Source organism: Streptacidiphilus jeojiensis (assembly GCF_042510965.1).
In the GTDB taxonomy this organism is placed as follows: Bacteria; Actinomycetota; Actinomycetes; order Streptomycetales; family Streptomycetaceae; genus Streptacidiphilus; species Streptacidiphilus jeojiensis.
The window spans coordinates 1-115343 of record NZ_JBEUKS010000020.1 but is presented as its reverse complement, the minus strand read 5'-3'; the positions used below and the strand labels follow the sequence as shown (position 1 = coordinate 115343).

The following is a 115343-nucleotide window of genomic DNA, read 5'->3' as shown; positions in this document are numbered from 1 at the left end:
TCCAGGGACGCGAGGCCGTGATCGCTGCGGCGGACCCGTCGGAGTGGCGCGGAGAGGTGCCCGACTACCACCTCTCGCACACCGTGATGCCAGAACAGCGCACCCACCAGTTCCAGCCCGGGTCGCTGGAGGCGATCGTCGAGAGCATCGTCGCGGTGTTCGAGATGGAGGTCTCGCACAAGAAGGATCCGGCGACCTGGGTGTCCATGGTGACCGAGCACTTCCGCACCAATGTCAACGGCGGCGGCTGGGCCACCGCCGCGGACATCGCCGAGCAGGGCAGCTACAACATCCTGATCGGCGACAGCCCGTTCTACCCGGTGGGGCAGAAGGACTTCGACTCCTCGCACGAGGTGTTCCACGGTGCCTTCCCCAACGGCTTCTACTGGGAGGTCCTGGAGGTCGTCTCCCCGCCGCCGCTGGTGACCTTCAAGTGGCGGCACTGGGGCAGCTTCGACGGCGAGTACGAGGGCCATGCCCCCGACGGCCGGACCGTGGAGATGTTCGGCGTCAGCATCGCCAAGGTCAGTGACGACCTGCGGCTGCTCTCGGTCGAGCACTACTACGACCCCAACGCCTTCCTCGGCGGCCTGACCGGCGGCTGCCCGGTCGCCCGCGCCGGGGAGTAGCCCCGCTCCGCGGCCGGCGGCCCCGCCCCCCGCCCGGGGCGGGGCCGCCGGCCGTCAGCAGGACGGCTCGGTCTCCGGGTCCGTCGCCGCCGCCTCCGGCAGGGTCTCCGGCAGCGCCACCGGCAGCCCTTCCGACAGGGCCGCCGGCACCATGTCCGGCACGGCCTCCGGCTCCGGCCGGACCGTCGCGCACCACAGCCGCCGGCAGGAGACCAGGGCGGCGGCGGCCAGCAGCAGGTTGCGGACCACCAGGACCGAGACGCCCAGCGGCTTGAAGGCCGCCAGGTCGCCGAAGAAGACCGGGAACTCCAGGAAGGTGAACAGGCTCGCCGCGGCGATCAGCCAGGCGGTGGGCCGCTGGGTGGTGTGCGGGGAGACCAGGCAGACGGCGGCCACGCCGATCAGCCAGACCAGGTACTGCGGGCTGATCACCCGGCTGGTCACGGTGAACAGCAGCAGCGCGGCCAGCGCCGCGTCGGCGGGGGTCGCCGCGGTCCAGCGGCGGGCCCGGAACCGCCACAGCAGCAGCCAGGCGAAGGCCGCCAAGGACAGCGCCACCATCAGCTTGCCGACCAGCTGCACCCCGGTGCCGAGGAACTCCGTCGAGCCGTAGTGCATCTCGGCGTGGCCGCGCCAGCCGAAGAGGTGGGCCAGGTAGAACGGGATGGCGCCGAGCGACTCGATCTCGACGCCGCGGTTCTCCTGGAAGCTCATGAACGAGTAGGCGCCGACGTTGGTGACCGCGTAGTAGAAGCCGATCGCCAGCGCCGAGACCACCATCGCGGTCCAGGTCTCCCTGGTCCTGCGGCCGCGCGGGGTGCCCAGCACCATCAGCACCGGCCAGACCTTGAGCATCGCGCCCATCCCGGCCAGCACCCCGCCCAGCCGCGGCCGGGTGGCCGCGGCCAGCAGCCCGACCACCCCCACCGCGGTGACCACCAGGTCGAAGCGGCAGTAGACGGTCGGGCCCAGCAGCGGCACCACCAGCGCCCAGAGCCAGGCGCCGGCCCTGCTCCGGCCGTGCCGGGAGGCCCGCAGCAGCAGCCCGAGCACCAGGGCGTCCGCGACGGCGACCATGACCAGGAAGCCGGTGAAGTAGGTCCACGGGAGCCAGTGCGGCAGCAGCATCACCAGCGCGGTCAGCGGCGGGTACTGCCAGGTCACGTCGTCCAGCGGGAAGGTGCCGGTCTGCAGCACCTGCGCCCAGCCCTGGTAGATCACCTTGACGTCGCTGGTCACGTCGCTGGTGCCGAGCTGCAGCAGCCCCAGCACCATCAGCATCACCAGGGTTCTGGTCGCCGCCCAGCTGACCGCCACGGCCGCCCAGGCACGCCGCGTCGCCCGGGCGCGCGAGAGCGCCGGGTCGTCCGCCGGCTCGGCCGGGCGGGACAGCGGGTGCAGCTGAGTAGTGATGGAATCCTCGCCCGGGGACTGGAGGCCGACAGGGAACCGCTGGGTGGAACGAACGACAGGGTGGAACACGCTCGCGGACACTCGTGCGGTTGCCGCACTGCCCTATCGTACGGATCACGTCCCGCCGGTCACAGAATGCCTCCCGATGATTGCGGGGGTACGCGGGTCGGTCGCCCGGAAAGACGGAGTATGAACAAGACGCTGATCGTCACCAATGACTTCCCGCCGCGCCCCGGCGGGATCCAGACGTTCGTGCACAACATGGCGGTCCGGATGCCGGCCGAGCAGATCGTGGTGTACGCCTCGACCTGGCGCGACGGCGCCGAGGCGGCCCGCTTCGACGCCGAGCAGCCGTTCCAGGTGGTCCGCGACCGGACCACGATGCTGCTGCCCACGCCCCGGGTCACCCGCCGGGCCGCCGAGATCCTGGCCGCCGAGGGCTGCGGCTCGGTCTGGTTCGGGGCCGCCGCCCCGCTCGGGCTGACGGCGCCGGCGCTGCGCCGGGCCGGCGCCGAGCGGCTGCTGGGGATGACCCACGGCCACGAGGCGGCCTGGGCCCAGCTGCCCGGCTCCCGGCAGCTGCTGCGGCGGATCGGCGCCGGCACCGACACCCTGACCTACCTCGGCGAGTACACCCGCTCGCGGATCGCCGCAGCGGTGGGCCCGGAGGCGGCGGCGCGGATGCGCCAGGTCCCGCCCGGGGTGGACGAGAAGACCTTCCACCCCGACTCGGGCGGCGCCGAGGTCCGGGCCGCGCTGGGGCTGAGCTCCCGCCCGGTGGTGGTGTGCGTCTCCCGGCTGGTGCCCCGCAAGGGCCAGGACACCCTGATCAGGGCGCTGCCAGGGGTGCTGGCCGCGGAGCCGGACACGGTGCTGCTGATCGTCGGCGACGGGCCCTACCGGGGCGACCTGGAGAAGCTGGCGGCCTCGGTCGGGGTGTCCGCCTCGGTGCGGTTCACCGGCGCCGTGCCCTGGTCCGAGCTGCCGGCCCACTACGGCGCCGGCGACGTCTACGCCATGCCCTGCCGGACCCGCCGCGGCGGCCTGGACGTGGAGGGGCTGGGCATCGTCTACCTGGAGGCGTCCGCGACCGGACTGCCGGTGGTGGCCGGCGACTCCGGCGGGGCGCCGGACGCGGTGCTGGAGGGTGAGACCGGCTACGTGGTCCCCGGACGGGACGGGGCGGCGCTGACCGATCGCCTGGTCACGCTGCTCCAGGACCCGTCCCTGCGCGCGCGGATGGGCGGGCGGGGACGGGCCTGGGTGGAGCAGAGCTGGCGCTGGGACCTGCTGGCCGGGCGGCTGGCCGAACTGCTCTGACCGGCCTGCGCCGCTCTGACCGGCCTGCGCCGGGGTCGGCGCCGGCCGGTCGGAGCAGGGGTCAGCGTCCCGCGTAGAGGGCCTCGATCTCGGCGCCGAAGTCCTTGGCCACCACCGCGCGCTTGAGCTTCAGCGACGGGGTGACATGGCCCGACTCCTCGGTGAAGACGGTGTCCAGGATGTGGAACTTCTTCACCGCCTCGGCGTGCGACACCGCCGCGTTGCCGTCGTCCACCGCGGCCTGCACCGCGGCCAGCAGGTCGGCGTCCTGGAGCAGGTCGGAGACCGAGGCGTCGTCGGGCTTGCCGTTGAGCTTCTTCCAGGTCGGGAAGAACTCCGGGTCGATGGTGATCAGGCAGGCGATGAAGGGCTTCCGGTCGCCGACCACCATGCACTCGCCGATCAGCGGGTGGGCCCGGATCCGGTCCTCGATCACGGCGGGGGCGACGTTCTTGCCGCCGGCCGTGACGATGATCTCCTTCTTGCGCCCGGTGATGGTGAGGTAGCCGTCGTCGTCCAGGGTGCCGATGTCGCCGGTGGAGAACCAGCCGTCCTGCAGCGCCTCGGCGGTGGCCTCGGGGTTCTGCCAGTAGCCGGTGAAGATCTGCGGGCCCTTGAGCTGCACCTCGCCGTCGTCGGCGATCCGGATCGAGGAGCCGGGCAGCGGCTGGCCGACGCTGCCGATCCGCGGCTCGTCGTGCGGGTTGAAGGCGGTGGCGGCGCAGGACTCGGTGAGGCCGTAGCCCTCCAGCACGGTGAAGCCGATGCCGCGGTAGAAGTGGCCGAGCCGCTCGCCGAGCGGGGCCCCGCCGGAGATGGCGTGGGTGGCCCGACCGCCGAGCGCGGCGCGCAGCTTGCTGTACACCAGCGCGTCGAACAGCTTGTGCCGCAGCTTCAGGCCCAGTGAGGGGCCGTCCGCGTCGAGCGCCCGGCTGTAGGCGATCGCGGTGTCGGCGGCGCGGTCGAAGATCTTGCCCTTGCCCTCGCTCTGCGCCTTGGCCCGGGCCGAGTTGTAGACCTTCTCGAAGACCCGGGGGACGCCCAGGATCAGGGTCGGCCGGAAGGCGCTGAGCTCCGCCACGACCTCCTTGATGTCGGGCAGGTGGCCGAGCCTGACCGGGGCCAGCACGGCCGCGATCTCGGCGATCCGGCCCAGCACGTGCGCCTCGGGAAGGAACAGCAGCACCGAGGACTCCCCGGTGCGGAACAGCGGGTCCAGCCGGGCCACCACATTGCCCAGCTCGCCCAGGAAGTTCCCGTGGGTCAGCTGACAGCCCTTCGGGCGGCCGGTGGTGCCCGAGGTGTAGACGATGGTGGCAATGGTGTCCGGGTTCAGCGCGGAACGCCGCTCCTCCACCGTCGCGTCGGCCACCTCCCGCCCGGCGTCGGCCAGTTCGCGCAGCGCGCCGCCCTCGATCTGCCAGGTCTGCTTCAGCTCCGGCAGCCGCTCGCTGACCTCGGCGACCACGGCCTGGTGCCGGGGCAGCTCGGTGATGCAGGCCACCGCACCGGAGTTGCCGAGGATCCACTCGACCTGCTCGGCGGAGGAGGTCTCGTAGACCGGGACGGTGATCGCGCCGGCGCACCAGATGGCGAAGTCCAGCAGGGTCCACTCGTAGCGGGTGCGCGACAGCAGCCCGACCCGGTCGCCGGGGCCGATGCCCGAGGCGATCAGGCCCTTGGCGGCGGAACGGACCTCGGCCAGGAACTGCACGGCCGTCAGGTCCTCCCAGACGCCGTCCACCTTGCGGCTCACCACGCCGACCGTCGGATGCCGTTCGGCGTTGCGGTGGATGAGGTCGGTGAGGTTTGCGCCGCTCGGCACCTCGTAGAGAGCCGGAAGGCTGAACTCGCGCAAGACTGCTCCTCGGTCTGCGACGCTGCGGGACGCCAGGACGTTACTGCTCGGTACGTGGACTCCGATAGGGGAGACGGCAATTGTGTTTCCTGTGTCACACTGCCGTGAGCAGCATGTTTCCTGTGGCCGGTGTGGTGCGGTCGCACACTCGGCCATCGGAAGGGTCATGCTTCCCTCTGCCCGAAACCCTACTGCCGGACAGGTCGGTAGGGTGACGCCATGCGGGTGCATGTGGTCAGCGACGTACACGGCAACAGCGAGGCACTGGCGCGGGCGGGCGAGGGCGCGGACGCGCTGCTGTGCCTCGGCGACCTGATCCTCTTCCTCGACTACGCGGACCACTCGCGCGGCATCTTCCCGGACCTGTTCGGCAAGGAGAACGCCGACCGGATCGTGGCGATGCGCACGGCCCGGCGGTTCGACGAGGCCAAGGAGTTCTCCCGGCAGCTGTGGGCGGCCCTGCCGGTCGACCGCGAGACCGCCACCGAGCAGGCCGTGCGCCGCCAGTACGCCGAACTCTTCGCCGCCTTCCCCACCCCCACCTACGCCACCTACGGCAATGTCGACCGGCCCGACCTGTGGCCCGAGTACGCCGCCGGCGCCGGCGTCACGGTGCTGGACGGCGAGGTGGTCGAGATCGGTGGGCGCACCTTCGGCTTCGTCGGCGGCGGGCTGCCCACGCCGATGCGCACCCCCTACGAGGTGGACGAGGAGACCTACGCGGCGAAGGTCGCCGCGCTCGGCCGGGTCGACGTGCTGTGCAGCCACATCCCGCCGGCCGTCCCGGAGCTCACCTACGACACAGTGGCCCGCCGCTTCGAACGCGGCAGCGAGGCCATCCTGGACGCGATCCACAGCACCGCACCGGGTCATGTGCTCTTCGGGCACGTGCACCAGCCGCTGGCGCGGCGGATGCGGATCGGCCGGAGCGAGTGCGTCAACGTCGGGCACTTCCGCTCCACCGGCCGCCCCTGGGTCCTCGACTTCTGAACCGGTAACCTTCCAGCAGCACCCAGGCAGCAGAGACGCGGAGGCCAGCGATGGCGGAGCACACGAGGTCGAGCACCACGATCGAGGCCACCCCGGAACAGGTCATGGCGGTGATCGCGGACTTCGCGGCGTATCCCGAATGGACCGGTGAGGTCAAGGAGATCGAGGTGCTGGCCGAGGGCGCGGACGGCCGTGCCGAGCAGGTGCGGCTGCTGCTGGACGCCGGGGCCATCAAGGACGAGCACGTCCTCGCCTACACCTGGGAGGGCGACCACCGGGTCAGCTGGACCCTGGTGAAGAGCCAGATGCTGAAGTCCCTGGACGGCTCCTACCTGCTGAACCCGTCCCAGGGCGGCGGCACCGTGGTGATCTACCAGCTCGCCGTGGACGTCAAGATCCCGATGCTGGGGATGATCAAGCGCAAGGCCGAGAAGGTCATCATCGACCGTGCGCTGGCCGGTCTGAAGAAGCGGGTGGAGTCGGCCGACGTGAAGTCGACGGGCGTCGAGGGTTGATGGGCCTTCCCCGCACCGTCCTGGTCAGCGGGGGCGGCGGCAGCGGCCGCAGCACCCTGGCCGCAGCCACCGCCCGGCTCGCCGCGGACGAGGGCGGCCGCACCCTGCTGCTCGCCGCCGACGACCCGCACCGCAGCGTCGACCGGCTCTTCGACACCCGGCTGTCGCCGGAGCCCGCCCGGCTGGAGGGCGGCCTCTTCGTGGCCAGGCTCGACCCGCAGGCCGCCTTCCGGGACGCCGCCGAGCGGCTGCTCTCCCGCGCCAAGCCCCTGTTCGACCTGCTCGGAGTGGATCCGCTGGACCGCGACGAACACAGCGCGCTGCCCGGCGCCGAGCACCTCGCCCTGCTTGACGCGCTGCGCAGGCACGCGGCCCGGGGCGACTGGGACGTGGTGGTGGTGGACGCCCCGGTGGTCGCCGAGCTGCTGGCGGCGCTCGCGCTGCCCGAGCAGCTGGACCGCTACCTGGCCCGGCTGATCCCCGAACAGCGCCAGGCCGCCCGGGCGTTGCGCCCGGTGCTGGCCGCCGTCGCCGGAGTGCCGATGCCCTCCGACTGGGTCTACGAGGCACGCTCCTGGGCCGCCGCCGAACTCGACGAGGTCCGCGCGGTCACCGACGCGCCCGGGACCACGGTCCGGCTGGTGCTGGACGCACCGACCGGCCCGCGCGCCACCGCGGCGCTGCGGCAGGCCCGGGCCGGGCTAGCGCTGCACGGCCAGCGGGTGGAGTCGCTGCTGGTCAACCGGCTGGTGCCGGCGGGCCCCGAGCCGGACGGCGGCGGGCCGTTCCTGGCCGGACTGCGCCGGGAGCAGCAGCGGCAGCTGGAGGCCCTGCGCGAGGAGTGGGACGTCCCGGTGCACGGGGTCCCGCACCTGGGGGCGGAGCCCGAGGGCGCGGAACGGCTCGCGTCGCTGGGACTGCCGTCGATCGACCCCTCCGGATCGCTGCCCGTCCCCTGGCCGGTGCAGGACCTGCGCGAGGGCGACGAGGGCGCGCTGGTCTGGCGGATCCCGCTGCCCGGCGCCGACCGCGCCGACCTGGACCTGGTCCGGCGCGGCGACGACCTGGTCCTCGGCGTCGGCCCCTACCGGCGCACCGTCGCCCTGCCTTCGGCGCTGCGGCGCTGCACGGTGGCCGGCGCGGCGCTGCGCGACGGCGTGCTGGCGGTGCGGTTCACCCCGGACCCGGCGCTCTGGCCCGGCGGCCGCTGACCGGCGGGCCGCTGAAGGACAGGCCGCTGACCGACAACGCATCGGCCGGAACGCCGACGCGCCATGCCGGTTGGGGTAGCGTCGGAGGAGTCCCCTGAGCGCGTCCCGCGGAGCTCGAAGAAGGAGCAGGAACCATGACGACTGCCGACGACCGGAACAACGAGGACGTGTGGGCCGAGGCCGTGGCCGAGGGCGGCGCGGGGGACGACACGCCCGCCGGGGCAACTGCGTCCACCCATGACGAGGTGGCGGAGACCGACGGGCCGAAGAAGCCCGCCTCGCCGGCCGACTTCTTCGGCCCGGAGCTGACCCCGCTGGTGGACGAGGTCCGCCGGTTCGCCTCCACGCTGGGCGAGCGGGTCAACGCCGCCTCCGCGGCGGCCAGCAGCGGCGACAGCCTGGGCGCCCTGCAGAACCTCGCGGCCCCGCTGCGCAGCAAGCACCCCGAGGTCTACGGTCACCTCATCGCCGCAGGTGGGGAGCTGTTGGCGGCCTACCGTGCGGCGGTCTCCGCTTCGGAGAAGCGCTGGACGGCCGAGAAGCCGGCCTCCTCCGAGCAGATCGACCTCGACTGAACCGGTACCGGTACCGGTCCGTCCGACCTGGTTGACTACGACTCCTGAAGGCTCACCAACGTATCCCCAGCTGTCTGTCTTCGGCTAATGTACGCACAGGTGTGTACCCGGCCCCACCCGGCCGGGTACGGTACCGGCCAGCGGGGAAGCCAGCGGAGACTGAGGGACACATGGGACTGACCATCGGCGTCGACGTCGGGGGTACCAAGATCGCAGCCGGGGTCGTCGACGAGGACGGCGCGATCCTGGCCCGAACACGGGTACCCACCCCCGCGGACCCGCAGTGGGCGGTCGGCGCCATTGCCGACGCCATCAAGGAGTTGCGGGCGGGGCACGACGTCACCGCGGTGGGCGTGGGCGCTCCCGGCTACATCGACCGGGACCGTTCCACCGTGATCATGGCTCCCAACATCGCCTGGGAGAACGAGCCGCTGAAGACCCGCATCGAGGACCTGGTGCACCTGCCCACGGTCATCGAGAACGACGCCAACGCGGCGGCCTGGGGCGAGTTCAGGTTCGGCGCCGCGGCGCAGCACAACGACATGATCATGATCACGGTGGGCACCGGCATCGGCGGCGGCATCGTGCTGGAGGGCCGGATGTACCGGGGCAGCTTCGGCGTCGCCGGCGAGATCGGCCACCTCAACATGATCCCGGACGGCATCCCCTGCGGCTGCGGCTCCAAGGGGTGCTGGGAGCAGTACGCCTCCGGCCGCGCCCTGCGCCGCTACGGCCGCGAGCGCGCCGCGGCCGACCCGGTGTTCGGCAAGCGCCTGCTGGAGCTGAACGAGGGCATCGCCGAGACCATCACCGGCAGCCAGATCACCCAGGCGGCGGAAGAGGGCGACCCGCTGGCCCTGGAGGTCTACGACGAGCTGGCCGACTGGCTCGGACGCGGCATGGGCGACCTCGCCTCGCTGTTCGACCCGGCCGTGTTCGTGCTCGGCGGCGGTGTCGCCGACTCCGGCAACCTGCTGCTCGAACCGGTTGCCAAGGCCTTCGAGAAGCACCTGATCGGCGGGGTGCACCGGCCCCGTGCCGAGGTGGTGCTCGCCTCGCTGGGCTCCGCCGCGGGGATCGCCGGCGCCGGCGACCTGGCCCGCCAGCGCTGACACGCCGCGCGCACTCTCGCACCGCCCCCGGGGGCGGTGCGAGACTCGGCCCCATGGACGCCGACGATCTCCCCGCCTCCGGTCCGCAGCCAGACGGCTCCGAAGTCGTACGCCTGCTCAGCTACAACATCCGCTCGCTGCGCGACGACCGCACGGTGCTGGCGCGGCTGATCCGGACCTGCGATCCGGACCTGCTCTGCGTCCAGGAGTCACCGCGGTTCTGGTTCCCCCGGCAGCAGGCCGGCTGGCTGGCCCGGTCCACCGGACTGGTGATCCTCTCCGGCGGTCTCAGCGCGTCCGGCCCGCTGCTGCTGGGACGGCTCCGGGCGATGCCGCTCTCGGTCCACGACGTGCTGCTGCCGCGTACGCCGGGGCTGCACCAGCGGGGCTTCGCCACCACGGTGGTGCGGTTCGGCGCGGCCGCGCCGTTCTCGGTGACCAGCTGTCACCTCTCGCTGGACCCGGACGAGCGCTATGCCCAGTGCGGGATGCTGCTGGAGCAGTTGGGCCGGACCGGCACCGCGCTGGGCGTGGTCGGCGGGGACTTCAACGAGCACCCGGACGGCCCCGGCTGGAAGCTGTTGGCTGAGCGCCTGCAGGACGGGTGGGCCACCGCGCCCTGGGGCTCCGAGTTCACTTCCGTCCCGGAGAACCCGTACCAGCGGATCGACGCGGTCTTCGCCACCCCGGGGATTGAGGTCCTCGCCTGCGGGGTTCCTGATCTTCCGCGCAAGGATCTGATCGCGGCGACGGATCATCTGCCGTTGATCGCCGTCCTGAGGGTTCCGGCGGGGTCGTAGGTCGGGTGCAGCTGGGGAGTGCAACTTGCTCACGGTGGGTCAGTTGCAGCCCCCCAGGGGCGCGGGGAACTGCGCGACAAGCCACACACGCGCCGCACCCGGGATCAGACCACCGCCCCCCGCTGCGGATCGTCGTCCTCGTCCTCGTCGTCGTCCACCCGCATCCGGGCGATCAGCGTGGCGACCCCGCCCACGAACAGCCCGATGCCCAGGAACGCCCCCATCCCGCCGACCCCGGGCAACTGCCCGAACGCCGAGTAGAGGGTCAGCGCCACCCCTGCGACCACCGCGGCCACGGCCAGCCGGGTCGCGGTCTCGGTGCGGGGCAAGGGCGGCGGGGGCGGCGGGACGTAGTGGTCGTCCTCGTCCGACTCCTGCGGGATCCAGGCGCGCGGGTCCACCGGAGGGATCGCCCGCACCACCGGCAGCGGCTTGATCACCGGTCGCGGCCGCGGCGCGGGCGCCAGCTCCGCCAGGTCCTCCGCGGCCGGCCAGGACCGCGCCTCGTCGTCCACCGGGCTGTCGAACCCGGCGACGAGCTGCGCGAACACCGCGTCGTCGTCCGCGGCGGCCCGCTCCTCGGGAGCGGGGGCGGTGTCCTCCCCGGCGGCGTCCTGGGGCACGTCCGCGTCTTCCTCGGGCAGCTCGGGCACGGCCGTCATCCCTTCGCGGCGGGCGTGAGCCGCCGCACGAAGTCGAGACTTCCCTCGAAGATGGCTTCGGCGTCGTGGTCCAGGGTGGCCACGTGGAAGCTGCGCTCGCAGAGCCGCTCCTCGACGTCGGTCGAGGAGATCCGGGCGAGCAGCATCGCCCCGCTGGCCGGGGTCACCACATGGTCCTGGGGGCTGCGGAACAGCAGCAGCGGCTGGGTGACCTGCGGCAGCTCGGACTGGACCAGCCGGGTCAGCTGCGCCATCGAGTGCGCGGCGTGCAGCGGGGTGCGGACGTAGCCGCCCTCGTTCACCCCGGGCTTGGCCACGTCGTTGGCGATCCCCGGGAAGCTGGGCACCAGGTGCCGCACCAGCGGCAGCGCCCGGTGCGCCTGTCCGGGCATCCGCACCAGCGGGTTCACCAGGACCAGGCCGGAGACGTCCGCGCCCTTCTGCGCCGCCAGGTGCAGCGCCAGCGCGCCGCCCATGGACAGGCCGAAGACGAAGACCTGCTCGCAGTCCTTCGCCAGCAGGTCGAACTCCCGCTCGATGGTGGCGTACCAGTCCGGCCAGCGGGTGATGTTGAGGTCGCGCCACTGGGTGCCGTGCCCCGGCAGCAGCGGCAGCGACACGCTGAAGCCCTCGGCGGCCGCGGCCTCGGCCCAGGGCCGCATCGAGTACGGGGAGCCGGTGAACCCGTGGCACACCAGGACTCCGACCGGTCCGCCGTGGTGGCGGTACGGCTCGGCACCGGGCATGAGCGGCATCTGCGGCTCCTTTCGTACAGGGGGCTGCACCGGGTCTGCACGGGACAACACGACGGGTGACCCGCATAGTCCCATGCCTGCCTGTCAGCCGTACAGCTCACCACTGCCCGAGCGGCTAAGGTTCTCCGTGGTTCGTGAATCTGGAGGCCAGGGTTGTTCTACCGACTGATGAAGATGATCGTCGCCCCGATGCTGAAGATCTTCTTCCGTCCCTGGGTCGAGGGGATGGAGAACATCCCCGCGGAAGGGCCGGCCATCATCGCCAGCAACCACCTCTCCTTCTCCGACTCCTTCTTCCTGCCCGCACTGATGAAGCGTCGGGTGACCTTCATCGCCAAGTCCGAGTACTTCACCGGAACGGGTGTCAAGGGAAAGTTGACGGCGGCCTTCTTCAAAGGCGTCGGACAGCTCCCGGTGGACCGCTCCGGGGTGCGCGGTGCCGGTGAGGCGGCGATCAGCAGCGGGATCGAGGTCATCAAGCGGGGCGAGCTCTTCGGGGTGTATCCGGAGGGGACCCGTTCGCCGGACGGCAAGCTCTACCGCGGCAAGGTCGGCGGCGTGGCCCGGATCGCCCTGGCCACCGGCGCGCCGGTGATCCCGGTCGCGATGATCGACACCGAGAAGCTGCAGCCGCCCGGCCAGGTCAAGCCGAACTTCGGGGTCAGGCCCGGCATCCGGATCGGCGCGCCGCTGGACTTCTCGCGCTACCACGGCATGGAGAACGACCGCTTCATCCTGCGCTCGGTCACCGACGAGGTCATGTACGAGATCATGCGGCTGTCCGGCCAGGAGTACGTCGACATCTACGCGACCGCGGCCAAGCGGCAGATCCAGGAAGCCAAGAAGCAGGCCAAGCAGAGCGGCGCGGAGAAACAGCCGTAGCCGACGGAGCATCAGGGGGCGCAGGGTGGGGACCGAGGAGCGCGCCGCGGGGGTCTTCTCCGTGGAGCAGCCGCTGTGGCGGGCGGTGACCGCCTTCCGCCTGCTCACGCTGGTGTACGCGGTGGGCCGCTACGCAGGGAACGCCCACCACTACAGCCATCCGGCCGCGGCCTGGGCCTACATGGCGGTGCTCACGGTGTGGACCTTCGCCACCGTGCGGGTGTTCTCCACCAAGGCGCGCTGCGGCTGGTGGTGGCTCTGGGCCGACCTGGCGCTGGTGGTCGTCGGCATACTGCTGACCCGCAGCTTCGACCAGGCGGCCAGCGTGGACGCCAACGACGTGACCCTGCCGACGGTCCGTGCCGCCGCCACCGTGCTCGGCTTCGCCGTCATGGGCGGCTGGCGCCCGGCCGCCCTGGCCGGACTGCTGGTCGGCCTGGCCAACATCGGCGAGCGGGGCCGGGTCACCTCCAGCAACGCCCACAACATCGTGCTGCTGATGCTGGCCGGCGTGGCCATCGGCTACGTGGTCGAGCTGGCCCGGGCCAGCGAGCAGACCCTGGCCAGGGCACTGGAGATCCAGGCCGTCACCCGGGAGCGGGAGCGGCTGGCCCGGGACATCCACGACGGGGTGCTCCAGGTGCTGGCGATGGTGCAGCGGCGCGGCGCCGAGGTCGGCGGCGAGGCCGCTGAGATCGGCCGGATGGCCGGTGAGCAGGAGATCGCGCTGCGGGCGCTGATCGCCGAGGGCCTGGTGCCCAATCCCTCCTACGAGGCCCCGCGCCGCCCGCTGCACCGGCCGGAACCGGGCGAGCCGCAGGACCTGCGGGCCCTGCTCACCCCACTGGCCGGCTCCCGGGTGACGGTCTCCGCGCCGGGGACGCCGGTGCTGCTGCCCGGCCGTGCGGCGACCGAGCTCAGCGCCGCTGTCGGTGCCGCGGTGGACAATGTCCGCAAGCACGCGGGCGAGCAGGCGCACACCTGGATCCTGGTCGAGGACGAGCCGGACGAGGTGGTCGTCAGCGTCCGCGACGACGGTCCCGGTTTCGCCCGGGAGCGGTTGGGAGAGGCCGAGCAGGAGGGGCGGCTCGGGGTCTCCCAGTCGATCCGCGGCCGGTTGCGGGATCTGGGCGGCAGCGCCGAGATCAGCTCGGCCGCCGGTCAGGGCACCGAGGTCGAGCTGCGGGTGCCCCGTCAGCGAGTCGAACGAGGGAGCACGAAGTGACGGCCGAACAGACTACGGGTGGTCAGCCGACGGACGGTCAGCCGACCGACGGCGAGCAGGCGATCCGGGTGATGGTGGTGGACGACCACCCGATGTGGCGCGAGGCGGTCGCCCGCGACCTCGGCGCGGCCGGCTGCCGAGTGGTGGCCACCGCAGGGGACGGGCGCGAGGCGGTGCGCCGGGCCCCGGCCGCCGCGGCCCAGGTCGTCGTCCTCGACCTCAACCTGCCGGACCTGCCCGGGGTCGAGGTCTGCCGCCAGCTGATGGCGCACGACCCGGCGCCCCGGGTGCTGGTGCTCTCCGCCAGCGGGGAGCACGCCGACGTGCTGGAGGCGGTGAAGTCCGGCGCCACCGGTTACCTGGTGAAGTCGGCCAGCCGGGAGGAACTGCTGGACGCGGTGCGCCGCACCGCCGTCGGCGACCCGGTGTTCACCCCGGGGCTGGCCGGGCTGGTGCTGGGGGAGTACCGCCGGCTGGCGGCGGAGCCGGTGGCGGCCGGCTCCCGCAGCCCGGCCGCCCCGCAGCTCACCGACCGGGAGACCGAGGTGCTGCGGCTGGTCGCCAAGGGCCTGGCCTACAAGCAGATAGCCGACCGGCTGGTGCTGTCGCCCCGCACCGTGCAGAACCACGTGCAGAACACCCTCGGCAAGCTCCAGCTGCACAACCGGGTGGAGCTGGTCCGCTACGCCATCGAGCGCGGCCTCGACGACGAGGGCTGACCGGTCCCGGTCAGCCCGCCCCGTGCACAGCAGGGTGCATCCGTCCCGCCCGCCGCTACCGTGAAGTGACAGTTCGTCATACTCAGGGGAGGGGACGGATATGCGGATCGGCGTGCTCACCGGCGGCGGGGACTGCCCGGGGCTCAACGCGGTCATCAGGGGGGTCGTCCGCAAGGGCGTCGAGGTCTACGACTACGAGTTCACCGGCTTCCGGGACGGCTGGCGCGGCCCGCTGGAGGGCGCCACCCTGCCGCTCGGCATCCCCGAGGTGCGCGGCATCCTGCCGCGCGGCGGCACCGTCCTGGGCTCCTCGCGCACCAATCCGCTCAAGGTCGCCGACGGCATCCGCAAGGTCAAGGAGAACCTGGACAAGTACCGGGTGGACGCGCTGATCGCGATCGGCGGCGAGGACACCCTCGGGGTGGCCGCCACCCTGCACGACAACGGCGTGAACGTCGTCGGCGTGCCCAAGACCATCGACAACGACCTCAACGCCACCGACTACACCTTCGGCTTCGACACCGCCGTCAACATCGCCACCGAGGCCATCGACCGGCTGCACACCACCGCCGAATCGCACCGCCGGGTGCTGGTCATCGAGGTGATGGGCCGTCACGCCGGCTGGATAGCGCTGCACTCGGGCATCGCGGGCGGCGCCAATGTGATCCTCATCCCCGAGCAGCGCTTCGACATGGACCAGGTCTGCGCCTGGGTGGAGCAGCGCTTCCGGATCAACTACGCGCCGATCGTGGTGGTCGCCGAGGGGGCGATGCCGGTCGAGGGCCAGATGGTGCTCAAGGACGACACCAAGGACGCCTTCGGCCACGTCCGGCTGTCCGGCATCGGGGAGTGGTTGGCCCACGAGATCGAGGCCCGCACCGGCAAGGAGGCGCGGACCACGGTCCTCGGGCACATCCAGCGCGGCGGCACCCCCAGCGCCTTCGACCGCTGGCTGGCCACCCGCTTCGGACTGCACGCCATCGACGCGGTGCACGACGGCGACTACGGCACGATGGTGGCGCTGCGCGGCACCGACATCGTGCGGGTGCCGCTGGCGGACGCCACCGCCCGGATCAAGACCGTCGAACCCGCGCTGTACTCCGAGTTCGACGTCTTCTTCGGCTGACGGCGGATCAGACCGGCGGCAGGGCGTGCACCTCGTCGCCGACCACTCCGTAGAGCAGGGTGCCGTCGGTGGCCAGCCACCAGTCCTTGTCGTTGGAGGTGGTGCGGTAGTTCCAGAGGATCTTCCCGTTCTTCCGGTCGATCGCGTAGACCCCGTTGCTGCCCACGAACGAGCCGGTGAACAGGGTCGGCCCGACCACGACCAGGGTGGAGGTGAACGGACCGTCGGGGACGACGCACTCCCACTGCTGCGAGCCGGTGGCCGCGTTCAGCGCGACCACCCGGTCGCCGCGCAGGTCGGCCGCGTAGAGGACGCCGTCGGCGATGGCGGGTACGCCGAAGGAGCCGCCGCTGGAGTCCTTGGCCGACAGCACCTGCTTGCCGTCGGCCACGGTGAAGCCCAGCAGCTGCGGGCCGCCGACGTACAGGTCGCCGCCGACGAGCAGGGGGTCGACCTGGGTCTGGAAGTTCTTCAGCCCGAAGTCCTTGGACCAGAGCTGCACCCCGGTCGTGGTGTCCCGGACCACGATGTTGTTCTGGTCGTTGGTGTACACCAGGTACTTCCCCGCCACGCTGCCGGTGACCTGGTCGTCGGCCGAGGCCTTGCGCATCTGGGTCCAGGCGACCTTGCGGGTCTGCAGGTCGACGGCGATCACCGCCTTGGTGGTCGGGTCGCCGATGGTGATCACCGCCTTGCCGTTGGCGTCCAGCGGGTACTTGCTGCCGAGCAGGTAGGCCCGCTTGTCGTCCACCGCCAGGACGGAGGTGAAGGCCAGGGCCGCCGGCTCCAGCAGGTGCCAGCGCTCGGCGCCGGTGGTCGGATCGGTGGCGATGAGGGCCGGCTCGTTGGTGGCGGTGTACCCCACCGAGACGACCACCCCGGCACCGATGCCGATCGGCGGCGAGGCGAAGGCGGAACCCAGCTCCGGGCCCTGCCACTGCTGCTTGCCGCCGCGCGCGTCGATCGCGGTCAGATTGGCCCCGCTGACCAGCAGCGTGCCGTGGTACGGGACCACCGGCACCTCGGCCAGGCTGCTGCCCTTGTAGACCCAGACCGGCGCCGGGGCCACGCCGGGCGCGTGGGTGGCGTAGCTGGGGGCGGCCGTGGTCGGGCCGGCCGAGGTGCTCGGGGCGGTGGCGGTGGCGGTGGGGCTGTGGGTGGGGCCGGGGGTGGGGCCGCTGCCGCCCGAGCCCCGGGTGAGGGCCAGTGCCACCCCGCCGCCGACGACCGCGACGGCGCCGACCGAGAGGGCGCCGGTCAGCACCCGGCGCCGGCCCGGGGTCGCAGGGGCCACCGCGGTCGTCCTGAGCGGCGCCGGCCCCGGGGCCGGTGGCGGGGTGCGGCCGAGTACGGCCGTGTCCGGGCTGGCGCCGGTCGCCGGCCCGAGCAGCACGGTCCCGCTGTCGGCGGGCCCGGCCTCGGGGGCCTCCATGTCCATCACCCGCGCCGCGTGCGAGGCGATGTCCGAGGCCACCTCGGCGGGCAGCCAGGCGGTGCGCAGCAGGGTGGGGGTGCCCGTCGGGGCGAGCAGCCGGGAGAGCTCCGCCGGGGTGATCCGCTCCGCCGGTTCCTTGGCGAGGCAGGCCCCGACCGGCTCGCGCAGCGAGGGCGGCAGGTCGTCGAGGTCGGGGGCCTCGTGCACCACCCGGTAGAGCAGCGAGGCGACCGAGTCGGAGCCGAAGGGGCCGTGCCCGGTGGCGGCGAAGGCCAGCACCGAGCCCAGCGAGAAGATGTCGCTGGCCGGGCTGACGGCCCGGCCCGAGGCCTGCTCCGGCGACATGAACCCGGGCGAGCCGACGACCACGCCGGTGCTGGTCAGCGCCCCGCCGTCGAGGGCGCGGGCGATCCCGAAGTCGATCACCCGCGGGCCGTCCGCGGACAGCAGCACGTTCGACGGCTTGAGGTCGCGGTGCACCAGCCCGGAGCCGTGGATGGCCTGCAGGGCCTCGGCGAGGACCGCGCCCAGCACGGCCACCGAGCGCTCCGGCAGCGGGCCGTGGGCGTCCACCGCCTCGGCCAGGGAGGGGCCCAGCACGTAGGCGGTGGCCAGCCAGGGGGTCGCCGCGTCGTGGTCGTAGTCCACGACCGGCGCGGTGTAGGCGCCGGAGACCGACTGCGCGGCCTCGACCTCGCGGCGGAACCTGCTCCTGAAGTCGGCGCTCTCCGCGAGTTCCGGGCGCACCACCTTCACCGCGACGGTCCGGCCTCCGCCGGAGCGGGCGAGGTACACCCGGCCCATCCCGCCGGCGCCGAGCCGGGCTATCAGCCGGTAGGCGCCGATTGCTGCTGGATCATCACTTTCCAATGGCTGCATGTGCGTTCCCCCGTTGTCCGTGCCGATGTCGTGGGACAGATTAGGGGCACGTCACAGCTGACTCTCTGTGGGGGTTGCTGTTGCGCCGTTCCCCGCGCCCCTATCCAGGGGCGCGGGGAACTGCGCGAAACGCACGGAACCGTTACAACGGCGGCAACCCCGGCGGGGTGACCGCAGGAGTCGTCTCCAGCGCCCGGAGGGCGATCCGGACGGCCTCGTCCAGTTGCGGGTCGCGCCCCGCCGCCCAGTCCTCGGGGGTGCAGACCACCTCGACGTCCGGGTCCACCCCGTGGTTCTCCAGCCCCCAGTCGTAGCCCTCGAACCAGGTGCGGAACCGCGGCTGGGTGACCCCGGTGCCGTCGACCAGCCTGTAGTGGCCGTCGATGCCGACCACCCCGCCCCAGGTCCTGACGCCGACCACCGGGCCCAGGCCGTAGGCCTGGAACGCGGCGTTGATGTTGTCGCCGTCCGACCCGGAGAACTCGTCCGCGACCGCCACGAGCGGCCCCCGCGGGGCGTCCTCGGGGTACCTCGGGTGCGGTCTGAACCCGCGGATCGTCTGCCATTTGACGACCCGTCGGCGCAGCTTCTCGACGACCAGTTGCGAGGTGTGGCCGCCCCGGTTCTCGCGGGTGTCCACGATCAGGCCGTCCTGCGAGGACTCGGTGTGCAGGTCGCGGTGCAGCTGGGCCCAGCCCGGGCTCATCTGGTCGGGCAGGTGCAGGTAGCCGAGCCGTCCGCCGGACAGCTCGCGGACCCGGGCCCGGCGGCCAGCCACCCAGTCGTGGTAGCGCAGCGGCTCCTCGTCCGCGAGCGGCACCACCACCACGGAGTACTCGCCGCCCTCCGCGGTGCCCAGGGTGAGCTCGACCGGCTTGCCCGCGGTGCCGGCCAGCAGCGGGGCCGGGCCGGTGACCGGGTCGACCGTACGGCCGTTGACCGCCAGGACCGCGTCCCCGGCCCTGATCCCCAGGCCCGGGGCGGCCAGCGGCGACCGCGCGGCCGGGTCGGAGCTCTCGCCGGGCAGGATCCTGACGATCCGCCAGTTCCGGTCCCCGTCCTCGGAACGGGCCAGGTCGGCCCCCAGCAGTCCCAGCCGCCGGGCGTCCGCCACCTCGCGGGCCCTGGGCTGCACGTACGCGTGCGAGGTGCCGAGCTCGCCCTGGATCTCCCAGAGCAGGTCGACCAGGTCGTCATGGCTGCCGAGGCGGTCGACCAGCGGACGGTAGCGCTGCTGCACCGCCTCCCAGTCGACCCCGCTCAGGTCCACCCGCCAGTAGTTGTCCCGCATCAGCCGGGCCGCCTCGGCGACCATCTGCCGCCACTCGGCCGGCGGGTCGAGGGTGATCCTGATCCGGTCCAGGTCCACGGTGACGGACTCGACCCGGTCGTCCTCGGCCGCCTTCCGGTCGGCCGGGACGACCCGCAGCTTCTTCCCGTCCACCAGGGTCAGCCTGGTGCCGTCGCCGGAGACGGCGTAGCGGTCGACGGCCTCGGCCAGGGTGTCCAGCCGGCGGGCGGCCAGGTCGAAGTACTCCAGCGAGGTCCGCTTGGCCGGGGTGTCGGGGGTGGCCTTGGCGTTCCCCAGCATCCCGGTCAGCGGGCGGTGCAGCCAGCTGAAGCCGCCCCTGACCGCCCGCAGGGCCGCGTAGCGGCCGGCCTCGACCGGGAAGGGGACCACCCGGGCGGCGATCCCTTCGGTGTCTACCCGGATCGCCGCCGGGTCGGCGGCAGCCTCCTCCTCGGGCTTGCCCGGCCTGCGGCCCTGCGGCAGCGGGTCGAACGGGGAGAGCGTGTCGGCGGTCAGCAGCGCCAGGTAGGGACGGCAGGCGACCGGGAAGGAGAGGTCGAAGACGTGCTCGTCGTAGACCGGGTCGAACTCGCGGATCGACAGGAAGGCCAGGTGGCGCCCGTCGGCGCTGAAGGCGGGGGAGTGGTCGTTGAAGCGCACCGGGGTGACCTCGGTGACCGCGCCGTCGGCTAGCCGGGCCAGCCGGATCTGGCGCAGCCGCTCGTTGAGGTCGGCGCCGTGCGACCAGGCCAGCCAGGCCGAGTCCGGCGAGAAGACCAGGCCGGTCGCCTGCACGGCCTCGCTGCGGTCCAGCTCCCGCACCTCCCCGTCCGCGACCGTGACCAGCAGCACCCGGCCGTCCCGGTCGGCGACGGCCAGCGCCGTGCCGTCCGGCGAGGCGACCAGTTCCTCGACCCGGCCGAGCGCCCCCACGGCGACCCGACGGCCGTCGGAGAAGTCCAGGCCGTCCTCGCCCTCGGCGTCGGTGACCCAGACCGACGCCCCGTCAGGCAGCGGCTGCGGCAGCCGGTTGCGCACGCCCGGCGCGTCCGCGAGCACGCGCGCCGGTCCGTCCTGGTGGGTGACCCGGTGGACGGTGCCGCGCACCTCGACCAGGCTGGACCGGCCCTCGGCGTCGGGCGACACCGTGCCGAGGTGGTCCGCGGCGGCGACCGGGCGGCGCCGGCGGGCGGTGCTCGGGCCGCCCAGGTCGAACTCGATCCGGCGCGGTCCGGCGCCGTCGAGGCCGTCGAGGCTGTCCACCAGCCACAGCGCGCCGGCCCGCTGGAAGACCACCCTGCTGCCGTCGGTCGACGCGTTGCGGGCGTAGAACTCGTCCTGCTCGCTGTGGACCCGCAGGTCCGACCCGTCCGGAAGGCTGGACCAGAGCCGGCCGACACCGTCGTGGTCGCTCAGGAAGGCGATCCTGCCGCCGACCCACATAGGCGAGTCGATGTTCCCGTCCAGCCCCTCGTGGACGCGCTGGAACGCGCCGTCCGTGCCCAGCCAGAGCTTGCCGGCCCTCCCGCCGCGGTAGCGCTTCCAGTGCGCCGGCTCCCGGCCGCCGTTGGCCGTGCTCAGCAGCGCACGCGAGCCGCCGGGCTCCAGCGCCAGCCCGCCCAGCCGTCCGTACGGCAGCCGCCGGGCCGGACCGCCGTCCAGCGGCACTGCGAAAGCCCAGGGGTGGGCCCGGGACATCTGCCCCACGCTGCTCAGCGCCAGCGGTTCGCCCTCGGGGGTCCAGCCGAGCACCGCGGTCTGGGCGCTGCCCCAGTAGGTCAGCCGCCGTGCGGGGCCGCCCTCGACCGGCGCGACATGCACCTCCGGCGCGCCGTCGGCGGTCGAGGTCCAGGCCAGCAGCGACCCGTCGGGGGAGAAGCGCGGCCGCGACACGGGCACCTGATCGGCACTCACCCGCCAGGCCCTGCCCCCGAAGGGGGCGACCCAGACGTCGTCCTCGGCCACGAAGGTGACTGCGTCACCGTGGATGTGCGGATACCGGAAATAGCCATCAGCAAAGGTCACTGAGGCACCTTAACCGGAGCGTTGTTCGATGGTGCGGCGTCGTCGTGGTCGGCCGCGCAGTTCCCCGCGCCCCTACAGGGGCGCGGGGAACTGCGCGAAGACCAGCCACAGCAGCGCCGCGCTACACCACCGACCGCTCCCCGAGCCCCGCGAGCATCCCGGCCACGATCCCCACCCCGTCCAGCGTCAGCACCGACTCCGGATGGAACTGCACCCCCGCGAACCCCGGCCCCCGCAGCGCGAAGACGTCACCCGTCACCGCGTCACGGCTCACCTCGATGCCCCGGGCCGCGAGCCGCGCGACATCGCCCGCGTCGCAGACCGCCGTGAAGGTGTTGTAGAAGCCCACCGTCCGCGCCGTCCCGAACAGGTCGATCCGTTCCTGCGCGCCCTGGTACGGCACCGCCTTGCGCCGCAGCGGCAGGCCCAGTGACGCGCACAGCAGCTGATGGCTCAGGCAGACCGCGAGCAGCCCGCCGGGCCGTCCGGTCGCCATCAGCTCGCCGACCACGCCCTGCATCCGCCGCATCTTCGGGTCCGTCAGATCGGCCGGGTCGCCCGGGCCGGGGCCCAGCACCAGCGGACCGGTGTGCGCGGCGACCGCCTCGGCCAGACCGGGGAGGTCGTAGCGGCGGACGGTGACCCGGTGGCCCAGCGAGCGCAGCAGATGCGCCAGCATCGAGGTGAAGGTGTCCTCGCAGTCGATCACCAGGACGTGCTGCGGATCGGCCGGGACCGGCGCCGCGGTCTGCATCCGCAGCCAGAACGGCGCCAGGTTGCCGCGCCTGGCGTCCAGCGCGGCCTGCACCCGGTGGTTGTCGGCCAGTCGCGGTGCCCGCCCCGCCCCCGCCGCCGCGGCTCCGGCCCGCGCCGGGACGGCGCCGATCGCGGCGAGCACCCCCGCCGCCTTGGCATGCGTCTCGGCGACCTCCGCGTACGGGTCGGAGTGCCGCACCAGCGTCGCGCCGACCCGCACCGCGAGCCGCCCGCTGGCCGGGTCGATGTCGGCGGTGCGGATCAGGATGGGGGAGTCCAGCGTCTGGCCGCCGCCGGAGGTGCGGCCGACCAGCGCGAGCGCGCCGGCGTAGTAGCCGCGTCCGGTCGGCTCGTAGCGGGAGATGACCCGGGTCGCGTTCTGCAGCGGGCTGCCGGTGACGGTGGCGGCGAACATGGTCTCCCGGAGCACCTGGCGGACGTCCAGGGAGGTGCGTCCGCGCAGCTCGTACTCGGTGTGGGCGAGGTGGGACATCTCCTTGAGGCGCGGGCCGAGCACCTGGCCGCCGAGGTCGCCGACCGCGCACATCATCTTGAGCTCCTCGTCCACGACCATGGTGAGCTCCTCCAGCTCCTTGGGGTCGTTCAGGAACGCGAGCAGCGACTCCAGGCCGGGGCCCTCGGCCGGGTAGCGGTAGGTCCCGGAGATCGGGTTCATCACCACCGTCCCGCCGGCCTGCCGGACATGGACCTCGGGGCTGGCCCCCACCAGGACCCGGTCCCCGGTGTGCACCAGGAAGGTCCAGTAGGCCCCGCGCTCCTGCTCCAGCAGCCGTCGGAACAGGGTCAGTGCCAGCGCCGGGGAGAAGTCCCGCAGGGTCCCGGTGAAGTCGCGGCGGACCACGAAGTTGGCGCCCTCGCCCCGGCCGATCTCGTCCTCGATCACCCGCCGGACGATCTCCGCGTAGGCGTCGTCGTCGAGGTCGAAGCCGCCGTCGTCCAGCTGGACCGGGAGCTGCGGCAGCGCCGCCCGCAGCTCGGCCAGCGGCAGGGCGAAGGACTCGCGCACCCGCAGCGCCTGCAGCGGGGTGCCGTCGTCGCGGGCCTCGAAGCCGCGCTCGCGCAGCTGCCGGTAGGGGACCAGGGCCAGCAGGTCGTGCACCGGGACGCCGGGCGCCCCCTCGGGCAGCGGCAGCTGCGCCAGCGTCTCGTAGCAGCCGACCTCGCCGAACAGCACCTCGACGGTGTCCGGGGCGAGCCGGGGCGTGCGGCGGTGCAGCAGGGCGAACGGCTCGTCGGCGGCCGCGAGCCTGGCGACCAGGGCAGCGGCATCGACCGGAGCAGTGGGGTTGGTCACAGCGGGGACCTTTCCGAGGGAGGTGCGGCGGCGGGAGGGGTGCCGGCCGGCTCGGGGCGGTGTCCGCTGGAGAACGCAGAACGGCCGCCCCGAAGGGCGGCCGTTGAGTCTGCGTGGGAACGCGCGATCAGTGGGCCGCCTCGGGGACGGTCCACCACCAGGAGTAGGTGTGCTGCGTGTTCACGGGGTCGACCTTAGCGGATCGGACGGCACTGGGGCAGGAGATCCGCGGCATGTCTCAGCCTGCGGGCGTTGGGACATTTCGGTTGCGTTACCCCGTAGCCTTGGCGCTGTGACCGTGAACGTTGAAACCCACCCCGAAGGGGACTCGGCCCAGGGCTTCTCCTGGCAGTCCCTTCCCGCGGCGCAGCAGCCCGAGTGGCCGGACCCCGAGGCTCTGCGCAAGTCCCTTGCGGACCTCGCCTCCTATCCGCCGCTCGTGTTCGCCGGCGAGTGCGACCAGCTGCGCACCCGTCTCGCCGCCGTGGCCAAGGGTGAGGCGTTCCTGCTCCAGGGCGGCGACTGCGCCGAGGCCTTCGACGGCGTGTCGGCGGACCAGATCCGCAACAAGCTGAAGACCCTGCTGCAGATGGCCGTGGTGCTCACCTACGCCGCCTCCGTCCCGGTGGTCAAGGTCGGCCGGATCGCGGGCCAGTACTCCAAGCCGCGCTCCAAGCCCACCGAGACCCGCGACGGCGTGACCCTGCCGGTGTACCGGGGCGACTCGGTGAACGGCTTCGCCTTCACGCCCGAGGCCCGCCGCCCCGACCCGGAGCGGTTGAAGCGGATGTACAACGCCTCCGCCTCCACCCTCAACCTGGTCCGCGCCTTCACCACCGGTGGCTACGCCGACCTGCGCCAGGTGCACGCCTGGAACCAGGACTTCGTCCGCAACTCGCCCTCCGGGCAGCGCTACGAGCGCCTGGCCAAGGAGATCGACAGCGCGCTGTCCTTCATGAACGCCTGCGGGGTGGACCCGGAGGAGTTCCGCACGGTCGAGTTCTACTCCTCGCACGAGGCGCTGGTGCTGGACTACGAGACGGCGCTGACCCGCACCGACTCGCGTACCGGCAAGCTCTACGACGTCTCCGGCCACATGGTCTGGATCGGCGAGCGCACCCGGCAGCTGGACCACGCCCACATCGAGTTCGCCTCGCAGATCAGCAACCCCATCGGGGTGAAGCTGGGCCCGACCACCTCGGTGGACGAGGCGCTGACGCTGATCGACCGGCTGGACCCGGAGCGCGAGCCGGGCCGGCTCACCTTCATCACCCGGATGGGAGCGGGCAAGGTCCGCGACAACCTGCCCCAGCTGGTGGAGAAGGTCACCGCGAGCGGCGCGGTACCGGTGTGGATCTGCGACCCGATGCACGGCAACACCTTCGAGGCGGAGACCGGGCACAAGACCCGCCGCTTCGACGACGTGCTGGACGAGGTCAAGGGCTTCTTCGAGGTGCACCGCGCCCTGGGGACCCACCCCGGCGGCATCCACGTGGAGCTGACCGGCGACGACGTCACCGAGTGCGTCGGCGGCGGCGACGAGGTGTTCGTCGACGACCTGCACCAGCGCTACGAGACAGCCTGCGACCCGCGGCTCAACCGCAGCCAGTCGCTGGACCTGGCGTTCCTCGTGGCAGAGATGTACCGCGGCGCCTGAGCCCCGGCCGGTGTGACGAAGACCCCTTCGATTCCGCGGAAGCGGAACCGGAGGGGTCTTTTAGCACCCGCCGGGATTGGGTAAGGTTAGCCTTAGCTCAACCGGACGCCATCGGGAAGGACCGTCATGTACGTGTGCGTGTGCCATGCGGTCACCGAACAGCGCGTCCGCGAGGAGATCGCCTCCGGGGCCTCCACACCCCGCCAGATCGCCAACGGCTGCAAGGCCGGCACCGACTGCGGCTCCTGCGTCCGCCGGATACAGTCCATCCTCGGCCACGAGGGCGCCCGCCCCTGCCCCACCGCCCGCCTGGCCTCCCTGCTCGGCCTGCCGGAGCCCGCGCAGCAGGACGGCGCCGAGGCGGCCTGACCGCAGGTCCGCCGCCGGACGGCTCAGCTGTCGGGCTGTTCGATGAGGGACTGGATGTAGAGCGGCTCGCCCAGCTTGTCCAGGAGTTCGAGCTGGGTGTCCAGGTAGTCGATGTGGTGCTCCTCGTCCTTGAGGATGTGCTCGAAGATGTTGGCCGAGGTCACATCGCCCTTCGCCCGCATCACCACGATGCCGCGCCGCAGCCGGTCGATCGCCTCCACCTCGACCTGGCGGTCCGCCTGGAACATCTCGCCGACGGTCTGGCCCACCCGGATGTGGAACAGCCGCTGGTAGTTGGGCAGCCCCTCCAGGAAGAGGATCCGGTCGGTGAGGATCTCCGCGTGCTTCATCTCGTCGATGGACTCGGAGCGGGTGTACTTCGCGAGCTTGGTCCAGCCGAAGTTCTCCTGCATCTTGTAATGCAGAAAGTATTGATTGATCGCGGTCAATTCGGCAGTCAGCTGCTCATTGAGGAACTCGATGACCTCTGGGTCGCCCTGCATCGTTCGCACCCTTTCTATGCCGCTCAAGACGGTCGTGCGCATCGTTCCACCGCGGACCGGCGAGTTCCAGTAAGGTCACACTCGCCTCCGGGGTCCCCGTGTGCTGTCGTCCGGCCGCGATCTGTCACCATGGAGGCATGGGTCAGTCCGAGAACGAGCAGGCCAGGGCCCAGGAGCCCGGCGCGGGGGAGCTCCCGCCGGGGCAGCGCCTGCAGCGCGGATGGCCGGTTCTGCACTACGGCCCCGTGCCCCGTTTCAAGCCTTTGACGTGGGAGTTCCAGGTATTCGGAGCAACGGCCTCCGGCGACAAGCACAGCTGGAACCACGAGGGATTTATGACCCTCCCGAGAACCACGGTCACTGCCGATCTTCACTGCGTCACGCGTTTCAGCATGCTCGGCAGCCGCTGGGGCGGGGTCTCCACGGCGACCGTTCTCGAACTCGCACCGCCGGCCCCGGACGTCACCCATGTGATGGTATGGGCCGAGTACGGCTTCAGCTCCAACCTGCGCCTCGCGGACTTCGCCGACCCCTCCTCCCTCTTCGCCACCCACCGCAACGACGAGCCGCTGACGGTGGAGCACGGCTTCCCGGTCCGCATGGTGGTCCCCCACCTCTACGCCTGGAAGGGCCCCAAATGGGTCCGCGGCGTCGAGTACATGACCGCCGACCGCCGCGGCTTCTGGGAGGAGCGCGGCTACCACAACATCGGCGACCCCTGGGCCGAGCAGCGCTACTCCTACCAGGAGGTCCCGGGCGACGGCCCGGAGCTCTGACCCGGCCAGTCGGCCGCCCGGCCGCAAATCCGGTTGCCCGCCCCGGCCCGCCGTCGGCAGGATCGAGGGCATGGAGCACCCTGCTGAGGTACTGGTGTACGACCGCGTCGAGCTGCGACGGAAGCGGCCCGACGACGTCGACGCGCAGCACCGGCTGGTGCTGGACTCGCTGGAGCACCTGACCCCCTGGATGCCCTGGGCGTCCGACTACTCCCGGGACTCGCTGCTGGAGCATCTGACTGCGGCTCAGGCCGACTGGGAGTCGGGCCGGTCGTACGACTACGCCATCGTCAGTGAGGGGGAGACGGTCGGCGCCTGCAGCCTGATGCGGCGGATCGGCCCCGGCGGCTGGGAGATCGGCTACTGGATCCACCCGGACCGGACCGGCCGGGGCCTGGTGACCATGGCCGTGGCCGCCCTGGTGGAGGCGGCCTTCGCGCTGCCGGGCACCACCCACGTCGAGATCCACCACGACGAGGCCAACGCGGCCAGCGGCGCCGTCCCCCGCCGCCTCGGCTTCACCGTCGTCTCCCGCGAGAAGGACCCCTCCCGTGGAGGCGCCCCCGCCGAGTCCGGCACCACCGTCGTCCACCGCCTGGACCGCGCAGCGTGCTAACCGTCTGAGGGCTGCGGGAGTGGAGCAGCACCCCCGTTCTGCCGGAGGCTCCGTATCCGTGCCAGGGCCGCGCCCAGCAGTGGTCCGACCAGGAACAGGACGCCGGCGAAGGCGTACCAGGACGGCGGCTGCCGGGAGGGTACGGCCTGGGCGTGGATGGAGATCGCTTCCAGCACCAGGAGGCCCGGCAGGCAGCCGAGCACCCACCAGCGGGAACGCACCTCCAGTCGGCGCAGGCGCGCACGCAGGAGAGCGGTGGCCCAGACGGTGAGGAAGAGTGCCAGGGCTCCGATGCCGATGATCGCGGCGACGTCGCTGTCCACGGAGTAGGTCGACGAGGAGGCGGTGCGGGCGGAGGCCTGGCCGTCGGAGACGGCGATCACCGGTCCCCTGCCGATCGCCGTGATGCGGACGTCGGTGCCCGGTGCCAGGGAGCTCAGCCAGGACGGGGCTGCGCCGAACGAGACGTCGTTGCCGCCGATCAGGAGTTCGACGTCGCCGAAGCCGTCGTGCTCGCGCACCACGGTATCGACCGCGACGGTGTAGTGGTTCTGGCAGACCGCTTCCAGCGAGTAGACGACTGCTCCGTCGACCGGAATGGCGGGGCAGCGGCTCGCGCCGAGTTCCACCTGCGCGGCCTGCCGGTCTGCCGGGATCTGGCTCGCAGGAGCAGCCAGGGCGGCCAACGCGACGGCGGCGACCAGATACTGCCAGAAGCCACTGCGCCGCATGCTGGGCCTGGGGACCCATTGTCTCGGAACGGCATCGACCGGGGCGGCGCCGAAGCGGCGCGCGATGGCGACGATGCTCTCGGCCTTCTCGGAGAACGCCGGATCGCGGATCCACGGAGTGGACATGACCACCGGCAGCGTGCGGTGCCGGCCGTTACGGCGCGTGATCCGGACCGCGCTGGTGACACCCATGCGGGTCCCCTGGTCGCGGATCTCCACCGCGACGACGTCGCCCCAGGCGAGGTGCCGTGCCCACAGGCCGCCTCGGGAGTAGCTGATGCCCGAGACGTCGACGCGGCACCAGGACCGGGGATACGCCCAGCGGACGTAGCCGAACAGAACTGCAACAGCCGCAGTCGCGCCCACGCCGGCCCAGATGCCTCCGGTCAGCGAGAGCTTTGCGATATTGATCGCGATCCCCAGCCCGGGCAGGATCATCAACCACCAAGCGAACTTCGGCCGCTCGGTCCCCCTGAACACCAGTTCGTCCACGACTGTGCAGCGTATGGCCTCGGCTGCCCGCCGCGGCAGCCGTGGACCAGGAAGAGTCCGGGCCACCCCGGCTTCCTGGATCTGTGCCTCTGAACGGTCGTCAGGGCTACCAGCGGTCGCGGTGCAGGACGTCGGCGAGGGGGCGGCGGCGGACCGGGCCGAAGCGGCCGAGGGGCCAGCCGACCGGGATGATGCCGAAGGTGTGGACCTCGGAGGGGATGCCGAGGGCGGCCTTCCACTCGCGTTCCAGGAGCAGGTGCCAGATCGTCAGATTGGCGCCCAGGCCCAGGCCGCGGGCGGCCAGGAGCAGGTTCTGGATGCCCGGGTAGACGCTGGAGGCCTCGGCGAGCAGGTTGAACCGGCCGCCGTGGGTGGCCAGCCGGCTGAGCCCGGCGGTGCCGAGCTGGGTGACCATGCCGCGCAGGCTGCCCAGGTCGGCGGTGAACTTGGGGGAGCGGTAGCAGGGGATGATCAGGGCCGGGATGTCGGTGAAGTGGTCCCGCTGGTACTCGATCGCCGCGCGCATCCGGTCGTAGGCGTCCTCGTCCATCGGGGCGGGGATGGTCCGGCCGGCCGAGGCGAGGTAGGCGTCCACGCAGCGGGCCCAGAGCGGGGCCAGTGTGGTCATCATGTCGCGGTCGGTGACCAGCACGTACTCGTAGTCCTGGGCGTTGTGGCCGCTCGGACCGTTGACGGCTGCCTGGACCAGCTTCTCCAGCAGTTCGTCCGGCACCGGCTCGGCGCTCAGCCGGCGCATGGCCCGCATGGTGGCCATGGTGTCGAAGAGGTCAACCGCCGCAGGTGAGGTCATGCGCACGGAGTCTACGGAGGCCCCTCGGACGCACTGTCAGCGGGGTTACCCAAATCGATACAAGGTGCCCGGTACAACCAGTGGTCAGTACAGCCAGATGGTGACCTTGCTGCCCAGCGCCGCCTGCTGGTTCCCGCCGGGGCTCTGGTTGTGCACGGTCGGGGTGCCGAACGGGTTGAGCTTGACGGTCTGCACCTGGAAGCCGGCGCCCTCCAGGGCCTTCCGGGCGTCCTTCTCGCTCTGCCCGGTCACATCCGGGACGGTGGCCTGCTGCTGGCCCTTGGAGACGGTCAGGGTCACCGTGCTGCCCTTGGAGGCGCTGTCGCCGTTGGGGCTCTGCGCGGCGACGTCGCCGGCCGCGGCGTCGGGGGAGTAGACCTGGTTGGGGTCCAGCTGGACGTTGAACCCGGCGTCCTGCAGGTCCGAGGTGGCCTGGTCGACCGACTCGCCGACCACGTCCGGCAGCGGCACCGGCTGGGCGCCGGAGCTGACGACCAGGTTGACCACCGTGTTGGGCTGCTCCTTGGTGCCGACCGCCGGGTCGGTGCTGATCACGTCGCCCTGGGAGATGCTGTCGCTGGCCTGCTGGGTGACCTGGCCGACGGCGAGCCCGGCGTCCTTGATCGCCTGCTCGGCGGCGGACTGGGACTTGCCGGTGACGTCCGGGACGGCCGGGCGGTCCGGGCCCTTGGAGACGTCCAGGGTCACCGTGGAGTCCTTGCGGATCCTGGTCCCCACGCCCGGGTCGGTGCTGATCACCTTGCCGCTGGCGACGGTGGAGCTGAAGTCCTGGGTGACGGTGACGGTCAGGCCGTCGGCCTGCAGGGTCTGCACCGCCTGGCCCTGGGTCTGGCCGAGCACGCTCGGCATCCGCATGTAGAGGCCGTCCAGCGCCCAGGTGGCGCCGCCGGCGACCAGGCCGATCACCAGCAGCACCACCGCGGGGACGACCCAGCGGCGCCGCCGCCGCTGCGGGCGGCGGGCGGCGCGGGACGGCGGTGGGGCGAAGCGTTCCTCCGGCGGGGTGCGCCGGGGCATCACCAGGTCGGGCGGCAGTTCGCGCATGATGCTGGTGCGTTCCACCGGCGGCTGCTGCGGGCCGGGCTGGAACGGCAGGCCGGGCTCGGCGTCCAGCTGGGCCGGGCTCAGGCCGCGGCGGATGTGCTGGAGGGCGGCGAGCAGGGCTACGGCGTCGGCCGGCCTGCGGTTGGCGTCCCGGGAGGCCGCTGCCGTCGTTATGGCGTCCAGCTCCGGTGCCAGGCCGGGGACCAGCGACGAGGGCGGCGGTACGTCCATGCTGATGTGCTGGTAGACGACCTGCATCGGGCTGTCGCCGGTGTAGGGCTTGGAGCCGGTGAGCATCTCGAACATCAGGATGCCGCAGGCGTAGACGTCGGTGCGCGGGTCGGTGGCGCCCTGCTCGATCTGTTCCGGCGCCAGGTAGGAGACGGTGCCCATGACCTGACCGGTCGTCGCCTGGCTCTCCCCGCTCACCGCCCGGACCAGGCCGAAGTCGGTGACCTTGACCCGGCCGTCCTCGGTGAGCAGCACGTTCTCCGGCTTGACGTCCCGGTGCACCAGCCCGGCGCGGTGCGCGGCGCCCAGCCCGGCCAGGATCGGCTCCAGGATGTCCAGCACGGTGCGCGGCGCCAGCGCGCCGCGGTCCCGCATCAGGTCGCGCAGGGTCCAGCCGGGTACGTACTCCATGGCCAGGAAGACGGCGTCGCCGTCCTGGCCCTGGTCGAACACGTTCACCACGTTGGGGTGCGAGAGCCGGGCCACGGCCTTGGCCTCGCGGATGAAGCGGGAGGTGAACTCGGGGTCGCTGGCCAGCCCCGGGTGCATCACCTTGAGCGCGACGACCCGTTCCAGCCGGGTGTCCAGGCCCCGGTAGACGGTGGCCATGCCGCCGACGGCGATCCGCTGCTCGACCCTGTAGCGGGCATCGAGCAGCCGCCCGAGGAGGGGGTCGTGCAGGGCAGTGTCCATTCCAGGGAGTTTACGGGGCCCGGAGCCGGCTGCGGGCGCACCGACGGTCGAGTTGTTGCCGGACGGTAAGGACATGAGTGACCCGGGTCACCCCCGGCCCGGCTCAGAAGGCCGGGGCCTCCGGGTCGAGCTCGGCGCGACCGGCCATCGGCGACGAGGCCTCGGCGTGGAAGCGGCGCGGGATCCGTCCGGCGCGGTGGGCCAGCCGACCTGCCTCGACGGCGTGCCGCATCGCCTCGGCCATCAGCGCCGGGTGCTGGGCCCGGGTGACGGCGGTGGCGAGCATCACCGCGGCGCAGCCCAGCTCCATCGCCAGTGCGGCGTCGGAGGCGGTGCCGGCGCCGGCGTCCAGCACCACCGGGACCTGGGCCCGCTCCACGATCAGCTGGAAGTTGTGCGGATTGCGGATGCCCAGGCCCGAGCCGATCGGGGAGCCCAGCGGCATCACCGCGGCGCAGCCCACGTCCTCCAGCTTGCGGGCCAGCACCGGGTCGTCGTTGGTGTACGGGAGGACCACGAAGCCGTCGTCGACCAGGGTCTCGGCGGCGTCCAGCAGTTCGATCGGGTCGGGCAGCAGGGTGCGCTCGTCGGCGACCACCTCGAGTTTCACCCAGTTCGTACCCAGCGCCTCGCGGGCCAGCCTGGCGGTGAGCACCGCCTCGCCCGCGGTGAAGCAGCCGGCGGTGTTCGGCAGCACGGCGATGTTGTTGCGCTGCAGCACCTCCAGCACCGAGCCGCGGGCGGCGGGGTTGATCCTGCGCATGGCCACGGTGGTCAGCTCGGTGCCGGACAGCAGCAGTGCCTGCTCCAGCACCTCCAGGCTGGGGGCGCCGCCGGTGCCCATGATCAGCCGCGAGCCGAAGCTGCGGCCGGCGATGGTCAGGGTGTCGTCGGACATCGTCTGTCAGCCTCCCTGGACGGCGGTGAGGATCTCGACCCGGTCGTCGGCGGCCAGAGCCGTGGCGGACCAGGCGCCGCGCGGCACGACCGTCTCGTTGACGGCCGCGGCTATGCCGGAGGGCGCCGAGCTGAGCTCGGCGACGACCTCGGCCAGGGTGGTGCCGGGGGCGACCAGGCGCGGGTCGCCGTTGACGCGGATGGCGAGGGTCGCCGTCACGGGGGTCGCGGGGGGCGTCATGAGCTGGCCTCCAGGAGGGAGAAGCGGGCGGGGGTGAACGGGGCGGCCTCCGGCGGCAGCACGCCGGTGGCCAGGTAGGCGGAGACGGCGTCGGCGGTGACCGGGGTCAGCAGCACGCCGTTGCGGTGGTGACCGGTCGCGGCGACCAGGCCGGGCAGCGAGGTGGGCCCCAGCAGCGGGGCGTTGTCGGGGGTGCCGGGCCGCAGCCCGGCGCCGGTCTCCACCAGCGGCAGCTCGGTGATCCCGGGGACCAGCTCATGGGCGTCCCGCAGCAGCTCGTACACCCCGCCGGCGGTGACGGTGGTGTCGAAGCCCTGCTCCTCCATGGTCGCGCCGACGACCAGCTCGCCGTCCTCGCGCGGCACCAGGTAGAGGTGCACGCCGCGGACCACGGCCCGGAGGTTGCGGGAGAGGAACGGGCCGCCGGGCAGCGGCGCGCCCAGCGAGGTGGTCATCCGCAGCCGCAGGATCTGGCCCTTGACCGGGCGGACCGGCAGCCGCGCCTCCGGTGGCAGCCCGGGGACCTCCCCGGACCAGCTGCCGGCCGCGAGCACGGTCTGCCCGGCGGACAGCCGGGTGCCGTCCTCGGCGAGGGCGCCGACCACCCGGTCCTGAGCGTCCGTCAGCTCGATCCGGGCGGCCCGGGAGCGGTGGATCCGCACCCCGGCCGCGGTGCAGGCGCGCAGCAGCGCCGCGCCCAGCCGCCGCCCGTCCACCTGGTGGTCCCCCGTCACCAGCAGCCCGCCGCGGACCGAGGGCGCCAGCATGGGTTCGAGCCGGCGGCACTCGCGTCCGGTCAGCCACTCGGCCTCCAGGCCCAGCCGCTGCTGGAAGGCGTGCAGCTCGCGCAGTTCGGCGCGGTCGTCGGCGTCCAGCGCCGCGGCCAGGGTGCCGCAGGCCCGGTACCCGGTGGGCAGTCCGCTCGCGGCGGTCAGTTCGGCGGCGAAGGCGGCGTAGCGCTCGTTGGAGGCGATACCGAGGCGCAGCAGCTCCTCCTCGCCGTACTGCAGCTCGGTGACCGGCGCCAGCATCCCGGCGGCCACCCGGTTGGCGCCACGGCCCGGATCCGGGTCGAGCACGGTCACCGAGAGGCCGCGCTGGGCGGTCCGCCAGGCGGTGGCCAGGCCGATGATCCCGCCGCCGACGACCAGTACGTCGGTCGGTGCGTCGGTCGACACGTCGGTGTTGGTACGTGGCACAGGTGCCCACTCCCTTCGCCGGCATGACCCGGATCAGGTTCGGACGGTCGGAGGCCGGGGGCGCGGTCCGCCCTGCTGCCTCCCTCTCAGCCCGGTACGCCGGGCTCCCGTGGATGGTCCCCACAACTGTAGTCGTGCCTGCTCGGCCGTAGAGTGACGGGATGCGGATCGTCGTGGTCGGGGCCGGGATGGCCGGGGTGCAGACAGCGGTGGCGCTGCGGGACCAGGGGCACGAGGGGGAGGTGCTGCTGCTGGGCGCCGAGCCGCACCAGCCCTACGACCGGCCGCCGCTCTCCAAGGACGTGCTGCTCGGCAAGGCCGAGCACTCGCGCTTCGACATCGACTTCCCGGGCCGGGGCATCGAGTTGCTGCTCGGCCGCCGGGCCACTGGGCTGGACCCCGTACGGCGGGTGCTGGGCACCGACGGCGGGGAGCTGGAGTACGACCGGCTGGTGCTGGCGACCGGGGCCCGCCCGGTCGCCCTGCCCGGGCAGTCCGCGCGGACGCATCTGCTGCGCACCCATGACGACGCCGTCGCGCTGAAGGGCGCGCTGCGCCCTGGGGCCAGGATCGTGGTCGTCGGTGCCGGCTGGATCGGCGCCGAGGCTGCGACCGTGGCCCGGCGGCTGGGCTGCGAGGTCACCGTGGTCGAGGCGGCGCCGGTGCCGCTGGCCGGTGCGCTGCCGGCGGAGGTCACCGAGGGGATGCGCGGCTGGTACGCGGAGGCCGGCGTCGAGCTGCGGACCGGCGCCGCGGTCGGCGGCATCGTGGACGGGGACGTCCGGCTGGAGGGCGACCCCGGGGCGACGGTGCTGCTCACCGACGGCACCGAGCTGGGTGCGGACGCGGTGGTGGTCGGCATCGGCGCCCGGCCCGACACCGGCTGGCTCGACGGCTCCGGGATCGTCCTGGACGACCGGGGCGCGATCGCGGCCGACGACCGGCTGCGGACCTCGGCCGAGGGGGTGCTGGCCGTCGGCGACTGCGCCTCCTTCCCCTCCGCCCGCTACCGGACCCGGCTGATGGTGCACCACTGGGACAACGCGGTGCAGGGCGCCAGGGTCGCCGCCGCCAACGCGCTCGGCGGCGAGCAGCAGTACGACCCCGTTCCCTACTTCTGGTCCGAGCAGTTCGGCCGCATGGTCCAGTACGCCGGCCACCACTGCCCCGGCGACACCCTGCTCCGGCGCGGGGACCCGGAGGCCGCCGACTGGAGCGCGCTGTGGCTGCGCGACGGCGTCCCGGTGGCGCTGCTGGCGGTGGACCGCCCCCGCGACCTGGTCCAGGGACGCCGGCTGCTGGAGCGGCGGACTCCCCTCGACCCGGCGCTCACGGCCGACCCCGCGGTCCAGCTCAAGGCCGCTGTGCGGGCCTGATGGTGCGCGGGGGCGGCCGGGGATGGCAGTCTTGAGGGCGTGAGCCAGATTGATCCCAAGATTGACGCCCTGATTCCCGCGTGGATGAACGTCCCCGACATCGCCGAGCAGTGGGGGGTGGTGGTGACCAAGGTCCGGCGTCTCGTCGACGACGGCACCCTGCTCGCCGTCCGCCGCGGCGAGAACAACGCCCTGATGGTGCCGGCCGCCTTCATCGGCCCCAACGGCACCGTGAAGGGCATCTGCGGCCTGCTGACGCTGATGCACGACTCCGGGTTCACCGACGAGGAGATCCTGGAGTGGCTGTTCACCGAGGACCCGTCGCTGCCCGGCACCCCGGCCCAGGCCATGAACGAGAACCGCGGCACCGAGGTCAAGCGCCGCGCCCAGGCGATGGCGCTGTGAGCCGTTCGTCCGCGGTGGCTGCGCTGGACGAGGCCCGGCTCTACCTGTGCACCGACGCCCGGCGCGAGCAGGGGGACCTGCCCGAGTTCCTGGACGCGGTGCTGGCCGGCGGCGTGGACATCGTCCAGCTGCGGGACAAGGGGCTGGAGGCGCGGCAGGAGTTGGCGGCGCTGGAGGTCTTCGCCGAGGCCTGCCGTCGGCACGGGCGGCTGCTGGCCGTCAACGACCGCGCCGACGTGGCCCATGCGGCCCGCCCGGACGTGCTGCACCTGGGCCAGGACGACCTGCCGGTGGCCGCGGCACGGGCGATCCTCGGCGAGTCCGTTCTGATCGGCCGCTCCTGCCACGCCGAGGCGGAGGTGGACGCGGCGCTGACCGAACCGGGCGTCGACTACTTCTGCACCGGGCCGGTCTGGCCCACCCCGACGAAGCCTGGGCGGCACGCCCCGGGGCTGGAGCTGGTCTCCTACGCGGCCAAGCAGGCACCGGCGCGGCCTTGGTTCGCCATCGGCGGGATCGATGCCTCGAACCTGGACCAGGTCCTGGACGCGGGGGCGCGGCGGATCGTGGTGGTACGGGCCCTGACCGAGGCGGCGGATCCGTATGCTGCGGCGGAGGCTTTGGCGGAACGTGTTCGTCAGCGGGGCTGAACGTTTTCGCGCAGTTCCCCGCGCCCCTTTTTAGGGGCGCGGGGAACTGCGCGAACAGCAACCGTCCGCTGAGGCGAGCGCTCAGTACCGACGTGCGGTAGCCGCCCCCGCCAGCCGCCGCAGCACCCTCCGGGCCTCCGGCTCCACCAGCGGCGCAGCCTCCAACGCCGCCAACGCTTCCCCGCGGAGCGCGGCGATCCGCTGCTCGACCCGCTCCGGTGCGCCACTGCGCACGATCGCCGCCCGCAGCAGCCCCACCTCGTGGTCGCCCAGGTCCGGCGCCCCCAGCAGCTCGTCCAGCAGCCCGGCGTCCCCCGCCGAGCAGGCCGCCGAGGCCTCGGCCACCAGCAGCGTGCGCTTTCCCTCCCGCAGGTCGTCCCCAGCGGGCTTTCCGGTGACCTCAGGGTCGCCGAAGACGCCCAGCAGGTCGTCCCGGAGCTGGAACGCCTCGCCCAGCGGCAGCCCGAACGCGGCGTAGGCGGCCGTCAGGGCCGGATCCGCACCGGCGAGCAGCCCGCCGATCTGGAGCGGCCGCTCCACGGTGTACTTGGCCGCCTTGTAGTGCACCACCGTCCGGGCCCGGTCGATCGCGTCCTCGCGGTCCGCCCCGGTGAGGCCCGCGCTGGCCGGCTCCAGCAGGTCGAGGTACTGGCCCGCCATCACCTCGGTCCGCATCAGGTCGAACACCGGCTTGGCCCGGCGCACCGCCGCCAGCGGCAGCCCGCTGCCCCAGAGCAGTTCGTCGCACCAGGCCAGCAGCAGGTCGCCGAGCAGCAGCGCGGAGGCGGCCCCGAACCGCGCGCCGTCCCCGTGCCAGCCCTGCTCGCCGTGCAGGGCCTCGAATCGGCGGTGCACCGACGGCAGCCCGCGCCGGGTGGCGCTGCGGTCTATCAGGTCGTCGTGCACCAGCGCGCTGGCCTGCAGCAGCTCCAGCGCCGAGCAGGCGGCCACCGCGGCGTCGTCGTCCCGGGCGCCGCCGGCCCCGCGCCAGCCCCAGTAGCAGAAGGCTGGCCGCAGCCGCTTCCCGCCGCTGTCCAGGAACGCCCGGACGGTGCCGGTCAGCGGGCCCAGCTCCGGCGACACCGTCGCCAGCACCGCCTCCTGGCGGTCCAGGAAGCGCTCCAGGGTCCGGTCCACCCGGGAACGCAGCAGTTCCTCGTCGACCGGGCTGCCCGGAACGCGGGCGAGGTCGATCGGGGGGACAGGATGGGTGAGGGACACCGGCGGGCTCCGAGCGGGTACGGGAGCAGCCAGCGTAACGCGAGGGGTCCGCGGGTCCGGTGAGCGCATCCCCACCCGGAGCCCGCCCGGAGCGGTATCAGTAGGTGGACGGACGTTTCGGCATCGGTTCCACAGGCCGCTAATCTGCCTGCATGGCCCTCGGTACCTCAAGCGTCCGGCACGACAGCAAGCCCTCCATCCGGGAGCTCCTGGCGGCGGGCAAGTGCTCCTACTCCTTCGAGTTCATGCCGCCCCGCAGCGCGGAGGCGGAGGTCGGGCTGTGGAAGGCGATCCGGAGGCTGGAGGGTCTCGCGCCGACCTTCGTCAGCGTGACCTACGGCGCCGGCGGATCCACCCGCGGCCGCACCATCAACATCACCGGGCGGATCACCCAGGAGACGACGCTCACACCCGTCGCCCATCTGACCGCGGTCGACCACAGCGTCGCCGAGCTGCGCAACATCCTCGGCCACTACGCGGACCAGGGCGTGCGCAACATCCTGGCGCTGCGCGGGGACCCGCCGGGCGACCCGCTGGGCGAGTGGGTCAAGCACCCGCAGGGACCGGAGTACGCCTCCGACCTGGTGCGGCTGATCAAGGAGTCGGGCGACTTCTGCGTCGGCGTCGCCGCCTTCCCGGAGATGCACCCCCGGTCGTCCGACTGGGACGAGGACATCCGGCACTTCGTCGCCAAGTGCCGGGCCGGGGCGGACTACGCGATCACCCAGATGTTCTTCGACGTGGACGACTACCTGCGGTTCCGGGACCGGGTCGCGGCGGCCGGCTGCGACACCCCGATCATCCCGGAGATCATGCCGGTGACCTCGGTCCGCTCGCTGCGGCGCATCCCCACGCTCAGCAACGCGGTGATCCCGCAGCAGTTCGCCGACCGGCTGCTGGCGGCCGAGGAGGACCCCCAGGCGGTGCGCGCGATCGGCATCGACTACGCCACCGAGATGTGCCGCAGGCTGCTCGCCGAGGGCACCCCGGGGCTGCACTTCATGACCATGAACTTCTCGACGGTGACCACGGAGATCTATCAGAACCTCGGCCTTGACCGCAGGGGCTGAACGGTACCGTGGTGCGCAGGGGCACGGCCGTGCCCGTTGCAGGCAGAGGTAGGTAAGCCCGTGGGAGTCATCGGACTTGCGGTGCTCTACGCCGCGTTCGCGCTGGTCGCGCTGTGGCTGCTGGGGGAGCTGCTGCTGCAGCACCGGGCCGCGCCGCACTGGCGGGTGCTGGCGCTGGTCGGCTTCCTCGCGCTGGTGGCGGGTGTGGCGCAGGGGTCCCTGCCGCTGATCGGCGGCGGGGTGGTGGCCTTCGGCGCGGGCCAGTACCTGGTCACCCGCTCGGTGAAGACCGGCGCCGGCAGCCACTGGTCGCTCCGCTCCCCGGACGGGTCGCTGCCGGGACCGCTGGCCGGGGTGCCGCTGCTGGCGAGCGTCTTCCCGGCGGGCGAGCCCGCACCGGTTGGCGACGCGGACGGGCGCGGAGAGGCGGTCCGGGTCGGCGAGGTCGGCCCGATCGAGGAGGCGCCGCCGACGATCGCCTACGACCCCGCGGTCTTCGAGCAGGAGGCGGCGGGGGAGGACCCCCAGCAACTGCCCTACCCGGAGTACGCCGGGACCCCCTACGGCGAGGCCCCGTACGCCGAGCCGCAGTACGCCCAGGGCCAGTACGCCGAAGGCCAGTACGCAGAGGGCCAGTACGCCGGGACGCCCTACCCGGAGACCCCCTACACCGACTACCCGCAGCAGGACTACGGGTACCAGTACCAGGAGTACGCGCAGCCCGCGTACGCCCAGGCGCAGCCGCAGGTCCAGTACGACACCAACGGCTTCCCGGTCCAGTCGGCGGAGCAGCAGTACGCGCCGCAGGCCGACTACTCCTACGGCTACGAGCAGCAGCACCAGCAGCAGGCGCAGGCCTACGACCCCTCGGCCTCCTACGAGCAGCAGTACCAGTACGGCTACCAGCAGGAGCAGCCGCAGCCCGTCGAACAACCGCAGCCGGCCGGCCAGGAGACCTGGCAGCAGCAGTACGGCTGACGCCGGGCTGACGCCGGGTCACGGCGTGCCGATCAGCTCCGCGGTGACCGCCGCCGACATGCCCACCCCGGCCAGCCCGCCGCCCGGGTGCGCCGCGCCGCCGACCAGGTAGAGGCCGGCCCTGGCGGTGCGGTTGGCGGCGTGGAGCCAGTCGCCACCGCCGCCGGCCAGCGCCGGGCCGGGGACGGAGCCGCCGGTCGCACCGGTCCGGGCCTCGGTGTCGGCGGGGGTGCGGACCTCGCGCCACAGCACCCGCTCCCGCAGCTCGGGGGCGGCGTGGGCGAGGAAGGCGTCGGCGTAGGCCTCGGCGCGGCCGGCCGCGGTCCAGTCCAGCCGGCCGTGGGCCGGGACGGTCACCGTGAGCACGGCGGCCTCGTGCCCGGCGGGCGCGAGTGTCGCATCGTCAGGACGCAGCAGCTGCACGGTGGGGCGCTCGCACAGCCGCGGTGACTCGGAGAACAGCGCGTCCAGCTGGTCCAGCCGATCGGCGGCGTGCACGACGGTACGGTGCGCCGTCCCGGCGGGACGCGCGCCGCGCAGCGCGAGCAGCACGGTGAACCGGCCGGGCGCGGCCTCGGCGGTCGGCCGCTCGACGGCGGCGCCGAGCGCTCCCGGGTCGGTGTCGGCGACCACCACATCGGCGTCCAGCTTGCTGCCGTCCTCCAGCAGCACGCCGTCGACGCGATCGTCGTCGCCGAGCAGCTGCTGGACCCGGGTGTCGAAGCGCAGCTCCACCCGGCGCTGCTCGCAGCGGCGCAGCACCGCGTCGGCGAGGGCGCGCATCCCGCCGGTGACGTACCAGATGCCGAAGCTCTGCTCCATGTAGGGGATCGCGGTCAGCGAGGCGGGGGCCCGGCGCGGGTCGAAGCCGAAGCGCAGCGCGTACTCGTCCAGCAGCGCGGTCAGCCCGGGGTGGCGCAGTTCGCGTCCGGCGACGTCGGCCAGGCCCTGCGGCGGGAGCGGCCGGCGGGCGAACAGGCCGCGCCGGGTCGGCGGGAAGGGGTAGGGGTCCTGGTGCAGGGCTGACGGGTCGTCCGGCAGCGGTTCCTCCAGCAGCGGGCGGCGGGTGGCCTCCCACACCGCCCGTCCGCGCTCCAGCATCTCGCCCCAGCGCAGGCCAGCGCCGTCGCCCAGCGCCTGGTCCAGGGACTGGACCACCCGGGCCCGGGAGGCGTTGGCCAGTTCGACCGTGGTCCCGTCCGGCAGCCGGTGCACGGCGGCCGGCTCCACCGAGCTCAGCTCGACCTCGTCCTCCAGCCGGGTGCGGCCGGTCTTCAGCATCAGGTCGCGGTAGACGGCGGGCAGGGTGAGCAGGGTGGGGCCGGTGTCGAAGCCGAACCCCTCGCGCCGGTACTGCCCGACCATGCCGCCGTGGGTGGCGGCTGCTTCGCACACGGTGACCCGGTGGCCCACCGTGGCCAGCCGTGCCGCTGCCGCGAGCCCGCCCATACCTGCGCCGATGACGACGATTCGTGCCATGGGCACTGATCCTATGCGCCGCCGGGAGCGCTCAGTCCCGCACCCGCAGGCCGTCCATGATCAGGTCGATCAGCCGGTCGGCGTCGACCTCCTTGCCGCTGGTGCAGGCCCAGGTGACACCGCTGACCAGCATCATCACTTCCTTGATGACGACGTCGGAGCGGATCTGACCGCTCTGCTGAGCGCGGGCGAGCAGTTCCTCGGAGGTGCTGTGCAGCACCCGGGCCGGGGACTCCTTCTTGTACTTGTCCTCCGGCGGGATCAAGGCGTTCGAGAGGCCGCGGAACCTGTGGACGTGGGAGACCAGCCTGCGCAGCCACAGGGCGAAGGCCTCGGCCGGGTCGGCCGCCTGCAGCAGCGGTTCGGCCTCGGTCAGCACCGAGGCCATCCAGCGGTCCAGCACCGCGTCGATCAGGTCCTGCCGGACCGGGAAGTGCCGGTACAGGGTGCCGGGGCCGACGCCGGCGCGCTTGGCGATGTCGTCCAGGGAGGCGTCGGCGCCGTTCTCCAGGAACGCCTCGGTGGCGGCCGAGACCAGTCGCTCGTAGTTGCGACGGGCGTCGGCGCGCATCGGGCGGGCCGGTGGAGAGGGCGGCACGGTCATCGTTCATCCCAGGGTTGATAAACGGAGAGTATCTCCGTATCGTCGTTCTCGGAACCGGAGACTCTCTCCGCTTATGTTCCCTTCCTCGTCATGACCTCATGGGAGAGCCATGCCCGAGAACATCATCGCCCCCGTCACCGGCGCAACCCAAGACGTCCGGGCCGATCCGCCCGACCGGGAGCGTCCCGGGCAGCCACCGCGTCCGGGGCTCGCCCTCGCCGTGATCCTGATCTGCCAGCTGATGGTGGTCCTGGACGCCACCGTGGTCTCCATCGCGCTCCCCGGTATCCAGCGCAGCCTGCACTTCTCCGCGGCAGGGCTGTCCTGGGTGCCGAACATCTACCTGCTGACCTTCGGCGGGCTGCTGCTCCTCGGCGGCCGCGCGGGCGACATCCTCGGACGGCGGCGGCTGCTCACCGCGGGCATCGCCCTGTTCACCCTGGCCTCGCTGCTCGGCGGCCTGGCCACCACCCCGACCATGCTGCTGGTGGCCCGCGCCGCCCAGGGCGTCGGCGCGGCCGTGGCGGCGCCCAGCACGCTGGCCCTGATCGTCAGCAACTACCCGGACGCCGGGCAGCGGGCCCGGGCCATCGGGCTGTACTCCAGCATGTCGGCCGGCGGCGGCGCCGTCGGCATGATCCTCGGCGGAGTGCTGACCTCGGCCTTCTCCTGGCGCTCCGTCATGTTCATCAACATCCCGTTCGGGCTGGCGGTGGTGCTGCTCGCACCCAGGCTGATCCGCGAGCCGGAACGCCACCCGAGCCGCTTCGACCTGCCGGGCGCGGTCACCGCCACCCTCGGCAGCGCGTCACTGGTCTACGGCTTCATCCGGGCCGCCACCGCGGGCTGGGGCGCGGCCTCCACGCTCGGCTGCTTCGCGGCCGCCGTGCTGCTGCTCGGCGCGTTCGTGGTGATCGAGTCCCGCACCGCCCGGCCGCTGCTGCCGCTGCACCTGCTCACCCGGCGGGCCAGCGGCGGCGGTTACCTGGCCATGCTGATGCTGGCCGCGGGCATGTTCGGGATGTTCTTCTTCGTCACCCAGTACCTCCAGAACGTCCTCGGTTACAGCGCCCTGCAGACCGGCGCCGCGTTCCTGCCGCTGGTGCTGCTGCTCTTCGCCGGCGCGCGGATCGTCCCGAGGCTGGTGCCCAGGACCGGCGCGCGGCCCTTCCTCTACGGGGCGCCGGTGCTGCTCGCCGCCGGGCTGCTGCTGCTCAGCCGGGTCGGCGCCGACACCGGCTTCGCCCCGGGCATCCTGGTGCCGATGGTGCTGTTCGGCCTGGGCGCGGGCTGCACCATGGTGCCGCTGAGCCTCACCATCCTGAGCGGGGTCCGGCCGGAGGAGTCCGGTGCGGCCGCCGGGACGCTGCAGTCCATGCAGCAGATGGGCGGAGCGCTGGGCACCGCGCTGCTGCTGACGGTGTTCGCCTCGGCCACCCGGCACTCCGGCGGACGCTCCCCGCACGCCCTGTTCGCGCACGGGGTGGCCGACGCGATGGGCGTTGCGGCGTTGTTCGTCGCCGTCGCGCTGCTGCTGATCGTGGCGGTCATCCGCCCGAGCGGACGTCCGCGTCCTGACGCGGCAGGGCCCGTCGCTGCCGGCGCTCCCGCCGCCGTATCCGGTAGCGGCGGATCCGGGAGTAGGTGAAGCCGACGATCAGTACGCCGATCAGCAGCAGCACCCCGGCGATGATCGCGGCGGGCACCGGGTGGAACAGCGCCAGCGTCACCAGGCTCGCGACCGAGAACTCCTCGAACAGGCTGACCGCTATGTTGCTGAACGGCTCGGGGGAGGTGTTCACCCCCATCCGGATTCCGCTCTTGACCAGATGGCTGACCAGCGCGGTGGTGCCGCCCATGGCCGCGGCGGCGAGCGAGGCCAGCGAGTCGTGGGCGTGCCCGGCGATCAGCGCGGCCACCACGGCCCCGGCGACCGGGCGGATCACGGTGTGCACCGCGTCCCAGGCCGAGTCCAGATAGGGGATCTTGTCGGCCACCACCTCGCAGAGGCACAGCAGCGCGGCGGCCACCAGCACGTCCGTCCGCTCCAGGCCGGGCGGGACGCTGCTGACGCCGTCGTAGCGGCCGAACAGGCCGAGCAGCAGCACCACGGCGTAGGCGTTGATGCCGCTGGCCCAGCTGCTGGTGAAGATCAGTGGAATGACCGACACGGTGGATCCCCCTTACCCGTGGGTCAACGGTGCACGCTCACCGTAACCGACGCCACCGACAACGGGCCCGTTCCCCGGGGCGATCACTGAGTACCCGTACTCAGTTCTACCCATGCGGATGGATGAGTAGAAGCGCGGATACCCCCCGACCTGCGCAAAGGGCAGAGTATGGAGCACCGGGAAGCACCGGTGACGGACTGGTTCGGGACCGCACCGCCGACACGGGGCGGCGGAGCGGGACCCGGCCAGAGGCGACACGGACACGTCGCCGTCCGGCCTCCTCGCAGGGGGAGGGGCAGGGGGATCCGGGGGGATCACGGGGGGAACGGGTGGGGCGGTGCCTGCAGGCCGGCGGAACGATCCGCCGGGACGCAGACACCGTCCCTTCCCCGTAGGCCGATCCGTTCAGAGCAGCGAGAACTCCACCGGTCCCGCCGTGCCGGCGCCGGTCCCGGCCGCGCTCGCCGCGGCGAGGCGGCGGACGGCCTCGCGCAGCACCTCCGGCGGCTGGGCGTAGGGCAGCCGGACGAAGCGCTCCAGCACGCCGTCGACGCCGAAGCGCGGGCCGGAGCCGATCCAGACGCCGAAGCGCTGGGCCGCCTCGGCCAGTGCGCTGCCGCCCATCCCGCCGTCCCCGGTCCGGACCCAGAGCGACAGGCCGCCCTGCGGCATCCGGAAGGTCCAGTCGGGCAACTCGGTCCGGAGCGCGGTGGTGAGCGCCTCGCGCTGCTCCCGGTTCCGGTCCCGCTGGAAGGCCAGCACCTCGGGCAGGCACTCGGCCAGCAGATGACGGACCGCCAGCTGTTCGACCACCGGCGAGCAGACGTCCAGGCTGGCCCGGTCCGCGCAGATGCGGCGGATCAGGTCGGGGGCCGCCCTGATCCAGCCGATCCGCAGGCCGCCCCAGAAGGTCTTGCCGGCCGAGCCGACGGTGATCGCCGTGCCGCTCCGGTCGAAGGCGGCCATCGGGAGCACCGGGGGGACGTCGTCGATGGCCATCTCCGCTATGGTCTCGTCCACGATCAGCCGGGTGCCGGTGGTCCGGGTCAGGGCGGCCAGCTCGCGGCGCTGCTGATCGGACATCAGCAGGCCGGTGGGGTTCTGGAAGTCGGGGATGACGTACGCGAGCGCGGGCGCGGCCTCGCGCAGGGTGCGGCTCCAGGCGTCCATCGACCAGCCCTCCTGGTCCAGCGGGACCGGCACCGCCCGGCCGCCGACGAAGCGGATCGCCTGCAGCGCGTTGGCGTAGCTGGGCGACTCCACCGCGATCCGCTCGGCCGGTCCGCCGAGGGCGCGCAGCAGCAGCGTCAGCGCGGCGGAGGCGCCGCTGGTGATCATGATCTGGTCCGGGGTGGTGGGCAGACCGCGCTGGGCGAAGCGCTCGGCGACGGCCTCCCTGAGCACCTGCAGCCCGGCCGGGAAGGTGCCGTGGGTCCGGGTGTAGGCGGGCAGTTCGGCGACGGCGGCGGTCATCGCCCTGGTGATCCAGGGCTCGGCGGCCGGCCGCGCGGCGATGCCCAGGTCGATCACCCCGCCCCGGTCGGTCGGGTACGGCGAGAGGCCGGCCACCGGCATCGGCCGTCCCTCGGGCAGCGCGGTCCAGCTGCCGGAGCCCCGACGGCTCACCAGGAAGCCCTCGTCGCGCAGCAGTTCGTAGGCGGCGGCCACGGTGGTCCGGCTCAGGCCCAGCACCGTGCACAGCTCGCGTTCGGCCGGGAGCCGGGTCTCCACCGACACGCGTCCGTCCAGGACCAGTGTGCGCAGCGATCCGGCCAGGGCGCGGTAGGCGGGTTCGCGCGACCGCTGCCAGCTGCCCAGCGCGCGGTCCAGCTGGGTCGCGCCGATGGAGGAGCGAACGACCACGACCAGTCCACCTCTCATTGATTGGCCCTGGAAGGCCGGTCCACTTTCCCCCAGGGTGGCATCAGTACCCGAGGAATCCAAGGGGGGCCACCCGTGCACCGACCGACCGCCGACCGACCGCTCCGACTGTTCCGACCGCTCCGGAACCGACCGCCCGCGCAGCTGGCCCGCCGGCTGGTCCAGCTCTACGTCGGCCTGGCCCTGTACGGGGCGAGCATGGCGCTGCAGATCCGCGCCGCGCTGGGGCTGGACCCGTGGGACGTCTTCCACCAGGGCCTGACCAGGCACATCGGGCTGTCCTTCGGCACCATCACCATGATCGTCGGCGCGGCCGTACTGCTGCTGTGGATACCACTGCGGCAGCGCCCGGGCCTCGGCACCGTCAGCAACGTCTTCGTCATCGGCCTGTCGGTGGACGCCGCGCTCGCGCTGCTGCCGACCCCGCACGGAGTCCCGCTGCGGATCTGCCTGCTGATGGCGGGGATCGTGCTCAACGGCATGGCCGGCGGCCTCTACATCGGCGCCCGTTTCGGTCCGGGCCCGCGCGACGGCCTGATGACCGGCTTCTGCCGCCGGACCGGACGCTCGGTCCGGCTGGTCCGCACCACCATCGAGGTCACCGTGCTGGTGGTCGGGGTGCTGATGGGCGGCAGCGTCGGCATCGGCACGGTGGCCTACGCGCTGGCCATCGGCCCGCTGGTGCAGATCTTCCTGCCGCTGTTCACCGTGCCGGGCGGCCCGTCCGCGGCGGGGTCCGGGCCGGAGGCGGCCACCTCCGCCCCCGCCCCCGCCCCCGCGCTCGAACGCGAACTCGTCGAGCCCGCAGAGCCCGTGGCCCGGTAGCGGCCGGCGGCCCCGGCCGGATTGTCAGTGGTGGGGTGCAGCATGGCGCTGAGGGTCCGACCCGGGGCCTGCGGCATTGACGCAGGCCCGTGGGTGGGGGCTACCCTGAGGTTGTTCGAACGTAGATTCGAATAAGCGTCGATGGCAGGGAGAGGGAGGTGGCCGCGATGGCGGGGATGCCGAGCAGCACCGCGCGTGGGGCAGGACAGGCCGACCCGATCGAGGTCAGGGGCGGCCAGGAGCAGCCCACGCACTTCCTCTGGCGGGACCGGGTCTACGCCGTGCGCGAGGTGCTCGGCCACTGGACCGGGGGCCGCGAGGTGTGGCGGGTGCAGGCCAGCCCGGGCCGCTGCTTCGCCAGCGACGTGTACGACCTCAGCCTCGACCGCGCCGCCGGGCGCTGGACTCTCACCCGTACGCCGCTGCCGCGTACGCCGACGCCCGCCTGACGGCCGGATTCGAACGGGAGGACTGAACCAGCCATGAGCGACAAGGTGATCCCCACAGCACAGGTGCTGCAGTTGCCGCTGCAGGCGGCCAACCCGGCCGGTCCCGCCAACCCCGCCGGCCGGGTCGACTCCGCGGCCAGGCCCTACCGTCCGCCCTCGGACGTGCATCCGGTGCTGCGCCGGGCCGGGGCGCCGCCGGCCGCGCTGGACCTGCTGGCCCAGGCCTACCGGGGCCTGGACGAGGCCCGGAGCATGGAGGGTCCGCTGGAGCGCTACGCGGTGGCCCATCTCGCCGCGCTGCGGGCCTCGGCCGCGGTGCTCGCGGTGCGCGGGGTTCCCGAGGAGAGCCCGCGCAAGCGCGGCCGGATCCGCAGCGCCTGGGAGGTGCTGCCCGAGGTCGCCCCGGAGCTGGCCGAGTGGGCGGTCTACTACGCGGCGGGCGCCCCCAAGCGCGCCGCGGCTGAGGCCGGCATCGCCTCGGCCGCGACCATGCGCGACGCCGACGACCTGATCCGCAACACCGCGCTGTTCGTCCGGATGGTGCAGCGGCTGGTCGCGCTCAACCCGGTCCGCAGCACCGAGGCTTCGGAGGGCTCCACCGACCAGCGCGCGGTCTAAGGTTGGGGCAGCCAGATCCAGAACCTCCCGAGGAGCCCCTCCGTGTACCCGACCCGCCCCCGCAGTTCTCTCCGGACCGCCGTGGTGTGGGAGGTGGTCAGCGCCGCTCTCGCCCGCCGGGCCGGGGAACTGGGCCGACCGGTGCTGGACGTCCTGGACACCGGCGGCGGCACCGGCAACTTCGCCGTGCCGGTGGCCCGGCTCGGACACCGGGTCACCGTGGTCGACCCCAGCCCGGACGCGCTGTTCGCCCTGGAGCGGCGGGCCGCCGAGGCCGGGGTCACCGATCTGGTGCGGGCCCTGCAGGGGGACACCCAGACCCTGGCCGACCTGGTCGAGCCCGACAGCGTCGACGCGGTGCTCTGCCACGGGGTGCTGGAGGTCGTCGACGACCCGGCCGAGGCGCTGGGCCAGCTCACCGCCGGGCTGCGCAAGGGTGGACTGGTCAGCCTGCTCGCGGCCAACCGCAACGGCGCGGTGCTGGCCCGGGCCATCGCGGGCCACTTCGCCGAGGCCCGGACCGTCCTGGACGACCCGGACGGCCGATGGGGCGGCAACGACCCGATGCCGCGCCGTTTCACCGTCGAGGAGCTGCGCGTGCTGGCCGAGGGCGCGGGGCTGCGGGTCGCCGAGGTGCACGGCGTACGGATCTTCGCCGACCTGGTCCCCGGGGTGCTGGTGGACACCGAACCCGGCGCGGTCGAGGCGCTGCTGGCGCTGGAGCAGGCGGCCGCCGCCCAGCCCGCCTTCCACGCCATCGCCACCCAGCTGCATCTGCTCGCCGAACTGGACTGACGCAGCGGCGCACCTCACAGCGGCTCACAGCGACCTTGGAAACTTCGGTGCCGTTCCGGCCGTTCTAGGGATGGCTCCGATGGCGCACCGTGCCCCAAAAAGGCACGGTCGACCGTATGATTCGGGTAAAGCCAGCAAGGCATGACAGACCTGCCGGTGGGGCATAACGCAACACAAGCGGGATCCAGGGAGGACTGTCTGTCCTGACGGGGACGGCGGCGGTCGCCAGCAGCGACCAGAGTAGGAGGACGACGTGCCGCTCTCGGAGCACGAGCAGCGTCTGCTCGAGCAGATGGAGCGAGCGCTGTACGCCGAGGACCCCAAGTTCGCGACAGCGCTTGAAGGTACCGGCCTGCGCGCCCGTAGCCGCCGGACGATGTACGCGGCCGCGGCGGGCTTCGTGGTGGGTGTGGCCCTGCTCATGGGTGTCGCCGTGACCGGGCTCTGGTGGATGGGCGTGGTGGGCTTCGCGGTCATGCTGGCCTGCGCCGCGATCGCGTTCACCGCCTGGCGCCGGGCCCCCAGGATCGGTGTCGCCGACCCGCGCACCGGGGCGCCGCTGCGCAGGCGCAAGACCGGCGTGGTGGACCGCATGGAGCAGCGCTGGCAGCGCCGCCACGACGAGCAACGCGGCGCCTGACCGGCGGAAGCACCGGACGGAGCAGGACCCGAACAGCAGAAGGCCCGGGGCCGGCAGCGGAAGCTGCCGGCCCCGGGCCTTCCCGGCTCACTGCTCCTCGCCGTCCTCCGTCCGGCGCCCGCGCCACCGCAGCCGGTCGGTCAGCGACTGCCAGCTCTCCCGCAGCCCGCGCACCAGCCGGGCCGAGGAGGGCGGGAAGAGCACGGCGCGGATCCGCACCGAGGGGCGGGCCGAGGCGCGCAGCCCGTGCCGTACCGCCCTGACGTCCTGGCGCAGCGCGGTCGGCGGGGACGAGCTGGGCGCGTACAGCACCTGTTCGGTGGCCAGCGCCAGCCGTCCGGCCGCCGCCCTGGGCTCCTCCTCCAGGGCCCCCAGCTCGACGATCCTGGCCACGGTGCGCCGGGGCGTCTCGGCCTCGTCCGGGGGGATGCCGACGTCCCAGGCGGAGTCGATCATCTCGCGCCAGACCAGCAGCACCTGCTGGTCGCTCAGCTCCAAGGCCGTGCCACCGCGGCGCGGCGCGGGCGCCCCGGCCGTGGCCCCGGCGGCGCCGGGGCCGCCGGGGCCTCCGGAGCCGCCGCCGGGGCCGTGCGGCAGCCGTCGGCGCAGCCGGTGGCTGCGGGCCCGCAGCCGCCACAGCATCGGGGTGAGCAGGATCAGCACCAGCAGGCCAGCCAGCACCAGACCGGTCAGCTCCAGCGGGGTCGGCCAGGACGAGCCGGTGCCGGTGCCGGTGGCGCCGGTGGCCGAGTCCTGGCCGCAGAAGCCCGCCCGGCGCTCCTGCACCGGGCAGCCGGCGCTGGTGCTGGCGGTGGGTCCGGTGGAGGTGCTGGTCTGGGTCGGCGCGGTCGAGGCGGCCGAGGTGCCGCCGGAGGTGGTGGCCACGGTGTAGTCGGGGGTGAAGCCCACGTGCGGGGTCGGCTCGAAGCGGATCCAGCCGACTCCGGAGAAGTAGAGCTCCGGCCAGGCGTGGGCGTTCTTGGTGCCGACCTTCCAGCTGCCGTCCGACTGCTGCTCACCGGGGGTGAAGCCGATGGCCACCCGGGCCGGGATGCCCAGCGAGCGGGCCATCGCGGCCATCGTCCCGGCGAAGTGGACGCAGAAGCCCTTGCGGTTGCGCAGGAAGTCCACCATGGCGTTGCTGCTGGTGTCGTCCTTCACGGTGGTGTCGTAGGTGAAGCCGCCGGTGGTGGTGAACCAGTTCTGCAGGGCCACCGCCTTGTCGTAGGCGGTGGTGGCGCCGTGGGTGACCGAGACGGCGGTGTCGTGGATCACCGTGGGGAAGTTCTTCGGCAGCGCCAGATAGGTCTTGGTGATGTCGGCCGGGGCCGGCCCGGCCGCCTTGAGGGCGTCCTCGGACGGGTCCAGCGCCAGGCTGTTGACGGTGTACTGGAGGCCGCCGGCGTTCTGGCCGCCGTCGCCGATCAGGGTCCGGCCCTCGGGCTCGTACTTCCAGTCGCCGGGCACCTGGACCGAGGTCGCCGGGTAGGGCATCGGCAGCCACTGCTGGACGTAGCCGGACTCGGTGCTGATCCTGGTCTGCACCGCCGTCTCGGGGGTGTTGTTGTCCAGGCCGGTCGGGTAGGGCAGCGGGTTGGGCACGTTCTGGACCTGGTGCTCGCTGGGGGTCCAGGCGACGCCGTTGAAGTCGTCCAGGTCGACGATCCGCAGGTACTGGTCGCCGGGGCTCTGCGAACTGGTGGTGTAGGTCAGGATGTTGACGTTGACGCTCTTGTTGAGCGAGGCGCCCAGCGAGGCCAGCGGGTTGACCGCGGTGATGATGTCGCCGTCCGAGCCGATCCCGCCGCCGCCGTGGCCGAGCCGGCCCACCAGGCCGGTGCCCAGGCCGGGCAGCGCCAGCGGCAGCAGCAGCCCGATGGCCAGGGCGGCTCCGGCGATCCGGTAGCCGGTGCTGCTGAGCGGGTTGCCGCCGGTGGTCCCGGCCAGGGTGGCCGGGGTGCCGTGGAAGACCCGGCCCCAGCGGGACAGCCGGTCCTGGCCCTCGGCCATCAGCAGCGACAGGTAGCCGAAGGCGGAGAGCAGGAAGTACAGCCACAGCGCGCCGTGCGGATGCAGCCCGGTGCCGACCGAGTACAGCGCCAGCAGCGGCAGCCCGGCCAGCGCCACCCGCTGGTAGGTGGCCACCAGCGCGTCCACCACCAGCCCGATCAGCACCACCGAGCCGACCAGGATCAGCCGCAGTCCCTCGTGGGCCGGCGCCGGGGCGGCGTACTGGCCCATGTCGGTGATGCCGTCGCTGATCTCGCCGGTCAGGGTCTGCCAGGCGCCCGGGCCCGGCAGTATCCCGCCGACGGCGGTGCTGCTCGCGTAGAACAGCGTCAGCAGCAGCACGATCAGCAGCAGTTGGGCCAGCGGGACCAGCGGTCGCGGCACCGCGAGCCGGCGCAGTCCCAGCCCGGCCGCGGTGACCAGGGCGATCACGAAGGCGGCCTGGATCAGCCAGTAGGCGGGGGTGATCAGCGGCCACAGGCACAGCGCCGTCAACAGGGTCGCGGCGGCGCCGGAGAACGCGATCCGGGTACGCCCGTTCATGCGAGGCCCCTCTCCTGGGACGGCTGCTGGGACGGCTGGGCCTTGCGGAAGGACTCCGGCCGGAAGGACTCCGCGGGCTGGTACGAGCCGGGGACCGAGGAGCGGCCGGCCCGCTGCCACAGGTCGGGCAGCGAGTCGCCGGAGCGGGCCGCCAGCACGGTCCAGCCGGCCTCGTGCAGCAGCCGGACCTGGTCGGATCCGGCGGGCGCGGGGCCGGCCGGGGCGACCGCGTCGGCGGCCAGACCGCGCAGGGTCCAGCTGGGGCTGTCCAGCAGCACCGCCACCGCGGTCGCGGTGCGCCGGCGCAGCCGGGAGAGCTCGGCCAGCTGCTCGTCCTCCAGCGAACCGAGCAGCGCCACCACCAGGCCCTCGCCGCCGAGGCGGAGCACCTCCTCGGCCGGGGCCAGGCCCTGGCCCTCGGAGAGCTGCACCATCGCCAGGGTGTCCAGCAGCAGTCCGGCGGCCTCCTCGGAGGCCCCGCCGAGGCCGCTGCCGCCGGCCCCGGTCACCGCGTCCCCGGTGTCGGTGAGCAGGCGTACCGCGTAGCCGCGCTCCAGCAGGTGCAGGCTGATCGAGGCGGCGGCGCTGACGGCCCATTCGAACGAGGAGGCCGGGCCGTTGCCCCGGTGGCCCGCGGACCTGGTGTCCAGCAGGACGGTGGCGCGGCTGCGCAGCGGCTGCTCCTCGCGACGGACCATCAGCTCGCCGTACTTGGCGGTGGAGCGCCAGTGCACCCGGCGCAGGTCGTCGCCGTGCCGGTACTCGCGCGGCACCACGTCGTCCTCGCCGGCCAGGGCGACGGCCCTGGAGTGGCTGTCGCCGTAGCCGGTCCACTCGCCGGTGAGCCTGACCGGGGCCAGCCGCTGCACCTGGGGGACCACGGTGAGGGTGTCGGCGGCGGTGAACGAGCGGGTCAGCTCGCACAGTCCGAAGGGATCGCCCAGGCGCAGCTGGAGCGGGCCGAGCGGATAGCGTCCGCGCAGGTCGGAGCGGACCCGGTAGGACACCTCGCGGTGCCCGCGGGGCTCCACCCGGTCCAGCACGAAGCGTGGGCGCGGTCCGAGCACGTAGGGGACCTTGTCCTCCAGCATCAGCAGCCCGGTGGGTACCCGGGAGACGTTGTCGACCCGCAGGTGCACCCGGGCCTCCTGTCCGGCCGGGGTGCGCGAGGGCGTCAGCCGCCGCCCGCTGGCGACCCGGTACCGGGTGCGCATCAGCATCAGCACGCTGACCAGCGGGAGTGCGGCGAGCAGCAGCGCGATCTTGAGCAGGGCGGGCTGGCCGAGCAGGTAGGAGCAGAGCGCGGCGGTGATCCCGGCGGCCAGGAAGGAGCGGCCGCGGGTGGTCAGTCCGCGCATCCCGGTGCGGAAGGTGCTGCCCCGGCCCGCCCCTCGGGGAGGCGGCGTCCTCGGCGGCGTCCTGGGCGGTGCGGCGGGCGGCACGTCAGCGCGCCGGGTGCGGGATGGGCAGCTGCAGCACCAGGTCGCGGACGACCTGCTCGGTGGTGCGCCGGCCGAGGACGGTCTCCGCGGTGGGCAGCAGCCGGTGCGCCAGCACCGGGACGGCCAGGGCCTGCAGGTCGTCCGGGATGACGTACTCGCGGCCGTCCAGTGCGGCGGCGGCGCGGGCGGCCCGCAGCAGGTGCAGGGTGGCCCGCGGCGAGGCGCCGAGCCGGAGTTCGGGCGCGGTGCGGGTGGCCGCGACCAGGGCGACGGCGTAGCGGCGCAGCTCGTCGGCGACGTGCACCCGGCGCACCGCGTCGATGGCCTTCACCACGTCGTCGGCGTGGGCGACCGGGCGCAGGTCGGCCAGCGGGGAGGCGCCGCCGTGCACGTCCAGCATCTGCAGCTCGGCGTCGGCGCTGGGGTAGCCGATGGAGATCCGGGCCATGAAGCGGTCGCGCTGGGCCTCGGGGAGGGGGTAGGTGCCCTCCATCTCGATGGGGTTCTGGGTGGCCACGACCATGAACGGGGACGGCAGCGGGTAGCTGGTCCCGTCGACCGTGACCTGGCCCTCCTCCATCGACTCCAGCAGCGCGGACTGGGTCTTCGGCGAGGCGCGGTTGATCTCGTCGCCGACCACGATCTGGGCGAAGATCGCGCCCGGCTTGAACTCGAAGTCCCTGCGGTTCTGGTCGAACACGCTGGTCCCGGTGATGTCCGAGGGCAGCAGGTCGGGAGTGAACTGGATCCGGCGCACGGTGCAGTCCACCGACCGGGCCAGCGCCTTGGCCAGCAGCGTCTTGCCGACGCCGGGCACGTCCTCGATCAGCAGGTGGCCCTCGGCCAGCAGCACGGTGAGGGCCAGCCGCACCGCCTCGGGCTTGCCCTCCAGCACGCTCTCCACGGAGGCGCGGACGCGTTCGACGACGGCGCCCAACTCGGCTGTTCCGAGGCCCTGCGGCACTCCCGCCGCCGCCGAAGGCGGCATCCCCCCGGCCTGGTGGTCCAGACTGGCGTGCTCGTTGAAGGTGGTCACCCGGTTACTCCTTGGCCCGTGTACGGGGCCGCGACCGGGCTGCCGGAATTGCCCCAGCCTCGGTCCTGGCCCCTCCGTGTGCGTCGACACGGCAGATGCATTGTTCCCTGTTCGGACCGACTACGTCACTCGACCGGACGAATAGCAGCTCAATGTTCCCGTTATTCGTCCGTTATGGACCGGTTATCCGACGCCAGGAGGGGCCGTTGACTCTATGTCATGGTTTGGTCAGGGCTGGATCTCGCGCAACAGACCGGTGGTCACGTCGAACACAAAACCCCGGATGTCGTCGCGGTGCAGCAGGAACGGGGAGGTGCGGACCCGGGCCATCGACTGGCGGACGTCCTGCTCCAGGTCGGTGAAGGACTCCAGGGCCCAGGACGGCCTGATGCCGACCTCGTCCTCCAGTTCGCGCCGGAAGTCCTCGGTGAGGCTGAGCAGACCGCAGCCGGTGTGGTGGATCAGCGCTATCGAGCGGGTGCCCAGGGCACGCTGGCTGACGGTGAGTGAGCGGATGGTGTCGTCGGTGACCACGCCGCCCGCGTTGCGGATGACATGGCAGTCGCCCAACTGCAGGCCCAGCGCGGCGTGCACGTCCAGCCGGGCGTCCATGCAGGCCACCACGGCGACGTGCTGGACCGGACGGGCGTCCATGCCGCCGTCGCGGTAGCCGGCGGCGTAGTCGCGGTTGCGGGCGACGAAGCTGTCGATGATCGAGGGGGAGCCGGTCGCGCTGGACGCAGCGGCCTGGGCGGAGGGCAGGTCGGGGGTCGTGGTCATACCTCTGACGTTAGTGGGAACCAGCGGTACCGCCAGCCCCGGACGGGGGCACGGAGCAGCGCTGTGACGCACCGCATACGCGCACGGGCCCGGTCGGCGGTACCCGCCCCGGCTCTGCTCCATTCGCGTGATCTTCCTCCGGGAGGGGTGGTGCGACTGCCGGACATCGGCGTGGCGCGCCCCTCGGCGCCGTTCCGAAATGCAGGCTGACCTGCAGGTTAATCGGCGTGCGCCGGGGGGCGTGCGCCGTCGCATCCGATTGACCGGGGGACGCCGTGGAGTAAAGTGACGCGACGTTCGGCGCAGGGTTCCCACAACGGCGCGGAACGCTCTCCTCACCCGCACGACGCGCACGTACCGGCCCGGCCTCCACCCGCTCCTCACCCGCTGCCGCCCCTTCCCCGGTGGCAGAGGGTTCCTTCCCCAAGGCGAGCGGGCGGGGACCAGGCGGCACGTGCCCCCATGAGAGGTACCCATTGAGCAGCGGCCCGGAGGCCAAGCACGTCCCGGTGATGCTCCAGAGGTGCCTGGACGTCCTCGCCCCGGCACTGACCGCGCCCGGGGCCGTCGTCGTCGACGCCACGCTGGGGCTCGGCGGCCACAGCGAGGCGCTGCTGCGCACCTTCCCGGAGGCCCGGCTGGTCGCCGTGGACCGGGATCCGGCGGCGCTGCGGCTGGCGGGGGAGCGGCTGGCCCCCTTCGGGGAGCGCGCGACCCTGGTGCACGCCGTCTACGACGAGATCCCGCAGGTGCTCGCGGACCTGGGCATTCCCGCTATTGAGGCCGCGCTGTTCGACCTCGGCGTCTCCTCGATGCAGCTGGACGAGGCCGACCGCGGCTTCGCCTACGCCCAGGACGCGCCGCTGGACATGCGGATGGACCAGACGACCGGCATCAGCGCCGCCGAGGTGCTCAACACCTACTCGCACGGCGATCTGGCCCGGATCCTCAAGGTCTACGGCGAGGAGCGGTTCGCCGGGAAGATCGCCTCGGTGATCCTGCGCGAGCGCGAGCGGGAACCGTTCAGCAACAGCGCGCGTCTGGTGGAACTGGTACGCAATGCCATTCCCGCGGCCACCCGCCGCACCGGCGGCAACCCGGCGAAGCGCACCTTCCAGGCCCTGCGGATCGAGGTCAACGGGGAGCTCTCGGTCCTGGAGCGCGCCATCCCCGGCGCGCTGGACGTGCTCGCGGTCGGCGGCCGAATGGCCGTCATGTCGTACCACTCGCTGGAGGACCGGCTGGTCAAGCAGGTCTTCGCGGCGGGGGCGACGGCCACGGCGCCGCCCGGTCTGCCGGTCGTACCGGAGGAGCACCAGCCCCGGCTGAAGCTGCTCACCCGGGGAGCGGAGCAGGCGACGGAACAGGAAATCGCCGAGAACCGCCGCGCCACACCCGTTCGACTGCGCGCGGTGGAGAGAATCAGAGCGTCCGTCAGGCAGGGGTAGCGGCGGGCGGGTCCGACCGGACCGGGCCGGCACGGAGTCGGCGCAGAGGCCGAACGGCGCAGCGAAGGAGCGGATGCAGGTGGCTCTCGGAAGAGTCGCGGGGGGGACCTCCCCGGCACGCCGGCGACCGCGGCCCGGCGCGGGGCGGACCGGGCGCGCAGCCGGCCGGGGCCCGTTCGCGGCGCTGGTCGTGCTGATACTCGCGGGCGGCCTGATCGCGCTGCTGCTGCTCAACACCGCGCTCAACCAGGGCTCCTTCCAGCTCACCAGACTCCAGCAGCAGACCGACAAGCTGACCGACGAGCGGCAGGGCCTGCAGCAGCAGATCGGCGCCTGGTCGGCACCTGACGCCCTGTCGGCACGCGCCCGCAGGCTGGGCATGGTGCCCGGCGGCAACCCGGCCTTCCTGCGGGACGACGGCACGGTGCTCGGCAGCCCGGCCCCGATCGAGGCGGGCGCGGTGCCGCCGGTGGCGCAGCCGACCGCGAGCCCGTCGGCCGGCCCCAGCCCCAGCGCGAAGCCGAGCGCCAAGCCGAGCGCCAGTGCGCATGCGAGTGCGAGCGCCGGCGCCAGTGCGAGTGCGGTGGTGAAGGCCGATGCCAGGACCGCCGCCACCGCGGGCACGACCGCGAGCACGACCGCGGCCGCCACCGCAGGCACGACCGCCTTCAAACCGGGCACACGAACGAGCACAGGCACCGGCGTCAAGCCGGGCGCCACGCCCTCCAGCACGCCGACCGGCACCGCCCACTGACGGGGAGACAGCAGCCATGACCGCCCCCCGCCCACCGCGGCAGCGCCCCCCGCACCAGTCCGCCCGGCCCTCCGGCCGGCCGCAGCCCCGGTCGTCCGGCCGCCCCGCCGCCCGTCCGGCCCCGCGTCCGGCCCGGCTGCGGCTGGCCACCCCCCGGCGCCGGCTGCGGCTGCTGGTGGTCTCCCTCGGCGTGGTGCTCACCCTGTTCGTCGGCCGGCTGGTGCAGCTCCAGTTCGTGGACTCCTCCTCGCTCGCCGCCGCGGCCACCGTGAGCCTCTACCGGACCGACCCGCTGCCGGCCCCGCGCGGCTCGATCACCGACGCCGACGGCCGGGTGCTGGCGACCACCGTCGACGCCTACGACATCACCGCCGACCCCTACATGTTCACGCCCAGCCAGGCCCACATCGACGACGCCCCCGCGCAGGCCGCACAGCTGCTGTCGCCGATCGTCGGGGTGCCGGTGGCGACCCTGACCAAGGCGCTCACCTCCACCGGCAAGGGCGACCGCTACGCGCTGCTGGCCAAGCAGCAGTCGCCGCAGACCTGGAACCAGATCACCGCGCTCCAGACGAAGCTGACGAAGACCGCCTGGAGCGGCCACTGCCTGACCGAGAACAACCTGGCGCTGAAGGCCGGGGACGACGGCCGGGTCGACGACGCCTGCGCCAACGTGCTGAACGGGGTGTTCCACGCCCAGCACGCCAAGCGGGTCTACCCGGACGGCTCGCTGGCCGCCAACGTCATCGGCTTCGTCAACAGCGACGGCGTCGGCAGCGGCGGCCTGGAGCAGCAGTACGACGCGCTGCTGAAGGGCAAGGACGGCAAGGTCACCTACGCCCAGTCCGGCGGCCGGGAGGTGCCCACCGCCGGGCAGCGCGAGACCGCCGCGGTGCCCGGGTCGACGCTGCGGCTCACCCTGGACCGGGACATCCAGTGGGACGCCCAGCAGGCCATCACCGACGAGGTGCAGGCGGCCGGCGCCGAACGCGGCTACGTCATCGTCCAGGACGTCAGCAACGGGAAGATCCTGGCGATGGCGACCTCGCCCGGGTTCGACCCCAACGACCTGGCCCAGGCCGACCCCGCCAACCTGGGCAACGCCGCGCTCCAGGACGCCTACGAGCCGGGCAGCGTCAGCAAGCTGATGACCATGGCGGCGGTGCTGCAGCAGGGCGTGGCCACCCCGCTGACCCACGTCACCGTCCCCGGCACGCTGCCCAGGGCCGACCGGGTGTTCCACGACGACGTGGCCCACGGCACCGAGCAGCTCACCCTGAACGGCGTGCTCGCGCAGTCCTCCAACATCGGCACCATGCTGGCCGCCGAGCACCTGGGCTCCACCCAGAAGCAGGCGGACCAGGTGCTGTACGACTACCTGACCAAGTTCGGCATCGGCCAGCCGACCGGTCTGGGTTTCCCCGGCGAGACCCAGGGCATCCTGGCCCAGCCGAGCAAGTGGTCCGGGTCGCAGCAGTACACCATCCCCTTCGGCCAGGGCCTGTCGGTGAACGCCCTGCAGACCACCTCGGTCTACTCGACCATCGCCAACGGCGGGGTCCGGATCGCCCCCAGCCTGGTCGCCGGGACCACCGGTCCGGACGGACGGTTCGTCCCGGCCGCGGCCCCCAAGGAGACCAGGGTGGTCAGCGAGCAGACCGCGAAGACCCTGTCCCAGATGCTGCAGTCGGTGGTCGCCAGCCAGGAGGGCACCGGGGTGATGGCGCAGATCCCCGGCTACCTGGTGGCCGGCAAGACCGGCACGGCCAACCGGGTCGACCCGGCCACCGGCCGCTACTCGGGCTACACCTCCTCCTTCATCGGCTTCGCGCCCGCGGACAAGCCCAGGGTCACCGTGTCCTGCGTGATCCAGGACCCGGTCAACGGGCACTTCGGCGGTGAGCTCTGCGGACCGGTGTTCAAGCAGGTCATGGAGTTCGCGCTGAAGACCCTCCAGGTGGCGCCGACCGGCGCCGCGGCGGCGAACCTGCCGGTGAACTGGTGAAAGGCAGTGATGGCATGACCCCTCCCACCGATCCCAAGGCTTCGCACGCACCCTCGCTTGGCCCCGGGCGGGGCGGTACCGGTAACCTCACGGCCGTGCACCGAAGTGATCAGGAGACCCCGCCCCCGACGCGTGGAGCAGCGGCACCGCCCCGCCCGGAGGGACTGCCCGCCGTCCCGCTCGCCCAGGTCGCGGCCCTGCTGGGGCTGGACGCCGCGGGTCCCTGGCCCGGCGCGGTCACCGGCATCACCCACGACTCCCGGGCGGTCCGTCCCGGCGACGTCTACGCGGCCCTCCCGGGCGCCAACGCCCACGGCGCGGCCTTCTCCGCGCAGGCGGCCGCCAACGGCGCCGTGGCCCTGCTCACGGACCGCGACGGGGCCGTCCGCGCCGCCGACTGCGGGGTGCCGCTGCTGGTGGTGGACCAGCCCAGGGCCCGGATGGGCGCGCTCGCCGCGGCCCTCTACGGCCGCGCCGCCGAGCGGCTGCTGATGATCGGCATCACCGGCACCAACGGCAAGACCACCACCGCCTACCTGGTCGAGGGCGGGCTGCGCGGCACCGGCCGGGAAACCGGCCTGATCGGCACCGTGGAGATGCGGGTCGGCAGCGAGCGGATCAAGAGCGAGCGGACCACGCCCGAGGCCACCGACCTGCACGCGGTGCTGGCCGTGATGGCCGAACGCGGCGCGGACGCGGTGGTGATGGAGGTCTCCAGCCACGCCCTGGTCTTCGGCCGGGTCGACGGCGTGGTCTACGACGTCGCGGTGTTCAACAACCTGACGCCGGAACACCTGGACTTCCACCCGGACATGGAGGACTACTACCGGGCCAAGGCCGGGCTCTTCACCAAGCGCAGGGCCAAGCTCGGCGTGGTCAACCTGGACGACCGCTACGGCCGCAGGCTGGCCGCCGAGGCGGAGATCCCGGTGGTCACCTACTCGGCCACCGGCGACCCCGACGCCGACTGGCGGGCCGAGGCCGTGCACCTGGGCCCGGCCGGATCGACCTTCCGCGCGGTGGGTCCTGACGGTGCGTCGGTCGACGCCTCGGTGCCGCTGCCGGGTCCCTTCAACGTCGCCAACGCCCTCGCCGCGATCAGCGCCCTGGCATGTGCAGGACTACCGCTGGAGGAGGTCGCCGCCGGCATCGCCGCCGTCCCCGGGGTGCCCGGCCGGATGGAGCGGGTCGACCGGGGCCAGCCCTACGTGGCCGTGGTGGACTACGCCCACAAGCCCGACGCCCTGGAGGCCGCGCTGCGCTCGCTGCGCGAGGTCACCAAGGGGCGGGTGCACGTCGTGGTCGGCTGCGGCGGCGACCGCGACCCCTTCAAGCGCGGGCCGATGGGCGCCATCGCCGCCCGGTTCGCCGACACCGCCATCCTGACCAGCGACAACCCCCGCTCGGAGGATCCACTGGCGATCCTGCACGCCATGCTCGGCGGCGCCGCCGAGGTGCCCGAGGCGGAACGCGGTGCGGTCCTGGTCGAACCCGACCGGGCCCGTGCCATCGCCGCCGCGGTCGCCCTGGCGCACGCCGGCGACTGCATCCTGGTCGCGGGCAAGGGCCATGAGCTCGGCCAGTACGTCCGCGACGAGATCCGACCCTTCGACGACCGTGCCGTGCTGGGCGAGGCGATCCTCGCGTCGCATCGCGACGGCGACGCCAAGGAGTAGAGCCAACGTGATCCCACTGACCCTCGCCGAGGTGGCCCAGGCCACCGGGGGGAAGCTGCACGACGTTCCGGACCCGCAGGCCCGGGTCACCGGCCCGGTGGTCCACGACTCCCGCCAGATCGTCCCGGGCGCGCTGTTCGCGGCCGTGGTCGGCGAACGGGTGGACGGCCACGACTTCGCCGAACGCGCCGTCGCGGAGGGAGCCGTGGCAGTGCTGGCCGCCCGTCCGGTCGGCGTCCCCGCCGTGGTGGTCGACGACGTGGTGCAGGGGCTCAGCCTGCTGGCGCACGCCGTCACCGAGCGCGCCGCCGACACCACCGTGGTCGCGCTGACCGGATCCGCCGGGAAGACCAGCACCAAGGACCTGATCGCCCAACTGCTGGGCGCGCTCGGCCCCACGGTGTACACCGAGGGCTCGTTCAACAACGAGATCGGCCTGCCGCTGACCGCGCTGAAGGTGGCCGACTCCACCCGCTTCCTGGTCCTGGAGATGGGCGCCCGGCACCGGGGCGACATCGCCCACCTGACCGGGATCGTCCGTCCGTCGATCGGCCTGGTGCTGAACGTCGGCACCGCCCACATCGGCGAGTTCGGCAGCCGCGAGGGCATCGCCGAGGCCAAGGGGGAGATGGTCGAGGCGCTGCCGCCCGAGGGCTGTGCGGTGCTGAACGCCGACGATCCGCTGGTGCGGGCCATGGCGTCGCGCACGCGGGCGCGGGTGCTCTACTTCGGCGAGTCCGCCGAGGCGCAGGTCCGGGCCGAGGACGTCCGCCTGGACGCATCGGGTCGTCCGGGGTTCACCCTGGTCACCCCCTCCGGTTCCGCGCCCGTTCAGCTCCGCCTCTACGGTGAGCACCATGTCTCCAACGCCCTCGCCGCCGCGGCCGTGGCCACCGAGTGCGGTATGGACGTGAAGCGGATCGCCGTCGCGCTGGGCGAGGCCGGCAGCCTCTCCCGTTGGCGGATGGAGCTGACGGACCGTCCGGACGGCGTCACGGTGATCAACGACGCCTACAACGCCAACCCCGACTCGATGCGGGCCGCCCTGCGCGCCCTCGCCGCGATCGGTGGCAGAGGGCCCGGTGCCCGCCGTACCTGGGCGGTTCTGGGGGAGATGCGGGAACTCGGCGAGGACTCCCTCGCCGAGCACGACGCGGTGGGCCGGCTGGCGGTTCGGCTGGACATCGCGACCCTGGTGGCTGTCGGCGGCCGGGAAGCGGCCTGCATGGAGCTGGGCGCACGGAACGAAGGTTCATGGGGTGAGGAATCGGTGCTGGTGTCCGATGTGGATGCGGCGATCGCATTGCTGCGCGAGCAGGTCGCGCCGGGGGACGTGGTGCTCGTGAAGGCGTCGCGCTCGGTCGGCCTGGAGCGGGTCGCCGAGGCCCTGCTGGCTGACGGCGTCTTGTCGAGCGGCGTCGGGTCGAACGGCGTCTTGTCGAACGGAGCGGCCGAATGAACCCGACCCTCCTGGACCACGCCGCCACGGTGCAGCTGGCCAGTTCCAGCAGCTCGCCGATGCGTCAGATCCTCTTCGCCGCGGTCTTCGCGCTGGTCCTCTCGCTGGTCGGCACCCCGGTCCTGATCCGCATCCTGGCCAAGCACGGCTACGGCCAGATGATCCGCGACGACGGCCCCAAGGCCCACCACAGCAAGCGCGGCACCCCCACCATGGGTGGCATCGCCTTCATCCTGGCGACCCTGGTCGCCTATGCGCTGACCAAGGTCCTGGTGGGCACCCCGCCGACGGCCTCCGGGCTGCTGGTGCTGTTCCTGATGACCGGGATGGGCCTGGTCGGCTTCCTGGACGACTACATCAAGATCGTCAAGCAGCGCTCGCTGGGCCTGCGGGCCAAGGCCAAGATGGCCGGACAGCTGATCGTCGGCGTGCTCTTCGCCATCGGCGCGCTGAACTTCGCCGACTCGGCCGGGATCCACCCCGCCTCGACCAAGCTCTCCTTCGTCACCGACTTCGGCTGGTCGCTGGGCCCGGTGCTGTTCGCGCTCTGGGCCATCTTCATGATCCTGGCGATGTCCAACGGGGTGAACCTGACGGACGGTCTGGACGGCCTGGCCACCGGCGCCTCGGTGATGGTCTTCGGCGCCTACGTCTTCATCGGCATCTGGGAGTACGGCCAGACCTGCGGCTCCGCTGCCAGTGCCGGACCGCTCTGCTACCAGGTCAGGGACCCGCTGGACCTGGCCGTGGTGGCCGCCGCGCTGATGGGCGCCTGCTTCGGCTTCCTGTGGTGGAACACCTCGCCGGCGAAGATCTTCATGGGCGACACCGGCTCGCTGGCCCTCGGCGGCGCGCTGGCCGGCCTGGCCATCTGCTCGCACACCGAGATGCTGCTGGCGATCCTGGGCGGCCTGTTCGTGCTGATCACCCTGTCGGTGATCATCCAGGTCGGCTCGTTCCGGATGACCGGCAAGCGGGTCTTCAAGATGGCCCCGCTGCAGCACCACTTCGAACTCAAGGGCTGGTCCGAGGTCCTGATCGTGGTCCGCTTCTGGATCATCCAGGGCCTGTGCGTCGCGGTCGGGCTCGGCCTGTTCTACGCGGGCTGGGTGACCGCCACATGACCGACGGCACCCTTGAGCGGACCCCAGAGCGGACCCCCGAGTGGAAGGGCCTGCCGGTCGCCGTGGCCGGCCTGGGCGTCTCCGGAGTGCCCGCGGCCCGGGTGCTGCACGGCCTCGGCGCCCGGGTCACCGTGGTGGACGGCGGGGACGGCCCCCGGCAGCGGGCGCAGGCCGGCGAGCTGCGCGCGCTAGGCGTCGAGGTGCTGCTCGGCGACGGGTCGAGCCTGCCCGAGGGCACCCGACTGGTCGTCACCTCGCCCGGCTGGCCGCCGCACAGCCCGCTCTTCCTGGCCGCGGCCGGGGCCGGGGTGCCGGTCTGGGGCGACGTGGAGCTGGCCTGGCGGCTGCGCAGGCCGCATCCGGCCACCGGCGATCCAGCGCCCTGGCTGGCCGTCACCGGCACCAACGGCAAGACCACCACGGTGCAGATGCTCGCCTCGATCCTGACCGCGGCGGGCCTGCGCACCGCGGCCGTGGGCAATGTCGGGGTGTCCGTCCTGGACGCCGTGCTGGCCGAACAGCCGTACGACGTCCTCGCGGTGGAGCTCTCCAGCTACCAGCTGCACTGGTCGTCCTCGCTGCGTCCGCACTCGGCCGTGGTGCTCAACATCGCGGCCGACCACCTGGACTGGCACGGCTCGATGGAGGCCTACGCCGCCGACAAGGGCCGGATCTACCAGGGCAACAGCGTCGCCTGCGTCTACAACACCGCCGACCCGGCCACCGAGGCGCTGGTCCGCGAGGCCGACGTGGAGGAGGGCTGCCGCGCCATCGGCTTCACCCTCGGCCCGCCGGCCCTCTCCCAGCTCGGCGTGGTGGACGGCCTGCTGGTCGACCGCGCCTTCGTGGCGGACCGTCAGAGGAACGCAGCCGAACTGGCCTCCGTCGAGGACGTCCGCCCCGCGGCCCCGCACAACATCGCCAACGCCCTGGCCGCCGCCGCGCTGGCGCGGGCCTACGGGGTCGAGCCGCGCGCGGTCCGGGACGGCCTGCGGGCCTTCCGTCCGGACGCGCACCGGATCGCCGAGGTGGTCGAAAGCGGCGGGGTGACCTGGATCGACGACTCCAAGGCCACCAACCCCCATGCGGCGGCCGCCTCCCTGGCGGCCTACCCCTCGGTGGTCTGGATCGCCGGCGGCCTGGCCAAGGGCGCCGACATGGACCCGCTGGTGGCCGGTGCCGCCAAGGTGCTGCGCGGCGTGGTGCTGATGGGCGCCGACCGGGCGCTGATCCGGGAGGCGCTGGCGCGACACGCCCCCGAGGTCCCGGTGATCGAGCTCCAGGACGGACAGACTGGTGCCCCGGCCATGGACGCGGCGGTACGCGCAGCTGCCGGGCTCGCCCGTCCCGGCGACACCGTGCTGCTCGCCCCGGCCTGCGCCTCCATGGACATGTTCACCAACTACGGTGAACGCGGCGACCTCTTCGCCGCGGCGGCCCGGGCCGTCGCGCTCGCGGAGGACTGAGAGCGGCCCTCCCCGGCGCAGCCTGAGGGCCGGGGACCGGTAGGCACGGGGACACGGCCCGCGGCGCATGCCGCTGCTGTCACGGCGGGGGTCGCCCCGCGGGAGTATGCGGAGTACTGGAGCAGGGGAGAGGGGGCCACCGTGGCTGATACCACCCCGGATCGCCGCACGGGTGCCGCGATCACGACGCCGGCCACCTCGGGTTCACGTGGGGGTGCGGGGGGTCGCCCCCCGGGAAACCGGAGTAAGGCACGACCCGCCGCCCGGCCGGCCAGGCCGGGAGCGACCTCGGTCGCGGTGTTCCGCTCCAAGAGCCGCTTCACCGGCCCCGGCACCGCGCTGGGACGCTTCCAGCGGGGCCTGGAACGGCCGCTGACGCCGTACTACCTGATCCTGGGCTCCTCGGCGCTGATCCTGGTGCTCGGTCTGGTGATGGTGTTCTCCGCCTCCCAGATCGAGGCCAGGACCCTCGGCCTGTCCTTCACCTTCTTCTTCACCAAGCAGCTCACCGCCGTGGTCCTGGGCAGCGGGCTGATGTACGTCGCCGCCCGGCTGCCGGTGCGGCTGCACCGGGCGCTGGCCTATCCGCTGCTGATCGCGGTGCTCGGACTGCTGCTGCTGGTCGCGGTGCCGGGGGTGGGCAAGGCCGTCAACGGCAACCAGAACTGGATCAGCCTCGGCGGCTCGTTCCAGATCCAGCCGTCCGAGTTCGCCAAGCTCGCCCTGGTGCTCTGGGGCGCCGACCTGCTGGCCCGCAAGCAGCAGATGAAGATGCTGGACCAGTGGAAGCACCTGCTGATCCCGCTGGTGCCGATGGCGGTGCTGCTGCTGACCCTGGTGCTGGCCGGCGGTGACATGGGCACCGCGATGATCATCTGCGCACTGATGTTCGGCCTGCTCTGGATCTCCGGGGCGCCGATGCGGTTGTTCGGCGGGGCCGCCGCCGTCGCCCTGGGCTTCAGCACGCTGCTGATCGCCCTGGTGCCGCACCGTCTTGGCCGGATCCAGTGCATCGGGGCCACCAGTGTCCCCTCGGACGGCTCCTGTTGGCAGGCCGTTCAGGGAGTGTACGCACTGGCGGGCGGCGGTCTGACCGGCCGCGGACTGGGTGCCAGCGTCGAGAAATGGGGTCAACTCCCGGAGCCGCACACGGACTTCATCTTCGCCGTGACCGGGGAGGAGCTGGGTCTGCTGGGGACGCTGTCGGTACTCGCCCTCTTCGCGGCACTAGGGTATGCGGGTATCCGCGTGGCCGGACGCACGAGGGACCCCTTCATCAGGTACGCAGCGGGAGGCGCCACCACCTGGATCATGGCCCAGGCCATGATCAACATTGGTGCGGTGCTGGGACTCCTTCCCATCGCGGGAGTCCCGCTCCCGATGTTCTCCTACGGGGGTTCGGCGTTGCTGCCGACCATGTTCGCGGTGGGGATGCTGCTCTGCTTCGCACGCAGCGAACCCGCCGCCAGGGCTGCTCTGGCCGCCCGGAGCAAGCGGACACGCAAGAACGCCCTGGGCAGACTCATCGGTCTGCCCCAACGGACCATCGCGCGGCTCGGGAAGGCCCGGCAGCGCAGGGAGCGGTGAATTTCGGTGCATGTCGTACTCGCCGGCGGGGGGACCGCCGGTCACATCGAGCCCGCGCTCGCCCTTGCGGACGCACTGCGCAGGAACGACCCCACGATCGGGATCACGGCGCTGGGCACGGAACGCGGCCTGGAGACCAGACTGGTCCCGGAACGCGGCTACGAACTGGCACTGATCCCCGCCGTACCGCTGCCGCGCAAGCCGACCCCGGAGCTGATCACCGTTCCGGGCCGGCTGCGCGGGACGGTCAAGGCGGTGCAGGACATCCTGGAGCGCACCAAGGCCGACGCGGTGGTCGGCTTCGGCGGCTACGTCGCCATGCCGGCCTATCTCGCGGCCAAGCGGGCCCGGGTCCCGATCGTGGTGCACGAGGCCAACGCCCGTCCCGGGCTGGCCAACAAGGTCGGCGCCCGCTACAGCGACTTCGTCGCCGTCAGCACCCCGGACAGCAAGCTGCGGGACTCCCGCTACATCGGCATCCCGCTGCGCCGCACCATCGCCACCCTGGACCGCAACGCGGCCCGCCCCGAGGCCCGCGCCTACTTCGGCCTGGACCAGCGGCTGCCCACGCTGCTGGTCTCCGGCGGCTCCCAGGGCGCGCGCCGCCTCAACGAGACCGTCCAGGCCATCGCGCCGCGGCTGCAGCAGTACGGGGTGCAGATCCTGCACGCCGTAGGCCCCAAGAACGAACTGCCCGCCATCGACGACATCCCGGGCATGCCGCCCTACCGGGTGCTGCCCTACGTCGACCGGATGGACCTCGCCTACGCCGCGGCCGACATGATGCTCTGCCGGGCCGGGGCGATGACCGTGGCCGAGCTCTCGGCGGTCGGACTGCCCGGCGCCTACGTCCCGCTGCCGATCGGCAACGGCGAGCAGCGGCTCAACGCCCAGCCGGTGGTGCGGGCCGGCGGCGGGCTGCTGGTGGACGACGCCGAGCTGACCCCGGACTGGGTGATCGCCAACCTGCTGCCGGTGCTGACGGACCCGCAGCGGCTGTGGGACATGAGCCGGGCGGCTGCCGAGTTCGGCCGCCGCGACGCCGACGAACTGCTGGTGGGCATGGTCTACGAGGCCATCGCCGCGCACCGCCGTGCCTGACGCCCCCTCGGCCCCCTCGGCCGAGGAGCAGCTGGAAGCCGCCGGGGCCGAGGAGGCCCCGGCGGCACCGCCGCGTGTCCCGCTACGGCTGTCCCGGCGCGGCTTCGTCGTGCTGGGCGCGCTGCTGGCGGCGGTGCTGGGCACGGTCTGCTGGCTGGTCTGGTTCTCCTCGGTGCTGGACGTGCGGACCGTCGAGGTCTCCGGCACCCGGGTGCTGACCGCGGATCAGGTGCTGGCGGCGGCCTCGGTCCCGCTCGGCGGACCGCTGGAGCGGCTGGACACCGGCGCGGTGCGGGCCAGGGTGCTCAGGGCGCTGCCCAGGGCCGCCGACGCGCAGGTCAGCACCTCGCTGCCGCACACCGTGCGGATCCGGGTCACCGAGCGGCAGGCGATCGCCGCGATCGCCGGTTCCGGCGGCGTCTACACCCAGGTCGACGCGTCCGGGGTGCGCTTCGCCACCGGTCGCCAGGTCCCGAGCGGCGTGCCGGTGGTCGAACTGTCGCTCTCCGCCGCGGGCCGCGGCGCGCTCGCCGTCTTCCCCGAACAGGCCCTGGTCGCCGCGGCGGTGGATGTCGCCAAAGCGCTTCCGGCAGCGGTTTCCAAGCAGACCAGGTCGGTCGTCGTGCATTCGTACGACGATCTGGAACTGCAACTCGCGGACGGTTCCAAGGTGCTGTGGGGAAGTTCTGAACAGGACCAGCGAAAAGCCGTGGTGCTCACCGCGTTGCTCCGGCAGAAGGGCACGTCGTACGACGTCAGCGCCCCCGACGACCCCGCAGTGCGGCATTGAGTCGGGTAACGTCACAGCGGCGCGGTGTTGACGGACTGCCAGTTCCTCCCCGAATCTGGGTGGCCACCCCGGGTGAAAGTCCGGCACATTGATCACATAGCATCACAAGAAAAAAGCGCAGGCTCGGCGTGTCCGTTGAACGGGCAGGCTCGGAGACCTAGTGTCCTGTGACAGTAGATGATGGAAGAGTGACAGAGCATTAACCCTAAACCTCAGGTTCAGGGTTCGGGTCAGGGCCTCGCGTTCAGAGTTCCCGCCCCTTCGGCACCGTACATCCGAGGCGAGAGGCCTTCGACGTGGCAGCACCCCAGAACTACCTCGCAGTCATCAAAGTCGTCGGCATCGGCGGCGGTGGCGTCAATGCCATCAACCGGATGATCGAGGTCGGGCTCAAGGGCGTCGAGTTCATCGCGATCAACACCGATGCGCAGGCCCTGCTGATGAGCGACGCGGACGTCAAGCTCGACGTCGGCCGCGAGCTCACCCGCGGCCTCGGAGCCGGCGCCAACCCGGACGTCGGCGCCAAGGCGGCCGAGGACCACCGCGAGGAGATCGAGGAGGTCCTCAAGGGGGCCGACATGGTCTTCGTCACCGCCGGCGAGGGCGGCGGCACCGGCACCGGCGGCGCACCCGTGGTGGCCAACATCGCCCGCACCCTCGGCGCGCTGACCATCGGCGTGGTCACCCGGCCCTTCACCTTCGAGGGCCGCCGCCGCGCCAACCAGGCCGAGGACGGCATCGCGCAGCTGCGCGAAGAGGTCGACACCCTCATCGTGATCCCCAACGACCGGCTGCTGTCCATCTCGGACCGCCAGGTCAGCGTGCTGGACGCGTTCCGCTCCGCCGACCAGGTGCTGCTCTCCGGCGTCCAGGGCATCACCGACCTGATCACCACCCCCGGTCTGATCAACCTGGACTTCGCCGACGTCAAGTCGGTCATGTCGGACGCCGGTTCGGCGCTGATGGGCATCGGCTCCGCCCGGGGCGAGGACCGCGCCAAGGCGGCGGCGGTGATGGCGATCTCCTCGCCGCTGCTGGAGGCCTCCATCGACGGCGCCCGCGGCGTGCTGCTCTCCATCTCCGGCGGCTCCGACCTCGGTCTCTTCGAGATCAACGAGTCGGCGCAGCTGGTCAGCGAGGCGGCGCACCCCGAGGCCAACATCATCTTCGGTGCGGTCATCGACGACGCGCTCGGCGACGAGGTCCGGGTCACCGTGATCGCGGCCGGCTTCGACGGCGGCGCGCCGCCCACCATCGTCCGCGAGCCGGTGGTCCGCTCGACCAACTCGGCCACCCCGCCGCCGCAGCAGGAGCGGGTCGGCGAGTACAACCGGGCCGGCTCCACCGCTGCCGGGCGCAGCGTCCACACCATCGGCAGCGTCCCGCGCGCCGAGGAGCCGCCGCGCCACGTCGAGCCGCAGGCCCCGCCGCTGCCGCCGCACGTTCCGCAGACCCGGCCGCCCTACGTGGACAGCCCGGCCGAGGAGCTGGACGTCCCGGACTTCTTGAAGTAACCGGAGCCGCACTAGGCTGATCATCATGATCGGCCAGCGACTCACCCTCCACGACCGTGCTCACTTCGCCTTCACCGACCGGTGGGGCGGGGTGAGCACTTCGTCGTTCCAGGAGCTGAACCTCGGCGGCGCGGTCGGCGACGACTCCGCCGCGGTCCGCGAGAACCGCCGGCTGGCCGCCGCCGGCCTCGGCCTCGACCCGGCCGACGTGGCCTGGATGAACCAGGTGCACGGCAAGGACGTCGCCGAGGTGGCCGGGCGCCAGCCCGACGGCACCGCCCCCACCGCGGACGCGCTGGTCGGCGCCGGACCCGGGCGGGCGCTCGCGGTGCTCACCGCGGACTGCGTCCCGGTGCTGCTCGCCGATCCGGTGGCCGGAGTGGTCGGCGCCGCGCACGCGGGCCGCCCCGGACTGGCCGCCGGAGTGGTGCCGGAGGCGGTCGCCGCCATGGTCGCTCTGGGCGCCGAGGCCGGTCGGATCACCGCCGCGATCGGGCCCTCGGTCTGCGGCCATTGTTATGAAGTCCCTGTGAAACTCCGCGCCGAGGTCGCCGGGGTCGAGCCCGCGACCTGGTCCGAGACCAGCTGGGGCACTCCGGCGCTGGACCTCCCGGCCGGGGTGCGGGCCCAGCTCACCGCGCTCGGCGTCACGGTCGCGGACCTCCCGCACATCTGCACGATGGAATCGCCGGACCACTTCTCCTACCGCCGCGAGCAGCGCACCGGCCGCCTCGCGGGCTACGTCTGGCTGAACGGAACCACCTCATGACCGAGCCCCAGTCGCGCCTGGCCGAGTTGACCGCCAACCTCGCCGCCGTCGAGCGGCGGGTGGCCCACGCCTGCGCCGCCGCCGGGCGCGCCCGCGACGAGGTCACCCTGATCGTGGTGACCAAGACCTACCCGGCCTCGGACGTCAGGCTGCTCTCCTCGCTCGGGGTGCGGCAGGTCGCCGAGAACCGCGACCAGGACGCCGGACCGAAGGCGCTGGAATGCCGCGACCTCCCACTCGTCTGGCATTTCGTCGGCCAATTGCAGACGAATAAGGTCCGTTCTGTTCTGAAGTACGCCGACATGGTGCATTCCGTCGACCGGATCCGACTCGTCGATGCGCTCTCCGCCGAAGTCCAGAAGTCGGAACGCCCCGAATTGGGATGCCTTATCCAGGTCGCCCTGGAGGGTGATCCCGAGTCGGGCCCGGCCCACCGCGGCGGCGCCCGCCCCGAACAGGTGCTCCAGCTCGCCGATGCGCTGGCCGGGGCCCCGGGACTGCGACTTGACGGCGTGATGGCCGTGGCGCCGTTGCGCGGGAGGTACGCCGGTGACCCCGCGGGTGCTTTCGCACGCCTTGTGGAAATCGCATCTCTGGTGCACCGTCAGCATCCGGCTGCCACGATGGTCTCCGCGGGTATGAGTGGCGACCTGGAAGAGGCGATCGCCGCCGGAGCGACACATGTGCGCGTCGGTACGGCGGTACTGGGTGTCCGGCCGCCCCTCGGGTAACGTCACCGGTTAGAAGATCAGATCGCAGAACAAATCAGGACAAGTAGGAATCTCCCCTGCATCGCGGGGTCAGACCGTGGATCGTAGAACCACCTCGCGCGAGCGGGGCGGCCGGTGACGGACCCGATCCACCACAGAGCGGAGGACAGGAGTATGGCCAGCGCACTGCGCAGGATGGCGGAATACCTCGGCCTCGTGGAGGACGAACGCTACGACGTCCAGGGTTACGACCCGGACGACGAGGACTACGGCCCCGAGCCCGAACCGCTTCGCAACACCGCCCGTACCGAGGAGGTCCCCCGCCCCGCCCCCGCGCCCGTCGCGCAGCCGGCGGCCGCGGCGGTGGTCGCCCCGATGCGGTCGGAGCCAAGGATGGCGCCAGTGTCGTCCATCACACCTGAACGTCGTCACGTGGAGAAGAGTGCCCCGGTGATCATGCCCAAGGCCGCCTCCGAGCGGGAGCCCTACCGGATCACGACACTTCATCCCCGAACCTACAACGAGGCCCGTACCATCGGGGAACACTTCCGTGAGAGCACCCCGGTGATCATGAATCTCACGGAGATGGACGACACGGATGCCAAGCGCCTCGTAGACTTCGCGGCTGGACTGGTCTTCGGCCTCCACGGAAGCATCGAACGTGTGACTCAGAAGGTGTTCCTTCTGTCTCCTGCTAACGTCGATGTAACGGCGGAGGACAAGGCCAGGATCGCCGAGGGTGGGTTCTTCAACCAGAGCTGACCAGAGCGGGACGATACGTGCGGATCACGTGACGCCGGGTAGCGGGGCTTCCGCTCCCGGCGGGCAGGCAGCAGGACGAGTTCGAGGGGACGAGCGGTGAACGTTGTATGGCAGGTGCTGTACATCGTGCTGATGGTTTTCTTCGTCATCCTGCTGGCCCGGCTTGTGATGGACTGGGTGCAACAACTAGCCCGCGAATGGCGGCCCGGCCGCGGGATGATCGTTGTGCTGGAGTGCATCTACACCGTCACCGATCCACCACTCAAGCTGTTGCGGCGGTTCATCCCGCCGCTGCGGTTCGGGGGCGTGGCGCTCGACCTGTCCTTCCTCGTACTGATCATCATTGTTTCGATCCTGATCTCCGTCGTGCAGGGGGCCGTGTGAACCCCGCAGGCCGCCGATTGTCCGACGATCACGTTGAGGTGAAGAGATGCCATTGACCCCCGAGGACGTGCGGAACAAGCAGTTCACGACCGTCCGCCTCCGCGAAGGCTATGACGAGGACGAGGTCGATGCCTTCCTCGACGAGGTCGAAGGAGAGCTGACCCGACTGCTCCGCGAGAACGAGGACCTGCGCGCCAAGCTGGCCGCGGCGACTCGCGCGGCCGCGCAGAACCAGCAGAACATGCGCAAGGAGCAGGACCAGCACCAGCGCCCCGGCCCCCCGGTGCCGGCCGCCATATCTGGTCCGCCCGTGCCGCAGCAGGGCATGCCGCCGCAGCTGCAGCAGCAGGGCCAGATGCAGCAGCCCGGCCAGATGCAGGGCCAGCCGCAGCAGCAGATGGGCCACCCCGGCCCGCCGCAGCTGCCCAGCGGTGCGCCGCAGCTCCAGGGCCCGCCCCAGCTCCAGGGCGGCACCATGGGCGGCCAGCAGGGCTTCGGCCAGCAGATGCAGCAGCCCGGCCAGATGCAGCAGCAGGGCCAGATGCAGCCGCCGCAGCACATGGGCGGCCTGCAGCAGATGCAGCAGCCGCACTTCCCGCAGCAGCAGCAGGGCCAGAACAACGACAGCGCCGCCCGCGTGCTGGCGCTCGCCCAGCAGACCGCGGACCAGGCCATCGCCGAGGCGCGTTCCGAGGCCAACAAGATCGTCGGTGAGGCCCGCAGCCGCGCCGAGGGTCTGGAGCGCGACGCCCGTGCCAAGGCCGACGCGCTGGAGCGGGACGCGCAGGAGAAGCACCGCGTCGCGATGGGCTCGCTGGAGTCCGCCCGCGCCACGCTGGAGCGCAAGGTCGAGGACCTGCGCGCCTTCGAGCGCGAGTACCGCACCCGGCTGAAGTCCTACCTGGAGACCCAGCTGCGTCAGCTGGAGTCGCAGGCGGACGACTCGCTGGCGCCTCCGCGCCAGCCGGCCACCGCGTCGCTGCCGCCGTCCTCGATGTCCCAGCCCTCGATGTCGCAGCCGTCGATGACCCCGGTCGGTGCGTCGCCCATGGGCGGGCAGACCTTCGGCGGTCAGCAGAGTTTCGGTGGCAACGGCCAGAGCTTCGGTGGCGGGCAGCAGCAGCCGAGCTTCGGCGGGAACAGCTTCAACCCGGGCGCGCAGCACCAGAGCGCGGGCGGCCAGCAGCAGATGGCTCCCGCCGCGATGACGCAGCCGATGGCCGCGGTGCGGCCGCAGCCGCCGCTGCAGCAGGCCCCGCAGCCGATGCGCGGCTTCCTGATCGACCAGGACGACGAGGGCTGACCCCAGCCCCCGCCGCCGCCCCTACCGCGGGCCCCTGCCGGAACGTTCCGGCAGGGGCCCTGCGCGACCAGCCCGCTACGGAGGTGCATGGCTGGCAGCGCAGTTCCCCGCGCCCCTGGGTAGTAGGGGGTGACTGTCCAGCGGACAGGTTCCCCGCGCCCCTTTCGTTCAGGCCTTCCGCAGCCAGAACGTCAGGCTGAGCGTCTCGTCGGTGAACGGCGTGGCCGACTCCCAGTCGGCTTCGCCGGAGGCGAAGTCGGTGGCGAGGACCTCGTCGGCGATCAGGGCGGCGTGGGCCGTCAGGGCCTCGACCGTCGTGGCGTCGTCAGACGTCCAGCGGAGCTGGATCCGGTCGGCCACGTCCAGGCCACTGTTCTTGCGGGCCTCCTGCACCTGCCGGATGGCATCCCTCGCGACGCCCGCCAACCGCAGCTCCGGTGTGATGTGCAGGTCGAGCGCGACCGTCGCGCCGCCCTCGTTGGCGACGGCCCACCCCTCCCGCGGAGTCTCCGTGACGATGACTTCATCGGGCGTCAGCTCGACCCTCTCGCCGCCGAGTTCCACCGACGCGGTACCCGTGGCCCGCAGCGACGCGGAGAGCGCTGCCGCGTCCGCCGCGGCCACCGCCTTGGCCACCTCCTGCACCCCCTTGCCGAACCGCTTGCCCAGGGCGCGGAAGTTGGCCTTGGCCGTGGTGTCCACCAGCGACCCGCCCACCGCCGACAGCGATTCGAGCCCCGCCACATTGAGCTCCTCGGCGACCTGCGCCCGCAGCTCGGCCGGGAGTTCCTCGTACCCCTGCGCCGCGACCAGTGCGCGCGAAAGCGGCTGACGGGTCTTCACCCCGGAGTCGGCCCGGGTCGCCCGTCCCAGCTCCACCAGCCGCCGCACCAGCGCCATGTGGCGCGACAGGTCGGCGTCGACCAGCGACTCGTCCGCGACCGGGAACTCGGCCAGGTGCACCGAGACCGGCGCGGTCGGGTCAACGGAGACGACCAGGTCCTGCCAGACCCGCTCGGTGATGAACGGGGTCAGCGGCGCCATCAGCCGGGTGACCGTCTCCAGCGCCTCGTGCAGGGTCGCCAGCGCGGCCGGCTCGCCCTGCCAGAAGCGGCGCCGGCCGCGCCGGACGTACCAGTTGGAGAGGTCGTCGACGAACGCGGACAGCAGCTTGCCGGCCCGCTGGGTGTCGAAGCCGTCCAGCGCCGCGTCCACCTCCTTGACCAGGGTGTTCAGCTCGGACAGCACCCACTTGTCCAGCAGCGGACGGTCCGCCGGTGCCGGGTCGGCGGCCGACGGCGCCCACCCGGCGGTGCGGGCGTAGAGGGCCTGGAAGGCGACCGTGTTCCAGTAGGTCAGCAGGGTCTTGCGGACCACCTCCTGGATGGTGTTGTGCCCGACCCGGCGCGCGGACCAGGGCGAGCCGCCGGCCGCCATGAACCAGCGCACCGCGTCCGCCCCGTGCTGGTCCATCAGCGAGATGGGCTCCAGGATGTTGCCCAGGTGCTTGGACATCTTCCGGCCGTCCTCGGCCAGGATGTGGCCCAGGCAGACCACGTTCTCGTACGAGGACTTGTCAAACACCAGCGTGCCGACCGCCATCAGCGTGTAGAACCAGCCGCGGGTCTGGTCGATGGCCTCGGAGATGAACTGGGCCGGGTAGCGCTTCTCGAACAGCTCGGCGTTCTTCAGCGGGTAGCCGTACTGGGCGAACGGCATGGAGCCCGAGTCGTACCAGGCGTCGATGACCTCGGGCACCCGGACCGCGTCCAGCGCGCAGCCGCTCCCGGTGCAGCGGAAGACCACCTCGTCGATGAAGGGGCGGTGCGGGTCCAGGTCGGACAGGTCCCGGCCGGTGAGTTCGCTGAGCTCGGCCAGCGAGCCAACGCAGGTGAGGTGGCCCTCCTCACAGCGCCAGATCGGCAGCGGGGTGCCCCAGTAGCGGTTGCGAGACAGCGCCCAGTCGATGTTGTTGTTCAGCCAGTCCCCGAAGCGGCCGTACTTGACGGTCTCCGGGTACCAGTTGGTCTTCTCGTTCTCCTCCAGCAGCCGCTGCTTGACCTCGGTGGTGCGGACGTACCAGGACGGCTGCGCGTAGTAGAGCAGCGCGGTGTGGCAGCGCCAGCAGTGCGGGTAGCTGTGCTCGTACGGGACATGACGGAACAGCAGGCCGCGTGCGTCCAGGTCGGCGACCAGGGCCTCGTCGGCCTTCTTGAAGAACTGCCCGCCGACCAGCGGCACATCGGGCTCGAAGGTGCCGTCCGGCAGCACCGGGTTGACCATCGGCAGGCCGTAGGCCCGGCAGGTGGCCAGGTCGTCGGCGCCGAAGGCGGGCGCCTGGTGGACCAGGCCGGAGCCGTCCTCGGTGGTGACGTACTCGGCGTTGACGACGAAGTGCGCGCCCTCCACCGGGACCAGCTCGAACGGCCGCCGGTAGCTCCAGTGCTCCATCTCGGCGCCGGTGAAGCGCTCGCCGGTGGCGGTCCAGCCCTCGCCGAGGGCCTTCTCCAGCAGCGGCTCGGCCACCACGACCCGCTCGTCGCCGTCGGTCGCCACCACGTAGTCGACGGCGGGGTGCGCGGCGACGGCGACGTTGGAGACCAGGGTCCACGGCGTGGTCGTCCACACCAGGAGAGATGCCTCCCCGGCCAGCGGCCCGGAGGTGAGCGGGAAGCGGACGTAGACCGAGGGGTCGACGACGGTCTCGTAGCCCTGCGCCAGCTCGTGGTCGGACAGGCCGGTGCCGCAGCGCGGGCACCAGGGGGCGACCCGGAAGTCCTGGGTGAGCAGGCCCTTGTCGAAGATCTGCTTCAGCGACCACCACACCGACTGGATGTAGTCCGGGTCCATGGTGCGGTAGGCGTCGTCCAGGTCGACCCAGTAGCCCATCCGGTTGGTGAGGGTGGCGAAGGCGTCGGTGTGCCGGGTCACCGACTCCCGGCACCGGGCGTTGAACTCGGCGATCCCGTAGGCCTCGATCTCCGGCTTGCCGGAGAAGCCCAGCTCCTTCTCGACGGCGAGCTCCACCGGCAGGCCGTGGCAGTCCCAGCCGGCCTTGCGGGCGACGTGGTGGCCCTTCATGGTCTTGTAGCGGGGGAAGACGTCCTTGAAGACCCGGGCCTCGATGTGGTGCGCGCCGGGCATGCCGTTGGCGGTGGGCGGGCCCTCGTAGAACACCCACTCGGGGCGGCCCTCGGACTGCTCCAGGCTGCGCTGGAAGATCTTGTTGTCCTGCCAGAAGGAGAGGATCCCGTGCTCGAGCACGGGCAGGTCCACCTGGGCGGGGACGGGACGGTACTGGGTCATCAGGAGGTTCCTCCGGCGGGCGCGTCCGAGCTGTGCGGCTTCCGACGAAGGGACGAGGCCGAGTGCTGCGGGCCCCGCGGTACCACCCTTCTTGGCTGCGGCACGCGGACGTGCCGAGCCCCCTCATTAGGGGTTGCGGCCGGTTCTACTCGGTCCGCCCACGCGCTGCGAGCGCATTGGGCGGTGCCTTTCCTCCGGCGGCTCCGGGGTGATCTTCCCGTCGCGCACACCCCCGGGCTTTCACCGACCCCGGGTCGCTCCTGGCTGCGTTCGGCGGTACTCGTCCCCATCCACGCCTTGCAGCCCCGAGTCTATAGGGCCCGGCAAGAAGATTTTCCGCGCCGGGCGCCGTCCGCGCGCCGGTGACGCACCAGTAACGATGACGGAAGGCGATTATCAGGTCACGTTCTGGGCACACATTCGTCGAGCCGGGCGTGAGCCGGTAACCCGTGACCTCTGTTGCGGTATGTCCCGTTGTGGATGGATTCAGTACGCATTATCGTTCCGGCACCATGTCGTGTCGCCGTGCTCACGGCGGTGCGCCACCAGCAGCTCGGCCGCAGCACGCAGACGACAGTCGCAGACGCACACTCGCAAAGGGCAAAGGGGTCAGACGCATGGCGGACAAGGCAAGGAGCGGGGCTGCGGGCGCACGCCGCGCGGAGACGTCCGTGGCGGGTCCCGGAGACGTGGGGGAGGGCACCGTGGTGCGACACAAGACCGAGGCCGTGGCCAGGCCGGCCGCCGCCCGGCCGAGCGGCAGCAGGGCCAGGACCGCTCCGGCCGCTCCGGCCGACTCCGCGGCCGACACGCCGCCGGAGGCCCCGGCCGCGGCCGGGACGCTGCCGGTGCGGCCCGGCGAGGACCCCTGGACCGAGGCCGAGGTGGCCGAGCTCAGGACGGAGCTGGTGGCCGAGGCCGCCGCGCTCGGCGCCGAGATCGCCGCCTCCGAGGAGGCCGTCAGCGGCCTGATGCGGGACTCCGGCGACGGCGCCGGCGACGACCAGGTCGACGCCGGGACCAAGAACATCTCCCGCGAGCACGAGCTGTCGCTGGCCGCCAACGCGCGCGACATGCTCGCCCAGACCGAGCGTGCGCTGGCCCGGCTCACCGGCACCGGCTTCGGCCTCTGCGAGTCCTGCGGGGAGCCCATCGGCAAGGCCAGGGTCCAGGCCTTCCCCCGGGCCACCCTCTGCGTCCAGTGCAAGGCCAAGCAGGAGCGCCGCTAGCGGCTGCGGCGGGTGGTGCGGACCTGTCCGCACCACCCGGTGGGCGTACCGTACGCTCGACGTAAGACCACCCCTCTCGGTGTAGCGGAGAGCATCATCAGTACCCCAGGTTTCCAGAAGGCTCCGGCGGCTGACTCTGCCGCGCCGGTCGACCCTGCTGCCCCCGCCGACCCTGCCGTTTCCACCGATCCCGCCGATCCCGCCGCCGCCGGGACCCCGGTGCGGCGCAGGCGCAGGATCGGCGTGCTGCTCTCCGTCGCCCTGCTCGCCTACCTGCTGGACCTCGGCAGCAAGCTGCTGGTCGTGGCCAGGCTGGAGTACCACGAGCCGATCAGGATCGCGGGCGACTGGGTGATGCTCCAGGCCATCCGCAACCCCGGTGCCGCCTTCGGCATGGGCGCGGCGATGACCATCGTGTTCACCGTCATCGCCACCACCGTGGTGGTGGTCATCTGCCGACTGGCCCGCAAGCTCTACAGCCTGCCCTGGGCCATCGCCCTGGGCCTGCTGCTGGGCGGCGCCTTCGGCAATCTGACGGACCGGATCTTCCGCTCGCCGTCCACCTTCCGCGGCGCCGTGGTGGACTTCATCTCGGTCAAGCACTTCGCCGTCTTCAACCTCGCCGACTCGGCGATCGTCTGCGGCGGCGTGCTGGTGGTGCTGCTCTCCTTCCTCGGCACCAACCCGGACGGGACCACGATGCGCGAGCACGGCGGCGGGGACGGGACCGCGGACGGGACCACGGACAGTGGCAACGCGGACCGGACCGTCGAGCAGCAGCCCGCCGAGGACGGCACCGGCAAGGCCTGATGGCGGGCCGGGCCCGGGCGGTCCGGCATACTCGTTCAGGTGAGCACCGTTCCGCAGATCCGAAACCTGCCCGTACCCGACGGCCTCGAGGGTGAGCGTGTCGACGCCGCCATCGCCCGGATGTTCGGGTTCTCCCGCACCAAGGCCGCCGAGCTGGCCGCCGAGGGCAAGGTGACGCTGGACGGCTCCGTGGTCGGCAAGTCCGACCGGGTGATGGCCGGGGCCTGGATGGAGGTCGAGATCCCGGCGCCGCCCGCTCCGGTGCAGATCGTCGCTGAGCGCATCGACAATATGAAGATCGTCTACGACGACGAGGACCTGGTCGTGGTGGACAAGCCGGTCGGCGTCGCCGCCCACCCCAGCCCCGGCTGGACCGGCCCCACCGTCATCGGCGGCCTGGCCGGCGCCGGCTACCGGATCTCCACCTCGGGCGCCGCCGAACGCCAGGGCGTGGTGCACCGCCTGGACGTCGGCACCTCCGGGCTGATGGTGGTCGCCAAGTCCGAGCGCGCCTACACCCTGCTCAAGCAGCAGTTCCGGGACCGGGTGGTGGAGAAGAAGTACAACGCCCTGGTCCAGGGCCACCCCGACCCGATGTCCGGCACCGTGGACGCCCCGATCGACCGGCACCCCAGCAGCGACTGGAAGTGGGCCGTGGTCGCCAACGGCAAGCCGTCGGTCACCCACTACGACCTGATCGAGGCATACCGGGCCGCCTCGCTGCTGGACATCAAGCTGGAGACCGGCCGCACCCACCAGATCCGGGTGCACATGTCCGCGCTGCGGCACCCCTGCGTCGGCGACATCACCTACGGCGCCGACCCCACCCTGGCCAAGCGGCTCAAGCTCACCCGGCAGTGGCTGCACGCCGTCCAGCTCGGCTTCGAGCACCCCGGCACCGGCGACTGGGTCGAGTTCCGCAGCGAGTACCCGGAGGACCTGGCCCGCGCCCTGGAGATCATCAGTGCCGAAAGCTGACACACCCGACATACGCGTGGCCGTCTCGGCGGCCGACCTGGAGACCGTCCACGCCATCAGGCGCGAGGTCTTCATCGTCGAGCAGAACGTCCCCGAGGACGAGGAGTGGGACGACCTCGACCCGACCTCGCTGCACCTGCTGGCCTTCGGCGCGGACGGCGGCCCGCTGGGCACCGGCCGACTGATCCACGGCGAGCAGGCCCTCAAGCTCACCGGCCGGGACGGTACCGTACTGCTCGGCCGCCTCGCGGTCCGCGCCGCCGCCCGCGGCACCGGCCTCGGCGCGGCCCTGGTCCGGGCCATCGAGGAGCAGGGCCGGTCCCGCGGCGCCGTCGAACTGGAACTGCACGCGCAGACCCACGCGCTGGGCTTCTACCAGCGCCTCGGCTATGTCGCCGAGGGCCCGGAGTACCTGGACGGCGGTATCCCCCACCGCACGATGACCCGATCCCTGGCAGGCTGATCAAGAGCTGTCCGGAGACGGCGTCGGCGAGCGGGAGGGGTGGGCGGCGGGATGACCCAGCTGATGCTGCTCTTCATCGTGCTGCTGGCCTCGGTCGTCACCACTCCGCTGGCCGAGCGGATCGGGTTCCCGCAGCCGGTGATGATGACGCTGGTGGGCATCGTGATGGCGGTGCTGCCCTTCGTCCCCAACATCACCCTGGAACCGGACCTGATCCTGCCGGTGGTGCTGCCGCCGCTGATCTACGCCGCGGCGCAGCGCTCCACCACCCGCTACTTCAAGGCCAACTCCCGGGTGATCCTGCTGCTGGCGGTCGCGCTGGTCCTGGTCACCACGGCGGTGGTGGCCTGGGCGGCGCGCTCGATCATGCCCGCCCTGCCGCTGGGCGCCGCCGTCGCGCTGGGCGCGATCATCTCCCCGCCGGACCCGATCGCCGCCGCCGCGGTGGCCGGCAGCGTCGGCCTGCCGCGCCGGCTGATGGGCATCCTGGAGACCGAGGGACTGTTCAACGACGTCACCGCCCTGGTGGTGTACGGGCTGGCGGTGGACGCCGTGGTCAGCGGCCACTTCTCGACCCTGAACGCGGTCGGGCTGCTGGTGCTCTCGGCCGTGCTCGCCGTGGTCATCGGGGTGGGCCTGGGCTGGCTCAGCGGCAAGATCATGAGCATGCTGGACGACCCCACCCTCCAGGTCGCGCTCAGTCTGCTGGTCCCCTTCGCGGCCTACTCGCTGGCCGAGGAACTGCACGGCTCGGGCGTCCTGGCCGTCCTGGTCACCTCACTGTGGATCAACGACCGCACGGTGGGCGCCGACGACGTCGGCTACCGGCTGGTCGGCAGCGCCTTCTGGGACGTGGTGGAGCTGCTGATCTCCGGCATGGCCTTCGGACTGATCGGCCTGGAGCTGGCCAGCGTCCTCAAGGAGGTCGGCCACCAGTGGACCAGCATGCTCGGGGACGCCGGGCTGGTCATCGTGGTGGTGGTCGGCGTCCGCTTCCTCTGGCTGCTGCCCGGCGCCTGGGTCACCCAGCAGTGGGACCGGCGCCGCGGCGAGCAGGAGGAGGCCGCGCCGCTGAGCTGGCGCGAGTCGGTGGTGCTGTGGTGGTCCGGGATGCGCGGGGTGGCCTCGGTCGCCCTGGCCCTGGCCATCCCGCTCAACGTCCACAACGGCTCGGCCTTCCCGGGGCGGGACGAGATCGTCTTCACCGCCTTCTGCGTGGTCCTGTTCACCCTGCTGGTCCAGGGCATGTCGCTGTCCTGGGTGGTCAAACGCCTGCACCTGAGCCGCGACGAGGACGCCGAGGACGCGGCCGAGCGCCAGCTCTGGTACCGCGTCTCCAAGGCCAGCCTGCGCCGGCTGAAGGAGCTCGCCGAGGCCGACGACCTCCCGGACGAGCTGGTCGAGCGGCTGAAGCAGCGTCAGACCGACCGCCTGGCCCGCAACCGCCCGGACATGTACGACGAGGACCAGCGGCAGGAACTGAAGAAGCGGGTCAAGCAGGTACGGCTGTTCCAGCAGATCGAACAGGAGATGCTCGCGGCGGGGCGCGCGGAGATGCAGTCGGCCCGGATGGAACCGGGGGCGGACCCGGAGCTGGTGGACCGGGTCATCCGGAGGCTGGACATCCGCAGCGCGCCGCAGCAGTAGCGGGTGGGGTGTTGTCCCGGTTTCGGGGACAGGTTCGCGGGCCGGGGAGGGTAGCGTCCCGTCGCATGGACGACAGCGTGTACGTGGGCAATGCGGGTAAGGACGCGGCGTTGGACCGGGGGTGGCTGCTGGGGCACTTCAAGGACGTCGGCGATCCCCGGCACAGCGAGGCGGTGGAGATCAAGTGGGGGGTCCATCCGCGCGGCGACGAGCGGGCCGAGTGGGTGCGCGGGGAGCAGCGGACCGCGCTGCTGGTGCTCATCAGCGGGCGCTTCCACGTGCAGGTCCCGGGGCGCAGCGTGGTGCTGGCGGAGCAGGGCGACTACGTGGTGTGGGGGCACGGGGTGGACCACTCCTGGTACGCGGAGCAGGAGTCGGTCGTGCTGACGGTCCGCTGGCCCTCGGTGCCCGGGTACGCGGTCGCGCCTACGCACGATTGAGGAGCGGGTGCGGGGATTTCCGAGTTGTGTGTGTTCTGCGGTGATCAGGTGAGTACCGTGTGGCGGCACTGAAGGTAAGAGCCTCGGAGGACTCCTGTGCCCACCCGTATCCCGCGCATATCCAGCGCGCCCCGCCTGTCCCGTGCGTCCAGATCGGCCCGCCGTCTCTCGGCCGGCGTCGCCGCCCTTGCCGTGTCCGCCTTACTGGCTGCCTGCGGTCCGACGGCGGGGGCGGCGTCCGCCGGGCAGCAGCCGACGGCGACGGCCACCGCGGTGACGGTCGTCTCCGCCTCGGCGGACCCGTCCACCGCGGCGCCTAGCACCGCGGCGCCCACCACTGCGGCACCGGCCAGCACGCACCCCAGCGCCTCGCCGTCACCCCGTCGGACCACCGCCGCGCCGACCCACCGGGCCACCACCGCCGCCAGCACGACCAAGCCGACGACGCGGACGGTGACCAAGGCGCCCACGCAGGCGCCGACCAAGGCCGCCACCACGGCCGCGACGGGCTGCACGATCGTCTCCGCCGCCGGCAACTGCTACAAGGCCGGCCAGTTCTGCCGGAACGCCGATCTGGGGAAGACCACCGACGACGCCAACGGCAGGCTGCTGAAGTGCGCCATGGAGAGCGGCCGCCCGCACTGGCAGTACGCCTGAGGCCAGGGCATGCGGATCGGGCGCCGGAAATCGTCGCGTTCGATACACTCTGTTATGGAATGTGTACTCAGGGCAGCGGCCGGCAGGTTTCCGGCATGTGTCGTCGGTCTCATTTCGGAAAACGTCCGACGGTCCGTCAGATTCAGCTGACGGGCCGTCAAGTATCAGGGCCAGTAGTGCGCCTATCCTCTGACGGTACGTCAGAAATCATGCGCAGAAAGGCCATTGCTGGTCCGATACCGCTTCGACTCCGATACCGCTGACGCATCTGCCGGACTAGCATCGACCGGGTTGTCGACGAGATGAGGACCGATGGCCACGGCCGTGTACGCCCCGTACCTGGAGAAAGCGGTAGCCCCGAGCGGGCTCGCACTGTTCCCCGGGCGCCCCGCACACGCTCCGCGCACCCTCGTCGACATCCTCGACGCCGCCGTCGCCGCCCACCCCGACGAGCCCGCGCTGGACGACGGCCGCAGCGCGCTGAGCTACCGCGCCCTGGCCGCCGAGGTGGACACGCTGCGCCGCCGCCTCGCCGCCAACGGGATCGGCCGGGGCGACCGGGTCGGCATCCGGGTGCCCTCCGGCACGGCCGACCTCTACGTCGCGATCCTCGCCGTGCTCGCCGCCGGCGCCGCCTACGTGCCGGTGGACGCCGAGGACCCCGACGAGCGGGCGGCGCTGGTGTTCGGCGAGGCCGGGGTCCGCGCGGTGCTGAGCGCCGAGCGGGCACTCACCCTGACGGAGCAGGCCCCCGAGGCCGCTGCCGGGACCCCCCGGGCCACCCGGACTCCCCAGGACCCCCAGACGGCCCCCGCCCGTCCCGGCCTCGGCGACGACGCCTGGATCATCTTCACCTCCGGCTCCACCGGCAAGCCCAAGGGCGTCGCGGTCACCCACCGCAGCGCCGCCGCCTTCGTCGACGCCGAGGCCGCGCTGTTCCAGCAGGAGGAGCCGCTGGGCCCGGGCGACCGGGTGATGGCCGGGCTCTCGGTCGCCTTCGACGCCTCCTGCGAGGAGATGTGGCTGGCCTGGCGCTACGGCGCCTGCCTGGTCACCGTCCCCCGCTCGCAGGTCCGCAGCGGGGCCGACCTCGGCCCCTGGCTGGTGGAGCAGGAGATCACCGTGGTCTCCACGGTCCCCACGCTGGCCTCGCTCTGGCCCGCCGACGCGCTCGGCGACGTCCGGCTGCTGATCTTCGGCGGCGAGGCCTGCCCGCCCGAGCTGGCCGAGCGGCTGGCCACCGAGGGCCGCGAGGTCTGGAACACCTACGGCCCCACCGAGGCCACCGTGGTCGCCTGCGCCGCGCCGCTCACCGGCGAGGCCCCGGTCAGGATCGGGCTGCCGCTGGACGGCTGGGAGCTCGCCGTCGTGGACGAGCAGGGCCAGGTCGTCGCCATGGGCGAGAGCGGCCAGCTGGTCATCGGCGGCGTCGGCCTGGCCCGCTACCTGGACCCGGAGAAGGACGCCGAGAAGTACGCCCCGCTGGAGTCGGTCGGCTGGGAGCGCGCCTACCGCAGCGGCGACCTGGTGCTGGCCCAGCCCGAGGGCCTGGTCTTCCTGGGCCGGGCCGACGAGCAGATCAAGCTCGGCGGCCGCCGGATCGAGCTCGGCGAGGTCGACGCCGTACTGCAGGCCCTGCCCGGGGTCACCGGCGCCGCCGCCGCCGTCCGCACCGCGCGCAGCGGCAACCAGCTGCTGGTCGGCTACCTGGTCACCGACCAGGCGTTCGACCAGGAGGCCGCGGTCCAGCAGCTGCGGGCCGAGCTGCCCGCCGCCATGGTCCCGCTGCTCGCCCTGGTCGAGGACCTGCCGGTGCGCACCTCCGGCAAGGTCGACCGCAACGCGCTGCCCTGGCCGCTGGCCCAGTTGGAGACCAAGGGCGCCGCCGAACAGCTCTACGGCACCGAGGCCTGGCTCGCCGAGCAGTGGGCCGAGGTGCTCGGCGTGCCGGTAGGCAGCGCCAAGGACGACTTCTTCGCGATCGGCGGCAGCAGCCTCGGCGCGGCCCGCCTGGTCACCCTGATCCGGGCCCGCTACGCGGCCATCGCCGTCAGCGACATCTACCAGGCCCCGGTGCTGCGCGAGCTGGCCCGCCGGCTGGAGACCTCGGCCCAGTCCACCGGCGCCGTCCGCGAGGTCGCGCCGACCCCGCGCCGGGCCGGGGTGGTGCAGACCATGCTCACCGTCCCGCTGCTCACCGTGGTCGGACTGCGCTGGACCGTGGCGCTGGCCGCGCTGGCGCACCTGCTCGGCTGGTGGGGCTTCGGCTCCTCGGCCTGGGCCTCCTGGTGGCTGCTGGTGCCGGTCGCCGCGGTGCTCTGGTCCCCGGTCGGACGGATCGCGCTGGCCGCCGGCGGCGCCAGGCTGCTGCTGCGCGGCGTCGAGCCCGGCACCCACCCGCGCGGCGGCAGCGTGCACCTGCGGCTGTGGACCGCGGAGCGCCTGGCCGAGCTGAGCGGCGCCACCGACCTCTCCGGCTCCTGGCTGCTCCGCTACGCCCGCGCCCTCGGCGCCAAGGTCGGCCCGGACGTGGACCTGCACACCCTGCCGCCGGTCACCGGGCTGCTGAAGCTCGGCAAGGGCTGCGCGGTCGAGGCCGACGTGGACCTCAGCGGCTGGTGGCTGGACGGCGACCTGCTGCACCTCGGTGCGGTCCGGGTCGGCGCCGGCGCCGTCGTGGGCACCCGCTCCATCCTCTTCCCCGGCTCGCGGGTCGGAAAGCGCGCCGAGATAGCTCCCGGCTCCGGCGTCACCGGCCAGGTCCCCACCGGCCAGCGCTGGGCCGGTGCGCCGGCGGTCAAGACCGGCCGGGCCAACCACGCCTGGCCCAAGGAGCGTCCGGCCCGCACCAGGGGCTGGGCCGCGATGTACGGGCTCAGCGGCGCCGGCCTCAGCCTGCTGCCGCTGCTGGCCGCGCTGCCCGCGGTGGCCGTGCTGGCCGCCCTGGTGACCCCCGGTACGGTCGGCAGCGTGCTGGCGCAGGCGCTGGCCGCGGTCCCGCTGGTCACCCTCACCGGGTTCGCCGCCTACGCGCTGCTGGTCCTGGTCGCCGTCCGGCTGCTCGGCATCGGGCTGCGGGCCGGGCACCACCCGGTGCACAGCCGCACCGCCTGGCAGGCCTGGACCGTGATCCAGCTGATGGACCTGGCCCGCGGCAGCCTCTTCCCGCTCTACGCCGGCCTGGCCACCCCGGCCTGGCTGCGCGCCCTCGGCATGAAGGTCGGCCGGGGCGTCGAGGCCTCCACCGTGCTCGCCCTGCCCAGCATGACCACCGTCGGCGACGGCGCCTTCCTCGCCGACGACACCCTGATCGCCCCCTACGAGCTGGGCGGCGGCTGGCTGCGCATCGACGAGGCCGAGATCGGCGAACGCGCCTTCCTCGGCAACTCCGGGATGACCGCGCCCGGCCGCAGCGTCCCGGACCGCGGCCTGGTCGGAGTGCTCTCGGCCACCCCCAAGAAGGCCAAGAAGGGCAGCTCCTACCTCGGCATGCCGCCGATGAAGCTGCCGCGCCGGGCCGAGACCGGCGACCAGAGCCTCACCTACGCCCCCGCCCGCCGGCTCAAGCTGATGCGCGGCGCCATGGAGCTGTTCCGGATCGTGCCGGTGATGGCCGCGGTGGCGCTCGGCCTCAGCGTGCTGGGGGTGCTGGCGCTGATCGCCGAGCAGGGCGGGCTGCTGCTCGCCGCGGTCTGCTCGGGAGCGGTGCTGCTGGCCGCCGGAGCGGTCGCCTGCGTCGTGTCGCTGGCCGCGAAGTGGCTGCTCATCGGCCGTTTCAAGGCGGTCGAGCACCCGCTCTGGAGCAGCCATGTCTGGCGCAACGAGCTCGCCGACACCTTCACCGAGGTGCTGGCCGCTCCCTGGCTGCTGAACGCGCTGCCCGGCACCCCGGTGCTCAACCTCTGGCTGCGCGGCCTCGGTGCCGGCATCGGCCGCGGGGTCTGGTGCGAGAGCTACTGGCTGCCCGAGGCCGACCTGGTCACCCTCGGCGACGGAGTGAGCGTCAACCGCGGCTGTGTGCTGCAGACCCACCTGTTCCACGACCGGATCATGCGGATGGACACTGTCACCCTCCAGGAGGGTGCCACGCTGGGCCCGCACGGTATCGTCCTGCCCGGAACCACCATCGGCGCCCGCACCACCCTGGGACCCGCCTCCCTGGTGATGCGCGGCGAGTCCGTGCCCGCGGACAGCCGCTGGCTGGGGAACCCGATCGCGCCCTGGGTCCGCTCCGTCCCCTAGGACCGGGAGCACCCGCCTGAGCACCAACCGCACTGGAGCAGAGCAGCATTGAGCGCCAAGCAGACGTCGCCCCGTCCCCAGTCGGCAGCTGACCCGTACTTCCCGACCCACGGCGACGTCCGCTACCACGTGCACCGCTACGAGCTGACGCTGGACTACCGCCCGGCGCCCAACCGGCTCGCCGGGGCGGCCAGGCTCACCTGCCTGACCGGCCCGGACCCGCTCGCCGACGTGGTGCTGGACTTCGCCGACTTCCGGATCACCCGGGTGCTGGTCGACGGCCGCACGGTCCGCTGGACCCACCGTGCCGGCAAGCTGCGGTTGCGGCCGGCCCGGCCGCTGCGGCCCGGCGCCGCGTTCACCGTCGAGGTGCACTACAGCGGGAACCCGCGGCCGGTCCGCAGCGAGTGGGGGACGCTGGGCTGGGAGGAGCTGGAGGACGGCTCGCTGGTCGCCAGCCAGCCGATCGGCGCGCCCTCCTGGTACCCCTGCAACGACCGTCCGGCCGACAAGGCCGCTTACCAGATCTCGATCACCGCGCCGAGCCCCTACGCGGTCGTCGCCAACGGCCGACTGCTCACCCGCACCACCCGTGCCAGCAGCACCACCTGGGTGTACGAGCAGCCGGCGCCCACCGCGAGCTATCTCGCCACCGTCCAGGTCGGCCAGTACCAGCAGCTGCAGATCTCGGCCGGACCCGTTCCGCAGACGGTGTACGCGCCCGCCCGGCTGATCGGCTCCTGCGTGCACGACTTCGCCCACCAGCCGGCCATGATGAGCCTGTTCGTCGACCTCTTCGGTCCCTACCCCTTCGGCGAGTACGCGGTGGTGGTGACCGACGAGGAACTCGACGTCCCGGTCGAGGCCCAGGGGCTGTCCACGTTCGGTGCCAACCACGTCGACGGCCGCCGGGGCAGCGAGCGGCTGGTCGCCCACGAGCTGGCGCACCAGTGGTTCGGAAACAGCGTCACCGTGGCCGACTGGCGGCACATCTGGCTCAACGAGGGCTTCGCCAAGTACGCGGAGTGGCTCTGGTCCGAACGCTCCGGTGGTCGGGACGCCGCTGCGCACGCCGCGATGGCCCACGCCAAGCTGAAGGCCCTGCCGCAGGACCTGGTCCTGGCGGACCCCGGCCGCAGCCTGATGTTCGACGACCGCCTCTACCAGCGCGGCGGGCTGGTCCTGCACGCGCTCCGCGGGGTTCTCGGCGAGGGCCCGTTCTTCGCCCTGCTCCGGGAGTGGGCCACGATGCACCGTCACTCCACGGTCACCACCGCCGACTTCACCTCACTGGCTCAGCACCACAGCCCCCGCCCGCTGCACGCCTTCTTCACGGAGTGGCTGTACGCCGGGACCCTGCCGCCTCTCTTTTAGCTTTTAGGGGCGCGGGGAACTGCGCTGCCAACCATGCACCTCCGTAGAGGGCTGGTCGCGCAGTTCCCCGCGCCCCTAAAAAAATCAGGCCGCTGCCCAGACTCCGGGGCCGAGGAGTCCCTTGATGTCGCTGGCGAACCCGCTCTCCGCGTCGACCAGGAAGCCGAGTTCGAAGAGCACGCTCTTCATCCGGCCCTCCAGCAGCAGCCGGACCGGCGTCTCCCCGGGGTGGGCCCGCATCGTGCGCTTGAGTTCGGCGACCAGCTGCGGGGTGATCTTCCGCTCCGGGATGTTCAGTTGGATCGGCGGCTTGCCGCCCAGCTCCGCCGAGGAGATGTCCAGCGGTGCCATCTCCGAGCCGAAGATCGACAGTGCGCCGTCGCGCTCGTTGAGCCGGCCCTTGACGGCGACCACGTTGTCCTCGATCAGCTCCTGCTGGATCAGCATGTAGTTCTTGGGGAAGAACAGCACCTCCACCGAGCCGTCGCGGTCGGCGAGCGTCACGATCGCCCACGCGTTGCCGGCCTTGTTGATCCGCCGGTCCACGCCGGTGATCAGGCCGGCCAGCTTGACCTCGCCCTCGGTCCGGCCGGAGCCCAGGAGTTCCGCGATGGAGACGTCGCGGTTGCGGGCCAGGATGTGCTCGGCGCCGTCCAGCGGATGGCTGGAGACGTAGAGGCCCAGCATCTCCCGCTCGGTCGAGAGCAGGTGCTTGCGCGGCCACTCCTTGTCGTCCAGGGTGAAGTCCAGGCCGATGCCGGGGGAGTCGCTGCCGTCGTCGATCGCGCCGAACAGGTCGTCCTGGCCGATCGCGGCCTGCTTCTTGACGCCGATGACGGCGTCGATCGCGGTCTCGGCGACGGCGACCAGGCCGCGGCGGGTGTGGCCGAGGGAGTCGAACGCGCCGGCCTTGATCAGCGAGTCCACCGCGCGCTTGTTGCAGACCGGCAGCTCGACCTTGTCCAGGAAGTCGGGGAAGGCCGTGAACTTGCCCTTGGACCTGCGGGTCTCCACCAGCGAGTCGATGACGTTCTCGCCCACGTTGCGGATGGCCTTGAGGCCGAAGCGGACGTCCTCGCCGACGGCGGTGAAGTCGGTGACCGACTCGTTGATGTCGGGGGAGAGGATCCGGATCCCGGCGGCACGGGCGTCCGCCAGGTAGATCGCCATCTTGTCCTTGTCGTCGCCGACCGAGGTCAGCAGCGCGGCCATGTACTCGGCCGGGTAGTTGGCCTTGAGGTAGGCGGTCCAGTAGGAGACCAGGCCGTAGGCGGCGGAGTGCGACTTGTTGAAGGCGTAGCCGGCGAACGGGACCAGCACGTCCCAGACCGCCTGGATGGCCTCGTCGCTGTAGCCGCGCTCCTTGCAGCCCGCGTGGAAGGGCACGAACTCCTTCTCCAGGACCTCCTTCTTCTTCTTGCCCATGGCCCGGCGGAGCAGGTCGGCCTGTCCCAGGCTGTAGCCGGCCAGCACCTGCGCGGCTCGCTGCACCTGCTCCTGATAGACGATCAGACCGTAGGTGGGGCCCAGGACTTCGCTGAGCGGCTGCTCCAGCTCCGGGTGGATCGGGGTGATCTCCTGCTGGGCGTTCTTCCGCAGTGCGTAGTTGGTGTGCGAGTTCATGCCCATCGGGCCGGGCCGGTACAGCGCCGAGACGGCGGAGATGTCGGCGAACTCGGTGGGCTTCATCAGCCGCAGCAGCGCCCGCATGGGGCCGCCGTCGAGCTGGAACACGCCCAGGGTGTCGCCGCGCTGGAGCAGTTCGAAGGTGACCGGGTCGTCGAGGGGGATGTCGTCGCAGACGACGTCCTCGCCGCGGTTGGCCTTGATGATCTTGATGCAGTGGTCGATGATGCCCAGGTTGCGCAGACCCAGGAAGTCCATCTTGATCAGCCCCATGTTCTCACATGAGGGGTAGTCGAACCCGGTGATGATCACGCCGTCCTTGTCGCGGCGGTGCAGCGGGATCAGTTCCAGCAGCGGCGTCGAGGAGAGGATCACCGCGGCGGCGTGCACACCGGTGCCGCGGATCAGGCCCTCGATGCCCAGGCCGGTGTCGATGATCTTCTTGACGTCGGGTTCGTTCTCGTAGAGGGAGCGGATCTCCGTGCCCTCGTTGTAGCGCGGGTGCTCGCTGTTGAAGAGGTCCTTGAGCGGGACGCCCTTGCCCATCACGTCCGGCGGCATCGCCTTGGTGATCCGGTCGCCCATGGCGAAGGGGTAGCCGAGGATCCGCGAGGAGTCCTTGACGGCGGCCTTGGCCTTGATCGTGCCGAAGGTGTTGACCTGGGCGGTGTAGGCGGCGCCGTACTTCTCGCTGACGTAGCGGACCATCTGGTCGCGCTGGCGGTCGTCGAAGTCGATGTCGACGTCCGGGGGGTTGATCCGCTCGGGGTTGAGGAAGCGCTCGAACAGCAGGTCGTGCTCGATCGGGTCGAGCTGGGTGATCCCGGTGAGGTAGGCGATCATCGAACCGGCCGCCGAACCACGGCCGGGGCCGACCGGGATGCCGTTGTCGCGGGCGTACTGGCAGATGTCGGCGACCACGAGGAAGTAGCTGGAGAAGCCCATCGGGTCGATGACGCTCATCTCGAGCTCGATCCGGTCCAGGATGTCCTGGCGCGGCTCCTCGCCGAACCGGTTCTTCAGGCCCTCGTCGATCTTCTTGCGCAGATAGCTGACCTGGTTCTCGCCCTCGGGCACGTCGAACTGCGGCATCCGGTCGACGTAGGTGAAGACCTCCTGGTACGACTCGATCCGCTCGGCGATGGCGAGGGTGTTGTCGCAGGCCTCCGGGAGCTCGCGGAACAGCTCGCGCATCTCCTCGGAGGTCTTCAGGTAGTAGCCGGAGCCGTTGAACTTGAAGCGGTTCGGGTCGTCCTTGTTCTTGCCGACGCCGATGCACAGCAGGTTGTCGTGCGCGTCCGCCTGGTCGGCGGTGACGTAGTGCGAGTCGTTGGTGGCCAGCAGCGGGATCCGCAGCTCCTTGGCCAGCCGCAGCAGGTCCTCGCGGACGTCGCGCTCGATGCCCAGGCCGTGGTCCATCAGCTCCAGGAAGTAGTTCTCCTTGCCGAAGATGTCCTGGTACGCCGCGGCGGCCTTGACCGCCTCCTCGTACTGCCCGAGCCGCAGCCGGGTCTGCACCTCGCCGGAGGGGCAGCCGGTGGTCGCGATGATGCCCTCGGAGTTCTGCGAGATCAGCTCGCGGTCCATCCGGGGCTTCATGTAGTAGCCCTCGATCGACGCGAGCGAGGAGAGCTTGAAGAGGTTGCGCAGCCCCCTGGCGTTCTGCGCCCACATCGTCATGTGGGTGTAGCGGCCGCCGCCGGAGACGTCCTTGCCGCCCTCGCCGCCGGCGTCCGCCGCGTTGGGGCGGCCGCCCTGCTGGCCCCAGAAGGTCTGCTTCTTCTCGAAGCGCGAACCGGGCGCGACATACGCCTCGATGCCGATGATCGGGGTCACCGGGCTCTTGTCGGCCAGATGGAAGAACTCGTAGGCCCCGAACATGTTTCCGTGGTCGGACATGGCGATCGCGGGCATGCCCTGCCGCTCCACCTCGGCGATCATCTTGCCGTTCTTCGCGGCCCCGTCCAGCATCGAGAACTCGGTGTGAACATGCAGGTGAACGAAGCTGTCGGCCACGGTTGGGGCGCTCCTCGGGCAAGGGGGCGAGTGCGGGAAGCCTCTACCCTAGCGCGCCCTCACGGCGTGTCGGGACGGTCCTGCGCAGGTGTCTGCCAGACCACCGGCGGGGCTTGGGGCTTGGGGGTGAAGAGGGCGGTGAGACCGATGAGGACGACCATGGCCGCGGCCGGCCAGGTGAGCAGGACGCCCTTGGCGGTGAGCTTCAGCGGGCCGTAGAAGGTCGATCCGGTGGGCACCGACTTGGCGGTGGCGATGACGTTCCCGCCGGGGCCGAGCGCGGTGCCGAGCTTCATCGCGATGTACCCGCCGAGCAGTCCGCCGGCGACCAGCCCGAGGGCGACGGTCACCCCGCCCTGGCGACGGCGGCTGAGCCAGTAGGCGACCGCGCCCGCCAGCAGGCCGGCGCAGCCACCGATGATGGCGAAGGTCCCGTCGGCGCCGATCGCCTGCTCGCCCTCGGGGTCCTTGAGGTAGACCGCGGAGCTGTCCGCGTACAGCGGCACCTTGGGGGCCAGCCAGTGCCAGAGGAAACCGGCCAGCACGCCGAGCAGGGCGGAGCCCGCCAGCAGCAGGACGGCGATGAGCGCCTCGGTCCGGACGCTGCGCTGCGGCTTCCCGGCCGGGGCCGGTACCGGCGGGTACTCCGGCGGCGGTGCCTGGGCCGCCCCGGCCTGCGGCGCCGGTGCCTGGGCGGGGGTGTCCGCCGGGGACTCCTGGGCCGGGTCCTCGTGCGGGTTGTGAGAGGTGTCGGGTGCGGTCACCGCGTCATCGTCGCACGTGCGTGCTCAGGCACGGGTGGCGGCACGGCGGTAGGCCCAGGCGGCCAGCGCCAGCGACAGCACGCCCACCGCCGCGCACACCGCCAGGTCGAGTGCGACCGCCGTCCAGTCCGGGTGCGTCGCGAAGGTACGGGCCAGTGCCTCGACGCCGTAGGTGGACGGCAGCAGGTCCCTGACCCAGCGGATCACCGTGGGCATGTGGCTCGGCGGCAGCACCCCGAGCAGCAGCGCAGCCGACATGCCGAGCTGGCCCAGCAGTGTCGCGATCTCCTGACGGTTCGCCAGCAGCCCGCAGGCCGCGCCGATCCCGGACAGCGCGGCGCCCGACAGCGGCACCACCAGCGCCAGCACCCACAGGTGCACCCAGCTGAGCTGGAACAGCGCGCAGCCCACGGCGGCGGTGACCACCGTCCCCGGCACCGTGAACGAGGCGTACGCGGCAGCGGTGCCGAGCACCACCGAGGCGGCCGGGACCGGCAGCGTGGCGTAGTGGTCCAGGCTGCCGGTGGCGCGCAGCCGGCCGAAGTACTGGGCCAGCAGGTTGAGCGCCACGAAGGCGACCACCAGCACGGTCGAACCGGCCACCACGTCCTGGGCCGCCTCGGCGTCGGCGGACCCGGTGGTCACCACGCCGCGCATCATCACCATGATCCCCAGGGACTGAAAGGTGGCGACGAACAGCAGCGGGATCCTGGCCACCCGGGCCCGGGAGAGCTGGGCCCGGTAGACCGCGCCGAGGGCGGGGAAGAGGCGTGCCCGGGGTGCGGGCAGTACGGCCGCGCTCACTTGACCAGTCCTTCGTGTCGGCCGCCGAGCAGCAGGTACACGTCCTCGAGGCTGGGGGTGGCGAGCGAGAAGTCGTCGAGTGCGGCGAAGGCGGGTCCGCCGGTGATCTGCGCGACCAGGTCGCGGGCCTCGTCGGGGCTGCTGCGGACGGTCCAGCGGCGGCCGTTGACGGCTGCGCGCGGTGCGAGTGCGGCGACCAGCGGCAGGTGCAGCGGGGGCTCCTCGCGCCAGACCAGGTCCAGCCGGACGTCCCCGTCCACCAGCGCCTTCAGCCCCCCGGGCGTGTCGCAGGCGATGACCCGGCCCTCGTCGACCACCGCGACCCGGTCCAGCACCGTCTCGGCCTCGATGACGTTGTGGGTGACCAGCAGCACGGTGGTCCCGCTGGCGGCGCGGCGGCGGTCCACGGCGGCCCAGACGGCGCGGCGGGCCACCGGGTCCATGCCGGTGGTCGGCTCGTCCAGGACCAGCAGCGGGCGCTCGCCGACCAATGTGGTGGCGAAGCAGGCGAGGCGGCGCTGGCCGCCGGAGAGCTTGGCCAGCGGGCGGTGGGCCAGGGGTTCCAGGGCGAGCTCGGCGAGCACCGCGTCGCGCTCGGCGGCCGCGGCGGGGCGGGAGAGGCCGCGGAGCCGGGCGGTGGTCTCCACCGCGAGGGACACGGTCAGCTCGTCCAGCGCGGTGGACTCCTGCCCCAGGTAGGCCAGCAGCCGGGAGGCGCGGTCGGGGTGGCGCACGATGTCGTGGCCCAGCACCTCGATCCGGCCCCGGTCCGGCCGGAGCAGCCCGGTGAGCTGGCGGACCAGGGTGGACTTCCCGGCGCCGTTGGGCCCGAGCAGCCCGAAGACCTCGCCCCGGCGGATCTCCAGCGAGATGTCGCTGTTGGCGAGGACGGTCTTCGCCTTGGCACCGCGGCCGGTGCGGTAGGCCTTGGTCAGGCCGGTCACCTTGCAACAGTTCTCCGCGGGCGGCGCGGGGGCCGGGGGTGCGGGGGTTGCCTGGGTGTTCACGGTGCCCGACTTTAGCGGGTCGGCGCTGTCGCGGTTCCGGTGGGTTTGCCGGGCTCGCGTCGGAGGGGGGCTTGTCGCGCAGTTCCCCGCGCCCCTGCAGGGGCGCGGGGAACTGCGCGAACAGAAACCATCCGCGACGGCAACGGTCAGCTGTCGACCGTCACCGCCTCCCCACCCGGCACTCGCGCAGCGAGCTCTCGCCAGAACCCCGCGCGGATCGCATAGCGGTCGTGCTCGTCGATCTGGTCGTCCTTGTGTGCGAGCAGCCCGAACCTCGCCGCGTAGCGCAGCAGCTCGCCGTCCACCCGGTGCGGGATCCGGGGGTAGTCCGGCCACAGCACGGTGAGCCGTGCGGGATCGCCGAGCCGGTCGGTCCAGCGCCGGGCGAACACCTGGCCGACCTCGGTGGGGTCGCCGCCGACCGCGGTGATGTCCTCCTCGCGGTCGGCCCACTTCTGCTCGGCCGTGGTGAGCTGGGCCAGGGTGGGGATCAGGTCCGCCGGGCCGTTTCCCTCGCCGGGGCGGTCCACCATGCCGCGCTCGGAGGACCAGCGCAGCAGCGAGGGCGCGGGCGGCGGCGCGGACGCCGACCGCGATGCGCCGAGCCCCGCGGCGATCTCCTTGGGGGTGGGGACCTTGGGCGTGGCCGGCGGGGACGGGCGCGCGGAGACCGTCGCCGAGGCGGTGACCAGTTCCTCCGGGGTGTCCGGGACCGCGGCCGGCTGCGGGGCGGAGAGGATCTTGGCGAACTCCGGACGGGGGTCAGCGGTGACCGCGGGAATCACCACCTCCCGCAGCTGGACCGAGCGGGTGATCCACTCCCGGTCCAGCACCCGCCGCTCGTCGGCCTCGGCCACCAGGTCCTCGGACTGGTTGAAGTCGCCGTCGGCGGCCTGGACCGCCCACAGGTGCACGGCCACCCCGTAGTCCTTGGCCGCGGTCATCCCCGGCAGCAGGTCGCCGTCGCCGGTCACCAGCACCACGTCCGCGCAGGCGCGGTTGCGGGCCAGTTCGGACAGTTCGGCGTGCATCGCCGCGTCCACGCCCTTCTGCACCATCCGGCCCTCGGCCCGGGTCAGCGCCCCGAGCCGGACGGTGACCCTGGGCATCACCCGCAGCCGCCGGTGCTCCGGCATCGGACGGCGGTCCGGCGCCGCGTCGAACCAGTAGATGCGCAGCAGCGGCAGCCCGGTCTCGGCCTCGGCGCGTTCGCGCAGCTGTCCGATCAGTTCATTCTGGTCGACGGTGATCCGTGAGCGTGAACTCTCGCCGGCCAGCAGGCTGGCTGCGGCCCCCAGCAGGTATCCGGCGTCCACAAGGACGACACAGCGATCCACGTCCAACACCTGCTTTCGTCTGCCGAGCGTTTCTCAGGCCGGCCGGTGTTCGGGGGTGGAACTGGTCGGAGTGCCCGGCCGCGCCCCGAAAAAGAAATTGGAGAACAGGCCCATACCCCACCGGAACGCAGCGTATCCAAGTGCGGGGACACACCGGAGGGGACACGCGCACATTGCCCCTGTGCACAATGGCCGCCGGTGCAGAATGGGCGATGGAGACGTGAACGGTGCAGGGAGATCATGCGTAGACGGTCGGTCCTGCTGCTGGTGTCCGGCGCGCTCGCGGTCGCCGGGGTGCTGGTGCCCTCGCTGGCGATCAAGCAGTCGCACGGGGACACCAGGATCACCGGCGTGGTGGTGAACGGTGGACAGCCGATCGTGCTGGGACCCACCGGCAGGGTCGACTTCGGCTTCAGCATCACCGCCGAGGACAACTCCGGGATCAGCTCGGTGGACGGCGTCGGCCTGTGGGGTTCCGACTACGGCGCGCTGCGTTCCTCGGCGGTCCACTGCACCGCGCGGTCGGCGACGGTGTCGGTGTGCACCGGCACCTCCTCGGTGGACATCGCGGCGCAGCAGATCTTCGACAGCATGGCCGGCACCTGGTACGTCCAGGCCACCGCGCACGGGCGGGACGGCGACCGGCGCACCGAGACCAAGGCGGGCAGCTTCGCCATCCTCAAGGCGGGCCGGCTCAGCAGCTTCGGCGCGCCGCAGACGGCCGCGCCGGGCGCGACGATCTCCATCAGCGGGCTGCTGGAGCGGCCCGAGTGGAAGACCCAGCAGTGGGTGCCCAGCCCGGACCAGCCGGTCCGGCTGGAGTTCTGCGCCAAGGGCTGCACCGCCCCGGAGACCGTGGCCACCGTCAGCTCCGACAGCGAGGGCCAGTTCACCGCGAAGGTGCGGGTGGACCGCACCGGGACCTACACCTGGTCCTACCCCGGAAAGGACTGGGCCGAGCCGGTGTCCTCGTACGGGGTCCAGGTGACGGTGCGCTGACGCCTCCGCCTCAGTTGGGGTTGAAGGCCTGGCGGGTGAGCTCCACGGCCGGCAGCGACGGCAGCTTCGCCAGCACCGCGGTCTCCTGGCGCAGCAGCGCCAGCTCGGCGGTCAGCCGCTCGCTGGCCGAGCCGGCCCCGAGCAGCCGCTGCTTGTCCGCGGTGTCCAGCACCGAGGCCGCCGCCACCAGGTAGGACAGCACCATCGGGTCGTCGGGGAGCTCCTGCAGCCCGGTCACCGTGCTCTCCCGGGCGCCGGCCAGCCGCTTCTGGTAGGTGCGGAACAGCCGCTCGACGGCCTGCCCGAGCACCGACGCCTCCGGGCCGACCACCTCGGGCAGCCGTTCGACCTCGGCGGTGAGGTAGGGGCCGGAGGCGTCGAAGTCCAGCACCGTGAACCGGGTGGTGCCGGTCGCGATCAGGTCGTAGCCGCCGTCCTCGCGGGTCTCGGCCGAGGCGATCTCGGCGACGCAGCCCAGGTCGTACAGGGCCCGCGCCGGGTCCGGGCCGAAGCCGGCCAGTGCCTGGCCGCCGGGGTCGGTGCCCGGTTCCAGCCCGGTCGGCGCGGTCTCCCGGCCGGCCCGGATGCCGACCACGCCGAAGCGGTGCGGCTCCGGCCCCGCCAGCAGGTCCGCCATGAGACGGCGGTAGCGCTCCTCAAAGACGTTCAGGGGCAGCACCAGGCCGGGATAGAGCACTGTGCCCAAGGGGAAGAGGGGGAGCCGTTCCGTCACGAGCGCAAGAGTACTCAGGTGGCGGGGTCCCGCCGTACCGCTTCGCGCCCGCGGTCGGGCCGCGCCACGCCGTCCCAAGTCGTGATATGCGCAAACGGTCGTTGCCGGGGCTCCGTAGACTGGCCTGTGTGATTTCGCGAATCGACCTCCGAGGTTCCATCGACGACCCGCGCGCCGTACTGCCGCGCGCCGAGCTCGACGTCGAGGCCGCGCTTGAGAAGGTGCGGCCCATCTGCGAGGACGTGCGCCATCGGGGCGTCGAGGCGCTGATCGAGATCACGGAGCGTTTCGACGGGGTACGGCTCACCGACATCCGCGTGCCGCAGGCGGCCGTCGCCGCCGCGCTGGAGCAGCTCGACCCCGACATCAGGGCCGCGCTGGAGGAGTCCATCCGCCGGGTCCGGATCGTGCACCGCGAGCAGCGCCGCACCGACCACACCACCACCGTGGTCCCCGGCGGCACGGTCACCGAGCGCTGGGTGCCGGTCGACCGGGTCGGCCTCTACGTCCCGGGCGGCCTGGCGCCGCTGGCCTCGTCCGTGGTGATGAACGTGGTACCGGCGCAGGAGGCCGGTGTGCCCAGCCTGGCGCTGGCCTCGCCGCCGCAGAAGGAGCACGGCGGCCTGCCGCACCCCACCATCCTGGCCGCCTGCGCGCTGCTCGGCGTGGACGAGGTGTACGCGGTCGGCGGCGCCCAGGCGGTCGCGATGTTCGCCTACGGCGCGGGGGAGTGCCGCCAGGTCGACCTGGTGACCGGCCCCGGCAACATCTTCGTCGCGGCGGCCAAGCGGCTGCTCAAGGGCCGGATCGGGATCGACGCCGAGGCCGGCACCACCGAGATCGCGATCCTGGCCGACGACACCGCCGACGCCCGGCACGTCGCCGCCGACCTGATCAGCCAGGCCGAGCACGACCCCAACGCCGCGTCGGTGCTGGTCACCGACTCGCTCGCGCTGGCCGACGCGGTGGAGACCGAGCTGAAGTCCCAGGTCGCCGCCACCCGGCACGAGGCCCGGGTGCGCCAGGCGCTGTCCGGGAAGCAGTCCGGGATCATCCTGGTGGACTCGCTGGAGCAGGGCCTGGAGGTGGTCAACGCCTACGCGGCCGAGCACCTGGAGATCCAGACCGCGGACGCCCCCGCGGTCGCGGCCCGGGTCCGCAACGCCGGCGCGGTCTTCGTCGGCGCCTTCTCCCCGGTGTCGCTGGGCGACTACGCGGCCGGGTCCAACCACGTCCTGCCCACCGGCGGCTGCGCCTGCCACTCCTCGGGCCTGAGCGTGCAGTCCTTCCTGCGTGGGATCCACGTCGTGGACTACTCCCGGGAGGCGCTGGCCGGGGTCGCCAAGCACGTGGTGACCTTCGCCGACGCCGAGGACCTGCCCGGCCACGGCGACGCCGTGCGCGCTCGTTTCGATTGGACGGTTCCCGACGCATGAGCTCGATCCGCATGACCATCGACGACCTGCCGATCCGGGACGAGCTCAAGGGCAAGTCGCCCTACGGGGCACCGCAGTTGGACGTCCCGGTGCTGCTGAACACCAATGAGAACCCGTACCCGCTGCCGGAGGCCCTGGTCGCCAGGATCGCGGAGCGGGTGGCCGAGGCCGCCCGGAACCTCAACCGCTACCCGGACCGGGACGCGGTGGAGCTGCGCGAGGGCCTGGCCGCGTACCTGACGAAGTCCACCGGCTTCCCGGTGGCCCGGGAGAACGTCTGGGCGGCCAACGGCTCCAACGAGGTGCTGCAGCAGCTGCTGCAGACCTTCGGCGGCCCGGGGCGCACCGCGCTGGGCTTCGCGCCGACCTACCAGATGCACGACCTGATCGCCCGGGGCACCGGCACCCACTGGACCCAGGGCCCGCGCGACGACGACTTCACCATCGACCTGGACGTCGCCCTCGCCGCGATCGCGGTGCAGCGCCCCGACGTGCTGTTCGTCTGCTCGCCGAACAACCCCACCGGCACCGCCGTCCCGCGCGAGACCGTGCTGGCGCTCTACGAGGCCGCGCAGGCGGTCAAGCCGACGCTGGTGGTGGTCGACGAGGCCTACATCGAGTTCTCGCACCAGCCCTCGCTGCTGCCGCTGATCGAGGGCCGCCCGCTGCTGGTGGTCACCCGGACCATGTCCAAGGCCTTCGGCGCCGCCGGGCTGCGGCTCGGCTACCTGGCCGCCGACCCGGCCGTGGTGGACGCGGTGCAGCTGGTCCGGCTGCCCTACCACCTGTCCTCGGTCACCCAGGCCACCGCGCTGGCGGCACTGGAGTTCACCGACACCCTGCTGGGCTACGTCGAGCGGCTCAAGGCCGAGCGCGACCGCATCGTCACCGAGCTGCGCGCGATGGGCCTGGAGGTCACCGACTCGGACGCCAACTTCGTGCAGTTCGGCGAGTTCGCCGACACCCACGCGGTCTGGCAGGCGATCCTCGCCCAGGGCGTGCTGGTCCGCGACAACGGGGTCCCCGGCCGGCTCCGGGTCACCGCCGGCACCCCCGACGAGAACAACGCCTTCCTCGACGCCGTACGCGCTGCAATCAAGGAGCTTTGACCACACATGTCCCGGATCGGGCGCGTCGAGCGCACCACCAAGGAGACCTCCGTCAAGGTCGAGATCGACCTCGACGGACGCGGGAAGACCGACATCAGCACCGGGGTCGGCTTCTACGACCACATGCTGGACCAGCTCGGCCGGCACGGTCTGTTCGACCTCACCGTCAAGACCGACGGCGACCTGCACATCGACACCCACCACACCATCGAGGACACCGCCCTGGCCCTCGGCGCCGCCTTCAAGCAGGCGCTGGGCGACAAGGTCGGCATCTACCGCTTCGGCAACTGCACCGTGCCGCTGGACGAGTCGCTGGCCCAGGTCACCGTGGACCTCTCCGGCCGTCCCTACCTGGTGCACACCGAGCCGGAGGGCATGGCGCCCATGATCGGCGCCTACGACACCACCATGACCCGGCACATCCTGGAGTCCTTCGTGGCCCAGGCGCAGATCGCGCTGCACGTCCACGTACCGTATGGACGCAATGCCCATCACATTGTCGAGTGCCAGTTCAAGGCGCTCGCCCGGGCGCTGCGGTACGCCAGCGAGCTGGACCCGCGCGCGGCCGGGATCCTCCCCTCGACCAAGGGCGCGCTGTAGCCATGAGTACCTCGACCATCGTCTTCGTCTTCCTCGGCCTGTTCCTGCTCGGCGGGGCCTACTCGTTCTGGAAGCAGAAGCTTCCCAAGGGCGTGGTCCTGCTGCTCGTCCTCGGCTCGGGCATGTGCCTGGCCACCGGGCTGATGCGGATCTAGGCCGTGCGCCCCCACCGGCGGAATCCACAGAAAGGCTGGCCCTGATGGCCAAGCGCGTGGTCGTCCTCGACTACGGTTCGGGCAACCTCCGCTCCGCCCAGCGCGCCCTGGAGCGCGTCGGCGCCGAGGCCGAGGTGACCTCGGACTTCGACACCGCACTGAACGCGGACGGACTGCTGGTCCCCGGCGTCGGCGCGTTCGCGGCCTGCATGGACGGGCTGAAGGCGGTCCGCGGCGAGCGGATCATCGGGCGGCGGCTGGCCGGCGGCCGGCCGGTGCTGGGCATCTGCGTGGGCATGCAGATCCTGTTCGCCCGCGGCGTCGAGCACGGCATCGAGACCGAGGGCTGCGACGAGTGGCCCGGCACGGTCGAACCGCTGCAGGCCCCGATCGTCCCGCACATGGGCTGGAACACCGTCAAGGCGCCGGAGCAGAGCGCGCTCTTCGCCGGCCTGGACAGCGACGCCCGCTACTACTTCGTGCACTCCTACGCGGTCCGCAGCTGGGAGCTGCCGCCCATCGAGCAGCTGCGCCCGCCGCTGGTCACCTGGGCCGAGCACGGCGAGCCGTTCGTCGCCGCCGTGGAGAACGGGCCGCTGTCCGCGACCCAGTTCCACCCCGAGAAGTCCGGCGACGCCGGAGCCACCCTGCTGAAGAACTGGATCGCCACGCTGTGACCGCTACAGACCGCCTCGTCCTCCTCCCCGCCGTGGACGTCCGCGACGGTCAGGCCGTGCGCCTGGTCAAGGGCGCCTCGGGCTCCGAGACCTCCTACGGCGAGCCGCTGGCCGCCGCCCTGGCCTGGCAGAGCGCCGGCGCCGAGTGGATCCACCTGGTGGACCTGGACGCCGCCTTCGGCACCGGCGACAACCGCGCCCTGCTGGCCGAGGTCACCGGCCGACTGGACGTCAGGGTCGAGCTGTCCGGCGGCATCCGCGACGACGACTCGCTGCGGGCCGCGCTGGCCACCGGCTGCGCCCGGGTCAACCTCGGCACCGCCGCGCTGGAGTCCCCGGAGTGGGTGGCCAAGGCCATCGCCGAGTACGGCGACCGGATCGCGGTCGGTCTGGACGTGGTCGGCACCACCCTGCGCGGCCGCGGCTGGACCAGCGAGGGCGGCGACCTCTACGAGGCGCTGGCCCGCCTGGACGCCGAGGGCTGCGCCCGCTACGTGGTCACCGACGTCGACAAGGACGGCACCCTCACCGGTCCCAACCTGGAGCTGCTGCGCAACGTCTGCGCCGCCACCGACCGCGCGGTGGTCGCCTCCGGCGGGGTGTCCTCGCTGCAGGACCTGCGCGACATCGCCGGGCTGATCGGTTCCGCAGCCGGCGGTCACAGGGGCGTCGAGGGCGCGATCGTCGGCAAGGCCCTCTACGCTCAGGCATTCACCCTCGAAGAGGCACTGGCCGCAGTGTCCTGAGGGACCGTCGAGTCCAGCCAGCACCAGGGAGATGAGCCCGTCATGACGGATTTTCCGACGGTTCGAATGAACGGCAACGGCCCTTGGGAGGAGCAGTTCGGCTTCTCGCGGGCCGTCGCGGCGGGTGACTTCGTGTTCGTCTCCGGCTGCACGGCCTGGGACGACGGCCGGGTCCTGTTCGAGGGCTCGCCCGCCGAGCAGGCCAGGGCCGCCTTCGGGGTGGCCGTGGCCTCGCTGGCCCGGTACGGGCTCGGCGCCGCCGACGTGGTGCGGACCAGGATGTACGTCACCCACGCCCGCGACGTCGAGGACGTGGGCCGGGTCCACAAGGAACTCTTCGGTGCTGTGCGGCCGGCCGCCACCATCGTTGTCGTCAGTGCCCTGCTCGACTCCCGGATGGCCGTGGAGGTCGAGGTCGAGGCGTACCGAAGGAAGGCCCAGTAGCGATGACCCTCGCCGTTCGTGTGATCCCCTGCCTGGACGTCGACGCCGGGCGGGTGGTCAAGGGCGTCAACTTCCAGAACCTGCGCGACGCCGGCGACCCGGTGGAGATGGCCAAGCTCTACGACGCCGAGGGCGCCGACGAGCTCACCTTCCTGGACATCACCGCGTCCTCGGGGGACCGGGCGACCACCTACGACGTGGTGCGCCGCACCGCCGAGCAGGTCTTCATCCCGCTCACCGTCGGCGGCGGGGTGCGCGAGGTCGAGGACGTGAACCGGCTGCTGCGGGCCGGCGCGGACAAGGTCGGCGTCAACACCGCCGCCATCGCCAGGCCGGAGCTGCTCCGGGAGATCGCCGAGCGCTTCGGCCGGCAGGTGCTGGTGCTGTCCATCGACGCCCGCAGGGTGCACGAGGGCACGGTGACTGCCTCCGGCTTCGAGGTCACCACCCACGGCGGCCGCCGCGGCACCGGGATCGACGCGGTGGAGTGGGCCGAGCGCGCGGCGGAGCTGGGCGCGGGCGAGATCCTGCTCAACTCCATGGACGCGGACGGCACCAAGGACGGCTACGACCTGGAACTGCTCCGCGCGGTGCGCAAGGTGGTCGGCGTCCCGGTGATCGCCAGCGGCGGTGCCGGCCGGCTGGCGGACTTCGCCCCGGCGGTGGCGGCGGGGGCCGACGCGGTGCTGGCCGCCAGCGTGTTCCACTTCGGTGACCTGCGCATCGGCGAGGTCAAGCAGTCGCTGCGGGAGGCCGGGCACCCGGTTCGCTGACGAACAGTCAAAGTAGGTCAAATCAGCTGATAAGAGGCCGTGGTTCATCCACGGCCTCTTGTAATGTGCAAGCCCCTCCACACTTCCCTGACAACCTCCATCCCTCTCATTTACCTGCCTCATGTCTGGCGTTCTCCTTGCAGATCCTGTGTAGCTGCTTGGAAACAGGACCGTCTCTCTCGGCCAGTGGCGGATCCGCCCTGGGGTGCGTGTGGGCAGGACCCGAGGGAGCACGTCATGGGGCAGGCACGTTTTCTCATCGTCACAAGACCGGTGTCGCCGTCCGTCCCGGCCGGCGAGTTCGCAGCCGGGGCACGCACGGTCTGGCGCCTGCTCGGGCCCAACAACCGCGAGTTGGGGCGCGGAGCCGCCGGCTTCGACACCCCGGAGCGCTGCCTGGAGGCGGTGCTGCGACTGCGGGCCGACGCCCACCGCGCCGTGGTGGCGGCGCTGCGGATCCAGCCCGGGGCGATGTGGGCCTGGCGGCTGAGCGTCGACGACCTGCCGGTGGCCGTCTCCGGGCGGGCCTACCGTCGGCAGCGTGAGTGCCAGTACAACCTGACGCAGTTCATCGATGCCGTGCCGCTGGCCGAACTGCCGCGCCGGAAGCCGGAGTTCGCCGAGGCCAAGGCGGTCCGCCGATGAGCGCGGCCACCGGGCTGCGTCCCGCGGCCGACCCGGAGGGGACCGGCGACCGGCCGCGCCGGCTCAGCACCAACGCCGGGCTCGGCGACCGGCTCTTCGCGCTGGGCGCCCGCTCCAGCGGGGTGGTGGTGCTGCTGATCATGCTGGCCGTCGGCGGCTTCCTGGCCAGCCAGGCCACCCAGGCGCTGCGGGTGGCGGGCTGGTCCTTCCTCACCGTCCAGCACTGGAACCCGGGCGGGCACCGCGGCCAGTTCGGCATCGCCGCGGTACTCGTCGGCACCCTGCTGATCGGCGCCCTGGCGGTGCTGGTCGCGGTGCCGCTGGCGCTCGGGATGGCGCTGTACATCTCCGAGTACGCGCCGGCCGGGGTCAAGCGGACGATGATCACGCTGGTCGACCTGATGGCGGCGGTCCCGAGCGTGGTCTACGGGCTGTGGGGGTTCTTCTTCCTGGAGCACCGGATGACCGGCCTGGCCCGCTGGATCTCCACTTGGTTCGGCTGGATCCCGCTGTTCAAGGTGGACGGCGCCGATCCGCACGACCCGCTGGCGCCGGTGCCCGCCTACACCTCCTCGACCTTCATCGCCGGAACCGTGGTCGCGCTGATGATCACCCCGATCATGTGCTCGGTGATGCGTGAGGTGTTCGGCCAGGCCCCGGCCGGCGAGCGGGAGGCCGCCTACGCCCTCGGCTCCACCCGCTGGGGAATGATCCGCTCGGTGGTCCTGCCGTACGGACGGGGCGGGATCATCGGCGGCACCATGCTCGGCCTGGGCCGTGCCCTGGGCGAGACGATCACCGTCTACATGATCATCTCCATGGTCTTCACCATCCAGCCGCACATCCTGCAGAGCGGCGCCAGCACGGTCGCCGCCCTGATCGCCCTGCACTTCGGGGATTCCACCCCGTTCGGACTGTCCGCGCTGATGGCCGCCGGACTGGTCCTGTTCCTGATGACCCTGGTAGTGAACTTCGCCGCCTCGGCCGTCGTCGCCCGCAGCCGCTCCGGAGCAAGCACATGAGCCACACCGTCCCGGCCGCCACCGCGGTTGCCGCCACCACCACCGTGGTGGTGGCGCCCCCGCCGGACGGCACCGACGAGGTCCGCAGACGCCCCGGGGGCGCCCGGGCCAGTGACCGTTTCGCGCTGGTCGGCGCGCTGGCCGGCGGTGTCGGTGCCACCGTGCTGCTGTTCCGGTACCTGCTGCCGCTGAACGGGCCGCTCGGCTTCGTGGTCTGCTCCTGGCTGTGCTTCCTGGGCCTGTACGCGCTGCTGGTCGCCCAGGACGAGAACGGCCTGGCGGTACGGGACCGGCTGGCGACCGTGGTGGTGCACAGCCTGGCGGCGCTGGTGGTGATCGCCCTGGCCTTCACCGTCGGCTACACCCTCTACCAGGGCAAGGACGCGCTGCCGCACGGCAACTTCTACACCCAGGACATGTCCGAGGCGGACTCGCTGACCCCGCTGGTGGTCGGTGGCGTCAAGCACGCGCTGGTGGGCTCACTGGAGCAGATCGGCATCGCCCTGGCGATCACCGTGCCGCTCGGGGTGAGCTGCGCGGTCTTCCTCTCCGAGGTCCCCGGCCGGCTGGCGCGCTTCGTCCGCACCGTGGTCGAGGCGATGACGGCGCTCCCCTCGGTGGTCGCCGGCCTCTTCGTCTACGTGGTGGTGGTGAGCGTGGTGCACTGGCAGCAGTGCGGGCTCGCCGCCGGATGCGCGCTGTCGGTGATGATGCTGCCGATCATCATCAGGGCCGGCGACGTGGTGCTGCGGCTGGTGCCGGCATCGCTGAAGGAGGCCTCCTTCGCGCTGGGCGCCGGGCGGCTGCGGACCGTGTGGCAGGTGGTGCTGCCGACCGCGCGCTCCGGGCTGACCACGGCCGTCATCCTCGGCACCGCGCGCGGCATCGGGGAGACCTCGCCGGTCCTGCTGACCTCCGGCTACAACAAGGCCTTCAACGGTGACCCGTTGCACAACCCGCAGGTCTCACTGCCGCTGCTGGTCTTCACCCTGGTGCGGCTGCCGTCCAAGTGGCAGATCAGCCGGGGGTTCGGCGCGGCCGCGGTACTGATGCTGCTGGTCCTGGCACTGTTCCTGACGGCCCGTCTGATCGGTGGACGGGCGCCGGGAGAGCTGAGCCGGCGTCAGCAGAAGCGCAGGGCAGGGGCGTCGGCCCGGATCGCGACGCGCTATGCCCGACGGGCCGGAGCGGTCGCGGCGTCCCTGGCCCTGATCGCGGTGGGAGTGCTGTGGGGCGGCACGCCCCGGGCGTCGGCCGCGGCACCGTACGTCTCCATCGACGGCGCCGGCTCCACCTGGAGCAGCAACGCGATGGACGCCTGGACCACCAACGTCAAGCAGTACGGGATGACGGTCAACTTCAACGCCACCGGCTCCTCCGACGGCCGCACCAAGTTCAAGAACGGCACCAACGACTTCGACGTGTCCGAGATCCCCTACGGGATAACCGACGACGGCGTCTACGAGGCGCCCCCGTCCCGGCACTTCGCCTATATGCCGATCGTGGCCGGCGGTACCTCGTTCATGTACAACCTGAAGATCGACGGGCACCGGGTGACCACGCTGCGGCTGTCCCCGGACACCATCGCGAAGATCTTCACCGGTGTCATCACCAAGTGGAACGACCCCGTCATCGCGGCTGACAATCCGTCACTGACCCTGCCCGCCCGGCAGATCGTGCCGGTGGTGCGCTCCGACGGCTCCGGGACCACGGCCCAGCTCACCACCTGGCTGAGCAAGAAGGAGACCGGCCTCTGGAACGCCTACTGCGTCAAGGCCGGACGCAGCTCGCCGTGCGGGGTCACCTCCTTCTACCCGTTGGTCAACGGTCAGGGCTTCCAGTCGCTGGGCAGCTCGCAGAGCGTCTCCGGCTTCGTGGCCCAGGACAACAACGAGGGCTCCATCACCTACGTCGAGTACTCCTACGCGGTGCTGACCGGCTACCCGGTGGCGAAGATGCTCAATGTGGCCGGCTACTACGACGGCCCCACCGCGGCGAACGTGGCCGTGGCGCTGACCAAGGCGCAGATCAACTCGGACCTGACGCAGAACCTGGACCAGGTCTACGACAACCCGGACCCGCGCACCTATCCGCTGTCCAGCTACAGCTACATGATCCTTCCCACGGCGGTGGAGGACAAGTTCACCACCGCGAAGGGCAACACCCTCAGCGCCTTCGCCTACTACTTCCTCTGCCAGGGGCAGCAGAACGCCGACCGGCTCGGCTACTCGCCGCTGCCGATCAACCTGGTGAAGGCGGCGCTGATCCAGGTCAAGAAGATCCCCGGGGCCGAGGCCAACACGGTGAACATCGCCGGCTGCCACAACCCGACCTTCTCCACCGACGGCACCAACACCCTGGCCAGGACCGCTCCCTATCCGCCCGCCTCGGACAAGAAGGGCGGCAGTGGCGGGACCGGCGGGACCGGTGGCCAGACCGTCTCGCAGCAACCGGGCACCAGCGGCGGCAGCACCAGCGGCGGCACCTCGGGCGGCGGCAGCGCCACCGGTGGAACCGGCGCGGGCACGAACGGCACCGGCGGCGCGGGTTCGTCCGGGAGCGGCTCGTCCGGCGGAACCGCCGGCAGTTCGGCCTCGCAGACCGGCGGCGGCTCGACCGCGGGCTCCACCGGAGGCTCGGGCTCCGGTGATCCCGGACTGGTCGGCGGCGGGGGAAGCAGCGGAGGCGGCTCGACGAGCGGCGGCAACACCGTGCTCGCCAACCCGGTGACCATCGCGGCTAGCTCCGACGGCACCCTGCAGCATGTGCTGATGGTGGTCGCCGGGCTGCTGCTGGTCTCCATCGTGGTGCTGCCCCCGGTCCTGGCCGGTCGGGCCGCGCGCCGCCGGGGGGTCGAGCGATGAGACTGCTTCGTCGTGCGGTGCCGACCCGGGTCGCGCTCCGTTCCCGCATCCTCCGCACCGTCGCCGCGGCGGCCGTGCTGGTCACGGCGGGCCTGGGCTACGCCTCGCAGAACCTCGACCGGCCCGCCACCGGCACGGCGGCGGTGGGCAGCGCTGCGAGCCCCTCGATCCAGGTGGATCCGATGACCGGGTCCGCGGTGCCGATCGATCCCACCGCCGGGAGCGGCACCACCACGTCCGGCTCCGGAACCGCCGTGGGAGGTTCGACGGCCGGCCCGAAGGCCCCGGTGGTCAGCGCCACCGAGTCGGCGCTGCTGCCGGGCCATCCGGTGGCCGCCTCCGCTGCCGCCGTGAAGGCCGTGACCGGGTCGTCGAAGGCGGTCAGCCCGGCGGCGGTGAGCTCCGCCGAGGGCTCGGCGGTGACGGTGACCGGCAGCGGGCCCTTCGCCGGGCTCGCGGTGACGGTCGCTCAGACCGTGGACCTGGTCGACCAGGTGGTCCAGGTGACCTGGACCGGCGGCAAGCCCACCCAGCCCAACCCGACCACCTTCGCCACCGACTACCTGGAGCTGATGGAGTGCTGGGGCGACGCGGCCACCGGCCCGGACCGCACCCAGTGCGAGTACGGCGCCGACCGCGGCGACAGCCGGGGCGGTGACTACGTGGCGAGCCGTCAGCTCAACTACGGCAATCTGGTGGACCCGGCCGAGCCGCTGAAGCAGACCAAGCCCAACGTCAATGTGTACACCCCGTTCACCTCCTGGAAGGGGGTGACCGAGTCCGGCGCCGACAGCCAGTTCTTCGACGCGGGCACCACCAACGAGGTGCCCTTCGCCCCGACCCGGGCCAACGGCACCGGCCAGGTCTTCTTCGAGACCATGACCGGGATGGAGGCCGCAGGGCTGGGCTGCGGCGAGGTCGACGCCAACCAGAAGACCACGCCGACCGAGGGCCGGCAGTGCTGGCTGGTGGTGGTCCCGCGCGGGGAGACCGAGGTCGACGGCAACCCGCCGAGCGGCAACTCCGGCAAGCTGGAGTCCTCGCCGCTGTCCACCAGCAACTGGGCCCACCGCCTGGTGGTACCGCTGCACTTCGCCCCGCTCGGACTCAACTGCCCGATCGGCGCGAACGAGCAGCTCACCTTCGGCAGCGAGCTGGTGGAGGAGGCCATCGTCCGGTGGCAGCCGGTGCTGTGCCGGAAGACCACCTCGATCTTCGGCTACACGCCCAACACCGACAACTCCGCCCGGCAGGCGCTGACCGCGGGCACCGACCCCGGCCTGGAGTACATCACCGACCCGGTGCCGGTCGACTCGGTGAAGACCGGTGCCACCCCGGTGTACGCCCCGCTGACGCTGTCCGGGGTGACCATCGCCTTCGACGTGCAGAGCCAGTCCTACTCCGGCACGCCGGCGGCGACCCGGCTGCTGGACGGACAGCGGATCCCGCAGATCAAGCTGACCCCGCGGCTGGTCGCCAAACTGCTCACCCAGTCCTACCGCTACGCGGTCAACTACCAGGCCACGGACGTGCAGAGCAATCCGCTTGACCTGACCAGCGACCCGGACTTCCTGGCGCTCAACCCGGCCTTCGCCGACCTCTACTTCCCGTCCCGGATACCCGACATGCTGGTGCCCGAGGGCCAGTCGGACACCGCGAGGCACCTGTGGGCCTGGGTGCTGGCCGACCCGGACGCCAGGGCGTTCCTGTCCGGCACCAAGGATCCCTGGGGCATGGTGGTCAACCCCAACTACACCCTGGACACCCTGAACCTGCCCCGGGACGACTTCCCCAAGAAGGACCCGTTCTGCCAGCAGTTCCCCAACGACCCCGACAAGCGGCCGGCCTGGTGCACCCAGGACGCCCACCCCTACGCCCTGGACCTGCACGACGCGGCCAGGTCGGCCTCCCGCGGCGACACCCTCTCCAAGAGCATCTGGGACGCCACGGCCACCCCGCCGCAGCTGAAGAAGGGCAATCCGGAACCGCAGGGGCAGATCGGCATCCTGGCCGTCACCGACACCGCCACCGCGGCCCGCTACGGCCTGGACACCGCCGAACTGCTCAACGGCAACGGCGAGTACGTGGCGCCGACGGCGGACTCGCTGCTGGCCGGCGCTGCGGCGATGACCGAGGTGCCGGGCACCGGGGTGCTCACCGAGTCGCCCACGACCAAGGCGGCCGGCGCCTACCCGCTCACCATGGTCAGCTACGCGGCCACCGTTCCCACCCTGCTCCAGCCGGACGAAGGCGCGGCCTACGCCTCGCTGATCCGGTTCGCGGTCGGCGACGGCCAGACACCGGGGGTCGCCCCCGGCCAGCTGGGCGACGGCTATGTGCCGCTGCCGGAGAGCCTGCGGACGACGGCGCTGGCCGCGGCGCAGACCATCGTGGACGACACCCCGAAGACCACCGCGGGCAGTTCGCCGTCGAGCGCGCCGAGCACCGGCAAGGCGCACGCCTCGGCCACCGCCGGGTCCGGCGGATCGTCCGGCGGCGGGAGCACCGGCGGCAGCGGGACCGGCGGCAGCGGGACCGGCGGGAGCACCGGCGGGTCCGGCAGCAAGGGCGCCGGCGGGTCCGGCGGAACCGGCTCCGGTGGTTCCGGCGGCAGCACCGGAGCGCCGTCGCCGTCCCCCTCGCACTCCACGGTGGTGCTGGCTCCCTCGGCCACCCCGGTGGTCACCCTGGCCCGTACCGCACGGACCGACGCCGGTGCCTTCCACTACCTGCTCCTCGGCCTGCTGGCGGCCGGTGCCGCCGCCGCGCTCGCAGGCCCGCTGCTGCCCCGTTACCTGCGTCGACGCCGCAGCTGACACGTCGACTGACGCCGGGTCAGCATCTCAGACCACCATCCCGCCGACCGGAATCCCTCCGGGCCGTGATGCGCGCAGAACCGTTGAAAGGGATGCATCCCACCATGAAGAACTCGCTCAAGCTCGCCACCGCGGTCGCCGGCATCGGCCTGATGGCCTTCGGTGCCGGCACCGCGCAGGCCGACCCGTCGGGCACGCCCACCTACCGCCAGCTGGCCGGCGTCGGATCCGACACCACCCAGGGCGTCATGAACGCGATGTCCAATGCCATCACCATCAACGGCACCAAGGTGATCGGTTCCTACGACGCCACCGGCTCCGCCACCATCGCCACCCAGTCGGGGGCGGCCTGCCAGGCCGTGGCCCGTCCCAACGGCTCCGGCGCCGGCCGCACCGCCCTCCTGAACTCGCTCACCGCCGCCGACGGCTGCCTGCAGTTCAGCCGTTCCTCCAGCCTGAACACCACGGCCAGCATCCCCGGCCTGACCTACGTCCCCTACGCCATCGACGCGGTCACCTACGCGATCACGCCCAAGAGCTCGATCCCGCGCAACCTGTCGCAGGCGGACCTGCACTCCATCTACACCTGTGACCCCAACTACGTGGGCACCGCGCCGAACTACTCGATCCACGCGCTGCTGCCGCAGGCCGGATCCGGCACCCGCAGCTTCTGGGAGACCACGGTCGGCATCTCCGACACCGACGTGGTCAGCGGAAAGTACCCCTGCATCAGTGACACCAAGAACGGCAAGCCCATCGAGGAGCACGACGGCCGCGTCCTGGACGACACGTCCATCGCGCCGTTCTCCATCGCCCAGTACATCGCGCAGGAGTCGGGCACCATCACCGACCTGCGCGGCAGCGCACTGCTCGGCAACATCGACGGCACCCCGTCACTGCTGCTGAACACCGGCGCGACGGCCACCCGCGAGGTCTACAACGTGATCCCCAGCAGCAAGGTCGGCACCGCCCCGTACAGCACGGTCTTCGTCGGCGGCACCTCGCTGATCTGCCAGCAGACCTCGATCATCAAGAACTACGGCTTCGGGCTCGACGCCAACTGCGGCGACACCTCGAAGACCAGCGGCTGACGTGCTCCCGCAGTTCCGGTCCGCAAGGCTCCACCCTCCCACCGAGAAGGCGAGTCCCACCGTGTCAACTACCGTCAACCGACTGCCCAAGCGCATCGCCCTGGGCACCGCGACCCTGCTCGCGGCCGGCTCCATGGCCATGATCGCCGCACCCGCCGCGCACGCCGACGACACCGTGCTCGGCACCCTCACGGCGACCCCGGCCTCCGGGGCCGACGACGACGGCATGTCCTTCACCTCCTCCGGAGGCTGCACCGCCGGCGGTAGCCGGGTGCAGATCTCCGTCACCGGTGAGGGTTTCACCACCGCCACCAATGTGACGCCGTCCGTCGACTTCACCACGCTGCCGACCACCACGGCCGGCGGCTACGTCTTCGGCCTGGTCGACACCATGCGCCAGGACGCCCAGGAGGCCGGCATCGCCGCCCTCTCCGGCAAGTACGTGTTCACCATGGTCTGCAAGAACGCCTTCGGCGCCACCACCTTCGGCTCCTACACCGGTGCCATCTGGTTCACCACGCCGACCACCTACCAGTCCACCGACCCGGCCGGCTCCCAGGTCACCGCCACCACGACCACGCTGGCGGTCAGCCCGACCGGATCGGCCACCACCGGCAGCCAGGTCACGCTGACCGCGCAGGTCTCCCCGAGCGCCGCCGGGACCGTGCAGTTCCTGGACGGCACCACGGCGATCGGCGCCCCGGTCACGGTGACCAACGGCACCGCCACGCTCACCACCTCGGCCCTGGCCCAGGGCGCGCACCAGCTCTCGGCCGCCTTCACCTCCACCGACGCCGCCTTCGGCAGCTCCACCTCGACGGCGACCGCCTACACCGTCAGCGCCCCCGGCGCGGTGAACACCACCACCTCGCTGGCCGTGGTCCCCGGCGGCTCGGCCGCCCCCGGCACCCCGGTGGCGCTGACCGCCACGGTCGCGCCCTCGGACGCGGTCGGTTCGGTCACCTTCACCGACGCCGGCAACGGCACCACCCTCGGCACCGTCGCGCTCTCCGGCGGCAGCGCCTCACTGACCGTCAGCAGCCTGGCCGAGGGCGACCACTCGCTCACCGCCTCGTTCACGCCCACCGACTCCACCGCCTTCGCGGCCTCCACCGCGACCGCCGTGCCGTTCACGGTCACCGCTCCCACCGGTGGCGGCACCGGCGGGTCGTCGACCGGCACGGAGACCATCAACACCTCCGTGGCACCCGGCGCGCTGGCCCTCAGTGTGGCCGGCAGCCAGGTCAACCTGCCGGCGCTGGCGCTCAACACCACCAGCACCCTGTTCACCACGGCCGGTCCGATCCAGACCGTCACCGTCACCGACACCCGGGCCGGCGCCCCCGGCTGGTCGCTCAGCGGCCAGGTCGCGGACTTCGCCTCCGGCAGCAACAGCATCAACGCCGAGAACCTGGGCTGGGCGCCCAACCTGGTCAACAAGGGCGACAGCGTCAAGCTCAGCCTGGGCGGCAACGTCGCCCCGGCCGACGGCGTGTCGTCCTCGGACACCGGCGTGCTCGGCCTGAAGTCCTCCCGCACCCTGGCCAGCGCCACCGGACTGGGCACCGCCCAGCTCGGCGCCGACCTCTCCCTGGTCGCCCCCACCTCCACGGTGGCCGGCGCCTACACCGGTGTGCTGACGCTCACCGTGATGTGACACCACCTCAGCTGACCTGACGTCAGCCGCAGTCCCCTCCGCACGGCAGCCCGCCGTGCGGAGGGGGCACCGCCCCACCGCTCTCCCCGCCAGCGAAGGACGTCCGATGAGACCACGACGCACCGCACCGCACCAGCAAGGACGAGCACCCGCCCTGGTGCTGCTGCTGACGACCCTGGTCGCGGCGCTGCTCGCGCTCGGGACGGCCACCCCCGCCACGGCGGCGCCGGGCATGCCCGCCCCGCAGACCTTCGGCATCCAGCCCGCCTCGGCCAAGGGACCGGACAACCGCGGCTCCTTCAGCTACTCGGCCGGCCCCGGCGCCCAGGTCAAGGACCACGTCGAGGTCTGGAACTACGGCGACCAGCCGCTGCAGCTCAGCCTGTATGCGGCCGACGCCTTCAACACCGACACCGGCGGCTACGACGTCCTCCCGGCGGGGAAGCCCTCCAAGGACGTCGGCAGCTGGGTCCACCTGGCCACCGCGGCCGTCACGCTCCCGGCCCGGTCGCACCGCACGGTGCCGTTCACGCTGGCCGTCCCGGCCGGGGCCACCCCCGGCGACCACTCCGGCGGCATCGTGCTCTCGCTCCGGCGGATCACCAAGGACGCCAAGGGCAACGAGGTCGCCGTGGACGAGCGGGTCGGCACCCGGATCCACCTGCGGGTGCCCGGGGCGCTCCGGCCGCAGCTCACCCTGGAGGGCGTGAGCACCGTCTACCACGGCACGCTCAACCCGTTCGGCACCGGCAGCACCACCGTCGGCTACACGGTCCGCAACACCGGCAACATCCGGCTGGCCGGACACCAGGCGGTCCGGGTGCGCACCGCCACCGGGTCGATCGTCACCGCGAAGGGACCGGCGGACCTGACCGAACTGCTGCCCGGCAACAGCTCGACCTACACGGTGACCGTCTCAGGCTTCTTCCCCACCCTGTGGTCCACCGCCTCGATCACCGTCGACCCGCTCGCGGTCACCGGGGACACCGACCCCAGACTGTCCAGCAGCACCAGCCAGACCCGCTTCGCCACCGTGCCGTGGACCCTGCTGGCACTGCTGCTGCTCCTGGCCCTGTTCGGCCTGAGCCGGTACCGCCGCTACCGGCGCAGCAGGCGCGGCGCCGCCCCCGGCACCCCGCCCGGCACCGCCCCGGCGCCCGAGCCGTCACCCGCGCCCGCCGCGCCGGCCCCGGCCGGCTCCACCGCCGGCAAGGCGGCGGCCGCCGGCACCGCGCTGCTGCTGGCCCTCGGCCTCACCGCGATCGGCGGCGCCGGCG

At 72.3% G+C, this 115343-nt stretch carries 98 protein-coding genes (1 of these 98 running past the window's edge); 68 read left to right on the top strand and 30 right to left on the bottom strand.

From position 1 onward, the window contains the following. Window positions 1–629 carry the 3' portion of a hypothetical protein gene (locus ABUW04_RS37375; protein ID WP_030248487.1) on the top strand. The gene continues 34 nt to the left of window position 1, outside the view, so the window shows 629 of its 663 coding nt (coding positions 35–663); its start codon lies off the left edge, out of view; it ends in the stop codon at window positions 627–629. A gap of 54 nt (window positions 630–683) precedes the next feature. Here ABUW04_RS37375 and ABUW04_RS37370 read toward each other — a convergent pair whose 3' ends face one another. After that, window positions 684–2111 carry a glycosyltransferase 87 family protein gene (locus ABUW04_RS37370; RefSeq protein WP_380568774.1) on the bottom strand — a complete coding sequence of 476 codons (1428 nt, stop codon included), beginning with the start codon at window positions 2109–2111 and terminating at the stop codon, window positions 684–686. Window positions 2112–2231: 120 nt separating this feature from the next. Here ABUW04_RS37370 and ABUW04_RS37365 point away from each other — a divergent pair, with 120 nt between their 5' ends. Then, entirely contained in the window at window positions 2232–3362 is a 1131-nt protein-coding gene (locus tag ABUW04_RS37365; RefSeq protein WP_030248482.1) for a glycosyltransferase family 4 protein, read from the top strand. A gap of 61 nt (window positions 3363–3423) precedes the next feature. On the opposite strand, the gene ABUW04_RS37360 is transcribed toward ABUW04_RS37365, so the two are convergent. Further along, window positions 3424–5220: an AMP-dependent synthetase/ligase gene (locus ABUW04_RS37360; protein ID WP_380568773.1), complete on the bottom strand. Its 1797-nt coding sequence runs from the start codon at window positions 5218–5220 to the stop codon at window positions 3424–3426. Between the two features lie 219 nt (window positions 5221–5439). Between ABUW04_RS37360 and ABUW04_RS37355 the strand changes: the two genes are divergently transcribed. From ABUW04_RS37355 to ABUW04_RS37330, 6 genes are all read left to right on the top strand, one after another. After that, window positions 5440–6210 carry a metallophosphoesterase family protein gene (locus tag ABUW04_RS37355; protein ID WP_030248476.1) on the top strand — a complete coding sequence of 257 codons (771 nt, stop codon included), beginning with the start codon at window positions 5440–5442 and terminating at the stop codon, window positions 6208–6210. A gap of 50 nt (window positions 6211–6260) precedes the next feature. Beyond that, the gene (locus tag ABUW04_RS37350) at window positions 6261–6725 is read left to right on the top strand and encodes an SRPBCC family protein (RefSeq protein ID WP_030248474.1); all 465 of its coding nucleotides are present in this window, start codon (window positions 6261–6263) and stop codon (window positions 6723–6725) included. Beyond that, window positions 6725–7936, top strand: coding sequence for an ArsA family ATPase (locus ABUW04_RS37345; RefSeq protein ID WP_380568772.1), 1212 nt, complete (start codon window positions 6725–6727; stop codon window positions 7934–7936). The genes ABUW04_RS37350 and ABUW04_RS37345 overlap by 1 nt, the downstream gene beginning before the upstream one ends. 134 nt (window positions 7937–8070) lie before the next feature. Then, window positions 8071–8511, top strand: a complete 441-nt coding sequence (locus ABUW04_RS37340) for a DUF5304 family protein (protein WP_380568770.1) — start codon at window positions 8071–8073, stop codon at window positions 8509–8511. Window positions 8512–8681: 170 nt separating this feature from the next. Next, the gene (locus ABUW04_RS37335) at window positions 8682–9623 is read left to right on the top strand and encodes an ROK family glucokinase (RefSeq protein ID WP_030248464.1); all 942 of its coding nucleotides are present in this window, start codon (window positions 8682–8684) and stop codon (window positions 9621–9623) included. 53 nt (window positions 9624–9676) lie between these two features. Then, the gene (locus tag ABUW04_RS37330) at window positions 9677–10423 is read left to right on the top strand and encodes an endonuclease/exonuclease/phosphatase family protein (RefSeq protein ID WP_380568769.1); all 747 of its coding nucleotides are present in this window, start codon (window positions 9677–9679) and stop codon (window positions 10421–10423) included. A 104-nt stretch (window positions 10424–10527) separates the two neighbouring features. Here the strand turns inward: ABUW04_RS37330 and ABUW04_RS37325 are convergent, their stop codons facing one another. Both ABUW04_RS37325 and ABUW04_RS37320 read right to left on the bottom strand, forming a co-directional pair. Next, window positions 10528–11076, bottom strand: a complete 549-nt coding sequence (locus ABUW04_RS37325; RefSeq protein ID WP_051724749.1) for a hypothetical protein — start codon at window positions 11074–11076, stop codon at window positions 10528–10530. Between the two features lie 5 nt (window positions 11077–11081). Beyond that, on the bottom strand, window positions 11082–11840 hold the full coding sequence (locus ABUW04_RS37320; RefSeq protein WP_380568767.1) for an alpha/beta hydrolase: 759 nt from the start codon (window positions 11838–11840) through the stop codon (window positions 11082–11084). Between the two features lie 153 nt (window positions 11841–11993). Between ABUW04_RS37320 and ABUW04_RS37315 the strand changes: the two genes are divergently transcribed. The 4 genes from ABUW04_RS37315 (at window position 11994) to ABUW04_RS37300 (ending at window position 15792) form a co-directional block, all read left to right on the top strand. After that, entirely contained in the window at window positions 11994–12722 is a 729-nt protein-coding gene (locus ABUW04_RS37315; protein ID WP_030248458.1) for a lysophospholipid acyltransferase family protein, read from the top strand. Between the two features lie 25 nt (window positions 12723–12747). Then, window positions 12748–13947, top strand: coding sequence for a MacS family sensor histidine kinase (gene macS / locus ABUW04_RS37310; protein ID WP_380568766.1), 1200 nt, complete (start codon window positions 12748–12750; stop codon window positions 13945–13947). A gap of 71 nt (window positions 13948–14018) precedes the next feature. Next, a complete protein-coding gene (locus ABUW04_RS37305; RefSeq protein ID WP_030248455.1) occupies window positions 14019–14666 on the top strand; it encodes a response regulator in 648 nt (215 codons plus the stop codon). Between the two features lie 100 nt (window positions 14667–14766). Next, window positions 14767–15792 (top strand): 6-phosphofructokinase, encoded by a 1026-nt coding sequence (locus tag ABUW04_RS37300; RefSeq protein WP_030248453.1) that lies wholly within the window; start codon window positions 14767–14769, stop codon window positions 15790–15792. 7 nt (window positions 15793–15799) lie between these two features. Here ABUW04_RS37300 and ABUW04_RS37295 read toward each other — a convergent pair whose 3' ends face one another. From ABUW04_RS37295 to ABUW04_RS37285, 3 genes are all read right to left on the bottom strand, one after another. Beyond that, complete coding sequence (locus ABUW04_RS37295; protein WP_380568765.1) at window positions 15800–18106, bottom strand: protein kinase domain-containing protein; 2307 nt, start codon at window positions 18104–18106, stop codon at window positions 15800–15802. Window positions 18107–18248: 142 nt separating this feature from the next. Further along, entirely contained in the window at window positions 18249–21422 is a 3174-nt protein-coding gene (locus ABUW04_RS37290) for a S41 family peptidase (protein ID WP_380568764.1), read from the bottom strand. Between the two features lie 121 nt (window positions 21423–21543). Continuing rightward, the gene (locus tag ABUW04_RS37285; RefSeq protein WP_380568763.1) at window positions 21544–23493 is read right to left on the bottom strand and encodes an anthranilate synthase family protein; all 1950 of its coding nucleotides are present in this window, start codon (window positions 23491–23493) and stop codon (window positions 21544–21546) included. 292 nt (window positions 23494–23785) lie between these two features. Here ABUW04_RS37285 and ABUW04_RS37280 point away from each other — a divergent pair, with 292 nt between their 5' ends. Together ABUW04_RS37280 and ABUW04_RS37275 are read left to right on the top strand one after the other, a co-directional pair. Further along, window positions 23786–25150: a class II 3-deoxy-7-phosphoheptulonate synthase gene (locus ABUW04_RS37280; RefSeq protein ID WP_030248445.1), complete on the top strand. Its 1365-nt coding sequence runs from the start codon at window positions 23786–23788 to the stop codon at window positions 25148–25150. 126 nt (window positions 25151–25276) lie between these two features. Beyond that, window positions 25277–25519 carry a (2Fe-2S)-binding protein gene (locus tag ABUW04_RS37275; protein ID WP_380568762.1) on the top strand — a complete coding sequence of 81 codons (243 nt, stop codon included), beginning with the start codon at window positions 25277–25279 and terminating at the stop codon, window positions 25517–25519. Window positions 25520–25542: 23 nt separating this feature from the next. Here the strand turns inward: ABUW04_RS37275 and bfr are convergent, their stop codons facing one another. Continuing rightward, window positions 25543–26022: a bacterioferritin gene (gene bfr / locus ABUW04_RS37270; RefSeq protein WP_030248442.1), complete on the bottom strand. Its 480-nt coding sequence runs from the start codon at window positions 26020–26022 to the stop codon at window positions 25543–25545. Between the two features lie 137 nt (window positions 26023–26159). Between bfr and ABUW04_RS37265 the strand changes: the two genes are divergently transcribed. Then, window positions 26160–26798 (top strand): sulfite oxidase-like oxidoreductase, encoded by a 639-nt coding sequence (locus tag ABUW04_RS37265; protein WP_030248440.1) that lies wholly within the window; start codon window positions 26160–26162, stop codon window positions 26796–26798. Window positions 26799–26868: 70 nt separating this feature from the next. Further along, complete coding sequence (locus ABUW04_RS37260; RefSeq protein ID WP_380568761.1) at window positions 26869–27414, top strand: GNAT family N-acetyltransferase; 546 nt, start codon at window positions 26869–26871, stop codon at window positions 27412–27414. Here ABUW04_RS37260 and ABUW04_RS37255 read toward each other — a convergent pair. The 6 genes from ABUW04_RS37255 to thiO all read right to left on the bottom strand — a co-directional run bounded on the left by ABUW04_RS37255 (window position 27411) and on the right by thiO (window position 33774). Next, window positions 27411–28637: a hypothetical protein gene (locus ABUW04_RS37255; protein WP_380568760.1), complete on the bottom strand. Its 1227-nt coding sequence runs from the start codon at window positions 28635–28637 to the stop codon at window positions 27411–27413. The genes ABUW04_RS37260 and ABUW04_RS37255 overlap by 4 nt on opposite strands. A 106-nt stretch (window positions 28638–28743) precedes the next feature. Continuing rightward, on the bottom strand, window positions 28744–29448 hold the full coding sequence (locus ABUW04_RS37250) for a nitroreductase family protein (protein WP_030248436.1): 705 nt from the start codon (window positions 29446–29448) through the stop codon (window positions 28744–28746). A gap of 84 nt (window positions 29449–29532) precedes the next feature. Then, the gene (gene pknB / locus ABUW04_RS37245; RefSeq protein WP_380568759.1) at window positions 29533–31437 is read right to left on the bottom strand and encodes a Stk1 family PASTA domain-containing Ser/Thr kinase; all 1905 of its coding nucleotides are present in this window, start codon (window positions 31435–31437) and stop codon (window positions 29533–29535) included. Window positions 31438–31540: 103 nt separating this feature from the next. Beyond that, entirely contained in the window at window positions 31541–32335 is a 795-nt protein-coding gene (locus ABUW04_RS37240) for a thiazole synthase (RefSeq protein WP_380568758.1), read from the bottom strand. A 6-nt stretch (window positions 32336–32341) separates the two neighbouring features. Continuing rightward, the gene (thiS, locus tag ABUW04_RS37235) at window positions 32342–32575 is read right to left on the bottom strand and encodes a sulfur carrier protein ThiS (RefSeq protein ID WP_380568757.1); all 234 of its coding nucleotides are present in this window, start codon (window positions 32573–32575) and stop codon (window positions 32342–32344) included. Beyond that, window positions 32572–33774, bottom strand: a complete 1203-nt coding sequence (thiO, locus tag ABUW04_RS37230; protein ID WP_380568756.1) for a glycine oxidase ThiO — start codon at window positions 33772–33774, stop codon at window positions 32572–32574. The genes thiS and thiO overlap by 4 nt, the downstream gene beginning before the upstream one ends. Before the next feature lie 161 nt (window positions 33775–33935). Here thiO and ABUW04_RS37225 point away from each other — a divergent pair, with 161 nt between their 5' ends. The 3 genes from ABUW04_RS37225 to thiE are packed head-to-tail and all read left to right on the top strand — an operon-like array spanning window position 33936 to window position 36205. Further along, the gene (locus ABUW04_RS37225; protein ID WP_380568755.1) at window positions 33936–35150 is read left to right on the top strand and encodes an NAD(P)/FAD-dependent oxidoreductase; all 1215 of its coding nucleotides are present in this window, start codon (window positions 33936–33938) and stop codon (window positions 35148–35150) included. Window positions 35151–35189: 39 nt separating this feature from the next. Next, window positions 35190–35555 carry an Rv2175c family DNA-binding protein gene (locus tag ABUW04_RS37220; RefSeq protein ID WP_030248429.1) on the top strand — a complete coding sequence of 122 codons (366 nt, stop codon included), beginning with the start codon at window positions 35190–35192 and terminating at the stop codon, window positions 35553–35555. Beyond that, window positions 35552–36205 carry a thiamine phosphate synthase gene (gene thiE / locus ABUW04_RS37215; RefSeq protein ID WP_380568754.1) on the top strand — a complete coding sequence of 218 codons (654 nt, stop codon included), beginning with the start codon at window positions 35552–35554 and terminating at the stop codon, window positions 36203–36205. Before ABUW04_RS37220 ends, thiE begins: the two co-directional genes overlap by 4 nt. Before the next feature lie 81 nt (window positions 36206–36286). On the opposite strand, the gene ABUW04_RS37210 is transcribed toward thiE, so the two are convergent. Then, window positions 36287–37426: a polyprenyl synthetase family protein gene (locus ABUW04_RS37210; RefSeq protein WP_380568753.1), complete on the bottom strand. Its 1140-nt coding sequence runs from the start codon at window positions 37424–37426 to the stop codon at window positions 36287–36289. A gap of 152 nt (window positions 37427–37578) precedes the next feature. Here ABUW04_RS37210 and metF point away from each other — a divergent pair, with 152 nt between their 5' ends. Together metF and ABUW04_RS37200 are read left to right on the top strand one after the other, a co-directional pair. Beyond that, on the top strand, window positions 37579–38496 hold the full coding sequence (metF, locus tag ABUW04_RS37205; RefSeq protein WP_030248425.1) for a methylenetetrahydrofolate reductase [NAD(P)H]: 918 nt from the start codon (window positions 37579–37581) through the stop codon (window positions 38494–38496). Between the two features lie 60 nt (window positions 38497–38556). Further along, window positions 38557–39474 carry a hypothetical protein gene (locus ABUW04_RS37200; protein ID WP_380568752.1) on the top strand — a complete coding sequence of 306 codons (918 nt, stop codon included), beginning with the start codon at window positions 38557–38559 and terminating at the stop codon, window positions 39472–39474. A gap of 18 nt (window positions 39475–39492) precedes the next feature. Here ABUW04_RS37200 and ABUW04_RS37195 read toward each other — a convergent pair whose 3' ends face one another. Both ABUW04_RS37195 and ABUW04_RS37190 read right to left on the bottom strand, forming a co-directional pair. Then, entirely contained in the window at window positions 39493–40953 is a 1461-nt protein-coding gene (locus ABUW04_RS37195) for a phytoene desaturase family protein (RefSeq protein ID WP_380568751.1), read from the bottom strand. Between the two features lie 31 nt (window positions 40954–40984). Continuing rightward, window positions 40985–41557, bottom strand: a complete 573-nt coding sequence (locus ABUW04_RS37190) for a TetR/AcrR family transcriptional regulator (protein ID WP_380568750.1) — start codon at window positions 41555–41557, stop codon at window positions 40985–40987. A 109-nt stretch (window positions 41558–41666) separates the two neighbouring features. Here ABUW04_RS37190 and ABUW04_RS37185 point away from each other — a divergent pair, with 109 nt between their 5' ends. Further along, window positions 41667–43205, top strand: a complete 1539-nt coding sequence (locus tag ABUW04_RS37185) for an MFS transporter (protein WP_380568749.1) — start codon at window positions 41667–41669, stop codon at window positions 43203–43205. Here the strand turns inward: ABUW04_RS37185 and ABUW04_RS37180 are convergent. Both ABUW04_RS37180 and yczR read right to left on the bottom strand, forming a co-directional pair. Beyond that, a complete protein-coding gene (locus tag ABUW04_RS37180; protein WP_030248416.1) occupies window positions 43105–43728 on the bottom strand; it encodes a DUF4126 domain-containing protein in 624 nt (207 codons plus the stop codon). The genes ABUW04_RS37185 and ABUW04_RS37180 overlap by 101 nt on opposite strands. Window positions 43729–44133: 405 nt before the next feature. Continuing rightward, on the bottom strand, window positions 44134–45609 hold the full coding sequence (gene yczR, locus ABUW04_RS37175; RefSeq protein WP_449341766.1) for a MocR-like transcription factor YczR: 1476 nt from the start codon (window positions 45607–45609) through the stop codon (window positions 44134–44136). A gap of 198 nt (window positions 45610–45807) precedes the next feature. Between yczR and yczE the strand changes: the two genes are divergently transcribed. From yczE to ABUW04_RS37150, 5 genes are all read left to right on the top strand, one after another. Then, window positions 45808–46434 (top strand): membrane protein YczE, encoded by a 627-nt coding sequence (yczE, locus tag ABUW04_RS37170; RefSeq protein ID WP_380568807.1) that lies wholly within the window; start codon window positions 45808–45810, stop codon window positions 46432–46434. Between the two features lie 167 nt (window positions 46435–46601). After that, on the top strand, window positions 46602–46883 hold the full coding sequence (locus ABUW04_RS37165) for a DUF6504 family protein (RefSeq protein WP_232241983.1): 282 nt from the start codon (window positions 46602–46604) through the stop codon (window positions 46881–46883). A 33-nt stretch (window positions 46884–46916) separates the two neighbouring features. After that, the gene (locus ABUW04_RS37160; protein WP_380568747.1) at window positions 46917–47501 is read left to right on the top strand and encodes an SAV_6107 family HEPN domain-containing protein; all 585 of its coding nucleotides are present in this window, start codon (window positions 46917–46919) and stop codon (window positions 47499–47501) included. Window positions 47502–47543: 42 nt separating this feature from the next. Next, a complete protein-coding gene (locus ABUW04_RS37155) occupies window positions 47544–48296 on the top strand; it encodes a methyltransferase domain-containing protein (protein WP_380568746.1) in 753 nt (250 codons plus the stop codon). A 253-nt stretch (window positions 48297–48549) separates the two neighbouring features. Continuing rightward, the gene (locus ABUW04_RS37150) at window positions 48550–48936 is read left to right on the top strand and encodes a DUF3040 domain-containing protein (RefSeq protein WP_030248404.1); all 387 of its coding nucleotides are present in this window, start codon (window positions 48550–48552) and stop codon (window positions 48934–48936) included. Window positions 48937–49023: 87 nt separating this feature from the next. On the opposite strand, the gene ABUW04_RS37145 is transcribed toward ABUW04_RS37150, so the two are convergent. The 4 genes from ABUW04_RS37145 to ABUW04_RS37130 all read right to left on the bottom strand — a co-directional run bounded on the left by ABUW04_RS37145 (window position 49024) and on the right by ABUW04_RS37130 (window position 54747). Next, on the bottom strand, window positions 49024–51489 hold the full coding sequence (locus ABUW04_RS37145; protein WP_380568745.1) for a transglutaminase family protein: 2466 nt from the start codon (window positions 51487–51489) through the stop codon (window positions 49024–49026). Beyond that, the gene (locus ABUW04_RS37140; protein ID WP_380568744.1) at window positions 51486–52847 is read right to left on the bottom strand and encodes a DUF58 domain-containing protein; all 1362 of its coding nucleotides are present in this window, start codon (window positions 52845–52847) and stop codon (window positions 51486–51488) included. Before ABUW04_RS37140 ends, ABUW04_RS37145 begins: the two co-directional genes overlap by 4 nt. A gap of 85 nt (window positions 52848–52932) precedes the next feature. Further along, on the bottom strand, window positions 52933–53919 hold the full coding sequence (locus tag ABUW04_RS37135) for an AAA family ATPase (RefSeq protein WP_051724775.1): 987 nt from the start codon (window positions 53917–53919) through the stop codon (window positions 52933–52935). A gap of 276 nt (window positions 53920–54195) precedes the next feature. Beyond that, a complete protein-coding gene (locus ABUW04_RS37130; RefSeq protein WP_030248397.1) occupies window positions 54196–54747 on the bottom strand; it encodes a beta-class carbonic anhydrase in 552 nt (183 codons plus the stop codon). A 512-nt stretch (window positions 54748–55259) separates the two neighbouring features. Between ABUW04_RS37130 and rsmH the strand changes: the two genes are divergently transcribed. The 16 genes from rsmH to ABUW04_RS37050 all read left to right on the top strand — a co-directional run bounded on the left by rsmH (window position 55260) and on the right by ABUW04_RS37050 (window position 73599). Further along, the gene (gene rsmH, locus ABUW04_RS37125; protein ID WP_030248395.1) at window positions 55260–56195 is read left to right on the top strand and encodes a 16S rRNA (cytosine(1402)-N(4))-methyltransferase RsmH; all 936 of its coding nucleotides are present in this window, start codon (window positions 55260–55262) and stop codon (window positions 56193–56195) included. Window positions 56196–56274: 79 nt separating this feature from the next. After that, the gene (locus ABUW04_RS37120) at window positions 56275–56949 is read left to right on the top strand and encodes a septum formation initiator family protein (RefSeq protein ID WP_380568743.1); all 675 of its coding nucleotides are present in this window, start codon (window positions 56275–56277) and stop codon (window positions 56947–56949) included. A gap of 16 nt (window positions 56950–56965) precedes the next feature. Next, window positions 56966–58954: a peptidoglycan D,D-transpeptidase FtsI family protein gene (locus ABUW04_RS37115; protein WP_380568742.1), complete on the top strand. Its 1989-nt coding sequence runs from the start codon at window positions 56966–56968 to the stop codon at window positions 58952–58954. 14 nt (window positions 58955–58968) lie between these two features. Next, window positions 58969–60630: a UDP-N-acetylmuramoyl-L-alanyl-D-glutamate--2,6-diaminopimelate ligase gene (locus ABUW04_RS37110; RefSeq protein WP_380568741.1), complete on the top strand. Its 1662-nt coding sequence runs from the start codon at window positions 58969–58971 to the stop codon at window positions 60628–60630. Window positions 60631–60637: 7 nt separating this feature from the next. Continuing rightward, entirely contained in the window at window positions 60638–62089 is a 1452-nt protein-coding gene (locus ABUW04_RS37105; RefSeq protein ID WP_380568740.1) for a UDP-N-acetylmuramoyl-tripeptide--D-alanyl-D-alanine ligase, read from the top strand. 59 nt (window positions 62090–62148) lie between these two features. After that, entirely contained in the window at window positions 62149–63213 is a 1065-nt protein-coding gene (mraY, locus tag ABUW04_RS37100) for a phospho-N-acetylmuramoyl-pentapeptide-transferase (protein ID WP_030248386.1), read from the top strand. Beyond that, window positions 63210–64679 carry a UDP-N-acetylmuramoyl-L-alanine--D-glutamate ligase gene (murD, locus tag ABUW04_RS37095; protein WP_380568739.1) on the top strand — a complete coding sequence of 490 codons (1470 nt, stop codon included), beginning with the start codon at window positions 63210–63212 and terminating at the stop codon, window positions 64677–64679. Before mraY ends, murD begins: the two co-directional genes overlap by 4 nt. Window positions 64680–64859: 180 nt before the next feature. Further along, complete coding sequence (gene ftsW / locus ABUW04_RS37090) at window positions 64860–66266, top strand: putative lipid II flippase FtsW (protein WP_380568806.1); 1407 nt, start codon at window positions 64860–64862, stop codon at window positions 66264–66266. Window positions 66267–66272: 6 nt separating this feature from the next. Continuing rightward, the gene (gene murG / locus ABUW04_RS37085) at window positions 66273–67367 is read left to right on the top strand and encodes an undecaprenyldiphospho-muramoylpentapeptide beta-N-acetylglucosaminyltransferase (protein WP_030248380.1); all 1095 of its coding nucleotides are present in this window, start codon (window positions 66273–66275) and stop codon (window positions 67365–67367) included. Beyond that, window positions 67360–68157, top strand: a complete 798-nt coding sequence (locus tag ABUW04_RS37080; protein ID WP_380568738.1) for a cell division protein FtsQ/DivIB — start codon at window positions 67360–67362, stop codon at window positions 68155–68157. The genes murG and ABUW04_RS37080 overlap by 8 nt, the downstream gene beginning before the upstream one ends. A 296-nt stretch (window positions 68158–68453) precedes the next feature. Further along, window positions 68454–69671: a cell division protein FtsZ gene (gene ftsZ, locus ABUW04_RS37075; RefSeq protein ID WP_030248375.1), complete on the top strand. Its 1218-nt coding sequence runs from the start codon at window positions 68454–68456 to the stop codon at window positions 69669–69671. 25 nt (window positions 69672–69696) lie between these two features. Next, window positions 69697–70440 (top strand): peptidoglycan editing factor PgeF, encoded by a 744-nt coding sequence (gene pgeF / locus ABUW04_RS37070; protein WP_380568737.1) that lies wholly within the window; start codon window positions 69697–69699, stop codon window positions 70438–70440. Further along, window positions 70437–71171 carry a YggS family pyridoxal phosphate-dependent enzyme gene (locus ABUW04_RS37065; protein ID WP_380568736.1) on the top strand — a complete coding sequence of 245 codons (735 nt, stop codon included), beginning with the start codon at window positions 70437–70439 and terminating at the stop codon, window positions 71169–71171. Before pgeF ends, ABUW04_RS37065 begins: the two co-directional genes overlap by 4 nt. Window positions 71172–71324: 153 nt before the next feature. Continuing rightward, the gene (locus tag ABUW04_RS37060) at window positions 71325–71912 is read left to right on the top strand and encodes a cell division protein SepF (protein ID WP_030248370.1); all 588 of its coding nucleotides are present in this window, start codon (window positions 71325–71327) and stop codon (window positions 71910–71912) included. A gap of 96 nt (window positions 71913–72008) precedes the next feature. Continuing rightward, the gene (locus ABUW04_RS37055; protein WP_030248367.1) at window positions 72009–72296 is read left to right on the top strand and encodes a YggT family protein; all 288 of its coding nucleotides are present in this window, start codon (window positions 72009–72011) and stop codon (window positions 72294–72296) included. A 46-nt stretch (window positions 72297–72342) separates the two neighbouring features. Beyond that, window positions 72343–73599: a DivIVA domain-containing protein gene (locus ABUW04_RS37050; protein ID WP_030248366.1), complete on the top strand. Its 1257-nt coding sequence runs from the start codon at window positions 72343–72345 to the stop codon at window positions 73597–73599. Between the two features lie 168 nt (window positions 73600–73767). Here ABUW04_RS37050 and ileS read toward each other — a convergent pair whose 3' ends face one another. Continuing rightward, the gene (ileS, locus tag ABUW04_RS37045; RefSeq protein ID WP_380568735.1) at window positions 73768–76905 is read right to left on the bottom strand and encodes an isoleucine--tRNA ligase; all 3138 of its coding nucleotides are present in this window, start codon (window positions 76903–76905) and stop codon (window positions 73768–73770) included. A gap of 671 nt (window positions 76906–77576) precedes the next feature. Here ileS and ABUW04_RS37040 point away from each other — a divergent pair. The 9 genes from ABUW04_RS37040 to ABUW04_RS37000 all read left to right on the top strand — a co-directional run bounded on the left by ABUW04_RS37040 (window position 77577) and on the right by ABUW04_RS37000 (window position 88745). Further along, complete coding sequence (locus tag ABUW04_RS37040) at window positions 77577–78134, top strand: TraR/DksA family transcriptional regulator (protein WP_030248361.1); 558 nt, start codon at window positions 77577–77579, stop codon at window positions 78132–78134. A 93-nt stretch (window positions 78135–78227) separates the two neighbouring features. Beyond that, on the top strand, window positions 78228–78944 hold the full coding sequence (gene lspA, locus ABUW04_RS37035) for a signal peptidase II (RefSeq protein WP_380568805.1): 717 nt from the start codon (window positions 78228–78230) through the stop codon (window positions 78942–78944). A gap of 39 nt (window positions 78945–78983) precedes the next feature. Beyond that, on the top strand, window positions 78984–79922 hold the full coding sequence (locus ABUW04_RS37030; RefSeq protein ID WP_380568734.1) for an RluA family pseudouridine synthase: 939 nt from the start codon (window positions 78984–78986) through the stop codon (window positions 79920–79922). After that, a complete protein-coding gene (locus ABUW04_RS37025; RefSeq protein WP_030248356.1) occupies window positions 79909–80385 on the top strand; it encodes a GNAT family N-acetyltransferase in 477 nt (158 codons plus the stop codon). Before ABUW04_RS37030 ends, ABUW04_RS37025 begins: the two co-directional genes overlap by 14 nt. Before the next feature lie 51 nt (window positions 80386–80436). Further along, the gene (locus tag ABUW04_RS37020; RefSeq protein WP_030248354.1) at window positions 80437–82032 is read left to right on the top strand and encodes a Na+/H+ antiporter; all 1596 of its coding nucleotides are present in this window, start codon (window positions 80437–80439) and stop codon (window positions 82030–82032) included. Window positions 82033–82097: 65 nt separating this feature from the next. After that, window positions 82098–82472 (top strand): signal peptidase I, encoded by a 375-nt coding sequence (locus ABUW04_RS37015; RefSeq protein ID WP_380568733.1) that lies wholly within the window; start codon window positions 82098–82100, stop codon window positions 82470–82472. 192 nt (window positions 82473–82664) lie between these two features. After that, window positions 82665–83129 (top strand): hypothetical protein, encoded by a 465-nt coding sequence (locus ABUW04_RS37010; protein ID WP_380568732.1) that lies wholly within the window; start codon window positions 82665–82667, stop codon window positions 83127–83129. Between the two features lie 312 nt (window positions 83130–83441). Then, window positions 83442–87371 carry a Pls/PosA family non-ribosomal peptide synthetase gene (locus tag ABUW04_RS37005; protein WP_380568731.1) on the top strand — a complete coding sequence of 1310 codons (3930 nt, stop codon included), beginning with the start codon at window positions 83442–83444 and terminating at the stop codon, window positions 87369–87371. 48 nt (window positions 87372–87419) lie between these two features. Beyond that, window positions 87420–88745: a M1 family metallopeptidase gene (locus tag ABUW04_RS37000; protein WP_380568729.1), complete on the top strand. Its 1326-nt coding sequence runs from the start codon at window positions 87420–87422 to the stop codon at window positions 88743–88745. A gap of 84 nt (window positions 88746–88829) precedes the next feature. On the opposite strand, the gene dnaE is transcribed toward ABUW04_RS37000, so the two are convergent. The 5 genes from dnaE to ABUW04_RS36975 form a co-directional block, all read right to left on the bottom strand. Further along, window positions 88830–92387, bottom strand: coding sequence for a DNA polymerase III subunit alpha (gene dnaE, locus ABUW04_RS36995; RefSeq protein ID WP_030248347.1), 3558 nt, complete (start codon window positions 92385–92387; stop codon window positions 88830–88832). A gap of 59 nt (window positions 92388–92446) precedes the next feature. Next, window positions 92447–93151, bottom strand: a complete 705-nt coding sequence (locus ABUW04_RS36990; protein WP_063757399.1) for a hypothetical protein — start codon at window positions 93149–93151, stop codon at window positions 92447–92449. 24 nt (window positions 93152–93175) lie between these two features. Beyond that, a complete protein-coding gene (locus tag ABUW04_RS36985) occupies window positions 93176–93955 on the bottom strand; it encodes an ABC transporter permease (protein ID WP_380568728.1) in 780 nt (259 codons plus the stop codon). Beyond that, window positions 93952–94962 carry an ABC transporter ATP-binding protein gene (locus ABUW04_RS36980; protein ID WP_380568727.1) on the bottom strand — a complete coding sequence of 337 codons (1011 nt, stop codon included), beginning with the start codon at window positions 94960–94962 and terminating at the stop codon, window positions 93952–93954. Before ABUW04_RS36980 ends, ABUW04_RS36985 begins: the two co-directional genes overlap by 4 nt. Window positions 94963–95108: 146 nt before the next feature. Further along, window positions 95109–96299: an NYN domain-containing protein gene (locus ABUW04_RS36975; protein ID WP_051724743.1), complete on the bottom strand. Its 1191-nt coding sequence runs from the start codon at window positions 96297–96299 to the stop codon at window positions 95109–95111. Between the two features lie 240 nt (window positions 96300–96539). Here ABUW04_RS36975 and ABUW04_RS36970 point away from each other — a divergent pair, with 240 nt between their 5' ends. Beyond that, a complete protein-coding gene (locus ABUW04_RS36970) occupies window positions 96540–97298 on the top strand; it encodes a hypothetical protein (RefSeq protein WP_380568726.1) in 759 nt (252 codons plus the stop codon). Window positions 97299–97308: 10 nt separating this feature from the next. Here the strand turns inward: ABUW04_RS36970 and ABUW04_RS36965 are convergent, their stop codons facing one another. Then, window positions 97309–98031 (bottom strand): LON peptidase substrate-binding domain-containing protein, encoded by a 723-nt coding sequence (locus tag ABUW04_RS36965; protein WP_030248334.1) that lies wholly within the window; start codon window positions 98029–98031, stop codon window positions 97309–97311. A 128-nt stretch (window positions 98032–98159) separates the two neighbouring features. On the opposite strand from ABUW04_RS36965, the gene hisD reads away from it, so the two are divergent. The 15 genes from hisD to ABUW04_RS36890 form a co-directional block, all read left to right on the top strand. Then, window positions 98160–99467 carry a histidinol dehydrogenase gene (hisD, locus tag ABUW04_RS36960; protein WP_380568725.1) on the top strand — a complete coding sequence of 436 codons (1308 nt, stop codon included), beginning with the start codon at window positions 98160–98162 and terminating at the stop codon, window positions 99465–99467. Then, on the top strand, window positions 99464–100576 hold the full coding sequence (locus ABUW04_RS36955; protein WP_380568724.1) for a histidinol-phosphate transaminase: 1113 nt from the start codon (window positions 99464–99466) through the stop codon (window positions 100574–100576). Before hisD ends, ABUW04_RS36955 begins: the two co-directional genes overlap by 4 nt. A 6-nt stretch (window positions 100577–100582) precedes the next feature. Next, on the top strand, window positions 100583–101176 hold the full coding sequence (gene hisB, locus ABUW04_RS36950) for an imidazoleglycerol-phosphate dehydratase HisB (protein WP_030248331.1): 594 nt from the start codon (window positions 100583–100585) through the stop codon (window positions 101174–101176). A gap of 2 nt (window positions 101177–101178) precedes the next feature. Further along, window positions 101179–101331 (top strand): hypothetical protein, encoded by a 153-nt coding sequence (locus tag ABUW04_RS36945; RefSeq protein ID WP_030248330.1) that lies wholly within the window; start codon window positions 101179–101181, stop codon window positions 101329–101331. Window positions 101332–101375: 44 nt separating this feature from the next. Beyond that, complete coding sequence (hisH, locus tag ABUW04_RS36940; RefSeq protein ID WP_030248328.1) at window positions 101376–102008, top strand: imidazole glycerol phosphate synthase subunit HisH; 633 nt, start codon at window positions 101376–101378, stop codon at window positions 102006–102008. Continuing rightward, window positions 102005–102754 (top strand): bifunctional 1-(5-phosphoribosyl)-5-((5-phosphoribosylamino)methylideneamino)imidazole-4-carboxamide isomerase/phosphoribosylanthranilate isomerase PriA, encoded by a 750-nt coding sequence (priA, locus tag ABUW04_RS36935; protein ID WP_380568723.1) that lies wholly within the window; start codon window positions 102005–102007, stop codon window positions 102752–102754. Before hisH ends, priA begins: the two co-directional genes overlap by 4 nt. Before the next feature lie 42 nt (window positions 102755–102796). Further along, window positions 102797–103198: a RidA family protein gene (locus ABUW04_RS36930; protein WP_030248326.1), complete on the top strand. Its 402-nt coding sequence runs from the start codon at window positions 102797–102799 to the stop codon at window positions 103196–103198. A gap of 2 nt (window positions 103199–103200) precedes the next feature. Further along, a complete protein-coding gene (gene hisF / locus ABUW04_RS36925; RefSeq protein WP_030248325.1) occupies window positions 103201–103971 on the top strand; it encodes an imidazole glycerol phosphate synthase subunit HisF in 771 nt (256 codons plus the stop codon). A 237-nt stretch (window positions 103972–104208) separates the two neighbouring features. Continuing rightward, window positions 104209–104616: a hypothetical protein gene (locus ABUW04_RS36920; RefSeq protein ID WP_380568722.1), complete on the top strand. Its 408-nt coding sequence runs from the start codon at window positions 104209–104211 to the stop codon at window positions 104614–104616. Then, the gene (gene pstC, locus ABUW04_RS36915) at window positions 104613–105638 is read left to right on the top strand and encodes a phosphate ABC transporter permease subunit PstC (protein WP_380568721.1); all 1026 of its coding nucleotides are present in this window, start codon (window positions 104613–104615) and stop codon (window positions 105636–105638) included. Before ABUW04_RS36920 ends, pstC begins: the two co-directional genes overlap by 4 nt. Next, window positions 105635–108502 (top strand): phosphate ABC transporter permease PstA, encoded by a 2868-nt coding sequence (gene pstA / locus ABUW04_RS36910; RefSeq protein WP_380568720.1) that lies wholly within the window; start codon window positions 105635–105637, stop codon window positions 108500–108502. Before pstC ends, pstA begins: the two co-directional genes overlap by 4 nt. Continuing rightward, complete coding sequence (locus tag ABUW04_RS36905; RefSeq protein WP_380568719.1) at window positions 108499–111318, top strand: hypothetical protein; 2820 nt, start codon at window positions 108499–108501, stop codon at window positions 111316–111318. Before pstA ends, ABUW04_RS36905 begins: the two co-directional genes overlap by 4 nt. Window positions 111319–111422: 104 nt before the next feature. Further along, entirely contained in the window at window positions 111423–112409 is a 987-nt protein-coding gene (locus ABUW04_RS36900; protein ID WP_380568718.1) for a hypothetical protein, read from the top strand. Between the two features lie 61 nt (window positions 112410–112470). Then, a complete protein-coding gene (locus ABUW04_RS36895) occupies window positions 112471–114066 on the top strand; it encodes an Ig-like domain repeat protein (RefSeq protein ID WP_380568717.1) in 1596 nt (531 codons plus the stop codon). Between the two features lie 106 nt (window positions 114067–114172). Beyond that, window positions 114173–115343, top strand: a 1171-nt coding sequence (locus ABUW04_RS36890; RefSeq protein WP_380568716.1) for a WxL protein peptidoglycan domain-containing protein, incomplete at its 3' end; no start/stop codon positions are given.

Excerpts from the sequence above, each read along its gene's own strand:
- yczE (WP_380568807.1), top strand. The coding sequence starts at position 45,808 with ATGGCGCTGCAGATCCGCGCCGCGCTGGGGCTGGACCCGTGGGACGTC.
- ABUW04_RS37350 (WP_030248474.1), top strand. The coding sequence starts at position 6,261 with ATGGCGGAGCACACGAGGTCGAGCACCACGATCGAGGCCACCCCGGAA.
- ABUW04_RS37250 (WP_030248436.1), bottom strand. The coding sequence starts at position 29,448 with ATGACCTCACCTGCGGCGGTTGACCTCTTCGACACCATGGCCACCATG.
- ABUW04_RS37345 (WP_380568772.1), top strand. The coding sequence starts at position 6,725 with ATGGGCCTTCCCCGCACCGTCCTGGTCAGCGGGGGCGGCGGCAGCGGC.
- ABUW04_RS37065 (WP_380568736.1), top strand. The coding sequence starts at position 70,437 with ATGACCGAGCCCCAGTCGCGCCTGGCCGAGTTGACCGCCAACCTCGCC.
- pstC (WP_380568721.1), top strand. The coding sequence starts at position 104,613 with ATGAGCGCGGCCACCGGGCTGCGTCCCGCGGCCGACCCGGAGGGGACC.
- ABUW04_RS37165 (WP_232241983.1), top strand. The coding sequence starts at position 46,602 with ATGGCGGGGATGCCGAGCAGCACCGCGCGTGGGGCAGGACAGGCCGAC.
- ABUW04_RS37195 (WP_380568751.1), bottom strand. The coding sequence starts at position 40,953 with ATGGCACGAATCGTCGTCATCGGCGCAGGTATGGGCGGGCTCGCGGCA.
- ABUW04_RS36955 (WP_380568724.1), top strand. The coding sequence starts at position 99,464 with ATGAGCTCGATCCGCATGACCATCGACGACCTGCCGATCCGGGACGAG.
- ABUW04_RS37355 (WP_030248476.1), top strand. The coding sequence starts at position 5,440 with ATGCGGGTGCATGTGGTCAGCGACGTACACGGCAACAGCGAGGCACTG.
- murD (WP_380568739.1), top strand. The coding sequence starts at position 63,210 with ATGACCGACGGCACCCTTGAGCGGACCCCAGAGCGGACCCCCGAGTGG.
- ABUW04_RS37020 (WP_030248354.1), top strand. The coding sequence starts at position 80,437 with ATGACCCAGCTGATGCTGCTCTTCATCGTGCTGCTGGCCTCGGTCGTC.
- ABUW04_RS37265 (WP_030248440.1), top strand. The coding sequence starts at position 26,160 with ATGGGTCAGTCCGAGAACGAGCAGGCCAGGGCCCAGGAGCCCGGCGCG.
- ABUW04_RS37130 (WP_030248397.1), bottom strand. The coding sequence starts at position 54,747 with ATGACCACGACCCCCGACCTGCCCTCCGCCCAGGCCGCTGCGTCCAGC.
- ABUW04_RS37335 (WP_030248464.1), top strand. The coding sequence starts at position 8,682 with ATGGGACTGACCATCGGCGTCGACGTCGGGGGTACCAAGATCGCAGCC.
- ABUW04_RS37240 (WP_380568758.1), bottom strand. The coding sequence starts at position 32,335 with ATGTCCGACGACACCCTGACCATCGCCGGCCGCAGCTTCGGCTCGCGG.
- ABUW04_RS37340 (WP_380568770.1), top strand. The coding sequence starts at position 8,071 with ATGACGACTGCCGACGACCGGAACAACGAGGACGTGTGGGCCGAGGCC.
- ABUW04_RS37275 (WP_380568762.1), top strand. The coding sequence starts at position 25,277 with ATGTACGTGTGCGTGTGCCATGCGGTCACCGAACAGCGCGTCCGCGAG.
- ABUW04_RS37145 (WP_380568745.1), bottom strand. The coding sequence starts at position 51,489 with ATGAACGGGCGTACCCGGATCGCGTTCTCCGGCGCCGCCGCGACCCTG.
- bfr (WP_030248442.1), bottom strand. The coding sequence starts at position 26,022 with ATGCAGGGCGACCCAGAGGTCATCGAGTTCCTCAATGAGCAGCTGACT.
- thiS (WP_380568757.1), bottom strand. The coding sequence starts at position 32,575 with ATGACGCCCCCCGCGACCCCCGTGACGGCGACCCTCGCCATCCGCGTC.
- ABUW04_RS36900 (WP_380568718.1), top strand. The coding sequence starts at position 111,423 with ATGAAGAACTCGCTCAAGCTCGCCACCGCGGTCGCCGGCATCGGCCTG.
- ABUW04_RS37190 (WP_380568750.1), bottom strand. The coding sequence starts at position 41,557 with ATGACCGTGCCGCCCTCTCCACCGGCCCGCCCGATGCGCGCCGACGCC.
- pknB (WP_380568759.1), bottom strand. The coding sequence starts at position 31,437 with ATGGACACTGCCCTGCACGACCCCCTCCTCGGGCGGCTGCTCGATGCC.
- rsmH (WP_030248395.1), top strand. The coding sequence starts at position 55,260 with ATGCTCCAGAGGTGCCTGGACGTCCTCGCCCCGGCACTGACCGCGCCC.
- ABUW04_RS37365 (WP_030248482.1), top strand. The coding sequence starts at position 2,232 with ATGAACAAGACGCTGATCGTCACCAATGACTTCCCGCCGCGCCCCGGC.
- ABUW04_RS37060 (WP_030248370.1), top strand. The coding sequence starts at position 71,325 with ATGGCCAGCGCACTGCGCAGGATGGCGGAATACCTCGGCCTCGTGGAG.
- ABUW04_RS36945 (WP_030248330.1), top strand. The coding sequence starts at position 101,179 with ATGAGTACCTCGACCATCGTCTTCGTCTTCCTCGGCCTGTTCCTGCTC.
- ABUW04_RS36930 (WP_030248326.1), top strand. The coding sequence starts at position 102,797 with ATGACGGATTTTCCGACGGTTCGAATGAACGGCAACGGCCCTTGGGAG.
- hisF (WP_030248325.1), top strand. The coding sequence starts at position 103,201 with ATGACCCTCGCCGTTCGTGTGATCCCCTGCCTGGACGTCGACGCCGGG.
- mraY (WP_030248386.1), top strand. The coding sequence starts at position 62,149 with ATGCGTCAGATCCTCTTCGCCGCGGTCTTCGCGCTGGTCCTCTCGCTG.
- yczR (WP_449341766.1), bottom strand. The coding sequence starts at position 45,609 with ATGAGAGGTGGACTGGTCGTGGTCGTTCGCTCCTCCATCGGCGCGACC.
- ABUW04_RS37110 (WP_380568741.1), top strand. The coding sequence starts at position 58,969 with ATGACCCCTCCCACCGATCCCAAGGCTTCGCACGCACCCTCGCTTGGC.
- ABUW04_RS37015 (WP_380568733.1), top strand. The coding sequence starts at position 82,098 with ATGGACGACAGCGTGTACGTGGGCAATGCGGGTAAGGACGCGGCGTTG.
- pstA (WP_380568720.1), top strand. The coding sequence starts at position 105,635 with ATGAGCCACACCGTCCCGGCCGCCACCGCGGTTGCCGCCACCACCACC.
- ABUW04_RS37135 (WP_051724775.1), bottom strand. The coding sequence starts at position 53,919 with ATGCCGCCTTCGGCGGCGGCGGGAGTGCCGCAGGGCCTCGGAACAGCC.
- ABUW04_RS36905 (WP_380568719.1), top strand. The coding sequence starts at position 108,499 with ATGAGACTGCTTCGTCGTGCGGTGCCGACCCGGGTCGCGCTCCGTTCC.
- ABUW04_RS37050 (WP_030248366.1), top strand. The coding sequence starts at position 72,343 with ATGCCATTGACCCCCGAGGACGTGCGGAACAAGCAGTTCACGACCGTC.
- ABUW04_RS37140 (WP_380568744.1), bottom strand. The coding sequence starts at position 52,847 with ATGCGCGGACTGACCACCCGCGGCCGCTCCTTCCTGGCCGCCGGGATC.
- ABUW04_RS37225 (WP_380568755.1), top strand. The coding sequence starts at position 33,936 with ATGCGGATCGTCGTGGTCGGGGCCGGGATGGCCGGGGTGCAGACAGCG.
- ABUW04_RS37185 (WP_380568749.1), top strand. The coding sequence starts at position 41,667 with ATGCCCGAGAACATCATCGCCCCCGTCACCGGCGCAACCCAAGACGTC.
- ABUW04_RS37320 (WP_380568767.1), bottom strand. The coding sequence starts at position 11,840 with ATGCCGCTCATGCCCGGTGCCGAGCCGTACCGCCACCACGGCGGACCG.
- hisH (WP_030248328.1), top strand. The coding sequence starts at position 101,376 with ATGGCCAAGCGCGTGGTCGTCCTCGACTACGGTTCGGGCAACCTCCGC.
- ABUW04_RS37330 (WP_380568769.1), top strand. The coding sequence starts at position 9,677 with ATGGACGCCGACGATCTCCCCGCCTCCGGTCCGCAGCCAGACGGCTCC.
- ABUW04_RS37160 (WP_380568747.1), top strand. The coding sequence starts at position 46,917 with ATGAGCGACAAGGTGATCCCCACAGCACAGGTGCTGCAGTTGCCGCTG.
- pgeF (WP_380568737.1), top strand. The coding sequence starts at position 69,697 with ATGATCGGCCAGCGACTCACCCTCCACGACCGTGCTCACTTCGCCTTC.
- ABUW04_RS36970 (WP_380568726.1), top strand. The coding sequence starts at position 96,540 with ATGCGTAGACGGTCGGTCCTGCTGCTGGTGTCCGGCGCGCTCGCGGTC.
- ABUW04_RS36920 (WP_380568722.1), top strand. The coding sequence starts at position 104,209 with ATGGGGCAGGCACGTTTTCTCATCGTCACAAGACCGGTGTCGCCGTCC.
- metF (WP_030248425.1), top strand. The coding sequence starts at position 37,579 with ATGGCCCTCGGTACCTCAAGCGTCCGGCACGACAGCAAGCCCTCCATC.
- ABUW04_RS37305 (WP_030248455.1), top strand. The coding sequence starts at position 14,019 with ATGGTGGTGGACGACCACCCGATGTGGCGCGAGGCGGTCGCCCGCGAC.
- ABUW04_RS37005 (WP_380568731.1), top strand. The coding sequence starts at position 83,442 with ATGGCCACGGCCGTGTACGCCCCGTACCTGGAGAAAGCGGTAGCCCCG.
- hisB (WP_030248331.1), top strand. The coding sequence starts at position 100,583 with ATGTCCCGGATCGGGCGCGTCGAGCGCACCACCAAGGAGACCTCCGTC.
- ABUW04_RS37115 (WP_380568742.1), top strand. The coding sequence starts at position 56,966 with ATGACCGCCCCCCGCCCACCGCGGCAGCGCCCCCCGCACCAGTCCGCC.
- ileS (WP_380568735.1), bottom strand. The coding sequence starts at position 76,905 with ATGACCCAGTACCGTCCCGTCCCCGCCCAGGTGGACCTGCCCGTGCTC.
- ABUW04_RS37260 (WP_380568761.1), top strand. The coding sequence starts at position 26,869 with ATGGAGCACCCTGCTGAGGTACTGGTGTACGACCGCGTCGAGCTGCGA.
- ABUW04_RS37295 (WP_380568765.1), bottom strand. The coding sequence starts at position 18,106 with ATGCAGCCATTGGAAAGTGATGATCCAGCAGCAATCGGCGCCTACCGG.
- ABUW04_RS37300 (WP_030248453.1), top strand. The coding sequence starts at position 14,767 with ATGCGGATCGGCGTGCTCACCGGCGGCGGGGACTGCCCGGGGCTCAAC.